The sequence below is a fragment of the Knoellia flava TL1 genome (genome assembly GCF_000768675.1).
Lineage (GTDB): Bacteria > Actinomycetota > Actinomycetes > Actinomycetales > Dermatophilaceae > Knoellia > Knoellia flava.
Genome location: NZ_AVPI01000010.1, coordinates 1 through 92,756 on the forward strand (window position 1 = coordinate 1; position 92,756 = coordinate 92,756).

Sequence of the window (92,756 nt, forward strand, 5' to 3'; positions counted from 1 at the left end):
TCGTCACCGACACCCACCTGCGCGGTGAGCGCGGGACGCCGGTGACGCTGCCCGACCTCGTCGCCCGCTGGTGCCGTGGGGGAGAGCGTCGCGACGAGTGGGAGCGCCACCCCGAGCCGAGCCGGCTGCGGGTCCTGCTCGGGCCCGACTCCGACGTCGGGCGGGCCGTCCTCGCCCGGCGCACGAGCGAGGCCCGGGCCCGGCTCGAGGCGTGGCGACGCCTCCTGCCCCCTGAGGCGCTCGCGGTCGAGATCGTCATGGGCGGCGGGCCCGAGGGCACGCCCGGGTCGCGCAACCACGCCCGCCGGATGCTCGGGCTCGCCGACGAGGCACGGGTCCCGGCCGTGCTCACCGCGGCGGTCCGGCACGCCGACCGTGACGGCGTCCGCACCGTCGACGTCCTCGATGCCGCTCGCCGGCTCGTCGTCCTCGACTCGCGCCACCTCGACCGGGTCACCGACGCCGGGCACCTCGCGAGCAGCGAGGAGATGTGGGCCCGCGCCCTCGAGGTGGCCGGCGACGCCGGGCGCGCCGCCCAGCTCGTCGGTGCCACCCTCGCACTCGGCGACGAGTGCGTCCTGGACAGCCGGGCCGACCTCGGCATCGGCGCGGTCCACCTGCCCGAGCCCGGGATCCTCGGCATCGACGCCGGGGTCGACCCGCACCGGGTCCTCACCGAGCGGTGCCACGCCGCGGTCGCGACCCGGTTCCCCGCGCAGGGTGAGGCGGCACGGCATACGGTCCTCTCCCGTCTCGACGACGAGCTGCGCGTCATCGCCGAGCTCGGCTACCCGACCTACTTCCTCACCGTCGCCGAGGTCACCGACCTCATCAGGGAGCGCGGGGTGCGGGTCGCGGCGCGAGGATCGGGCGCCGGGTCGCTCGTCAACTACCTCCTCGGCATCAGTGGCGTCGACCCGATCCGGCACGACCTGCTCATGGAGCGGTTCTGCTCGCCGCTGCGGGCCGAGCTGCCCGACATCGACGTCGACGTGGAGTCGGCCCGCCGGACCGAGATCTACGAGGCGGTGCTCGACCGCTTCGGCGGCGACCGGGTGACGTGCGTGTCGATGATGGACACCTACAAGGTGCGTCACGCCATCCGCGACGTCGGCGCCGCGCTCGGCATGCCGCCCATCGAGGTCGACGAGATCGCGAAGGCGTTCCCCCACATCCGCGCCAAGGATGCCCGCAGCGCGATCGCCGACCTGCCCGAGCTGCGCTCCCGCGGGCTCGACGCGCCCCGGCTCGACACCTTCTTCGAGCTCGTCGAGCGGCTCGACGGGCTGCCGCGCCACATCGCGCTGCACCCGTGCGGTGTCGTCCTGTCCAACACCGGCCTGCTCGACCGCACCCCGGTCGAGGCGAGCTGGCTGGGATTCCCGATGAGCCAGTTCGACAAGGACGACGTCGAGACGCTCGGGCTGCTCAAGCTCGACGTCCTCGGCATCCGGATGCAGTCGGCGATGGCGCACGCCGTCGCCGAGGTGCGCCGGGTCGACGGGGTAGAGGTCGACCTCGACGACGAGGCCCAGGTGCCGCTCGACGACGAGGCGACCTACCGGCTCATCCGCACCGCCCACACCCTCGGCTGCTTCCAGATCGAGAGCCCGGGGCAGCGCGAGCTCATCGGCAAGTTCGGGCCCGAGCGCTTCGGCGACCTCATCATCGACATCTCGCTCTTCCGCCCCGGCCCGGTGAAGTCCGACATGATCACGCCGTTCCTCGAGAGCCGACACGGCTGGAGCAAGCGGCGGATCCTCCACCCGACCCTCGAGCCGGCCCTCGCCGAGACCGAGGGCGTCGTCGTCTTCCACGAGCAGGTGCTGCGCATCGTCGCCGAGACGACCGGCGTCACCCTCGCCCAGGCCGACGAGGTGCGTCGGACGATGGGCACCCCCAAGGGGCAGGAGGAGATCGAGGCGTGGTGGCGACCGGCCGCGAGGGCGCGCGGCTACGCCCCCGAGGACGTCGACCACATCTGGGCGGTGCTCAAGTCGTTCGCCTCGTTCGGCTTCTGCAAGGCGCACGCCGCCGCCTTCGCACTGCCGACCTACCACTCGGCGTGGCTCAAGACCCACCACCCGGCGGCGTTCCTCGCCGGCGTGCTCACCCACGACCCGGGGATGTATCCCAAGCGGCTCATCCTCGACGACGCCCGCTCGCTCGGCATCGCGGTCCTCGGGCTCGACGTCAACGGCTCCGGCGACACCTACCGGATCGAGCGCCTCGAGGGTGGCGGTGACCGGTCGTTCACGCCGGTGCACCCGGACCTGCCCGACGCGAGCGACTACGGCATCCGGCTCTCGCTCACCGACGTCAAGGGCATCAGTGACGCCGAGGTCGCGAGCATCGTTGCGGGACAGCCCTACTCGGACCTCGGCGACTTCTGGTCCCGCGCCACGGTGAGCCGTCCCGTCGTCGAGCGGCTCGTCCTCGCCGGGGCGTTCGACGCCATGCACGGCATCGGCGCCACCGGCTCGGGCCTGGGCCGGCGCGGCCGGATCACCCGCCGCGACCTCCTGCTCCACGTCGGCGAGCTCGACCGGTGGGAGCGGGCGACCCGGCAGGGACGGGGCAGCCGGTCGGGCCGCGCGGTCGGGGGCGGACGGCATACGCCTCCGCCGGCCATCGGGGGCACCGAGGTGCGCGAACGCGCAGCTGCCCAGTCGCAGGCGGCAAGGCCGGTCGTCGCGGCCGCGGACCAGTCGGTCCAGCTCACCCTCGACCTCGGCGACCGGCCCGAGCTCACGCCCGGGACCGGGCTGCCCGAGATGACCGGCACCGAGCGGATCCGGGCCGAGCTCGACGTCCTCGGGCTCGACGCGTCGGCCCACGTCGTCGAGTTCTACGGACCGATGCTCGACGCGCTCGGGGTCGTCCGCAGCCGCGACCTGCTCAGGTCACGCAGCCGGAGCGAGGTGTGGGTCGCCGGGGTCAAGGTCGCGACCCAGACCCCGCCGATCCGCTCGGGTCGCCGCGTCGTCTTCCTCACCCTCGACGACGCGACCGGTCCGGTCGACGCGACGTTCTTCGAGGACGTCCAGGGCCCGTATGCCGCCACGGTCTTCCACTCGTGGCTCCTCCTCGTCCGTGGTGTCGTCCGGCGCACCGGGCCGCGCGGGATCTCGGTGCGGGCGACGGGCGCGTGGGAGCTCGCCGGGCTCTGGGACGCGTGGCGCGACGGTGGGCACGACGCCGTCGTGCGTGCACTCGAGGCCGCCGACGCCGAAGCCGTCGCCAGGGCCGAGGCGGGGGAGCGCGAGGCCGACACCGGGGGCCGGCGCCGGGTGCTCGTGCATGCGTCGGGGTTCCGCCAGTCGCCCTACGCCGACATCAAGCCCGCCGGATCGCCGGCGCGCGACGGCCACCGGGTCGCGTCGGTCGTCGTGCCCGAGCACGGCACGCCGACGCGCAAGCTGTGGCACTCCAGCCCCGGCAGCTCGGGCCACTGATGACACCCCGCCGTGCCGCCCCTGTCCCACTCGCCGAGCGGCTCTTCGACATCCGCACGATCTATCACGAGCCCGGCATCGAGAGTTTCGACCGAGCCCGCGAGGTCCTCGACCGTCACCCCGACGCCGAGCGGGTCGTCGTGCCGTCCCACACCGCGATCCCGGGCCTCTACGGCAACGAGGGCAACGTCGTGGACTGGGTCCGGACCAAGCGCGAGGTGCTCGTCCTCGGTGAGAAGAAGTCCCTCGCCGCCCGGCCCAACGGGCGGTCGAGCGACTGGATCGCCCCGTCGACCGCGAACGGCTGCGCCATGTCCTGCTCCTACTGCTACGTGCCCCGGCGCAAGGGCTTCGCCAACCCGGTGACGGTGTTCGCCAACATCGACCGCATCACCGGCTACCTCGAGCGCCACGCGGGCCGTCAGGGTCCCAAGACGGTGCCCAACCAGTGCGACCCGACGCACTGGGTCTATGACATCGGCGAGAACAGCGACTGCTCCGCCGACGCGCTGCTCTCCGACAACGTCTCCGACCTCGTCGGCCTCTTCGCACGGCTGCCGAACGCGAAGGCGAGCTTCGCCACCAAGCTCGTCAACCGGCAGCTCCTCGACCTCGACCCGCGGGGCGGGACGCGTGTGCGCTTCAGCCTCATGCCCGAGGCGATGTCCCGCGTCGTCGACGTCCGCACCTCGAAGGTCGCCGAGCGGATCACCGCGATCGACGACTTCGTCGAGGCCGGCTACGAGGTGCACCTCAACCTCAGCCCGGTGATCGTGCACGAGGGCTGGCTCGAGGAGTGGGCGCACCTGCTCGACCAGCTGGCCGACGGGACGAGTTCCCGGACACGCGCACAGCTCGCGGCCGAGATCATCTTCCTCACCCACAACGAGGCCCTGCACGAGGTGAACCTCGGCTGGCACCCGCGCGGGGAGGAGCTGCTCTGGCGGCCCGACCTGCAGGAGCCGAAGCGCAGCCAGAGCGGGCAGGACAACGTCCGCTACCGGAGCCGGTGGAAGGGCCGGTGGGTGGCCCAGCTCGAGGAGCTCGTCGCCGAGAGGCTTCCCGGGTGCCGCATCCGCTACGCCTTCTGAGACGCCTTCTGAGACGCCTTTCCACGACCCGGCGGGCCCTGGCGGGAGTGGTCAGGAATCGAGAAGCGCGGGCCGGTCGCCCGAACCTACGGTGGGTGCATGACGACGAAGAGCAGCACGAAGACCGCGACCACCAAGGCCACCAAGGCCCCTGCTTCGGCGGGCACGAAGACCACCTCCGAGGGCTTCAGCGCCGACGAGCGGGCCGCGATGAAGGAGCGCGCCAAGGAGCTCCGGGCCGAGGCGAAGGGCGCCAAGGACCGGGCCAAGGGCGAGGCCGACCTGCGCGCCAAGATCGACGAGATGCCCGAGGCCGACAAGGTCCTCGCCGAGGCGATCCACGCCATCGTCACCGAGCACGCACCCGAGCTCCTGCCCAAGACCTGGTACGGCATGCCGGCCTACGCCGACGCCGACGGCAAGGCCGTCTGCTTCTTCAAGGCGGCCTCGAAGTTCGGATCCCGCTACGCCGAGCTCGGCTTCAACGAGCAGGCGAGCCTCGACGACGGCACGATGTGGCCGACTGCCTACGCCATCACCACCTTGAGCAAGGCCGACGAGAAGCTCATCGCGACACTCGTGAGGAAGGCCGTGGGCTGAGCGGAGGTGTCGGTCACGGCAACTACGCTTGCAGGATGACCGAGGACGCGACGACCGCACGCCGCACCGGCGTCTCGACCTCGCCACGGACCGCCGCCATGTGGGCCGCCGTCGACGGGGTCGTGCGCGAGCGGAGCGCCGAGCTCGGCCGCCCGCTGCGGGTCGTCGACCTCGGGGGCGGCACCGGCGGCCTCGCGGTCCCGCTCGCCGTCGCCGGCCACGACGTCACCGTCGTCGACCCCAGTCCCGACGCCCTCGCCTCGCTGCGGCGCCGGGCCGCCGAGGCCCAGGCGTCCTCGCGGGTCAGCGCCGTCCAGGGTGACGCCGAGACCCTCGAGTCGCTCGTCGGACGCGACCGTCCCGACCTCGTCCTCTGCCACGCCACGCTCGAGTACGTCGACGACCCGGGGGCGACCCTCCGCCTCGTCGCGGCGGTGCTCGCGCCCGGCGGCATCCTCAGCCTCGTCGTGCCGCAGCGCTCCGCCGCCGTCCTCGCCCGCGCCATCGCCGGCCAGTTCGCGCAGGCCCGCGCCGCCCTCGACCGCCCCGACGGGCGATGGGGCGACGCCGACCCGGTGCCGCGGCGCTTCGACCGCAGCACCGTCCTCGACCTTCTCGAGACCGCCGGCCTCACGCCGACGGTGGCACACGGCATACGGATCTTCAGCGACCTCGTGCCGTCCGCGCTCGTCGACTCCGACGCCGACCGCGCGGCGCTGCTCGACCTCGAGCGGGCCGTCGTGGCGCACCCCGAGTTCGCCGTCCTGGCCGACCTCGGCACCTCCCTGCACGTCATCGCCGCGCGCACCTGAGGCGGCCGTGAGCCGTCGGCAGTTCAGCCTTCCCGAGCGCTCGTCGAGCGAGCCGCCGGACGACACGGGGTGCACGGTCCTCCACGTCGACATGGACGCGTTCTATGCCTCGGCGACCCTGCTCTCGCACCCCGAGCTCGTCGGGACGCCGGTCATCATCGGCGGTGGCAACCGTGGGGTCGTGCTGTCGGCGACCTACGAGGCGCGCCGCTTCGGGGTCGCCTCGGCGATGCCGATGACCCGCGCCCGCCGCCTCTGCCCGCAGGCGACCGTCCTCGCGCCCGACCACCGCCTGTATGCCGCGATCTCGGCCGCCGTCATGGAGACCTTCCGTGCCGTGACCCCCGAGATCGAGCCGCTGTCGCTCGACGAGGCGTTCCTCGACGTGTCGGGTGCCGTCCGCCGGCTCGGGTCGCCGGCGACCATCGGGGCGCGGATCCGCGACACCGTCCACGACGAGCAGGGCATCACGTGCTCGGTCGGTGTCGCGTCGACGAAGTTCGTGGCCAAGATCGCCTCGGGCCTGGCCAAGCCCGACGGCATGGTCGTCGTGCCCCGCGACGAGGTCATCCCGTTCGTGCAGCAGCTCCCTGTCGGCGCACTCTGGGGGGTGGGTGAGAAGACCGAGGAGCAGCTGCTCCGGCTGGGTCTGCGCACGGTCGCCGACATCGCGCACACCCCGCTGCCCACGCTCGTGCGCGGGCTCGGCGACGCCACCGGCCACCACCTCCACGAGCTCGCGTGGGGCCGCGACCCCCGCTCGGTGCAGCGCGAGAGCCGCGAGAAGAGCATCGGGGCCGACGAGACGTTCGAGTACGACATCGACGACCCCCGCGAGATCCACCGGCACCTGCTCAAGCTGAGCGACAAGGTGGCCGCGCGGCTGCGGGCGGCCCGGATGACGGGGCGGACGGTGTCGATCAAGGTGCGGTTCTCGGACTTCACGACGATCACCCGGGCGCGCACGCTGCGCGAGCCGACAGACACGAGCCGCGAGATCTACGAGACGGCGACCTCGCTCTTCGACGCCCTCGGGCTCCAGCGAGCGCGGATCCGGCTCGTCGGGGTCCGGCTCGAGAAGCTCGTCGGGGTCGAGGCTGCGCCGATCCAGGGGATGCTCGGCGAGGCCGACCATGGCTGGCGTGACGCCGACCGGGCCGTCGACCGGGCCAGCGCGCGCTTCGGGGCGGGATCGGTGCGACCGGCCAGCCTGATCGGTCGAGGCCGATCTTCCACGCGCGGCGATCGCGACCTATCCTGAGATGACCAGCACGGATGCTGGTGAAGCAACGAAACCGCAGCGCCGATCGTTGTCCTTGGTGGAAGATCGTCACTGAGGCCGCAGATCACGCGCCGCACACCCTGGAGGACGCCGTGCCGCTTTCGGAGCACGAGCAGAGGATGCTCGAGCAGTTGGAGCAGGCCCTCGCTGCCGAGGACCCGAAGTTTGCCTCGAGCATGGAAGGGTCCCGACGGGGTGGACCGACCCGATTGCGATGGGTCGTCGCGGTCGTCGGTGTGCTCGCGGGGCTCGGGCTCGTCCTCGTGGGCATCAACACGACGATGTGGGTCGGCGCGGCCGGCTTCGCGGTCATGGTCGCCGCCGTCGCGTTCGCACTCCATCCGCCGCGCCGGGGTGGCGGCGGCAAGCTCGCGGTCGTGCGCGACGACGGCACCACCGGACCTGCCAGCTCGGGGCGCAAGCAGAAGAGCGGCTCGGGGTTCATGGACAAGCTCGACGACCGCTGGGACCGCCGCGGACGCGACGGCTGGAGCTGACCCGCACGCCACGACTTATTGCCCGAATGGGACACGTTGACGGCAGCCTTCGGCTGGCGGGCCGTGTCCCATTCGGGCAATAAGTCGAACCCTGGTCAGGTGGCGAGGACGCCGATGACCCAGGTCGTCGCGATCGCGAGCCCGGCGCACAGCTCGATGCCCATGCTCAGCGCGATGGCCTTGAGCGCGTGCTTGGTGCGGCTCCACGCCTGGGCGCGGTCGCGGCTGCGCCCGTGCTCGACGAGGTAGATGCCGAGGACGAACCCGACGAAGAAGCCGACGACCGGGATGACGAACATGCCGACGATGCCCAGGAGCACCGCGAGCAGCAGCGTCGAGGTCTTGACTCCCTGTCGACGGAGCCGCCGTCCCGGGATGAGGAACTGCACGGCGACGCCGGCCAGGTAGATGGCCAGGCAGACGAAGAAGAAGGTCCAGGCGGTGGCGCCGCCGGTCTCGTAGGCCCAGAGGAGTACCCCGAGCACGGCGACGAGCAGGCCGGGGATGACCGGAACGACGATGCCGACGATCCCCACGAGAATGAGGATCGCCGGCACCCAGACGTCGGTGCCCTCCGGCAGGAGGTTCACGCGGTCGAGGTCAGACGTCGATGTCCGCGACGGTGGGCGGCTCCGTGAGTCGGTCGCTCTCGTCGACGATCTCCGCGTGGTCGCGGAGCTTGGGCAGGTGCTCGCGCCCGTGGTGGGCGCAGAAGAGCAGCTCACCGCCGACGTGGAGCGTGGCGCGAACATAGGCCTGGGCACCACAGCGGTCGCAGCGGTCCGCGGCGGTCAGGGTGGGTGCCAGTGCGGTCGTCACATCGGCCTCCTCGGCTGATCTCGTCAGTGGGCCCACGCGGTTGCGTGGGCGTCAAGCGTTGCAACAGTCAAACACGCCGGACTCTTCCCGCGTGGGAGGCGCCCGTGATGTGACCGTTCCGATGCCACAACGGAATCTTCGCCGCTGGGTCCGACAGCGCGCCTCGCCGGGGCCGTCGGACCACGGGGCTAGCCTGAGGCGACGCCCGGCGGGCGGACGGCATACGGTCGCCGTCGACGCCCCGGGCACTCCCGGCAACCGCCACGCACGACCCGATAGGAACGCATGAGCCCCGCCTCCACCGCCAAGAAGGCCGCGACGACCAAGTCGTCGTCCGACTACAGCGCGCACCACCTGCAGGTCCTGGAGGGGCTCGAGGCGGTCCGCAAGCGGCCGGGCATGTACATCGGGTCGACCGACAGCCGCGGGCTCATGCACTGCCTCTGGGAGATCATCGACAACGCCGTCGACGAGGCCCTCGGCGGCCACGGCGACCGGATCGAGGTCATCCTCCACAAGGACGGGTCCGTCGAGGTCCGCGACCAGGCGCGCGGCATCCCGGTCGACATCGAGCCGCGCACGGGTCTCACCGGCGTCGAGGTCGTCTTCACCAAGCTCCACGCCGGCGGCAAGTTCGGCGGCGGCTCCTACACCGCCTCGGGTGGCCTGCACGGCGTCGGCGCCTCCGTCGTCAACGCCCTCTCCGCCCGGCTCGACGTCGAGGTCGACCGCGGCGGCAAGACCTACGCGATGAGCTTCCGGCGCGGCGAGCCCGGCTACTTCCCGGACGTGGCGACCCACGACAAGAGCCCCGACCACGAGTTCACGCCCTACGAGCGGAGCAGCGAGCTCGCCGTCGTCGGCAAGGCCAAGCGCGGCGCGACCGGCACGCGGATCCGCTACTGGGCCGACCCGCAGATCTTCCTCAAGAACGCGGAGTTCGACTACGACAGTCTCGTCGCACGCGCCCGTCAGACCTCGTTCCTCGTCCCCGGGCTCACCCTCGTCATCCGCGACGAGCGCGGCCTGCCCGGCACGGCGGGGGAGCACGGCCCGCACGAGGAGGTCTTCGTCCACGACGGCGGCATCAGCGAGTTCGCCGAGTTCCTCGCGCCCGACCCGTCGGTCACCGACGTGTGGCGGCTCCAGGGCACCGGCAGCTTCACCGAGACCGTGCCGGTCCTCGACTCCAAGGGCCACATGACGCCGCAGGACGTCGACCGCGAGTGCGAGGTCGACATCGCGGTCCGCTGGGGGACCGGCTACGACGCGAAGGTCAGCTCCTTCGTCAACATCATCGCGACCCCCAAGGGCGGCACGCACCTGGCCGGCTTTGAGCAGGCGCTGCTCAAGGTCTTCCGCAAGCAGCTCGAGGTCAACGCCCGCCGGCTCAAGGTCGGCAGCGACAAGGTCGACAAGGACGACATCCTCGCCGGGCTCACCGCCGTCGTCACGGTGCGGCTGGCCGAGCCGCAGTTCGAGGGCCAGACCAAGGAGGTGCTCGGCACCAACGCCGTCCGTGCCATCGTCGCCAAGGTCGTCGAGAAGGAGCTCACCTCCGTCCTCACCTCGACCAAGCGCGGCGAGAAGCAGCAGGCCGCGACGCTGCTCGAGAAGGTCACCGCCGAGATGAAGTCGCGGATCAGCGCGCGGCTGCACAAGGAGACCCAGCGCAAGAAGAACGCGCTCGAGACCTCGTCGCTGCCGGCCAAGCTCGCCGACTGCCGGAGCAACGACGTCGAGCGGACCGAGCTCTTCATCGTCGAGGGTGACAGCGCCCTCGGCACCGCCAAGCTCGCCCGTGACTCCGACGTCCAGGCGCTCCTGCCGATCCGAGGCAAGATCCTCAACGTCCAGAAGGCCTCGCTCACCGACATGCTCGGCAACGCCGAGTGCGCGGCGATCATCCAGGTCATCGGCGCCGGTTCCGGCCGCACGTTCGACGTCGACGCCGCCCGCTACGGCAAGGTCATCATCATGACCGACGCCGACGTGGACGGCGCCCACATCCGCACGCTGCTGCTCACGCTCTTCTTCCGCTACATGCGCCCGCTCGTCGAGGCCGGCAAGGTCTATGCCGCCGTCCCACCGCTGCACCGCATCGAGGTCGCCGGCGCGGGTGCCCGCAAGGGCGAGCTCATCTACACCTACTCCGAGGGCGAGATGCGCCGGACGGTCGCCTCCCTCACCAAGCGCGGCCGCACCATCAAGCAGCCGATGCAGCGCTACAAGGGCCTCGGTGAGATGGACGCCGACCAGCTCGCCGAGACGACGATGGACCCGCGACACCGCACCCTGCGCAAGGTCACCATGGCCGACGCCGAGAACGCCGAGCGCATCTTCGAGCTCCTCATGGGCACCGACGTCGCCCCGCGGCGAGACTTCATCGTGCAGGGTTCGGCCAAGCTCGACCGCGAGCGCATCGACGCCTGAGCACCAGCCGGGACGCGCGGAGCCGCCCCACCGAGGCGACCGACGGCGCTGACGGGAGCACCCGGCATACGGGCGCGTCTGTCGTTGCCCTGAGCCGTGATGTGGGACACAGTGGGCCGGAACAGGCGTCGGCATCCCCGGGGCCCTGATAGAGGAGGGCAACGATGAGCGGGACCACCGACGATCGCGGCAGGACCGGAGTCGTGGAGGCACCGGCGGGGGACCAACCCGAGCTCAAGCGGGTCATGGGGCCGAAGCTCCTGCTCCTCTTCATCGTCGGTGACATCCTCGGCACCGGCGTCTACGCGCTCACCGGCTCGGTCGCCGGTGAGGTCGGCGGCGCGGCCTGGGCGCCGTTCCTCGCGGCGTTCGCCGTCGCGACGATCACCGCGTTCTCCTACCTCGAGCTCGTGACGAAGTACCCGCAGGCGGCCGGCGCCGCGCTCTACACGCACAAGGCGTTCGGGATCCACTTCTTCACGTTCATCGTCTGCTTCGCGGTCATGTGCTCGGGCATCACGTCCGCGTCGACCGCCTCCAACGCCTTCGCGGGCTTCCTGCGCGACGGCTTCGGCCTCAAGGAGCAGTGGCCGGCCGGCTCGACGCCGCTGCTGCTCATCGCGCTCGGCTTCATGGCCCTCGTAGCCGCGATCAACTTCCGCGGCGTCGGCGAGAGCGTCAAGGCCAACGTCGTGCTCACCCTCGTGGAGCTCTCCGGTCTGCTCCTCGTCATCTTCATCGGCCTGTATGCCGTGACCGAGGGCAAGGCGGACTTCTCCCGGACCGTGGTCTTCGAGTCTCCGAGCGACAAGAGCGCCTTCTTCGCGGTGACGGCGGCGACCTCGCTCGCGTTCTTCGCGATGGTCGGCTTCGAGGACTCGGTCAACATGGCCGAGGAGACCAAGGACCCCGAGAAGACCTTCCCGCGGATCATGCTCACCGGCCTCGGGATCACCGGCCTCATCTACGTCCTCGTGTCGATCACCGCGGTGGCCCTCGTGCCCGTCGGCACGCTCTCGAACCCCGACGAGGGGTCCGCCCTCACGCAGGTCGTCGCGGCGGGCGCGCCGGACTTCCCGTTCGACAAGGTCTTCCCGTTCATCGGCATGTTCGCCGTGGCCAACTCCGCGCTCATCAACATGCTCATGGCGAGCCGGCTGCTCTACGGCATGGCCAAGCAGGAGGTCCTGCCACCGTTCCTCGGCAAGGTGCACCCGGGACGTCGCACGCCGTGGGCCGCCATCCTCTTCACGACGGCGATCGCCTTCGGCCTCATCATCTACGTCGTCCGGGCCAACGCGAGCGAGGAGGGCGCGAGCACGGTGGCGCTGCTCGGTGGCACGACTGCGCTGCTCCTGCTCTGCGTCTTCACGGTCGTCAATATCGCCGTGCTCGTCCTGCGACGTGACTCCGTCTCGCACTCGCACTTCCGGGCGCCGAGCGTCCTGCCCTACCTCGGTGCGGCGCTGTGCGCCTTCCTCGCCGGGCCGTGGGCTCGCAGCGAGGAGCAGCAGGAGCAGTACAAGATCGCCGGCGGGCTGCTCGCCGTCGGTGTCGTGCTCTGGGCTCTGACGTGGGTCGTCAACCGGTTCTTCTTCGCCAAGAAGACCTACATGCGCGACCCGGAGGAGCTCGACGACCCCGACCACCTGCACCACACCTGAGCGAACCCGTGTCGTCGTGCCCGTCGTGCCCTGCACGGCGGGCACGACGGCGTTCTGGGCTCAGCCCGCGGCGGGCGGGGGAGCGGTGCTCTGCCGGACGACGAGCTCGGTGTCGACGACGACCTCGGTCTCGGTGCCGTCCGGGGTGTCGACGCCGAGGGCGTGGAGGAGGATCTCGGCGGCCTGGCGGCCCTGGGCGGCGACGTCCTGGCGCACCGTCGTCAGCCCGAGCACCGCGCTCAGCGCGTGGTCGTCGATGCCGATCACGGACAGGTCCTCCGGGATGCGCAGCCCCTCGGCGCGGGCGGCGGCCATGACGCCGATCGCCATCTCGTCGGAGGCGGCCGCGACGGCCGTGGGGCGTTCGGGCGAGGAGAGCAGCGTGCGGGTGTCGTGGGCGGCGCTGTCGGCGGTCCAGTCGGAGCCGAGGATCCACTGCTTGTGCTCGGCGAGGCCGTGCACCCGCATGACGTCGCGGAACGCGTCGAGACGCGCCTGCGGGGTCTGGATGTGCGCGACGTTGGACGGCACGGCGCCCACGTAGGCGATGCGCTCGTGCCCGAGGGAGACGAGGTGCTCGGTCGCGAGCCGCATGGCCTGTGCGTCGTCGATGCGGACGTTGGGCCGGTCGGCGACGGGGGTGCCGATGGCCACGAGCGGCAGGCCCAGGCGGTCGACGAGCTCGAGCTCCTCGTCGGTCATGGGGAGGTTGAGCGTGATGACGCCGTCGACGCGCTTCCACAGCATGTTCTGCGAGAGCGGGAGGCGCCGGTCGTAGGACTCGTCCTCGAGGTCGAAGAGGAGCACGTGGTGGCCGTGGCGCCGGAGGGTCTTCTCGATCGCGCTCACGAGGGTGGCGAAGAACCACCGGGTGAGGAACGGCGCGACGACGCCGACGACCTGCGTGCGACCCGAGGCGAGGGAGGTGGCCGTCGGGCTCGCGACGTAGTCGAGCTCGGTCGCGACCTTGAAGACGCGTTCCCGGGTGCGCGGGCTGACTCGGTCGAGACCGCGGAGCGCGCGGGAGACCGTGGCCACGGAGACCCCGGCCTCCCGCGCGACATCCGTGATGGTGCTCATCCGCCGACGGCGGTCGGGAGCAGGCATCGGTCAGCCCTTCAGACCACCAGCGAGCAGCCCGCGGACGAAGAAGCGCTGCAACGCGAGGAACACGACGACCGGCACGATCATCGAGATGAAGGCACCCGCCGAGAGCAGGTACCACGCACTGCCACGCGTGCCCGCCAGCTCGGCCACCCGGACGGTGATCGGCGCGACCTCGGGCGTGCCGCCGATGAAGATGAGCGAGACGAGCAGGTCGTTCCAGACCCAAAGGAACTGGAAGATCCCGAACGCCGCGATCGCCGGCGTGAGCAGGGGCAGGAGGATCTTGAAGAAGATCGTCACGTGCCCGGCGCCGTCCACCCGGGCGGCCTCCATGAGCTCACCCGGGAGCTCGCGCATGAAGTTGTGGATGAGGAACGTCGCCAGTGGCAGGGCGAAGATCGTGTGGGATATCCACACCGACCAGTACGAGTTCCCGAGCCCGAGCTTGTTGGTGTAGATGTCGAGCAGCGGGATGAGCGCGATCTGCAGCGGCACGATCTGGAGCGCGAAGACGGCGACGAAGAGCGCGTTGCGACCCGGGAAGGGCACCCAGGCGAACGCGTAGGCCGCGAGCGACGCGAGGAAGATCGGCAGCATGACCGCCGGGATCGTGATGACGATCGTGTTGACGAAGTACTGCGTGAAGCTCGCGGAGCTGCCGGGCTCGAGGGCCTGGCGGTAGTTCTCGAGGGTGAAGGCGCCGGGGTTGGCGAACGCGTTCCACCACCCGTCCCGGTTGATGTCGCGCTGCGAGCGGAACGACGTGACGAGGAGCCCGACCGTCGGGGTCGTCCACAGCACGGCGATGATGACCGCGACGAGGCTGGCCCACCGCGAGTTGAGGGCGCTGGCGGCGTCGCCGGTGGCGGACCGCTTGGCCTTCTTGGCCTTCGGGGCGGGGGTGACCTCGTCGGAGACCGACTCGGGCGTGGCCGCCGGTTGCAGGGTGCTCACGACTCAGGCCTCCTTGCGCATCTGGACGATGTTGTAGGTGACGATCGGGATGACGAGGACGAAGAGCAGCACGGCCATGGCAGCACCGAGCCCGGGGGCGTCGTAGCGGAAGCTCTGGTTGTAGAACTCGTTGGCGACCACCGACGTGTCGAACTGACCGGCCGTCATGGTCCGGACGATGTCGAAGACCTTGAGCGTGCCGATACCGATCGTCGTGAGGACGACGACGAGGGCGGCGCGGATGCTCGGCAGGGTGATGTAGCGGAACATCCGGAAGCCGTAGACGCCGTCGAGGTGCGCGGCCTCGATGATGTCGTCGGGGATGGCCTTGATCGCGGCGGAGAGGATCGTCATCGCGAAGCCCGCCTGGATCCACACCATGACGAGGATGAGCATGAGCGTGTTGACGGGTGCGTCGAGGAGGAACTGCCGCGTCTCGAACCCGAACATCTTGAGGATCTGGTTGAGCAGGCCGATCTGGGGGCGCTCGGTCTGCTTGTACTGGTAGACGAACTTCCAGATGATGCTCGCGCCGACCATGGAGATCGCCATCGGCAGGAAGATGAGGGCCTTGGCGAAGGCCTCGCCCCGGGCGCGGTCGATGAGGATCGCGTAGAGGAGCCCGATCGCGGTCGCGAGGAACGGCACGAGGATGACCCAGAGGGCCGTGTTGCGCAGCACCGTGATGAGCTCGGGCTGGCTGAACATCGCCGAGTAGTTGTCGAACGAGAAGCTGCCCTCGCCGGACTTGCCCCGCAGTGACTGCAGGATCGTGAGGATGGCGGGGTACATGAGACCCACGGCGAGGAGCAGGATCGCGGGGCCCGCGAAGAGGGCGCCCTGGACCTTCTCGCCCGAGCGGCCCTTGAAGAGCGACGCGAGGAACAGGACGAGGCCGAAGATCGCGGCGAAGAACGCGATCGCGAAGAACATGAGCACGAACTTGCCGGCCGTGCTCTCGGCGCGCAGCAACGGCTCGGGAATTGCGGACGGCGCGGCGCTCAGAAGGCTCGCGACCATGACTCCACCTCCGGTGTGAGGGAGCAGCAAGAGGGAAGCCGGGGTGGGGTGGAACCCACCCCACCCCGGCGTGGACCCGATCAGGGGATCAGGTCAGGACTTCGGCCAGCTGTTCTCGATGAAGTCGAGGGTCGCCTTGTCGTCCTGGCCGGTGATCCAGTTGACCATGCCCTTCCAGAAGGTGCCTGCGCCGACGGCGCCGGGCATGAGGTCGGAGCCGTCGAACCGGAAGGTCGCGCTCTTGTCCGTGAGGGTCTTCGCGGACAGGTTGTCGATCGGGTTCTTGAGCAGCTCCGGGTCGACGTTGACGTTCGCCGTGAGGCAGCCACCGGTACCACAGGTCTTGGCACGCTCCGTCGCCCACTCCGTGGAGGAGAGGTAGGTCTGGAACGCCTTGACCTCGGGACGGTCGGCGAAGGCCGCGGTGACCTCACCGGCGCCGAGCACCGGCTTGGAGGACTCGTCCTTGGCCGGCAGGTAGAAGGCCCACACGTCGCCGTCCTCGGCGACCTTGGTGCCCTCGGGGAAGTTCGCCGAGTAGAACGAGGCCTGGCGGTGCATGAAGCAGGTGCCGTCGAGGATCGGGAGGCCGGCGTCCTGGAAGGAGGTCGACGCGATCGTCTTGACGTCACCCTGGCCGCCGTTGACGTACTTCGGGTTCTTGAGGATCTTGCCGACCTCGGCGAGCGCCGTGGCGACGGCCGGGTCGTTGAACGGGATCTCGTGGTTGACCCACTTGTCATAGGTCTCCGGGCCCGCCGTGCGGAGCATGACGTCCTCGACCCAGTCGGTGGCCGGCCAGCCGGTGGCGTCACCGGACTCGATGCCGGCACACCACGGCTTGGCGTCGGGGTTGTCGGTCGCGATCTTGTCGGTGAGCGTGAGGAGCTCGTCCCACGTCTTGGGGACCTCGTAGCCCTTGTCCTTGAACGCGGTGGGGGAGTACCACACGTAGGACTTGACGTTGGCGCCGAGCGGGGCGGCGTAGAACTTGCCGTCGACGGTGCCGTAGGTCTTCCAGTCGGGCATGTTCTTGTCGACGTTGGCCTCGGTCTCCGGCGGCGCGGGGATGACCTTGCCGGTCGCCACGAGCGTCTTGAGGAGGCCGGGCTGCGGGAGGTAGGCGATGTCGGGGGCGTTGCCACCCTTGACGCGCACGGAGATCTGGGCCTCCATCTCGCGCGAGCCTTCGTACTTGATCTTGACGCCGGTGCAGTCCTCGAACGGCTTGTAGGACGCGATGTGCGGCCCGTCCTCCGGGGCGACGATCGTCGTGTAGACCGACACCTCCTTGCCCTTGAGGTCGCCGAACTTCTCGTAGACCGAGCAGTCGATCTTCGTGGCGCCCGAGTCGGAGCCGCCGGCGTCGTCGCTGCCGCCGTCGTCGGACCCGCCACAGGCGGCCAGTCCGAGGGAGACCGCCGCGAGGGTCGCGAGGACCTTCGCCGAGCGGCGCTGTGTGTTGTGGGCCATTGCCCGCCTCCATCTGTTGCAGGGGACGCGCCGCGGCCTTCTCCCGACCTCGGCACTGAGGGTGATCCGTCTCGCAGTGTAAAAGCGGTTACATACGTGAGTCATCACTTCTGGGAGATTGTCCGGTCACGATCGCGTAACACGCGCGGCGAGCGTGGCGTGGCCGTCCGGCATACGAACGCCGTATACCGGCCCGACCGGATCGGTGGACCGGCGCTCGCCTCAGGCGGGCGGCGCGCCGATGCCGGTGATGACCGAGGAGCCCTGGACGCCGGAGCCGTCGCGGCGACCGGTGGCCTCGGGCAGCTCGATGGCGACGCCGCCGGCCCCGCTCGCGCGGGCCGGGGTGGCGCCGACCCAGGCGAGGACGAGGGTGTCCTCGCCCTTGAGGAAGCGGTGGGCGCGGACGCCGCCGGTGCCGCGGCCCTTGGCGGGGTACTCGGCGTAGGGGGTGGCCTTGATGGCGCCGGGCTGGGTGCCCGGGAGTGCGTCGGCCGAGCCGGAGGCGGTGACGACGACGGCCTCGCGCCTCGGGTCGACGACACCGAAGAAGGCGACGCGCTGGCCGGAGGCGACCCTCACGCCCGCCATGCCGCCGGCGGTGCGGCCCTGGGGCCGGACCGAGGACGCGGGGAAGCGGAGCAGCTGGGCGTCGGAGGTGACGAAGACGAGGTCCTCGTCGCCGGTGACGACCTGGCCGACGCCGACGACGGAGTCGCCGTCCCTGAGCGAGATGATCTCCCAGTCGTGCGCCTTGGGCTGGTCGGCGGTGACCCGCTTGACGACGCCCTGCGCCGTGCCGAGGGCGAGACCGGGACCGTCGGGGTCGAGCGAGACGATGCCGACCGGCTCCTCGCCGCGCGGAAGGTCGACGTAGGCCGCGAGCGGCGCACCGCCCGAGAGCGAGGGGGCTCCGCCGAGCGGTGGGAGCGCCGGCAGCTCGAGCGCGCTGATCCGGACCATCCGGCCGCGGCTCGTCACGAGGCCGACCTCGCCGCGGGCCGTCGTGCGGACGGCGCCGACGACGGCGTCGTGCTTGGCGCGTGGGCCCTCGGCGGGGATCGGCTCGGCGTTCGAGGTGCGCGCGAGCAGGCCGGTCGAGGAGAGGAGGACGAAGCACGGGTCGTCGCTCACCTCGAGCGGTGTCGCGGCGCTCACCGGGTTGCCGGCGGACTCGAGGAGGACGGTGCGGCGCGGGGTGCCGTACTTCTTGGCGACCTCGGCGAGCTCGCTCGAGACGGTGCGGTGGAGCAGCTTCTCGTCGCCGAGGATGGCCTCGAGCTCCTCGATCTGCTTCTGCAGCTCGTCGCGGCGCTGCTCGAGCTCGAGGCGGGAGAACTTCGTGAGGCGGCGCAGCTGGAGGTCGAGGATGTGGTTGGCCTGGACCTCGCTGAGGTCGAAGACGTCCATGAGCCGGGACCGGGCGGTGGCGGTGTCCTCGCTGCTGCGGATGAGCTGGATGACCTCGTCGATGTCGAGGATCGCGATGAGGAGCCCCTCGACGAGGTGGAGCTGGTCCTTGGCCTTGCCGAGGCGGTGGGCGGTGCGGCGGCGCACGACGTCGATGCGGAACTCGACGTAGTGGCGCAGCAGGTCCTTGAGCCCGAGGGTCTGCGGCTGCCCGTCGACGAGCGCGACGTTGTTGATGCCGAAGGAGTCCTCCATCGGCGTGAGCCTGTAGAGCTGCTCGAGGACGGCCTCGGGGTTGAAGCCGTTCTTGACCTCGATGACGAGGCGGAGGCCGTGCTTGCGGTCGGTGAGGTCCTTGACGTCGCTGATGCCCTGGAGCTTCTTGCCCTGGACAAGGGTCTTCATCCGCTCGATGACCTTCTCGGGGCCGACGAGGTAAGGGAGCTCGGTGACGACGATCCCGGACTTGCGCGGGGTGATCTTCTCGATGCGTGCCGTCGCGCGGGTGCGGAACGTGCCCTTGCCGGTGAGGTAGGCGTCGCGGATGCCGTCGAGGCCGACGATCCGGCCGCCGAGCGGCAGGTCGGGTCCGGGGACGAACTTCATGAGGTCGTCGAGGCTGCAGTCGGGGTGGGCGATGAGGTGGCGGGCGGCCCCGATGACCTCGACGAGGTTGTGCGGCGCCATGTTGGTCGCGAACCCGACGGCGATGCCGCTCACGCCGTTGACGAGCAGGTTGGGGTAGGCCGCGGGTAGCACGCCGGGCTGGAGCAGCTGGTCGTCGTAGTTGGGGACGAAGTCGACGGTGTCCTCGTCGAGGCTCGCCGTCATGACGAGGGCGGCGGGCGCCAGCCTCGCCTCGGTGTAGCGGGAGGCCGCCGGGCCGTCGTCGAGGGAGCCGAAGTTGCCGTGGCCGTCGACGAGCGGCAGCCGCATCGTGAACGGCTGGGCCATGCGGACGAGGGCGTCGTAGATCGCGGTGTCGCCGTGGGGGTGGTACTTGCCCATGACGTCGCCGACGACGCGCGAGGACTTCACGTGGCCACGGTCGGGGCGCAGCCCCATCTCGCTCATCGAGTAGAGGATCCGACGCTGTACCGGCTTGAGCCCGTCACGCACGTCCGGCAGGGCCCGCGAGTGGATGACAGACACGGAGTACTCGAGGAAGGCGTTCTGCATCTCGAGCCCGACGTCGATGTCGACGATGTTCTCGGCGATCTCTTCGGGCGGTGTCGTCGTGCGCTTGGCCATGGAGGTTCGGGCTTGCCTTTTTGTCGGGTGGTCCCACGACGCGTCGTGGGCGATCACTCCATCTTCACTCAGCCGTCCGACGGTGCCGCCGCCGACTCGCCGAACCTCCCGACGTGCAGCACGTCACCGATCGGGCGCCGTCCCCGCGCGAGCGAGGGGCTGCGCACCCGTTCCGCCTCGTGACCCAGGGCGACGACGCCGACGACGCGCCGGTCGGGCGGGACGGCATACGCGGTCCTGACGGCGTCGTGACGCGCGGCCGGGACGCCGAAGAAGAGCGCGCCGAGGCCGGCGTCGACAGCGCCGAGGAGGAGGATCATCGCGGCCATGGCCGTGTCGGTGTCCCAGTAGGGGATGGGCCAGCGCTCGAGAGAGCGGTCGGTCCAGCCCTTGTCCGGCTCCGCATAGCGGTCGAGGTATGCCGTGGGGTCGGCGAGCATGAGCAGCAGCACCGGCGCCGCGGAGACCCCGCGCAGCCACGCGTCGGGCTCACGGTCGGTCTCGCGGGTCGCCTCCCAGAAGCGCTCGCGGTCCGCCGGGTCGAGGAGGGCGAGGACGTCCCAGCCCTGCGTGTGGCCGGCGCTCGGGGCGCGCTGGGCGAGCCGGACGAGGTCGACGACCGTGTCGAGCGGGACCTCCCGGTCGGGGTCGAACCGGCGCACCATCCGACGGCGCGACACCGCGTCGAGAAGTTCCATGCCTCCCATGGTCTCGTGCCACGATGACGGGCATGACCCTGGACGTCGAGCTCCCGCCGGGCTACCCGGTGCAGTGGGAGGCCGACGTCGTCCTGCGCGACGGCAGCGTGGCCCACCTGCGACCGATCCGGCCGAGCGACGAGGCGGCGATCCACGAGTTCCACTCGCGCCAGTCGGAGGAGTCGATCTACCTTCGGTTCTTCGCCCCGCTCAAGCGGCTGTCCGACAAGGACGTCCACCGCTTCACCCACGTCGACTACGAGGACCGGGTCGCGCTCGTCCTCACCCTGCGCGACGACATCATCGGGATCGGTCGCTACGACCGCATCGAGCCCGGCTCGGCGGAGGTGGCGTTCAACGTCAGCGACCACTACCAAGGGCGAGGTGTCGGGTCGGTGCTCCTCGAGCACCTCGCCGCCATCGCGCAGGAGTTCGGCATCACCCGCTTCACCGCGGAGGTGCTGCCGCAGAACCGCAAGATGCTCACCGTCTTCTCCGAGGCCGGCTACGAGGTGAGCCGCAAGGTCGAGGACGGCATCGTCGCCCTCCACTTCGACATCGAGCCCACCGACCGCTCCAAGGCCGTGGCGATGTCGCGCGAGCACCGCGCCGAGGCCATCAGCGTGAGCCGGATCCTGCGCCCGCGCAGGGTTGCGGTCATCGGCGCCGGCCGGTCCGAGACGTCGATGGGCCACCACTTCCTCAAGAACCTCCTCGACGCCGGATTCACCGGTGAGGTGCACCCGGTCAACGCCAAGGCGAAGAAGATCCTCGGACGCCGGACCTTCGGTACGATCGGCGACGTCCCGGGCCCGGTCGACCTCGCGGTGGTCGCCGTGCCGGCCGAGAAGGTCCTCAAGGTCGTCGACGACTGTGCGGCGGCTGGTGTCGGCTCGCTGCTCGTCATCAGCTCGGGCTTCGGCGAGGGCGGGGGAGAGGGCGACGAGCTCCAGGCCGAGCTGGTGCGGCGGGTCCGCGGGTCGGGGATGCGGATCGTCGGGCCCAACTCCTTCGGGCTCATCAACACCGACCGCGAGTTCTCGCTCAACGCGTCGCTCTCGCCGGTCATGCCGCCAGCGGGGCACCTCGGGCTCTTCGCCCAGTCGGGTGCGCTCGGCATCGCCGTGCTGGCGTCGGCGGCCCGCCGCAACCTCGGGATCTCGGTCTTCGCCTCGGCCGGCAACCGCGTCGACGTCTCCGGCAACGACCTCATGCAGTACTGGATCGACGACGACGGCACCCATGCCGTGGGCCTCTACCTCGAGTCGATGGGCAACCCGCGCAAGTTCTCGCGGATCGCCCGCAACCTCGGGCTCATCAAGCCGGTCATCGTCGTCCAGTCCGGTGTGTCGTCCTACGGCGTCCCGCCCGGTCATCGCGTCCGCACGACGAAGGTCCGCCCGGCGGTCTTCTCCGCGATGCTCCGCCAGGCGGGCACGATCCGGGTCTCCAACGTCCACCAGATGTTCGACGTCGCCCAGCTCCTCGTGCACCAGCCGCTGCCGTCCGGACGGCGGGTCGCCGTCGTCGGCAACTCCTCGGCCCTCGGGGCCCTGTCGGCCGGTGCCGTCGCCGGGCGCGGGCTCACCGTGACCCACGGCCCGGTCAACCTGCCCTCGGAGGCGAGCGCCGAGGAGTTCCGCGAAGCCCTGGCGCGCGCGTTCGACGACCCCGACGTCGACTCGGTGCTCACCTGCTTCATCCCGCCGATCGTCGCCCACGACGAGGACGTGACCGAGGCCGTGCGCCGGGCCGCGCGTGGCTCGGACAAGACGTGCGTCGCGACCTTCCTCGGCATGCGTGGCGTCGACTCGTCGACCTCGATGGACGAGGGCGGTGACACCGGGCAGGCCATCCCGATCTACGCCATGCCCGAGGACGCCGCCTACGCGCTCGCCAAGGCGACGAAGTACGCAGAGTGGCGCAACAAGGACCACGGCGTGCCCGTGGCGCCCGCCGGCATCAACCGCCGGGTCGCGGAGGACGTGGTCCACACGGTGCTCTCGGTCAGCCCCGAGGGGCGCAGGCTCGACGCCGACGAGACCGCGGCGCTGCTCACGGCATACGGGATCGAGGTCTGGCCCTCGCGGAAGGCGACGACGGTCGAGGAGGCGGTGGCCGCCGCCGACGAGATCGGCTACCCCGTCGTCGTGAAGTCGACCGCGCCGATGCTGCGGCACCAGGGCGGCGTCACCGGGGTGCGGGTCGACCTCGGGTCGGAGCACGCCGTGCGCGAGGCGTGGGCGTCGCTGCACGAGCGGCTCTCGCCGCTGGCGGCCGGCCAGCTGGAGGTGCAGCGCATGGCGACGCCCGGGGTCGCGTGCGTCGTCACCGCCGACGAGGACGCCCTCTTCGGGCCGGTCGTGAGCTTCGGGGTCTCCGGGCTGCCGACCGAGCTGCTCGACGACATCGCGCACCGGATCCCGCCGCTCACCGATGTCGCCGTCTCCGAGCTCATCTCCTCGGTCAAGGCCGCGCCGGTGCTCCACGGACACCGCGGGTCGACACCCGTCCACCGCGCCGCGCTCGCGGACCTCATCGCGCGCGTGTCGGTCATCAGCGACGACATGCCCGAGGTCGTCTCGCTCAGGCTCAACCCGGTCAACGCGCACCCGGGCGGGGTGGAGGTGCTCGGCGCCGAGGTCACCGTCGCGCCGGTCGAGCGTCGGGCCGACCCGGGGCGGCGCTCGCTCACCTGAGCCCGGCGACGGCAGGCACGTCGTGACCGGTGCGGCAGAATGGGACGCATGAAGCGCTCGTTCGACGTCCCGACCCTCCCGGGAGACCTCACCGACGCGATCGAGCGGGCCGGCTACTACCCCGCGCTCGTCGCCGACGTCGTCTCGGCCGCACTGGCCGGTGAGGCCGTGCGCTCGCACCTCGTGCACCTCGAGACGACCTTCGACCGCGACGTCATCCGACGCCACGTCACCGTCCTCGTCCTCACGTCGACGCGCCTCGTCATCGCGCACGCCGACGACCACGCCGACGAGGCCGCGGGTGCCTCCGAGCAGGAGGTCGCGACGGCGACGACCGAGAGCGTGCCCCTGTCGGCCGTCCGCGGCGTCATGCTCACCCACGTCGTCGCCGACCCGCAGAACTACGTGCCGGGATCGCTCGGCCGCGAGCTCACCCTCACCCTCGGGTGGGGCGCCGTGAGCCGGGTCGACCTGCTGCCCGCCACGTGCGGTGAGCCCGGGTGCGACGCCGACCACGGCTACGACGGCACGATCTCGAGCGACGACCTCGCCCTCCGGGTGTCGGCGACCGCCGATGGCGACCCGGCCCTCGAGCAGGCCATCGCCTTCGCGCACGCCCTCTCCGCCTCGCTCGGCGAGTGACCTCGCCGGTGCCGGGCCCTGCGCCCGCCCCGGCCTATGCCGAGGGTGGCCTCGGCGACGTGCTGCCGTCCGTCGTCGCGGCGATGGGGGTCGTCGGCCCGACCGGTTCGCCGTCTGCTCACTGGGAGCTGCCGCCCGCACGCAGTGCCGTCGTCGTCCTCGTCGACGGGCTCGGCCACGACCTCCTGCGACGCCGCGGCGGACACGCACCGTGGCTGCGCTCGCACTTCTCCGGCGCCCGCCGCATCGCCTCGGGTTTCCCGTCGACGACTCCGGTCTCCATGGGCTCGTTCGGCACCGGCCTCGCTCCGGGGTCGCACGGCCTCGTCGGGTTCGAGGTGCTCGTGCCGGGGGAGGACCGGCTCCTCAACGAGCTGTCGTGGGAGGACGGCCCGGTGCCCGAGCGATGGCAGCCGCGGCCTACGTGGTTCGAGACAGCCGCAGCCGCCGGGGTCGACGTCGTGCGCATCGGTCCCGGCTTCTTCGACGGCTCCGGCCTCACGCGGGCCGCGCTGCGCGGCGGCAGGTTCGTCGCCGCGCAGGCCCTCGACGCACGGGTCGACGCCACGCTCGCGCACGCCCGCTCGCGCGGCCGCACCCTCACCTACCTCTACTGGGGCGACCTCGACAAGGTCGGTCACGTCCACGGCTGCGAGTCGTGGCAGTGGGGCGACGAGCTCGAGACGATCGACCGCGCCCTGGCGCGCCTGGCCGAGGGGCTGCCCGACGACTGCTCGCTGACGATCACGGCCGACCACGGCATGGTCGACGTGCCGATGGCCAACCGCCTCGACCTCGCCCACGACGCCGAGCTCGCCGAGGGGGTGCGGCACTCGGGCGGCGAGCCGCGCGCGCCCCAGCTCTACTGCGAGCCCGGCGCCGTCGACGACGTCCTCACGACGTGGCGCTCCCGGGTCGGCGACCTCGCCTGGGTGCTCTCGCGCGACGAGGCCGTGTCGGGCGGCCTCTTCGGAACGGTGCACGCCGAGCACCTTCCACGCATCGGTGATGTCGTCGTCGCGATGAAAGGCCCGCACGCCATCGTCGACTCGCGCCACCACCGCCCGGAGCTGCTCGCTCTCGTCGGTCTCCACGGCTCGCTCACCGACGACGAGGTGCCCGTGCCGATGTTCCACGTCGCGGCCCGCGCGACATAGGGTGTCGCCTCGTGGCTGAGCTCGTGTTCTTCTCCGGGACGATGGACTGCGGCAAGTCGACCCTTGCGCTCCAGATGGACCACAACCACCGGGCTCGCTCGCGAGAGGGCCTCATCTTCACCAAGCTCGACCGCATGGGCGAGTCGGTGCTCAGCTCCCGGCTCGGGCTGTCGACCCAGGCCCACGAGGTCGACGACGACCTCGACTTCTGGGACGTCGTCGTCGAGCACCTCACCCGTGGACAGCGGGCCGACTACCTCATCTGCGACGAGGCGCAGTTCTACACCGCCGCCCAGATCGAGCAGCTCGCCCGGATCGTCGACGAGCTCGGCATCGACGTCAACTGCTTCGGCATCACCGCCGACTTCCGCACCGAGCTCTTCCCCGGGTCCAAGCGGCTCTTCGAGCTCGCCGACCGGGTCCAGGTGCTCCAGGTCGCCGCGCTGTGCTGGTGCGGTGGGCGCGCGACCCACAACGCCCGCATCATCGACGGCGTCATGGTCGTCGAGGGGGAGCAGGTCGTCGTCGGCGACACTGCGGCGGCGACGGACACGCTCGTCGAGTACGAGGTGCTCTGCCGGCGCCACTACATGCGCCGCATGAGCAGCCACGCCGCCCGTCAGGCCTCGTCCACCCCGGATGTGCTGCCCTTCGACCTCGACGTCTGCCCCGTCCCGCCCCAAGGCTGACCTCCTCGGGCCAGACGCCCGTATGCCGTCCGCTCACTTGACTCGCGTCGGTCACCCTTCGTGGGTGGTCGCGTTCAGGTCCTGGTTCGCCGCAGGTCCATCCGCACGTCGCGCGCTGAGCGCGCTCCGCGCTCCCGCCAGTCCCAGCCAGCGGCGAACCAGCACCTGATCGCTCCCGCTGGGACGGCACCTTGCGTACGAAGGCCTCATCACGGCATACAAGGCGCCTTTTGCTCTTCTGCGAGGTTCGCGAGCCGCCCTCGTCGTGACGGGGCGGGTCAGGAGCTGTTGGCTCCGCGGCCTCCGCCGAACATGATGTCGTCCCAGCTGGGCACGCTCTTGCGACCGTTCCGTCGACCGGAGGGCTTGCGGGCGGGGGTCGGCGGCGCCACCGGCTCGGGCTCGGGCCCGGGAGTGGAGTCCTGGGTCTCGACCTCGTCGGTGGGCTCGGTGGTCTCGGGCTCGTCGGGGTCGGGCTCGGGGGTGTCGGCGAGCTCGGCGAGCTCGGCGGGGGCGTGGTCGCGATCGTCGAGGTGGGCGGCGACGGGGTGCTTGCCGCGAGCGGCCGGAGGCTCGGGTGCGTCGGCGGGGTCGAGGGCGAGCTCCTCGAGGGGGAGGGCGTCGTCGCGGGGTGACTCCTCGCCCGGGGTGTGCGTCGGTGCGGGGCGACCGCGCCCACGTCCACGGCGCGAGCGGTGCGACTGCTCGCGCATCGCCGCCATGAGGTCGATGGGCTGCTGCGAGCCGGGGCGGCGGGTGGGGCGGGCCTCCTCGACGCCACCCTCGGCCTCGACGTCGAAGACCGCGCTCGTCGCGTTGGCCGTCGTCGCCACGTGGGGCGTGGGGATGGCGGAGTCGCCGCGCGACTCCTCGCTGAGCCAGCGGGCCTCGTCGTTCGTGGCGAGGAGTGACTTGAGCCGGGGGTCGAAGGTCCACGCCGCCGTGCGCTCGCGCCCACCGGCGGGGAACGTGGCCGTCACGGTCCAGCGGCCGTCGTCGAGACGGGAGGAGTCCCAGCGGACGAGCTCGCCGGCGACGCCGCGGCCCTTGAACCGCTCCTCGGCGCGGGACCCGAGGGTCTGCTCGGTCACGGTGCCCGCGCTCGGGCCCGACACGACGCGGGTCGTGCCGACGACGCAGGCCCGGGCCTGGTTGGCGACGTACTCGCGCTCGGCGAGGACGGGTCCCTCGAAGCGCTGGACCTTCTGCACGGTCCAGCCCGCGCGGTCGGCGACCTCCTCGGTCGACAGGCCGGCGCGGATGAGCGCCTGCACGTCGCGCGGGCGCAGCCCGCCGTCGATCTCGATCTGCAGCTGGCCGAGGCGAGGGCGGTCGCGACGGGCGGCAGCGCGCATCGCCTCGTCGAGGGGCACCCGGTAGCGCTGGCCCTCGACGTCGGAGAGAAGGACGTGCTCGCCGTCCTCGTGGACGCCGATGAGACGAAGGTCCTTCATCTGAACTCCCGGGCCGTGGACTGGACACCTCGACTGTGCCACCTCGGACCCTCGTGACAAAGCAGCCCACGCCGGGGGTGATCGGCGATCCGGTGCTCGTTAGGTTGTCGTCATGGCCATTTCGACCGACGACGACGCCCTCGCCCCCTACGACGCAGTCCTCCTGCTCTCCTTCGGCGGGCCCGAGGCGCCCGACGAGGTCATGCCGTTCCTGCGCCGCGTGACGGCCGGGCGCGACATCCCCGAGGAGCGGCTGCAGGAGGTCGCGACCCACTACCACCACTTCGGTGGCCGCAGCCCGATCAACGACCAGAACCGCGCGCTCCTCGAGGCGCTGCAGGCCGAGATCGCCGCTCGTGGCTCGCGCATCCCGGTGCTCTGGGGCAACCGCAACAGCGACCCCTTCGTCGTCGACACCCTCCGCGCCGCCCGCGCCGAGGGCCTGCTGCGCCTCTGCACGGTCGTCACGTCGGCCTACTCGTCCTACTCCGGCTGCCGCCAGTACCGCGAGGACCTCGCCGCCGCGACCGAGGAGCTCGGCGTCGCCGCGGCCGACTTCGTCATCGACAAGATCCGCCCCTACGCGCTGCACCCGGGGTTCGTCGCGGTCAACACCGAGCGCCTCGTCGCCACGGTCGAGGGCCTCGACGACCTCGACCCGGCGACGACCCGGCTGCTCTTCGTCACCCACTCGGTGCCCGAGGCGATGGACGACACCTCGGGCCCGGGGGACGGCGACGGCAACCTCTATGTCGAGCAGCACCTCCGCACCGCCGCCCTCGTCACGCAGGGCCTCGCCGAGCGCAGCGGGGTCACCCTCGAGCAGGAGCTCGTCTTCTGCTCGCGCTCCGGCAGCCCGCGCACGCCGTGGCTCGAGCCCGACGTCAACGACCGCATCGAGGAGCTCGCCGGCGAGGGGGTGCGCACCGTCGTCCTCGCGCCCATCGGCTTCGTCTCCGACCACATGGAGGTCGTCAACGACCTCGACCGCGAGGCGCGCGAGACGGCGGAGCGGGTCGGCGTGCGGTTCGCCCGCGTCCCCACCGCCGGGACGCACCCGCTCTTCGTCGAGGCGCTCGTCGACCTCGTCCACGAGCGTGCCGCCGAGGCGCGCGAGGAGGTCGTCATCCCCGCCCAGGCCGACGCCGGGGACGTGCGGCCGTCGATCTGCGCGAGCGGCTGCTGCCCCAACCTGCGTGCGGCGAAGCCGGCGCTCTGCGGGCGGGACTGACATGGACCTCTCCCTCCCCGACGACACCCTCGCCGCCGCCCTCGAGGCCCTCGCCGCCGACGTCGCCCGGTCCGCCGGCCGGCTCGTCGTCGACGAGCGCCCCGACGCCGTCGAGGTCGCCGCGACGAAGTCGACCGCCACCGACGTCGTCACCGCGATGGACCAGGCCTCGCAGGACCACCTCCTCTCGCGCCTGCGCGAGGCGCGACCCGACGACGCCGTCATGGGCGAGGAGGACGGGGGAGCGGCGGGCACGTCCGGCATCACGTGGGTCGTCGACCCGATCGACGGCACCGTCAACTACCTCTACGGCATCCCGGCGTATGCCGTCTCCGTCGCCGCCGTCGTCGGCGACCCCACCCAGCACGGCGGGTGGCGCCCGTTCGCCGCCGCGGTCTACAACCCCGTGACCGACGAGCTCTACCGCGCCCGGAGCGGAGGTGGCGCCTTCCTCGTCGTCGGTGACGAGCAGGCGCCGCTCGTGCCCACCTCGTGTGACTCCCTCGGTCAGGCCCTCGTCGCCACCGGCTTCGGGTATGCCGCGGAGCGCCGCGAGCGGCAGGGCCGCCTGCTGCTCGACCTCCTCCCGCAGGTGCGCGACATCCGCAGGGCGGGCAGCGCCGCGCTTGACCTGTGCGCCGTTGCGGCCGGCCGCGTCGACGCCTACTACGAGACCGGGCTCAACCCCTGGGACCTGGCCGGTGGCTGGCTCGTGGCCCATGAGGCCGGTGCCGTCGTCGGCGGGCTCGACGGCCCCGGCGAGTCCCTCACGTGGGCGTGCGCGCCCGGCCTGCGGACGAAGTTCGCCGAAGTCGTCGAAGTCGGCACCAGAACCCACCTCGAGGGCTAGTGTCGGCCCCGCTGTGGCGGTATCCACGGCGATGGTGCACAATCGCCGCTCGCACGGGCACAAAAACGACCGTCCGTGCGTTGACTGGGCGAAGCAGGGACGGCAGGGACCGGAGAACGACTCCGGCACCCACCCCATGGACATGGGAAGGAGCGCAATGGCGACCGACTACGACGCGCCACGCAAGACCGACGACGAGCTGTCCGAGGACTCCATCGAGGAGCTGAAGACCCGTCGCAACGACAAGCGGTCCTCCAGCGTCGACGTCGACGAGACCGAGCAGGCCGAGGGCTTCGAGCTCCCGGGCGCGGACCTCTCGGGCGAGGAGATGTCGGTGCGGGTCATCCCGCGCCAGGCCGACGAGTTCACGTGCTCGAGGTGCTTCCTCGTGCACCACCGCAGCCAGCTGGCCTCCGAGAAGAACGGCCAGATGGTCTGCAGCGAGTGCGCAGCCTGAGCACCGGTGACGGCGGTCCGCGAGGGCCGCTGCGCGAGATAGGGTCAGTCCCCGTGACTGGCCCTTCTCGCATTCCGGTCGCCTTCCGGCGGCTCGTCCCGGAGGCCCGCGTCCCGGCATACGCGTCCGAGGGGGACGCCGGCGCCGACCTCACCGCGGTGACCGAGGTGACCCTCGCACCGGGCGAGCGCGCGCTCGTCCCGACCGGGATCGCCGTCGCGCTCCCGCCGGGCATCGTCGGCCTCGTCCACCCGCGGTCCGGCCTCGCCGCGCGGCACGGTGTCACGGTCGTCAACGCCCCCGGCACGGTCGACTCCGGCTACCGCGGCGAGATCCTCGTCAACCTCGTCAACCTCGACCCGCGCGAGCCGTTCACCGTCTCCGTGGGCGACCGGATCGCGCAGCTCGTCGTCCAGGAGTACGCGCACGCCGAGTTCTCCGAGGCCGACTCGCTCCCGGACAGCGTCCGGGGGGACACTGGACATGGATCCACCGGGGGATTCGGCACGACGCCCCCGCCCAACCTCGAGGAAGTGACCACGCAGTGAGCATCTTTCGCCGGCGCAAGGCCGATGCGGAGACCGCAGCAGAGCCCGGGACCGACACGGAGCTCGACGCCGTCGACGGCGCCGAGGACGTCGAGACCGACGACGCGCCCGAGGTGACCCCGGACGCGCCGGTCGACCGGAGCGCCGGACCGTTCGACGCCACCGAGGTGGAGGACGACGATGGCCGGCTCGACCTGGGCGCGCTGCGCATCCGCGGCGCGGAGGGAATGGAGCTCCGCCTCGAGATCGACCAGGAGCAGCAGCACGTCATCGCCGCGACGGCGGTGCTCGGCGAGTCCGCCCTCCAGATGCAGGCGTTCGCGGCTCCCCGCTCCGGCGGGGTGTGGGCCGACATCCGTGCCGAGATCGCGGCCGCCATCGAGACCCAGGGCGGCACCGCGGACCTCGAGGACGGCCCGCTCGGCACCGAGCTGCGCACCCGCATGCCCAGCGCCGGCCCCGACGGCCGCACGGTCTTCGCCCCGGCGCGCTTCCTCGGCGTCGACGGCCCGCGCTGGTTCCTGCGCGGCGTCGTCTCCGGTCGCGGCGCCATCGACGACGACGCGGCCGCGCCGCTGCTCGACGTCTTCCGCGAGACGGTCGTCGTGCGCGGCAGCGACCCCATGGCACCGCGCGAGCTGCTGCCGCTGCGCCTCCCGCAGGAGGAGGCCACCCCGATGCCCGGCGTCCCCGGCGCCGAGGGCCCGACCTCGACCGATGAGCTCAATCCCTTCGAGCGCGGACCCGAGATCACCGAGGTGAGGTGATGGGCCTCAAGGAGCGCATCCGCGACCTCGCCCGCACCGAGTCCCAGCTCGAGGCGGCCGAGATCCGCGAGCGCACCCTGTCCGACCCGGGCGCGGCCGTGGCCTGTGCCGGCGAGCTCGTCGAGCGCCGCCCGGCGACCGTGGCCGGCTGCGTCCGGTGCATCACCATCCCGCCGCGCCAGAGCGTCCCGGTCCTCGTCGCCGAGCTCTTCGACGGCGAGCGCTCGGTCAACCTCGTCTGGGTGGGCCGGCGCCACATCGCGGGCATCGACCCCGGTGTCTTCCTCACCGCTGAGGGCCGGATCGCCAAGGTCAAGGGCCAGCCGACGATCTTCAACCCGACCTACCAGATCGTGCCGACCAAGTGAGCCGAGACGTGACCCCCGAGGTGACGCCGACCGACCGCGCGGCCGCGGAGACGGTCGAGCAGCTCATCCGGCACCGCCTCTCGCACGCGCTCGGCGGCTGGCGCGGGTCCATCGAGACCGCGCTCCCGACCGTCGCGTTCATCGCGCTGTGGAGCTGGCGACAGGACCTCAAGCTCGCCGTCTGGTCCGCCGTCGGCGTCGCACTCGTCCTCGCCGTGGCGCGGCTCGTCCAGCGCTCCAGCCTCCAGCACGTCCTCGGCGCCGTCTTCGCGACCGCCATCGCGGCCTTCTTCGCGATGCGCAGCGGCAAGGCCGAGGACGCGTTCCTGCCCGGCATGCTGCTCTCGGGCGCCTACCTCGTCGGGACCGTCGTCTCGATCTTCGCTCGGTGGCCGGTCGTCGGCTTCCTCGTCGGCGCCGGCGACCCGCGGGCCGCGGAGGACCCCTTCGCGTGGCGTCGCGACCCCGGCATGGTCCGGGTCTGCTCGCGTCTCACCTGGGTCCTCGTCGCGCTGTATGCCGTGCGCCTCTCGATCCAGGTCCCGCTCTACCTCGCCGCGCAGGTCGAGGCGCTCGGTGTCGCCAAGATCGTCCTCGGCTGGCCGCTGTGGATCGCCGGGGTGGCGGTCATGGGCTGGCTGCTCATGCGGGGGAGCACCCCGCAGGAGGTCCTGGCTCCCGACACCGAGCCGGCCTCCGACGACGCCTGATCCGGACGCACCCGCACTTCTTGCGCAGGAGCGACATCCAGGGCCCCGAAACAGGTCTCGCGGTGTCGCTCCTGCGCAATCAGTCGAGGAAAGACCGGGTGTACGCCGGGTGGGCGACTGCCGTCAGTCGTCGATCTCGCGCTTCTGGCGGGTGCCGGGGCTGAGCATCGACTCGAGGTCGGACTCGCCCTCGGTCGTCGTGATGAAGAGCAGCTCGTCGAGCGGCTCGAGGGCGTCGTCGCGGCTCGGTGCGATGGGGTGGCCGCCGCGGATGATGCCGGTGAGGACCGTGTCGGGAGGGAAGGCGATGTCACCGACGCGCGTGCCGGCATACGGGCTTCCGGTCGGAAGGGTCATCTCGACCATCGCGGCGTGACCCTGCTGGAACTCGAAGATCCGCACGAGGTCGCCGACGGACACGGCCTCCTCGATGAGGGCCGTCATGAGGCGCGGCGTCGAGACGGCGACGTCGACGCCCCAGGCCTCGTCGAACATCCACTCGTTCTTGGGGTTGTTGACGCGGGCGACGGTGCGCGGGACGCCGAACTCGGTCTTGGCGAGGAGCGACACGACGAGGTTGGCCTTGTCGTCACCGGTGGCCGCGACGACGACGTCGCAGTCGGCGACCCCGGCCTCGGTGAGCGCCGAGAGCTCGCAGGCGTCGGCCTGGAGCCAGGCCGCGTCGGGCACCTTGGCGACCCGCTCGCCGTCGGCCTCGCGGTCGATGAGGAGGAGCTGGTGGCCGTTGCGGATGAGCTCGCGGGCGATGGAGCGGCCCACGCTCCCGGCCCCGGCGATGACGACGCGCATGTGCTGGTCCTTGGGTGTCGTGAGGTCAGTGCGCCGGGGGAGCGGCGTCGAGGGTGCGCTCGGCCTCGGCGAGGCGGTCGCGGTCGAGCGAGAAGTGGACGAGGTCGCCGTCCTGGTAGACGGTGTCGGCCTTCGGGAGCATCCCCTCGCCGAGCCGGCTCAGATAGGCGACACGGCCGCCGACGACGCTCTCGAGCTCGAAGATGCGGCGCCCGACCCAGGCCGCGTTGACCGGCATCTCGGCGATGACGATCCGGCCGCTGGGGTCGGTGTACTCGGGCACGTGCCCCTGGGGCAGGAGGCGGCGCAGGACCTGGTCGCTCGTCCACTTCACCGTGGCGACGGTGGGGATGCCGAGGCGCTGGTAGATCTCGGCGCGGCCGGGGTCGTAGATGCGGGCGACGACGTTCTCGACGCCGAACTTCTCGCGTGCGACGCGCGCGGCGAGGATGTTGGAGTTGTCACCGCTGGAGACCGCCGCGAACGCGTAGGCGTTGGCGATCCCCGCCTCGCGCAGGGTGTCCCTGTCGAAGCCGACCCCGACGACGCGACGACCCTCGAAGGAGGTGCCGAGCCTGCGGAACGCGGTCTCGTCCTGGTCGATGATGGCGACCTCGTGGCCGGCCCGCTCGAGGGCCCTGGCCAGAGACGCACCGACGCGGCCGCAGCCCATGATGACGAAATGCACGATCCGACGCTACACCGGCTCGTGCATGGCGCGAGCACCGTCACGGGTGCATAGAGTGGCGCCGTGACTTCCTCTGGTCGCGTGGTCAAACGCGTCATCCTCGGCCGGGCCATGCGCTCGGACCGCCTGGGCGAGACCCTCCTCCCCAAGCGCCTCGCCCTTCCCGTCTTCGCCAGTGACGCGCTGTCGTCGGTCGCCTACGCACCGGACGAGATCCTGCTGACCCTCGGCCTCGCCGGAGGCGCCCTCGCCGCGACGCACTCGTGGGAGATCGCCCTCGCGGTCGTCCTCGTCATGGCGGTCGTCGTCCTCAGCTACCGGCAGAACGTCCACGCCTACCCCTCCGGCGGCGGGGACTACGAGGTGGCCAGCGTCAACCTCGGCCCGAAGGCGGGGCTCACCGTCGGCAGCGCCCTGCTCGTCGACTACGTCCTCACCGTCGCCGTGTCGGTCTCGGCAGGCATCCAGAACGCCGCGTCCGCCTTCACCTTCCTGCGCGGTCACGAGGTGGCCGCGGCGATCACGCTCGTCGTGCTCCTCACGGCGATGAACCTGCGGGGTGTGCGGGAGTCCGGCAAGGCCTTCGCCGTCCCGACCTACCTCTTCATGGTCACCGTCATCGGCATGGCGGTCGTCGGCTTCTTCCGCGAGGCGGCGGGAACGCTGCCCAAGGCCGAGAGCGCGGCCCTCGAGCTCGCTCCCGAGCCGGGCATGGGCGCTCTCGGCACTGCCGCGATGGCGTTCCTGCTGCTGCGGGCGTTCTCGTCCGGCTGTGCGGCGCTCACCGGAGTCGAGGCGATCTCCAACGGCGTCCCCGCTTTCCAGAAGCCCAAGAGCCGCAACGCCGCGACGACCCTGCTCCTCATGGGCGGCATCGCCATCACGATGCTCGCCTCGATGATCGCCCTGGCGCAGTGGACCGAGGTCAAGATCGCCGAGGACCCCGAGACCCAGCTGCTGAGGGACGGGGTGCCCGTGGGCGATGGCTACGTCCAGGACACGGTGATGGGCCAGGTGTCCAAGGCCGTCTTCGACGGGTTCCACCCCGGCGTCGTCCTCGTCTCCGTCGTCACCGGCCTCATCCTCTTCCTCGCCGCCAACACGGCCTTCAACGGGTTCCCGGTGCTCGGGTCGATCCTCGCGCGCGACGGCTTCCTGCCACGCCAGCTGCACACCCGCGGCGACCGCCTCGCGTTCTCCAACGGCATCCTCATCCTCGCCGGAGCGGCTGCCGCCCTCATCGCGCTCTACGACGCGCAGGTCACCAAGCTCATCCAGCTCTACATCGTGGGCGTCTTCGTGTCGTTCACCCTGAGCCAGATCGGCATGATCCGGCACTGGAACCGCCACCTGGCCGTCGAGCGCAATGCCCAGGTCCGCGCCCGGATGCACCGCAGCCGGATCATCAACGCCATCGGCGCCGGCATGTCGGGGCTGGTCCTCCTCGTCGTCCTGGCGACGAAGTTCCTTCACGGTGCCGGTTATGCCATCGCGGCCATGGCCGTCCTCTTCGTGCTGATGATGCGGATCAAGCGGCACTACGACCGGGTGCGCGCCGAGCTGCGGGTCGAGGAGTCGGACACCAAGCAGCAGATGCTGCCCTCGCGGGTCCACGCGATCGTCCTCGTCTCCAAGATCCACAAGCCGACCCTTCGGGCGCTGGCCTACGCCCGGGCCACCCGGCCCTCGGTCCTCGAGGCGCTCACCGTCGACGTCGAGCCCGAGGAGACCAAGCTGCTCCAGGCAGAGTGGGACCGGCGCCAGATCCCGGTGCCGCTCAAGGCGCTCGACAGCCCCTACCGCGAGGTGACGCGCCCCGTCGTCGACTACGTCAAGTCGATCCGCTCGGGCAGCCCGCGCGACATCGTCGTCGTCTACATCCCCGAGTACGTCCTCGGCCACTGGTGGGAGCAGGCCCTGCACAACCAGAGCGCGCTCCGCCTCAAGGGACGGCTCCTCTTCACGCCGGGCGTCATGGTGTCGAGCGTGCCGTGGCAGCTCGCGTCGTCGGCCGGCATGGAGGAGCGCCTCGACGGTCCGGTCGCCGGCGACGTCCGGCGCGGCGAGGGATGAGCGACCCGAACGCACCCGTGCCCGCTGACGACCTCGCCGTCGGCGACGTGGTCGAGGTCGAGGCGGGGTCGATCGCCCACGGCGGTTTCGTCGTCGCGCGCCACGAGGGCCGGGTTCTCTTCGTCCGCCACGCCATCCCCGGCGAGCGGGTGCGCGCCCGCGTCACCGAGGGCGGCTCCGGCGACCGCTTCCTGCGCGCCGACGCCGTCGAGGTGCTCGACGCCTCACCCGAGCGCGTCACGCCTCCCTGCCCGTATGCCGGCCCCGGACTCTGCGGCGGCTGCGACTTCCAGCACGTCGCCCTCCCGGAGCAGCGCCGCCTCAAGGCGGCAGTCGTCGAGGAGCAGCTGCGACGGCTCGCCCACGTCGACCGTGAGGTCGTCGTCGAGCCGGTGCCCGGCGACGTGGACGGTCTGCGCTGGCGGACCCGCACCGAGTTCGCGGTCGACGGCGCGGGGCGGGCGGGCATGCGACGTCACCGCAGCCACGACGTGCTGCCGGTCGTCGACTGCCTCATCGCGGGCGAGCGGGTCATCGGAACCGGTGTGCTGCAGGGGAACTGGGCCGGGGAGAAGGTCGTCGACGTCGTCGCGCCGTCTGAGGGTCCGGCGGTCGTCGTGCGCGTGCCGTCGGATGAGACCGAGGTGCCCGTCGTCACCGAGACGATTGCGGCACAGGCCCTCTCGCGTCAGTTCGACGTGAGCGCGCGTGGTTTCTGGCAGGTCCACCCCGGGGCGGCGGCCACCTTCGTCGACGCCGTGATCGACGGGCTCCAGCCCCGCGAGGGGGAGCGATGCCTCGACCTCTATGCCGGCGTCGGTGTCTTCGCGTCCGCCTTGGCCGCGGCCGTCGGCCCCGCCGGCCAGGTGGTCGCGGTCGAGTTCGACGCCACCGCCGTCGCGCAGGCCCGGATCAACGTCGAGCCCACGCCGTGGGTCCACTACGTCCAGGGCCGGGTCGACCACGTCTTCGGCGTCGAGTCCACCGGCCGCGTCGCGGGGTCCCGCCGGGGCCGCCGACGCGGTGCCCCGCGCCGACCGCACAGCGACCTGCCACCCTCGGCCGACGTCGTCGTCCTCGACCCGCCACGCACCGGTGCGGGCAAGGCGGTCGTCGACGCCGTCGTCGCGCTGTCGCCGCGGGCTCTCGCCTACGTCGCCTGCGACCCGGCAGCGATGGCGCGGGACACGGCATACCTTCTCGAGCGCGGCTACGCGCTCACCTCGCTCCGCGCGTTCGACGCCTTCCCGATGACGCACCACGTCGAGTGCGTCGCGATCTTCGAGCGGCCGGCGGGGTGAGCTCCGACGCGGCGTTCCGCGTCCTCGACGCCGGGACCCGCGCGTTCTGGCGCACGGTCGGTCGCAGCGTCGACCTCGACGGCGAGCACGCCTGGCTGCGCGCCCCGGCGGTCGGGGCAGGGGTCATCGGGCCGTCGTGGCTCGACGCCGCAGCGGCGGCGGTCGGGGGGAGCGTCGAGCGAGGCGGGGAGCGTGGTCTCGTGCCGAACCTGTCGGTGCTCGACGGCCCCGGGCTCGACACGGCCTCCCTCGACCCGCAGGTCCGCGACTTCTACGAGCACACCGACCGCTGGACCATGGACGCGTGGTCGAGCTGGTCGCCGCTCTTCCAGCCCGGCGGGATGCTCGTCGAGCACCTCTTCGGCCGCCGGCTCCAACAGCTCGCGCTGCCGGTGCAGCCGCTCGACGTGAGCCACGGCATCGACAGCGAGATCGTTGGGATCCTCGACCGGGACGGCCGTCAGGTCGCCGCCGCGTGGCTGCGTCGCCTCCGCCGCACCGGCCAGTTCCTCTTCAGCGGTGCGTATGCCGTCCGCTCCCTTCCCGGTGCCGACCGGCCGAGCATGCACGTCACCTTCCCGCTCGAGAAGGGCAACGTCCAGGTGTTCCTGCGGCCCGACATCCGCCCGGACGGCGCACTCGTGCTGTCGTCGGCGAGCCGCGCGTTCGGGGGAGACGGTGCCTACGTCGTCGTGCACGGCCCGGGCGGGCGAGCGTGGGCGGCACGCACGCCGATCTCAGAGGAGTTCGTCGTGCACGTCGACGACGCCGGCGAGCTGCGCACCGACCACGAGCTGCGAGTGGGGCGGGCCCGCGCCCTGCGCCTGCACTACCGGATGAGCCTGGCCCGCGCCTGACCTGATCGTCGGCGCAGCCGAGGCGCGCTCCGCCGCTGCCGTTCGGCGACCCATGGTCTTTCACAGCCTTTTCCCACCTTCGGGCGGCGGTTTGTCGCGCACTCTTGAGGGGTGGGCGCAGTCCAGCCCCTGCCGCGTGCCGCCCACCTCGCGCACCTTTTCCCTGGAGGACTCCTTGAGCCACCACGCCGACCACACGCACGGGACCGTGCATCCGCGCCGGGACGAGCACTCCGGGCGCCCCCGCGTGGGTGCGGCCGACCTCGAGCGCACCCTCTTCGAGGTCAAGAAGGTCGTCGTCGGCCAGGACCGCATGGTCGAGCGGATGCTCGTGGGGCTGCTCGCCCGCGGTCACGTCCTGCTCGAGGGGGTGCCCGGCGTGGCCAAGACGCTCGCCGTCCGCACCCTCGCCGACGCCATCGGCGGGACCTTCGCCCGGCTGCAGTTCACGCCCGACCTCATGCCGGGCGACATCACCGGGACGCGGGTCTGGCGGCCGTCGACCGACGCCTTCGACACCGAGCGCGGACCGATCTTCGCCAACCTCGTCCTCGCCGACGAGATCAACCGGGCACCGGCAAAGGTCCAGTCGGCGCTGCTCGAGGCGATGGCCGAGCGCCAGGTGACGATCGGCGGGACGACCTTCCCGCTGCCGCGACCCTTCCTCGTGCTCGCAACGCAGAACCCGATCGAGTCCGAAGGTGTCTACCAGCTGCCCGAGGCCCAGCGTGACCGCTTCCTCCTCAAGATCGACGTCGACTACCCGAGCGACGTCGAGGAGCTGACGATCCTCCAGCGGATGAGCGTCGACCCGCCCCGGGCCCAGCTCACCCTCGAGCTGGAGCAGGTCGAGGAGCTCCAGCACGCGACCGACAGGGTCTTCGTCCACCACGCGGTCGCGCAGTACGCGGTGGCGCTCGTCGTCGCGACCCGCGAGCCGCACCGCTTCGGCCTCGGCCACCTCGACGGCGTCGTCGACTTCGGGGTGAGCCCGCGCGCGACGCTAGGCCTCGTCGCTGCCGGGCGGGCCCTCGCCCTGCTGCGAGGACGCGACTACGTCCTGCCCGGCGACATCTCCGACATCGCGCCCGACGTCATGTCCCACCGCGTCGTGCTCTCCTTCGAGGCGGTGGCCGACGGTGTCGACCCGCGGTCGGTCGTCGGCGCCGTCCTCGCAGCCGTCCCCGTGCCCGAGGTGGCGCCGGGCCAGCACGACCGGGCGCCATCGCACGACCACGCGAGGACGGGGCCACCCGGTCATGTCTGAGCCGCTGCGCGACCTCCCGCGGGACGGGGACCGGGCCTTCCGGTCCCTCGACCTCGTCGTGCGTCGTCGCCTCAACGGCCTGCTCCAGGGCGACCGGTCGGGCATGCGGCTCGGTGCTGGCTCGGAGCCCGAGGAGGTCGTGCGCTACCGCCCCGGCGAGGACGACGTGCGCCGCATGGACTGGAACGTCACCGCGCGCACCGGTGACGCGCACGTCTGGCGCCCGCTGGCCGAGCACGAGCTCGACACGTGGGTCCTCGTCGACGAGACGCCGAGCATGGACTTCGGGACGGCCCTGTCCGAGAAGCGCGACGTCGCCGCCCTCGTCGCGGCGTCGGTCGGCCTGCTCACCGACGGGCCGGGCAACCGGGTCGGCGTCGCCCACCTCACGCCCAAGGGGCTCGAGTGGGACGCGCCCCTGCCGGGTCGGGTGAGCGCCCGCCGCACCCTGCGCTCGGTGGCGGGGGCGGCGCGTGCCGAACGCCAGGTCGACCCGACAACGCTGGGCGAGGCCGTCGGGGCGCTCGAGCGGCGTCACCGGCGACCGGGGCTGCGCGTCGTCGTGAGCGACTTCGTCGACCCGGAGGGGGCGCACGAGCGGCCGTTCGCGTGGGAGCCGGCGCTGCGCCGGCTGTCGGCGAGGCACGACGTCGTCGTCATCGAGGTCCTCGACCCCCGCGAGCTCGAGCTGCCCGACCTCGGCCTCGTCGTCCTGCGCGACCCGGAGTCGGGACGGGCGCGCGAGGTCCACACGAGCCCGACCGTCCGTCGGCGCTACGCCGAGCTGGCCTCCGCCCACCGGGCCGCCGTCGCCGACGCGGTGCGGGCCGTCGGCGCCGGGCACGTCGTCGTGCGCACCGACTCGGACTGGGTCCGCGACCTCGCCCGCTACATCCTCTCGCGGCGTCGCACGCGCCGGGTCGACCGGAGGGCGCGCTGATGGACCTGCTCGCCCCGCTCTGGCTCCTGCTGCTCCTTCCCCTCCTCGCGCTCGCCGTCACCTACGTCGTGCTCCAGCGTCGACGACGCCGGTATGCCGTCCGCTTCGCCTCCCTGCCGCTCCTCGAGAAGGTGGCCCCCGAGCAACCCGGATGGCGGCGGCACGCCCCCGCCGCGGCGTTCGTCCTCGCGCTCGCCGCGCTGGCCCTCGCCGCCGCCCGGCCCGTCATCGACGTCCGGGTGCCGCACGAGAGGGCCACCCTTATCGTCGCCATCGACGTCTCGCGCTCGATGGAGGCCACCGACGTCGAGCCATCGCGGATGGAGGCCGCCCGTCAGGCAGCGGCCGCGTTCATCGAGAGCCTGCCCGAGACGTTCAACGTCGGGCTCGTGACCTTCTCCGGGGCGACGTCGGTCGTCGCCACCCCGACGACCGACCACGAGGCCGTGGCCGCCGCCCTCGAGGGCCTGCCGATGGCCAACAGCACCGCCATCGGCGAGGCCGTCTTCACCTCGCTCGACCAGGTCGCCGCCATGGCCAGGGGCGAGGAGGACGTCGACGTCCCGGCTCGGATCGTCCTGCTCTCCGACGGCACGAACACGACCGGGCGCAGCCCCGACGAGGCTGCTGTCGCGGCCACCGAGGCCGCGGTGCCGGTGTCGACGATCGCCTACGGCACCCAGGACGGGACGGTCGAGATCCAGGGCAACATCGTCCCCGTCCCGGTGGACGTCGCGGCCCTCGCCGCCCTCGCCGAGGACACGGGGGGCCAGGCCTACACCGCGGAGAGCGGCGACGAGCTCGCCGAGGTCTACGACGACATCGGGTCCTCGATCGGGTGGCGCACCGAACCACGCGAGATCACCCCCTACCTCTCGGCCGCCGGGTTCCTCCTCGGCCTTGCCGCCGGCGCCATGTCACTGCGCTGGTTCGCGCGGCTCCCGTGAGCAGTCCTCGAGCAGCAGAGAGGCGATGGCAGCGATGACGCACCCGTCGACGACACCTCCACCCGAGCGATGGGACGCGCCCCCGCCCCCGGCCCCGCCCCGGCCTCCGCCGCTGTTCGCACCACCCCCGCTGCCGGTCCCGTCGGACGACTGGCGCGGTCTCGGTGAGCCGGCCGGACCCGACTTCCTCCGACGTGGCCTGCCCTCGCCGCTGGGTCCGCGGCCGGCCGAACCCGTCGACGTCACCACGGACCCGTCCGACGGCGAGCGGCGTGGCCCGCGCCTGCCCACGCTGCTCCTCGTCGCAGCACTGAGCGGGGGAGTCGCGGGCACCGGTGCTGCGCTCCTGCTGGGCGACGACGATGCCCCGCCGTCGTCGCGCATCGCCGTCGAGCGACCCTCTGCCCGCACCCCGGCCTCCGGCGGCGGCACCGAAGAAGGCGCGGCGCAGGCGATCCTCCCGAGCGTCGTCCAGGTGCGCGCAGGCGGCACGACCGGATCCGGCTTCGTGCTGGACGACCGCGGGCACGTCATGACCAACCACCACGTCATCGACGACGCGACGGCCGTGACGCTGCAGCTCGCGGACGGCCGCCTCGTCGGGGCCCGGGTCATGGGCAGCAGCGAGGCGGACGACATCGCCGTCCTCGAGACCGACCCGCAGGGGCTCGAACCCGCGCGGATCGGTCAGTCGGGCTCACTGCGGATCGGCCAGCCGGTCATCGCGGTCGGCTCGCCCCTCGGGCTCGACGGCACCGTGACCGGCGGGATCATCAGCGCCGTCGACCGGGACGCCCGGCTCGGCGGGGGAGCGAGCCAGCGCGTCATCCAGACCGACGCCTCGATCAACCCGGGCAACTCGGGTGGCCCGCTCGTCAACCTCGACGGCCAGGTCGTCGGCGTCAACACCGCCATCGCGACCGTCGGCGGCCGCACCGCGGGATCGATCGGCATCGGCTTCGCCGTCCCCATCGACCGGGCGGTCGCCGTGGCCGAGGACATCATCGACGGGTGAGCGGACGGCATACGCGGTGGTGGGCGGACGGCATACGCCACGTGGTCGGGTGGGTCGTGCGCGAGGCGACGGTTCCTCCTGTTCCACCGTCCGCGCCGACGTGGGAGGGTTGGACACGACGACCTCCGGCCTAGTATCTTGACGTCAAGATAAATCAGGTGGACCGACACACGCGATGACGCGCGGAAGGAGCAGGCTCGTGACGAGCACTGACAGCTTCAAGGCACACGGCGAACTCCAGGTGGGCGACAAGGCCTACGACATCTACCGCCTGGCGGCGGTCGAGGGCAGCGAGACGCTTCCCTACAGCCTCAAGGTTCTCCTCGAGAACCTGCTGCGCACCGAGGACGGCGCCAACATCACGGCCGACCACATCCGCGCGCTCGGCGGCTGGGACGAGAACGCCCAGCCCGACACCGAGATCCAGTTCACGCCGGGTCGCGTCATCATGCAGGACTTCACCGGCGTGCCCTGCGTCGTCGACCTTGCCACGATGCGCGAGGCCGTCGCCGACCTCGGCGGCAACCCCGAGAAGATCAACCCGCTCGCGCCGGCCGAGCTCGTCATCGACCACTCGGTCATCATCGACGTCTTCGGTCGCCAGGACGCCTTCGAGCGCAACGTCGAGATCGAGTACCAGCGCAACAACGAGCGCTACAAGTTCCTGCGCTGGGGCCAGACGGCGTTCGACGACTTCAAGGTCGTCCCCCCGGGCACCGGCATCGTGCACCAGGTCAACATCGAGCACCTCGCGCGCACAGTCATGACCCGCGAGGTCGACGGTCGCACCGTCGCCTACCCCGACACCTGCGTCGGCACCGACAGCCACACGACGATGGTCAACGGCCTCGGCGTCCTCGGCTGGGGCGTCGGCGGCATCGAGGCCGAGGCGGCCATGCTCGGCCAGCCCGTCTCGATGCTCATCCCGCGCGTCGTCGGGTTCAAGCTCTCCGGGTCCGTGCCCCAGGGCGCCACGGCGACCGACGTCGTCCTCACGATCACCGAGATGCTGCGCAAGCACGGCGTCGTCGGCAAGTTCGTCGAGTTCTACGGCGAGGGCGTCTCCGCCGTCCCGCTGGCCAACCGCGCCACGATCGGCAACATGAGCCCCGAGTTCGGCTCGACCTGCGCGATCTTCCCGATCGACGACGTGACGCTCGAGTACCTCCGCCTCACCGGACGCTCCGAGGAGTCGGTGGCCCTCGTCGAGGCCTACGCCAAGGAGCAGGGCCTGTGGCTCAACGCCGGCCCCGACCAGCCCGAGGCGCGCTACTCCGAGCGGCTCGAGCTCGACCTGTCGACGGTCGTCCCGTCGATCGCCGGCCCGAAGCGCCCGCAGGACCGCATCGCGCTCACCGACGCCAAGGAGTCCTTCCGCAAGGTGCTGCCGACCTACGTCTCGCACCACGAGGGAGACGACGGCACGGCGAGCTCGTTCCCGGCGAGCGACCCGACGCCCCAAGGCTCGCCCGACGGCCAGAACGGTGGCGACAAGCCGGCCGAGGAGGGTAGCGGCGGCGACCGCCCGACCCGCAAGGTCCCGATCACGATCAACGGGCAGGCCACCGAGGTCGACCACGGCATCGTCGCCATCGCCTCCATCACGTCGTGCACCAACACCTCGAACCCGTCGGTGATGATGGCGGCCGCGATGCTTGCCAAGAACGCCGTCGAGCGCGGTCTGACCGTGGCGCCCTGGGTCAAGACGTCGATGGCTCCCGGCTCCAAGGTCGTCACGGGCTACTACGAGAAGGCAGGCATGTGGCCCTACCTCGAGAAGCTCGGCTTCCACCTCGTCGGCTACGGCTGCACGACGTGCATCGGCAACTCGGGCCCGATCATCGACGAGGTGAGCAAGGCGGTCAACGACAACGACCTCGCCGTCGTCTCGGTCCTCTCGGGCAACCGCAACTTCGAGGGCCGCATCAACCCCGACGTCAAGATGAACTACCTCGCGTCGCCGCCGCTCGTCATCGCCTACGCCCTCGCCGGGACGATGGACTTCGACTTCGACACCGACTCGCTCGGCACCGACACCGACGGCAACGAGGTCTTCCTCAAGGACATCTGGCCGAGCCCGAGCGACGTCGAGGCCACCATCGCCGGTGCGATCAGCCAGAAGCTCTTCACCGACGACTACGCCGACGTCTTCGCCGGCGACGAGCGCTGGCAGGGCCTGCCCACGCCGGAGGGCAACACCTTCGACTGGGACGCCGACTCGACCTACGTCCGCAAGCCCCCGTACTTCGACGGCATGCAGATGGAGACGACGCCGGTCACCGACATCGAGGGCGCCCGCGTCCTCGCCAAGCTCGGCGACTCGGTGACCACCGACCACATCAGCCCGGCCGGTGCCATCAAGACCGACAGCCCCGCAGGCAAGTACCTCGCCGACCACGGCGTCGAGCGCAAGGACTTCAACTCCTACGGCTCGCGTCGCGGCAACCACGAGGTCATGATCCGCGGCACATTCGCCAACATTCGCCTCAAGAACCTCCTGCTCGACGGGGTCGAGGGCGGCTTCACCCGCGACTTCACCCAGGGCGGCGAGCAGAGCACGATCTTCGACGCCTCGGCGAACTACCAGGCGCAGGGGACGCCCCTCGTCATCCTCGCGGGCAAGGAGTACGGCTCCGGCTCGTCGCGCGACTGGGCGGCCAAGGGCACCGCGCTCCTCGGCGTCCGCGCCGTCATCACCGAGAGCTACGAGCGCATCCACCGCTCCAACCTCATCGGCATGGGTGTCCTCCCGCTGCAGTTCCCGGAGGGCCAGAACGCCGAGTCGCTCGGACTCGATGGCACCGAGACCTTCTCGATCACCGGTGTCACCGAGCTCAACGAGGGCCGCACGCCGAAGACGGTCAAGGTCGTCGCCACCAAGGACGGCGCCGAGACCGTCGAGTTCGACGCGGTCCTGCGCATCGACACCCCCGGTGAGGCCGACTACTACCGCAACGGTGGCATCCTCCAGTACGTCCTCCGCTCGCTCGTGAAGTAGCGAGACCCGTCGCACAGACGACGACGCCGGTATGCCGTGACCTCACGGCATACCGGCGTCTCGCGTTCCCGGGTGGGCGGGTCTCGTGCTCAGGCTTCCGGAAAACCACCCGTTCGGGGGGTGTTCTGGGACCCTGACCTGCGCTTTGGTGGTGTTAACGGTCCCGTACTAGTTCGGCTGGGGGGTGGAACCGATGACCTTGTGGTCCCGACGTGTCAGTTCGGTCCGGCTCCTGCTCTGCGCCGTCTTCATGGGAGTCGCGTTCATCCTCGCCTCGTGGACCTCGGCCCGGGCCGACGACAAGGGACTGCTGTCATCCGTGACCGGGTCGGCTCCGACGGTGGGGCGGGTCGTCGAGAAGGCCACCGACGGGGTTGTGTCGACGTCCGCGGCCGTGCCGGTCGTCGAGCTCGAGCCAGTGGTTTCGCCCGTCGTCGCCGAGGTCGAGAAGGTCTCCGAGAAGCCCCTCGCCGCGGTGGACCGAACGACGGCAGACACCGTCGAGACGACGTCGAAAGCGTTGTCCGACAGCACTGCTCGCATCACCGCGACCGTGAAGGACGTCGCCCACGTGAGGGCGGCCATCGTCGATCCGGTGGTCGAGGTCGTCGAGGTGGTCGTGCCGATCGAGCCGCACGGGGACCCGACTGACCCGGCTCCTCTGCCAGGCCTCCCCGACGTCGTTGATGAGGTCCTCGACGTCATCGAGCCAGACGGCGGAGCGCCGGGTGCGTCCCGGGACCTCGTTGCCGTGGCGAAGCCGGTGGCCGTCGCACCCGTCACGACCGCGGTATCGAGTCCCACGGCTGTGATGGCGCAGACGTCATCGGGTAAGGATTCCTCTCGCGCAGTGCTGTCGGACCTCTCTGGGACCAAGCCCGCGCCGGAGATGACGCCCGGGCACGGGGTCCGTTCATCCGGTGAGCGGCTTCCAGCCGGCTTGCCCGGTGGACCCCTCGGCGTGGTGGCTGAAGGGGCGATTGCCCCGAGCTCTGGCGGTTCGTCGACCTCCGGCGGAGCCGATGGCGCCCTGATGGCGCCACTGTTCGACCTTCCGGAGCTCGCCTCCGTCTCCGTGGCGAGTGTCCAGCTCTGCCACGCCCCGGGTCCGTGTGCCGACCCGGGTTCTCGACCTGGTTGATGCCGCTCCGGCGCCGCTTCTTGGCGCCGTTCGAGCCCTTGCCCGCGTCAGCGGGCGCCAAAGCATCAACTTCGAAAGGAACGACCATGCACGTATCCATGAGACGGGGGCTCCAGATCGCCCTCGTGGTCGGCGGAGGGGTTCTCTTCTCCGCCCAGGCACAGGCCGACGACACGACGGGCTCGCAGAGCCTGCTCGGCGGCAACCAAGTGGTGGCACCGGTGTCGGTGCCGGTGACGGTGAGCGGGAACTCGGTCTCCGTGGTCGGGGACTCGTCCTCGTCGGGTTCGGACGCCGGCTCGTCGACCGGTGGTGGCGGTGGCGCTGCCTCGTCGACGTCGGGTGAGGACTCGGCGGCCGGAGGGAACCAGGCCTCGGCGCCGGTGTCGGTGCCCGTCACGGTGAGCGGGAACTCGGTCTCTGTGCTCGGGGACTCGTCCTCGTCGGGTTCGGAGTCAAGCTCGTCGTCCGGTGGCGCGAGCGGTGGTTCGGCTGCGGGTGAGACCTCGGGTGAGGACTCGGTTGCGGGTGGGAACCAGGTGACCGCTCCGGTCACGGCTCCGGTGACGGCCGGCGGCAACGCCGTGTCGGTGATCGGCGACTCGTCGTCGTCGGGTTCGGACGCCGACTCGTCGAGCGGTGGCACGAGCGGTGGTTCGACCGCTGCTGGTGAGACCTCGGGTGAGGACTCGGCCGTGGGTGGGAACCAGGTGAGCGCGCCGGTGACTGCTCCGGTGACCGCCGGTGGCAACGCCGTGTCGGTGATCGGTGACTCGTCCTCGTCGGGTTCGGACGCCGGCTCGTCGTCCGGTGGCACGAGCGGTGGTTCGGCTGCGGGTGAGACCTCGGGTGAGGACTCGGCCGTGGGTGGGAACCAGGTGAGCGCGCCGGTGACTGCTCCGGTGACCGCCGGTGGCAACGCCGTCTCCGTCATCGGTGACGCGACGAGCACAGGCTCCGACACGTCCGCGCCCTCGACCGGTGGAAGCACCAGCCAGCCGGGCACCTCCGGTGACGACTCGACCGGCGGGGGCAATCAGGTGGACCTGCCGGTCGCCGCTCCTGTGACGATCGGCGGCAACGCCGTGTCCGTCGTCGGCGACGCCACGACAGAGGGCTCGACGACGCCCTCCGACCCGACGACTCCGACCGAACCGACGGACCCCGGAACCCCGGGAGAGCCGACGGACCCCGGAACCCCGGGAGAGCCGACCGACCCGGGAACCCCCGGAGAGCCGACCGACCCCGGAGTGCCGACCGAGCCGGGCAACCCCGCGGACCCGGGAGACACGGGCGACCGTGGTGACGACCAGGGCGCGAGCCGCAGCAACGGCCCGACCCGGACGTCGATCACGACAGTCGCCGCGGACGGCTCGATGGGTGAGCTCGCCCAGACGGGGGCCGATGTCACCGTCCTCGTCGGGTCCGCCCTCGCCCTTCTCCTGCTCGGCGGTCTCCTCTCCGGTGCGTCCCGCCGCCGGCTCGCGGAGGTGGCGCAGGGCTGAGTCGAGCGGAGGCTCGGCCGGGGTCGCGTCCACGTGGCGCGCACCCCGGCCCGGCCGCGCCCATGTGCCGTGCCACGAAGCGGCGCTAGTGTCGGACGATGACGGAGTCGGGCACCGGCCCATCGCACCGCTACGTGCAGCCCTGGCTCCACGAGTTCGAGATCGCGGTGCGGGGGAACGTCACCAGCGTCTCGGACCGGCACGGGGACATGGGGGCCGCCGGGACCGGGCTCTTCGTGGACGACCGCCGGGTCCTCTCGCTGTGGGACGTGCGCGTCGACGGTGAGCGACCCGACTGGCTCGCGGCGGCGAGCTCCGGCCCCCGGACCACCGTCTCCACCCTCCTGCGTTCGCTCGGCGACCCCGGGGCGGACCCGACCGTCGAGCTCGTCCGCGAGCGCACCCTCGTCGACGGTGGGATGCACGAGAGCCTGCGGATCGCCTCGCACGCCGCGGATCACGTCGAGCTCGAGCTGACGATCCGGCTCGGGGGCGACGGCGCGGACGTGGCGACCGTCAAGGGTGGCGCCTCGAACAGTCTGTTGGTGCCCGAAACCTCTGGTCGCGGTCTGACGTGGGAGGACGAGCGTCATGCGACGACGTTCACCGCCGACGACGGGAGGACCTCCCTCGCCGTCGACGGGACGACGGACTGGGTCTGGTCGACGACGGTCGCGCCGGGCGGCACGTCCACCCTCCGGACGAGCCTCCTGACGGAGCGACGGGGCGAGCCGGTCTTCGCCACCGACCCCGGCTGGGACGGGATCGCCTGGGACTTCGTCTCGCTGGACTCCGTCGACCCCCGACCGGGTCACCTCATGGCGCAGTCCGTCGCCGACCTGCGCGGCCTCCTGCTCACCGATCCCGAGTCGCCGCAGGACGTCTTCGCCGCGGCCGGGACCCCGTGGTACCTCACCCTCTTCGGCCGCGACTCCCTGTGGGCGGCTCGCCTCATGCTGCCCTTCGGCACCGACCTCGCCCGGGGCACGCTCCGCTCGCTGGCCCGTCGACAGGGCACCGCGACCGACCCCGTCACCGCCTCGGCGCCCGGCAAGATCCTCCATGAGGTGCGCCGCAGCACCTACGTCGACCCCGTGACGGGGATGAGGCTGCCACCGGTCTACTACGGCTCGGTCGACGCCACGCCGCTCTGGGTCAGGCTGCTCCACGACGCGTGGCGGTGGGGCCTCGACGACGAGGTCGTCCGCGAGCTCGAGCCGACCCTGCGCGGCGCCCTGGCGTGGATGCGCACCGAGGCCGAGAGCGGCGACGGACTTCTGCGCTACGTCGACGAGAGCGGCTCGGGACTCGCGAACCAGGGCTGGAAGGACTCGGGGGACTCGATGCGGCGCAGCGACGGCACCATCGCCGACGCGCCCATCGCCCTCGTGGAGACGCAGGCGTATGCCGTCGCCGCGGCTCGCGGGGCGGCCGACCTCCTCGAGACCGTCCTGGGGGAGTCCGGGGACGACTGGCGCGCCTGGGCCGACGACCTCACCGCGACCGTGCGCGAGCGGTTCTGGGTCGACTCGTCGTCGGTGCGTCACCTGTCGATGGCGATCGCCGGCGACGGCCGTCCCGTCGACGGGGTCGGCAGCAACATGGGCCACGTCCTCGGGACGGGTGTGCTCACCGCCGCCGAGGCCCGTCGCGCGGCCCACACGCTGACGTCGCCCGACATGCTCGGTCCCGCAGGCGTGCGCACGCTCTCGCGGGACAACCCGGCATACAACCCCGTCGGCTACCACACGGGGTCGGTGTGGACGCACGACAACGCCATCGCCGCGCTCGGCCTCGCGAAGGAGGGGTTCGGCGTCGAGGCGGCTCGCGTCCTCGATGCCCTGGTCCACGTCGGCTCGTGGACCGGCAACCGCTGGCCCGAGCTGTTCGGCGGTGAGCTCCTCATGGGTCGCCCCATGCCGTACCCGGCCTCGTGCCGGCCGCAGGCCTGGGCCGCAGCCTCCGCCGGCGCGCTCGTCGAGGTCGCCCTGGGCCTCGACGCGGACGCGCCCCGGCGGACCCTTCGACTCGCGCCGATCAGCCCGGCGCCGTTCGGCGCGATGACCGTCCGGGGGGTCCGCGTGGGTGAGGTCGAGGTGTCGGTCTCGGTCGACGCCGAGGGCGAGGTGACCGACGTGCAGGCGGAGGGGGTCGACGTCGTCGTCGGCTGAGTGACGGGAGGTCGCGCCGACGGCATACTGGGGCGATGGTGCGGGTCCTCGCCATCGCCGACGAGGTGGACCACTCCCTCGTGGGGGAGCGGCTCACCCGGATGCGACCCGACCTCGTCGTCAGCGCGGGCGACCTGCCGTGGGACTACATCGAGTCCGTCGCCTCGGCGGTGGACGTCCCCGTCGTCTTCGTCCCGGGCAACCACGACCCGGAGGTGTCGAGCAGCAAGGTCTCGCGCGCGGGGCTGCACCTCGACGCCGGGATGCCCTGTCCGGCACCGCGACCGGTCGGAGCCGTCAACGCCGACGGTCTCGTCGTCGAGGCGGCCGGGCTGCGCATCGCCGGCCTCGGTGGGTGCGTGAGGTACAGGCAGGGACCGAACATGTACTCGCAGCGCGAGTACCACCTGCGGGCCCGTCGGCTGTCGTGGCGCGCCCGCGGTGGCTGGTCACCGGCCCGTCGGCTCCCGTCGGTGGACATCCTGCTCACCCACGCGCCGCCGCTCGGCCTCGGTGACGAGGAGGACGGTCCCCACGTCGGCATCGCCGCGCTTCATGGCCTGCTCGACCGGCTGCGCCCGACGTGGCTGCTGCACGGGCACATCCACCCGCACGGACAGCCGCGCCCCGACCGGCAGGTGGGCGTCACCACCATCCGCAACGTCGTCCCCGTGCGGCTCTTCGAGATCGAGCGAGGCGAGTGACATGGCGTCCGACACCGGGTTCCCGCGGGCCGACGCCGAGGCCGACTTCCTCAAGGTCCGCCGGCAGCAGCGCATGTCGGGCCTCGCGCGCAAGATGCGCGGGGACGAGGGCCGGGTCCTCGCCCTCGACGAGGTCCTCAAGGCGGTCGGCAACCGCGGCGAGCAGTCGCTCGGCGTCCAAAGCATCCCGGTCGAGCGCATCGTCGGGTCGGTCGACAAGGTGCGTGAGTTCGACCCGAGCTTCCGACCCACCTCCGGACGCAACCGGGCCCGGTGGGAGCGGCTCGCGGAGGCGGTGCGGCGGGGCCAGCCGATCCCGCCGATCGACGTCTACCAGGTCGGTGACATGTACTTCGTCCGCGACGGGCACCACCGGGTCTCGGTCGTGCGGGCGCTCGGCGACTCGCTCATCGAGGCAGACGTCACCCGGATCCGCACGACGCTCGACCCGGCCGGCATACGGGGTCGCGGCGACCTGCGTGGCAAGGCGATGCGCAAGCTCTTCCTCGAGCGCGTCCCGCTCGACAAGCTCGCGCGGGGCGAGGTGAAGTGCAAGGACCCGGCGAACTACCCGCTGCTCGCCGAGATGGTCGAGGCCTGGGCGGCTCGGCTCATGTTCCGCGAGGAGGTCCTCCTCAGCGCGTCGCACGCCGCGTCGCGGTGGTACGCCGAGGAGTTTCAGATGGTCATGGAGCTCGCGCGCGGCGGGTTCGTCGAGGAGGGGGAGGCCGAGGGCGACGCCTACGTGCGGCTCGCGGGCACGCGCTACCAGCTCTTCGGCGAGCACGTCTGGTCCGAGGAGGTCTTCGAGGAGATCGCGCGGGTACGCGCAAAGGGCAAGTGAGCCCGGGTCGCCGCACGGCGTGAGGGGTGGTGCACGCCGTGCGGTGCATCAGCTCAGGTCAGGCGCGCGACTCCTCGGACCCGGTCTTCTCGCGCTCGACGCCCTCGAGGAGGTTCTGGCCGCTCTTGGCGTCGAAGATCTGCATCTGCGACGTGTCGTACCAGAGCTCGGCGTCCTCACCCTGCTTCGTGCGGGCTGCCGGGTCGAGGCGCGCCGTGACCGAGGTGCCGTCGCCGCCGGCCATGTCGTTGCCCGAGTCTGCGGCGAGGTCGTCGAGGTCGGCCGAGTGGGCGCCCTCACCACGGACGGTGAAGTAGGCATAGATGTCCGAGCCCATGGCCTCGACGATGTCGACCGGGGCCGTGAACCGTGCGCCGCCCTTGGCCTCGGGCACGAGGCGCGCGTCCTCGAAGTGCTCGGGACGGATGCCGACGATGACGTCCTTGCTGCTCGCGTTCGCGCCCTCGAGGGCCTGGCGCAGCCGGTCGGGGAGCTGGGCGTCGCCGAGCGCGGTGACGACCTTGCCTCCGCCCTCGAGCCGGCCGGGGAGGAAGTTCATCGACGGGCTGCCGATGAAGCCGGCGACGAAGAGGTTGGTCGGGTGCTCGTAGAGCTCGGTGGGGGAGCCGACCTGCTGGACGACGCCGCCACGCATGACGACGACCCGGTCGCCCAGCGTCATCGCCTCGGTCTGGTCGTGCGTGACATAGATCGTCGTCGTGCCGAGGTTCTTCTGGATGCGCGAGACCTGGGTGCGCATCTGGACCCGCAGCTTGGCGTCGAGGTTGGAGAGCGGCTCGTCCATGAGGAACGCCTTGGGGGAGCGGACGATCGCCCGTCCCATGGCGACCCGCTGGCGCTGGCCACCGGAGAGGTTCGAGGGACGCCGGTCGAGGTGCTGGCCCAGCTCGAGCATCTCGGCGGCCTCGCCCACCTTCTTGGCGATCGTGGCCTTGTCGACGCCGGCGAGCTTGAGCGGGAAGCCCATGTTCTCGCCGACGGTCATGTGCGGGTAGAGGGCGTAGGACTGGAACACCATGGCGATGTCGCGGTCCTTGGGCGCCTTGTCGTTGACGACCTCACCGTCGATGAGGAGCCGGCCCTGGGTGATGTCCTCCAGCCCGGCCACCATGTTGAGGGTCGTCGACTTCCCGCACCCCGAGGGACCGACGAGGATGATGAACTCCCCGTCGGCGATCTCGAGGTTGAAGTTGTCGACGGCCAGCGCGCCGTCGGGATAGCGCTTGACGACGTTGTCGAGGACGATCTCTGCCATGACTGCTCCTTGGGTCTCGAACTCGGTCGCTGTCAGCCCTTGACGGCGCCGGACGTCAGTCCGGCCACGATCCGTCGCTGGAAGAGCAGCACGAAGATGACGATGGGGATGGTGATGACGACCGCGGCTGCGGCGATGGGCCCGGTGGGCTTCTCGAACGTCGTGGCGCCGGTGAAGTAGGACATCGCCGCGGGGACGGTGCGGGAGGCCGAGGTCGAGGTGAGCGAGATCGCGAAGAGGAAGTCGTTCCAGCAGCCGATGAAGACGAGGATGGCCGTCGTGAAGACGCCGGGCATCGCCAGCGGGGTGATGACCTGTCGGAACGCCTGGTAGGGCGTGGCGCCGTCCATCTTCGCCGCCTTCTCGAGCTCCCACGGGATCTCCCTGAAGAACGCCGACAGGGTGTAGATCGCGAGCGGGAGGGCGAAGGTGATGTAGGGGATGATGAGGCCGGCCCAGGTGTCGAAGAGGCCCAGCGTCGTCTCGATCTTGAACAGCGGTGTCACGAGCGCGATCTGGGGGAACATCGAGATGAGCAGCGACATGGCGACGATGGCCCTCTTGCCCGGGAAGTCGAGCCGCGCGATGGCGTAGGCGGCCATGGTGCCGAAGACGATCGCCACGAAGGTCGCGATGAGGCAGATGCCGATCGAGTTGATGAGCGCCCGGGTGAAGTCGGGGTTGTCGAAGATCTGCTGGTAGCTCGCCCACGACGGTGACACGGGGAGGAACTTGCCGTCGTTGAGGGTCGCCGAGTCCTTGAGCGACAGCGACACGATCCAGATGACCGGGACGAAGGCGTAGATGAGGACGAGGACGTTGACCATCGTCCAGGTGAGCTTCCGCCGAGGTGTCTCCTGCTCCATGTCAGCGCCTTCCGCCGTCGTCGGACCCCGGTGCCGCGGCGCCGAAGAGCTTGATGAAGATGAACGCGATGATCGCGATGGACAGGAAGATGAGGACGGCCATCGTCGACCCGATGCCGAGGTTGAGGCCGCGGATGAGGTTGTTGTAGCCGACCATCGACACCGACGCCGTCTCGTTCGCGCCTCCGGTGAGGACGAAGATGTTGTCGAAGATCCGGAACGCGTCGAGCGTGCGGAAGAGCAGCGCCACGAGGATCGACGGCTTGATGAGCGGCACGGTGATCTGCCAGAACCGCTGCCACGCGGAGCCGCCGTCCATCGCCGCCGCCTTGTGCAGGTCCTCCGGGACGAGCGCGAGGCCGGCCATGAGCAGGAGCGCCATGAAGGGCACGGTCTTCCACACCTCGGCGAGGATGATGATCGCGATCGAGGACCACTTGCCGGTGAGCGGTGCGTTGTCGCCGGCGAGCCAGCCGAGGTCCTGCGTCCAGGCGAACCGCCACGAGAACGCGGCCACGACGGTGACGATCGCGTAGGGCACGAGCGCCGAGGTCCGCACGAGCCCGCGTCCGACGATGGTGCGGTGCATGACGATCGCCAGCAGCATGCCGAAGACGAGCTCGAGTGCGGCGCTGATGACCGTGATGAGCAACGTGATGCCGAACGCCTGCCACCAGATCGAGCTGGACAGGACGGTCACGTAGTTCTCGAGGCCGACGAACTCGTTGGCGTCCGGGGTGCGCAGGTCGGCCCGGTTGAGCGAGAGCCAGAAGGCATAGACGATCGGGTATGCCGTCACGGCCAGCATGATGATGACCGCCGGTGCGACGAGCTTGAGGCCGAGGTTGCGCTCGGCCCGCTTGCCCTCGCTGAAGCGCTTCTTGGCGATCTCGGTGCCCTCGTCGGGCCCGGTCCCGGAGCCTTTGGTGTCCTCCTCGATGACGCGGGCGCCCGCAGCCTCCGCCGCGGCCGAACCAGTGCTGCTCACGGCAGGATCCCCTTTCCTTCGAGGGTCTGCGCGATGAGGTCACGCAGCTCTGACGTGGAGGACTCCGGGTCGATCGAGCCGGGCGGCGACAGGTTCGTCGACACCAGCGTCGAGATGTTCTGGTAGAGCGGGGTCCTCGGACGGGGGACGGCGTTCTTGAGCTCCTCGAGCATGACGTCGCCCATCGGGTACTGCTCGCGGAACTCGGCGTTGTCCGTGTAGATCCTCTCGAGCACCGGCGCGTCACCGGCGTCGATGGCGGCCTTGACCTGGTGCTCCTCCTTGCGGAGGCACATGGCCGCCTCGTAGGTCTCCTCCGGGTGCTTGCTGTAGGTGCTGACCGCGTAGTTCATGCCCCCGAGGGTGACCTTGGGCGGCTCGCCCGCCTCGACCGTCGGGAAGGTCGTGTAGCCGAGGTCGCCCGCGACCTCGGGGTTGGCCTCCCGCATCGCCGAGAGGACGTAGGGCCAGTTGAGCGCGAACGCCGCGCGCCCGGCCTGGAGGTCGGCGAAGACCTCGGGCTCCTGCGCGTTCGAGAGCGAGTCGCTCACGAGACCGGAGGTCGCGAGCTTCTTGAGCAGACCGAGTCCCTGCACGGCCTTGTCGTCGAGGGTGACCTTGGTGCTGTCCTCGTTGACGAACGTCCCGCCGTAGGCGTTGAGGACGTTGTTGACGTTGACGACGTATCCCTCGTACTGCGCGGCGGTAAAAGCGATCTGGAACGGCTTGCCACCGTCCTTGAGCGCCTGGGCCTGCTCGAGGAGCTGGTCCCACGTCTCCGGAGGCTCGGGCACCAGACTTTTGCGGTACCAGAGGATCTGGACGTTCGTCGTGCGCGGGATCGCGTAGAGCTTGTCCTTCCACGTCGCCGTGTCGACCGGGGGCTGGAGGACGCCCTCGACGGCGGCCGACTTCTGCTCGCCCGTGAGCTCGCGGATCCAGCCGGCCTCGGCGAACTCGGCGGTCCACGTGACGTCCATGCCGAGCAGGTCCATGCTGTCGTCCTTGGCGGCGAGGCGCCGGACGAACTGCTCGCGCTGGCCGTCGGCGTCGCTCGGCAGGAGGTTGCCGACGATCGTGTACTTGCCCCCCGCCTCTTTGTTGCAGGCGTCGATGAGCTCGTTGAACTTCACCGCCGACGCGCCACCGTAGAGGTTGATGACCGTGCCGTCCGGGCCACCTCCGCAAGCCGCGGTCAACCCGGCCGTGAGGGCGATCACCCCAGCGCTCGCGGTCACACGTCGGGTCCGGCGGCGCCGGCTCTGGATGGCTCTGGACATGTTGCCCTCCTCGATCACGTCAGTGTGATCTGGGTCTCACCCAATACCTTCTCGGAAGGTAGCGCAACCGGTCGACCGGTGGGGTCTCAGCCTGTGGCGAGGTCCACGACATCCCCGACGACGACGACCGCCGGCGACTCGACCCGGCGGAAGAGCGCCGTGTCGGCGATGTCCTCGAGCGTCCCGAAGGTCACCCGCTGGTCGGGCAGGAAGCCGCGCTCGACGATCGCCACGGGGCAATCGGCGGACCGTCCGGCGGCGATGAGCCGGGTCGCGCTGTCCCGCAGCGTGGAGACGCCCATGAGGAGGACGAGCGTGTGGTCGCTGCCCGGCGGGAGCGACGGGATCTGCTCGTGTCCCGAGACGACGGTGAAGGCCTTGGCCACGCCACGGTGGGTCAGCGGGATGCCCGCGGCCGCAGGCACAGCGACCGCGCTCGTCACCCCGGGAACCACCTCGACCGGTATGCCGTGTGCCTCGCACGCGAGGCGCTCCTCACCTCCGCGACCGAGGACGTAGGGGTCGCCACCCTTGAGCCGCGCGACACCGTGGCCACGGCTCGCCTCCTCGACGAGGATCTCGTTGATCCGGTCCTGGGGGACGGGGTGGTGGCCGGGGGTCTTGCCCACATCGATGACCCGCACCGACTCGGGCAGGCGCGACACGACGGCGCGCGGCGCGAGCCGGTCGACGACGACGACGTCGGCGGTGGCCAGCAGCTCGTGCCCACGGCTCGTGAGCAGGCCGTCCGAGCCGGGCCCGCCGCCGACGAGGGCGACCCACCCCTGCTCGCGACGACGCGCGGGACGCAGGTCGAGCGCCCCCGTGTGCAGGGCGAGGTCGATCGAGTCGCGCACCCGGGCCGAGCGCCCGTCGTCCTCGGTGTGGACGGCGACCGTGACCGCACCGTCCGGGGTCTGAACCCGGGTGAGGGCGGGAACGCTCGCCGCGCTCGCGCGGACGTCGGTGGCGTCGACGCACCAGAGCCGCAGCTCGTCGGCGGCGGCCCGGACCGCGGCGTCGGCCCCGGGGTCGCCGGTGGCGGTGTGCACGAGCCACGCGCCGTCGAGGTCGGCCGGCCCCGCCCAGTCGCGCCGCACCCAAGTGGTGCGGTCGGTGTGCGCGTCGAGCAGCTCGGAGACCTCCTCGCAGACCCACGGCGAGACGACCCGGACGTCGGCCCCCTCGTCGAGGAACGACCGCACGCGCTCACCCGTGACGGGGCCTCCGCCGAGGGCGACGACGAGCCGTCCGCCGAGGTCGAGGACGACGGGGAGCGCGCCCCTCAGATGTCCCACGGCTCGTCGCCTTCGGGTCGGGTCGGCGCGTCCGCGGCGGTGGGCAGCGTCGCGCCGACCATGCCCGCGGCGACCGTCCGGCCGTCGTGGGCGTCGATGAGGAGGAAGGAGCCACCGCGCCGTGACGTGGAGTAGTTCTCGACCGGCACCGGGCTCGCGAGCCGCAGGCGGACGGGCCCGATGTCGTTGAGCGACAGCGTCTCCGCGGCGACGGAGTGCAGCCCGTCGAGATCGAGTGCTCCCTCGATGGCGCGCACCGCGGTCTGCACCGTGCGCGACCCGTGCTTGAGCAGGAGCCGCTGGCCCGAACGGAGCGGCGCGTCGCCGAGCCAGCAGACGACGGCCTCGATGTCCTGGGTGGGCTCGGGTGCGTCCGCGGCCGAGGCGATGACGTCGCCGCGGGAGATGTCGATGTCGTCGGCGAGCCGCAGGGTCACCGACTGCGGCGCGAACGCCTCGTCGAGCGAACGCTCGGCGAGGTCGATGCCCACGACCGTCGACCGCGTCCCGGACGGCAGGGCGACGACCTCGTCGCCGACCCGGACGACGCCCGAGGCGACGTGGCCGGCATACCCCCGGTAGTCGCGGTGGGTGGCCTCGCGCGCCGCTCCCTGGGGGCGGATGACGAGCTGCACGGGGAGGCGGAAGGCCTCGTGCTCGGGGTCGTCGGCGGGCGGCAGGTCCTCGAGGAGCTCGAGGAGGCTGGGGCCGGCATACCAAGGCGTTCTCGTGGAGCGCTCGGCGATGTTGTCGCCGTCGAGGGCGCTCACCGGGATGGCCGTGGCGTCCTCGACGCCGAGTTCGCGGGCGACGGCCTGCACCTCGGCGTTGACCCGTTCGAAGACCTCCTTCGAGAAGTCGACGAGGTCGATCTTGTTGACGGCGACGACGACGTGCGGCACGCGCAGCAGGGCCGTGACGGCGAGGTGGCGGCGGGTCTGTTCGAGGACGCCGCGGCGGGCGTCGACGAGGAGGACGACGACGTCGGCGGTCGAGCTGCCGGTGACGGTGTTGCGCGTGTACTGCACGTGACCCGGGCAGTCGGCGAGGACGAAGCTGCGGCGGGCGGTCGCGAAGTAGCGGTAGGCGACGTCGATGGTGATGCCCTGCTCGCGCTCGGCGCGCAGGCCGTCGGTGAGGAGGGCGAGGTCCGCTGCGGTGAGCCCGCGGTCGCGAGAGACGCGCTCGACGGCCGCGAGCTGGTCTGAGAGCACCGACTTCGTGTCGTGGAGGAGGCGGCCGACGAGGGTCGACTTGCCGTCGTCCACGGAGCCTGCCGTCGCGAGGCGGAGCAGGGTGCCGGCCCGGGGGAGGGCGTCGTGCTCGGTCGTCGTGGAGCTCATCAGAAATAGCCTTCCTTCTTGCGGTCCTCCATGGCGGCCTCGGAGACCCGGTCGTCGGCGCGCGTGGCGCCGCGCTCGGTGAGGGTCGAGGCGGCGACCTCGACGACGATGTCGGCGTTGGTGCGCGCGGGTGACTCGACGGCGCCGGTGCAGGACATGTCGCCGACGGTGCGGTAGCGCACGACCCGGGTCTCCACCTGCTCGCCCTCGCGCGGCTGCGAGTGCGGTCCGACCGCCAGCCACATGCCGTCGCGGGAGAAGACCTCGCGCTCGTGGGCGTAGTAGAGGGAGGCGAGCGGGATGTCTTCGCGCTCGATGTAGCGCCAGACGTCGAGCTCGGTCCAGTTGCTGATCGGGAAGACGCGCACGTGCTCGCCGGGCCGGTGGCGGGGGTTGTAGAGGTTCCACAGCTCGGGCCGCTGGTTCTTCGGGTCCCACTGGCCGAACTCGTCGCGCAGCGAGACGACCCGCTCCTTGGCTCGTGCCTTCTCCTCGTCGCGGCGGCCGCCGCCGAAGACGCCGTCGAAGCGGTGCTCGTTGATGGCGTCGAGGAGCGGCACCGTCTGGAGGGCGTTGCGCAGGCCGTCGGCGCGCTCGCGCAGGCGGCCGTCGTCGAGGTAGTCCTGGACGCTCGCGACCTCGAGCCGCAGACCCAGCCGCTCGACGGTCTCGTCGCGGTAGTCGAGCACCTCGGGGAAGTTGTGGCCGGTGTCGACGTGGAGGACGGGGAAGGGGATCGGCGCCGGCCAGAACGCCTTCGCGGCCAGGTGCAGCATGACGACAGAGTCCTTGCCGCCGCTGAAGAGCAGCACCGGCCTCTCGAGCTCGCCGACGACCTCACGGATGATGAGGATCGCCTCGGCCTCGAGTGCGTCGAGCTGGTCGAGGACGTGTGCCCCCGGCGCCTCGGCTGCCACCCCGGCGGCGGCGGTGAGGCTGGCGGTGTCGGACACGGTGGCTGCGCTCATGTGTGGATCCCGCATTCGGTCTTGGCGAGGCCGGACCAGCGTCCGGCTCGGGCGTCCTCACCCGGGGCGACCCGGCGGGTGCAGGGCTCGCACCCGATCGACGGGTAGCCGTCGAACATGAGGAGGTTGACGGGCACGGAGTGCTCGGTGGCGTATGCCGTGACGTCGTCGAGCGACCACGTCACCAAGGGGTTGACCTTGACGAGCCCGTGCTTCTCGTCGAAGGTCACGAGCGGCGTGTGGGTCCGGGTCGGGGCCTCGTCGCGGCGGACCCCGGTGACCCAGGCCTCGTAGCCGGCGAGTGTGCGGGCGAGCGGCTCCATCTTGCGCATCGCGCAGCACAGCGCGGGGTCGCGGTCGTGGAGGCTCGGACCGAACTTCGCGTCCTGCTCGGCGACGGTGAGCTCGGGCAGGACGTCGACGACGGTGACGTCGAGCTCGTCCGCGACGCGCGCACGCGTGCCGAGGGTGTCGGCGAAGTGGTAGCCGGTCTCGAGGAAGAGCACGTCGACACCGGGCGCGTGCTGCGAGACCAGGTGCGGCAGAACGCCTTCGGCCATCGAGCAGGCGACGGCGAGCGTCCCGGGGAAGGTCTCGGCGGCCCAGCGGGCGACGGCCAGCGCGTCGGTGTCGTCGAGCAGTGATCCCTCGGCGGCGAGGGCCCGCAGCTCCTCCTCGCTGCGCTTGGTGCCGGTGCCGCTGTCGGTCGTCATGTCAGGTCCTCCTCGTCGGCGCGGTGGGCCCAGGCGGCGAAGGACTCGCCCTCGGTGCGCTGGTCGACGAAGCGCCGGACGAGGCGCTCGACGTAGTCGGTGAGGTCGGTCGCGGGGACCTTGAGACCGCGGACGGTGCGCCCGAGCCCGGCCTCGTCGCGCTCGGGGGAGGCGAGGCCGCCGCCGAGGTGGACCTGGAAGCCGGGGACGCTCTCGCCGGCGTCGTCGGTCGTGATGAGGCCCTTGAGCCCGATGTCGGCGGTCTGGATGCGGGCGCACGAGTTCGGGCACCCGTTGACGTGCAGCGCGATCGGCTGGTCGAGCTCGATGCCAGCGAGGCGCTCCTCGAGTGCGGCGATGACGGCGGTCGCCGTGTCCTTGGTGTCGACGATGGCGAGCTTGCAGTACTCGATGCCGGTGCAGGCCATCGTCGAGCGGCGGAACGAGCTCGGCGTTGCGCTGAGCCCCAGATCGGCGAGCCCGGCGACGAGCACGTCGACGCCGTCGGCCGGAACGCCGAGGACGACGAGCTTCTGGTGCGCGGTGAGCCGGACGGCGTCCGCACCGACGCGCTCGACGAGGTCGGCCAGCGTCGTGAGGATCGTCCCGCTGACCCGTCCGACGGTGGGCGCGGCGCCGACATAGAACCGGCCGTCCTTCTGGGCGTGGACGCCGACGTGGTCGCCGGGTCCCTTGGCGGGTGCGGGCGGCGGGCCGTCGGGCAGGGTGCGCCCGAGGTACTCGGTCTCGAGGACCTCACGGAACTTCGCGGGACCCCACTCGGCGAGGAGGAACTTGAGGCGGGCCTTGGTGCGCATCCGCCGGTAGCCGTAGTCGCGGAAGATCGAGATGACGCCGTGCCACACGTCGGGCGCGTCCGCCTCGGAGACGAAGACGCCGATCCGCTCGGCGAGGCGCGGCGCCGTCGACAGCCCGCCACCGACCCACAGGTCGAAGCCGGGTCCCAGGTCGGGATGGACCACACCGACGAGTGAGACGTCGTTGATCTCGTGGACGACGTCGAGGCTGGGGTGCCCCGTGATCGCCGTCTTGAACTTGCGGGGGAGGTTCGACAGCTCCGGGTCGCCGAGCCAGCGGCTCGTGATCGTCCTGATCACCTCGGTGGGGTCGATGATCTCGTCGGCGGCGATCCCCGCGACCGGGCTGCCGAGGAAGGCGCGCGGGGTGTCGCCGCAGGCTTCGGTCGTCTGCAGGCCGACGGCCTCGAGCCGGCGCCAGATCTCGGGGACGTCCTCGATGGCGATCCAGTGGTACTGGATGTTCTGGCGGTCGCTGATGTCGGCGCTCTCGCGCGCGAAGTCGGTGGAGATGTCGCCGAGGACACGCAGCTGGGTGGGGGAGAGGGCCTGGCCGTCGGTGCGGACCCGGAGCATGAAGTACGAGTCCTCGAGCTCGTGCGGCTCGAGCTGCGCGGTGCGCCCGCCGTCGATCCCGGGCTTGCGCTGCGTGTAGAGACCCCACCACCGGAACCGGCCGTGGAGGTCGTCGCCCGGGATGGAGTCGAACCCCTCGCGCGCGTAGGTCGTCTCGATCCGCTCGCGGACGTTGAGCCCGTTGTCCTCGGCCTTGAACGCCTCGTTCGGGTTGAGCGGCTCGCGACCGTCGACAGCCCACTGGCCGTTGGACCGGCCGGTGCGCGGCGGTCGCAGGGTGCGGCCGGAGGCGACGCTCGTCATGGGGTCCTCGATCCGTGATAGGTGCCGAATGCTGATCGAAAGCATAAGAGCGAGTTATGGCACCCGGAGAGGGTGGTCCACGATGTGGCCGCGCCGAGACAGGTCCTCGACACCTTTCACCGGGGTATCATCGAACACATGTTCGACCCCTCGACGCCGCCTCCACTGCGGCGCTCGGCGAGCCCGGGTGCACCCGGGGGGTCGCGCCGGCCGGGGCCGCCGGGCTGGCCCGACCGCGTCCCGCCGCCCGAGGCGCCGGGCTGGCAGGTGCCGGCCGTCGGCTGGCTGCTCGACCACTGCCCGTCGGACTACCGCATGTATGCCGTGTGGCGCCGTCACCCGGTCGCCCTCGCCTGGGTGACCACGCACCACCTGGACGCCCAGCTGGGAGCGATGCGGACGGCATACAGGGGGCTTCGGGTCGACCTCGCCGACCACGTCGAGCCCGAGGGGATCGCGGCCTCGCTGGCGGCGCTCGAGGCCGAGGGTGCCCGGCTCGTCGCGGCCCGCCGGGCGGCCGGTCTGCTCCTCGAGGCCATGCAGGGGCACACGTTCGTGCCGCGCCTCTGAGGGTCCCTTGACCGAGGTATACGTTGAGTAAGGAGTTGCCCAAGTCCCTTCCGTGGCGACATCAGGAGCGGTTGTGATGAAGGAGTCGCGCCGCCCGCGCGACGTCTCTCGACACGACAAGGAAGTCCCCATGCGTCGATCGCTCTCCGCACTCGCCTGCCTCGCCACGGGCTCGGCCGTGCTGGCCACCGCCCTCCCGGCGACCGCCCGCCCCGCCGACCCCATCGGTCCACTCCGCCAGCTCGACGTCGCCTCGGTCGGCGCCAGCGCGGAGCAGGCCCTGCGCTCCGCGCCGGGTCTCGTGCGGCTCGCGGCCGGGGAGGACCTCGTGGCGACGTCGGCGGTCGGTGAGGCGTCCGGCGTGCGGCACGTCCGGATGAACCGCTCCTACCATGGGCTGCCGGTCCTCGGTGGCGACCTCGTCGCGCACCTCGGCGCCGACGGCGACGTCGACTCGGTGAGCCAGACGCTCACCGCGCCTCTGAGCATGAGCACCTCACCCACGATCTCGGCCGCGAAGGCGCGCTCGGCGGCAGCCGCGACCCTTCCTGCGGGAGTCTCCCTCGACAAGGCGGCTCCGACCCTGGCGGTCGACGCCATCGCGGGCACGCCCCGGCTCGTCTGGGACGTCCGCGCCAGCGGTGTCCGCGAGAGCGGCACCCCGAGCCGGCTGCACACGTGGGTCGACGCGACCACGGGCTCCGTCGTCGGGTCGGCCGACGAGATCCACGAGGCCGACGGCAGCGGGGCGTCGCTCTACAGCGGCACGGTGACGATCCAGACGACGCTGTCCGGCTCGACCTACCAGCTCAAGGACACGACCCGGGGCAGCTCGCAGGTCACCGACATGGGCAACAAGACCGACAGCGCGTTCTGCACGGTCCTCGGCGTCGGCTGCTCGACCGGGACGCTGTTCACCGATCCCGACAACGTCTGGGGCAACGGCACCAACGCCAACCGGCAGAGCGCCGCCGTCGACGCGGCATACGGGCAGGCCCGCACGTGGGACTACTTCAAGAACGCCCACGGCCGCAACGGCATCTGGAACACCGGCCAGGGCTCGCCGAGCCGGGTGCACTACGGCTCGAACTACGTCAACGCCTTCTGGGACGGCAAGCAGATGACCTACGGCGACGGCGACGGCAGCTCGTTCGGCCCGCTCGTCTCGCTCGACGTCGCCGGGCACGAGATGAGCCACGGAGTCACCGAGAACTCGGCGAACCTCACCTACTCCGGCGAGTCCGGCGGCCTCAACGAGTCGACGAGCGACATCTTCGGCTCGATGGTCGAGTTCAGCGCGAACAACCCGAACGACCCGGGCGACTACCTCATCGGTGAGGAGTTCGACCTCGCCGAGGGCCTCGGCTTCCGCCGCATGGACAACCCGAGCAGCGACGGCAAGTCGGTCAACTGCTGGAGCTCGTCGGTGGGCAACCTCGACGTCCACTACTCCTCGGGCGTCGGCAACCACTTCTTCTACCTGCTCGCCGAGGGCTCGGGTGCCAAGACGTTCGGCGGCAAGGCGCACAGCTCGACGACGTGCAACGGCTCGACGCTGACCGGCATCGGGCGGGACGCCGCGGCGAAGATCTGGTACCGCGCGCTCACCGTCTACATGACTTCCTCGACGAACTACGCCGGGGCGCGCACCGCCACGGTCAAGGCGGCCGGTGACCTCTACGGCGCCACGTCGTCGCAGGCCACGGCGGTCGCCCAGACCTGGGACGCGGTCTCGGTGAAGTAGGAACGGCGGGGCGGTCACGGGCTCCACACCCTTCCCGCACGTCGGGGAGAGGTGTGGGGCCCGTGAATGTTTCGTGCAGGGGTGGGCGCCAGCCCGGTGGGGGAGCAGTGCCGTGCCGGAGAGCACCTAGACTTCTGCGGATGGACATCGGCACCGAGAGGGAGAGCGCGTGAGCGTGTTGGAGCGCATCCAGGGACCTGACGACCTCAAGGCCCTGACCCGACCCGAGCTGGAGACGCTGGCCGGCGAGATCCGGACCTTCCTCGTCGACGAGGTCTCCCGCACCGGCGGCCACCTCGGCCCCAACCTCGGCGTCGTCGAGCTGACCATCGCGATCCACCGGGTCTTCGACAGCCCGCGCGACTCCGTGGTCTTCGACACCGGCCACCAGTCCTACGTCCACAAGCTCCTCACCGGTCGCCACGACTTCTCGGGGCTGCGCAAGCAGGGCGGGCTCTCGGGCTACCCGAGCCGCGCCGAGTCCGAGCACGACGTCGTCGAGAGCTCGCACGCGTCGAGCTCGCTGTCCTGGGCCCACGGCATCGCGGCCGGACGTGTCGTCACGGGCGAGCGTGACCGGCATACGGTCGCTGTCATCGGCGACGGGGCGCTCACGGGAGGCATGGCCTGGGAGGCGATCAACAACATCGCCGCCGAACGCGACCTGCCGCTCGTCATCGTCGTCAACGACAACGAGCGCTCCTACGCACCGACCCGCGGCGGGCTTGCCGACAAGCTGTCGACGCTGCGCACGACCCGCAACTACGAGCGGGTCCTCGACTGGGGCAAGTCGACTCTGCACCGCACGCCGGTCGTCGGCGGCGCGATGTACGAGACGCTGCACGGGGTCAAGAAGGGCCTCAAGGACATCGTCGCGCCACAGGGCCTCTTCGAGGACCTCGGCCTCAAGTACATCGGTCCGGTCGACGGGCATGACGAGCCCGCCGTCGAGCAGGCGCTGCGCCGCGCCCGGGCGTTCGGAGGGCCGGTGCTCGTCCACGTCATCACCCAGAAGGGCAAGGGCTACGACCCGGCCGTCAACGACGAGAGCGACCAGTTCCACGCCGTCGGCGTCATCAACCCCGAGACCGGGCTGCCGCTCGAGATCTCCGGTCGCAGCTGGACCGACGAGTTCAGCGACGCCCTCGTCGAGCTCGGGGAGGAGCGCTCTGACGTGGTGGCGATCACCGCCGCGATGATGATCCCCGTCGGGCTCGACGCGTTCGCGAAGCGCTTTCCCGAGCGGACGTTCGACGTCGGCATCGCCGAGCAGCACGCGACGACGATGGCCGCCGGACTCTCGTATGCCGGCCTCCACCCTGTCGTCGCGATCTATGCCACCTTCCTCAACCGCGCCTTCGACCAGCTGCTCATGGACTGCGCGCTGCACCGCGCCGGGGTCACGTTCGTGCTGGACCGCTCGGGGATCACCGGGCCGGACGGCGCCTCGCACCACGGCATGTGGGACATGTCGCTCGTCGGCGTCGTGCCGGGCCTGCACCTCGCCGCACCGCGTGACGGTGAGCAGATCCCCAAGGCGCTCCGTGCAGCGGTCGACATCTCCGACGCCCCCTCGGTCATCCGCTTCCCCAAGGGGTCGGCGGGCGACTCGATCGAGGCGGTCCGGTCGGTTGGTGGCGTCGACGTGTTGGCCGAGCCGGACGAGGGGGAGGTCGACCTGCTGCTCGTCGGTGTCGGGTCGATGGCGGCCACCGCGCTCACCGTGGCCGACAAGCTCTCGGCCGAGGGGCTGCGGGTCCGGGTTGTCGACCCGGTGTGGGCGCTGCCCGTGAACCCGGTGGTCGGCGAGATGGCCGGTGCTGCCGGTCGAGTCGCCGTCGTGGAGGACAACTCGGTGTCGGGTGGAGTCGGCTCGCACGTCGTGCAGGCGCTGCGGGACAGCGGTTCCGACGTCCCGGTCGACCTCTTCGGACTGCCGCGCGAGTTCCTCGACCACGGCTCCCGCGGCCAGGTCCTCGACCGCGTCGGCCTCACGCCCGAGGCCATCTCGACGAGGCTCCTCGACACCCTGCGCTGACCCGAGAGGACACTGACAGCCCACGTCGAAAGGGCCATGGACAACCTTCGGGGTCCGTGCTGACCTGCTGGGATGAACGTGCTCGTGGTGGGTGCGAACGGACAGCTCGGTTCGGCCTGTTGTCGTGCACTGGCCGAGCGGGGTCATACGGTGCGCGGGTCGGTGAGGGCGTTGGAGCGCGCCGTCGACCTCACGGGCGTGGAGCTCAGGGTGGCGGACCTGGCCCGTGCACCCGACCTCGACGACCTCCTCTCGGGGATCGACGTCGTCGTCCTCACCGCCAACACCGCGGTCCCGCGAGCCGGGGACGACGTCGAACGCTTCGTCGAGGGCGAGCACCGGCTCATCGACGCAGCGGCACGCCACGGGGTCCGACGCATCGTCCTCCCGTCGATCCCGGAGACAGACGTGGACTCGGCTGTGCCCATCGTCTCGGAGCGGCGTCAGCTGGAGGAGCGCGTCCTCGAGACGGTCCCCGGCTCGGTCGTCCTGAGGCTGCCGCCCTTCATGGAGGTCTGGCTGGCCCTCGTGGGGTCCGCGGTGCCGCTGCGCGGTGAGCCGCACGCGACGATCGGCCGGCCGTCGCCCTTCCTGAGGACCTTCAGACGGCTCACCGGGACGCTGGTCGAGCGACGTGGTCTCATGCTCGTGCCGGGCCCGACCCGACACCGGCAGGCCTTCATCGCCGTCGCCGATGCTGCAGCCGCCTGCGTGAAGGCCGTCGAGCGGGACGACGTCGCCGGACAGGTCCTCGACGTCGCCGGCCCACAGGTGCTGACCTGGGACGACGTCGCTCGCACCTACTCCGACGTCCTCGGGCGACCGGTCCGGGCCGTGTCGGCGCCGACTGCGGTCTTCGCAGCACTTTCGGCCGTGCTGCGCAGGGTCGCCGAGGTTCCGTCGCGCACGATGGCACTCAACAGGTTCGTCGGCTCGTCCGAGTCCGCCTGGCACGAGCCGGGTGGCGGACTGGTCGACGTCGAGGAGATGACGACCGTCGAGGCGTTCCTCCGCCGCAAGGCCGCGCTGCCTTCGACCCCGTCGACCGTGGTCTGAGCGGGTCAGCCGCCCACTGCACACAGGATCAGGCGCGATGTGGGTCCGGAACCCATGAGCGGGTGGTGGGCGGACGGCATACGGTGCTCGTCCGGGGGTGGCACCCAGCGGCCCGACGCGCGGAGGTGAGCCAGTGAGAGTCGTCCCGGCCTTCACGGTGGAGGTGGACGCGGGGACCCTCGCCGTCCACGACCTCACACCCGGTGCCACCCGCGTCGACGTCCCGGTGGTCCTCGCGCTCCACGGCATCACGGCCAACGGCCTCGCCTGGCAGACGCTCGCGGACGAGCTCGTGCGGCGCCACGGCGTCGGGGGAGTGCGCGTCCTCGCGCCGGACCTGCGCGGCCGGGCCGCGAGCCGTGGCGTCCCGGGCCCCTACGGCATCGCGACCCACGCGGCCGACACGTCGGCGATCGCCTCGGCCTTCGGCGGCCACCCGGTCCTCGTCGGTCACTCGATGGGGGCGTTCGTCGCTGCCTCGGCCGCGGCCAAGGACCCCGACCGCTACCGGGCGCTCGTCCTCGTCGACGGGGGACTGGGCTTCCCCGTCCCGGCCGGCCGCGACGTCGACGCGGCCCTGTCCGCCGTCATCGGTCCGGCGATGACCCGGCTCTCGATGGTCTTCGACTCGCCCGACGACCACCTCGCCTTCTGGCGGCGGCACCCCGCCGTCGGTCCGCTGCTCGATGGGCCGACCGGGCTGTGGCTGCGCCGCTACCTCGACCACGACCTCGTCGAGGGGCCGGACGGGTGGCGGTCGAGCTGCATGCTCGAGGCGGTGCGTGCCGACGGCCGTGACGTCCTCGTCGACCCCGACACCCTCGCAGCGGCCACTCGCGCGGTCGAGGCAGGCGTCCCCACCGAGCTGCTCTGGGCGAGCCGCGGCCTGCTCGACGAGCCGCAGGGCCTCTATGACGAGGGACGACTGCGTGCCCTCGCGTTGCCACCGACCCTGCGCACCAGCGAGGTCCCCGACTCCAACCACTACTCCGTCATCCTCGAGCCCGCAGCCATCACGCGCCTCGCCGACACCGTCGACCGCCTGCTCCCTGACGCCGACTGAGCTCAGACGCGTTCGGCGAGGTGTGCCCGAAGGGCGACGTAGACCTTGCGGATCCCGATGGCGCGCTGGAGGTCGTCCTCGACGCGGCTGAAGAACTCGCGCCGGTAGTTCTGGTCGATGACCGCCTGCACGGTGAAGTAGAGCCCGGCGAACCCCGACAGGAACACCGCGACCGAGAACAGCTCGTTGCTCACGAGGTGCAGGCCACCGGTCTCATACGTCGGCGGGTGCCCGACCCACGACTCGATGACCTCGGGACGGATCGCGATCGAGCCGAAGACGACGAAGACGCCGAAGACGATGAAGGCCAGGCTCACGACCTGGATCGCCTGGGTGACGAACAGCATGAGCAGCAGGTTGTTGCGCTCCAGCCCACGCAGCCGGATCCCCGCCACCTCGCTCGCGAGCTGCGGCTCCTCGAGGATCTCTCGGGCCGCCGAGGCGACCGGGGTCCCCTCACACGAGGCGACGAGCCGCTCGCCCTCGACCTCCGCGCCGAGCCGGCTGATCTCCTTGTCGAACGACGGCGCGAGGAACGCCACCGCGAGGACGACGAAGACCGCCACGCTCGACCACAGCAGCGCGCGGCTCAGCGACGACGCGACCTGCCACACCTCGGTGTTGATGAAGAGGAAGGTGATGAAGAGCAGGAGGAACGGCAGCGCCCGGGTCGCCAGCGGCACGAGCAGCGACCGTGAGCCCCACGCGTGGGCGAGCGCCCAGCGGCCGATGACGGGGACTCGGAACACCTCGACCCCGCGCAGCAGGACGACGACGACCGCGGCGAAGAGGCCCAGCCCGATCGCAGCTGGCCACGACCACGACACGACCCGCCAGAGCACAGCTGCCGCCGCGCCCGTCACGAGTGCGACGCCCGTCCAGAGCAGCACTGAGGCCGGAGCGAGCGCACGGCGGATCGAGGCCGGGCGCGAGGCGACGAAGTAGGGAAGCCCGTGGTCGTCGAACCAGCTCTCGCACTTCGCGACGTCGTTGGGGGTGAGCACGAGGCACAGCCTGTCAGGTCGGCGCCTCCGCACGGCGCAGGCTCAGCTTGCGACGAGGTGACGCAGCCGCAGGGCCAGCTGGAGCTCGAGCGCGCGGTCCGGTGACTGCCAGCCGTCGCCGACGAGGCGGGTGATCCGCTCGAGCCTCTGGGCGACGGTGTTGGTGTGGACGTGCAGGCTCGTCGCGGCGTGCCGCGGGCTCGACCCCGCGAGGAAGTAGGCCTCGAGGGTGCCCACGAGGTCGGTGCCCCGCGCCTCGTCGTAGTCGACGAGCGACCCGAGGACGGAGTCGACGTATGCCGTCACCTCCGGTCGCGTGCCCACGATGAGTCCCGCGAACCCCAGCTCCGCCGCGGAGGCGCCGTCGCCTCGCCGGCCGAGCGCGACGAGAGCCTCGGCGGTCCGTAGGGCCTCCGTGTGCGCGGCGGCGAGGTCGGCCATGAGGGTCGAGCGTGACTCGTCCACCGGGCCCGCGGCGCCGACCGTGACGCAGTGGCTGCGGGAGAGCCGGGCGGCGAGGTCGGCTGCGAGAGAGCCGGGTTCGTCGCCGGGGACGAGGGTGACGACGTGCCCGTCGACCTCGCCGACGAGCGCCTGCCCGCCGAGGGCTGCGTTGACGGCGAGGACGAGCGAGCGTGCGCTGCCGCCGTCGTCCCGACGGACCGCGAGGAGGCAGGAGGGCTCGCGCAGGTCGAGTCCGAGCGATCGGGCGGCGGGCACGAGGACGGCCGCGTCGCCATGACCGCCGACGAGGCCGGCGACGAGGTCGGTGCGCTGCTGCTGGCGGGCCTCGGCACGGTTGCGCTCACCGAGGAGGACGAGTGCGGTGACGACCGCGGCACGCTCGACGGTGCGCTCGTCGGACTCGTCCATCGTCGAGACGTCGCCGATGACGAGGTAGCCGATGGCCTCGCCGGTCGCGGTGATGCCGATGGCCCACACGTCGTCGCCGAGCCGGGAGAGGCGGACCCCGTCGGCCCGTTCGACCACCTCGGCAGCGAGGGCGTGAAGGGCGTCACCGCTGGGAGGGTCGTCGCCGGCGACACTGCGTGGGGTGCCTTCGTCGTCGAGGAGGAGAGCCCAGCCGCCGAGGAGGCGGGTGAGCGAGTCGGTGAGGTCGTCGACGCCGCCGCCCTCGAGGACGATCTCGGCGAACCGGTCGTGGGCCGCCGCGGCCCGCTCGATGCCGGCGGCGTAGCGGCTCACGCTATCGGTCGCCTCGGACAGGGCGGCGAGGGTGCGCGCCGACTCCTCGGCCGCGCGGACCTGGACGATCGTGACGGCGGCCAGCGCGGCGAGCGAGCCGAGCAGGGCGACCTCGTCGTGGGTGAAGGGTCGCGGGGTGCGGTTCGAGGCGAAGAGGACGCCGACGAACTCGTCCTTGACGATGAGGGGCGTCCCGCAGATGGCGACGAGGCCCTCGTCGCCGACGGCCCCGTCGATCGAGCTCGTGTGCTTGAAACGGGCGTCCTCGAAGTAGTCCGCCGTCCAGTAGGGCTTGCGCGACTGGGCGACGAGGCCGCCGAGCCCGGCGCCGAAGTCGAGGCGCACGACCTGGAACTTCGCCGACACCGAACCTGCGGTGGCCCGCATGTAGGTGTCCTCGTTCACGGGGTCGTAGAGCGTGAGGTAGGCGACGTCGGTGCCCATGAGGGCTCGGGCCCGCCGGACGATCGCGTCGAGGACGACGGACGGGTCGCTCATCGAGGCCAGCTCGCCGGCGGTGTCGACGAGGGCGGCGAGCTGCTGCTCGCGGCGGCGCTGGACGTCGAAGGCTCCGGCGATGCGCAGCGCGAGGTCGCGGGCGTGCGGGTCCACGTCGAGTGCGGCGAGGTCGGCGGCCGAGGCCCCGGAGGCGAGCAGCTCGAGCAGGCGCGTCCCTGCATCCACGTCGTCGTGCATGTCGCCGATCCTAGGGGCCGCCCGCGCGGCACGCATGGGTCGTCGCGCCATGAGCCGGGCGAGACAGTGGTGGGGGACACCATGAGCGCCGCCGAGGGCCCGTCCTAGGGTGAGGCCTCACCGACCGCAGAACTCCTGCGGTGCGGAGCACAAGGAGGTGCAGGTGAGTCCGAGCGCATCGACGTCCACGTCCACGACGACGGCGTCCGCGTCCAGCCCGGGGACGACCATGCTGCAGACGGTCGGCCTGACGAAGGACTTCCGCGGGTTCACCGCCGTCAACTCGGTCGACCTCGACGTCGCCGAGGGCACGATCCACGCCCTCGTCGGCCCCAACGGCGCCGGCAAGACGACCCTCTTCAACCTCCTCACCGGCTTCCTGGCCCCCACGTCGGGCCAGATCCTTCTGCGCGGGACCGACATCGCGGGCAAGCAGCCGGAGCAGATCGCCCACATGGGCGTCGCCCGCTCCTTCCAGATCACGAGCCTCTTCGAGCAGATGACGCTGCTCGAGCACCTCGAGCTCGCCCTGGCCTCACCGACCGGTCTCGGCTACCGCTTCTGGTCCTCGCGCAAGCAGCTGGGCCGCTTCAAGGCGCGGGGCATGGAGCTGCTGGAGGAGGTGGGCCTGGCCGACCGCAGCGGCGTCACCGCCGGGTCGCTCGCCTACGGACAGAAGCGGGCCCTCGAGATCTCGCTGGCCCTCGCCAACGACCCGGCGCTGCTCCTCCTCGACGAGCCGACCGCCGGCATGGGCCTCGAGGACGTCGACCGCACCATTGCCCTCGTCAAGAAGGCCTCGAAGGGCCGCACGGTCGTCTTCGTCGACCACAACATGCACGTCGTCGGGTCGCTCGCCGACCGCGTCACGGTGCTCCAGTCCGGCGAGGTGCTCGCCGAGGGGACCTATGACCAGGTGAGGAACGACGAGCGGGTCATCACGGCATACCTCGGAGACACGGGAGGCGAGCATGGCTGAGCCGGCCACGACCACGAAGACAGAGCAGGCCCGCACCACGACGCCGCTGCTCGCGGTCGAGAAGCTCTCCGCCTTCCACGGCGAGGCGCAGGCGCTGCGCGAGGCCTCGCTCGACGTCGCGCCCGGCGAGGTCGTCACGCTCGTCGGGCGCAACGGCGCCGGCAAGACGACCCTGCTGCGCTCGATCATGGGCCTGCACCGCAACGTCCGAGGCTCGGTGACCTTCGACGGCAAGACCCTTGACGGCCGGTCCGCCGACAAGCGGGCCCGCGCCGGACTCGGCTGGGTGCCCGACGACCGCGGCATCTACGCGACGCTCACCGTCGCCGAGAACCTCAGCCTTCCGCCCGTCGTCGACAAGGACGCGGCGTGGAGCCTGGGCCGGATCTACGAGCACTTCCCGGTGCTGCGCGAGCGCCGCGACTTCCCGGGGACCAAGCTCTCCGGTGGTGAGCAGCAGATGCTCGCCATGGCGCGACCGCTGCGTGCCGGGTCGCGGCTCCTCCTCCTCGACGAGCCGAGCGAGGGCCTCGCCCCCGTCATCGTCGACAAGATCGGCGAGATCATCCGCGACATCAAGAGCCAGGGCGTCGCGGTCCTGCTCGTCGAGCAGAACGTGAGGTTCGCGGGCACGGTGGCCGACCGCCACAACCTGCTCGCGCAAGGGGAGATCGTCGAGAGCCTCCCCAACGAGGAGTTCCGCTCCCGCACCACGGAACTGCTCCAGCACCTCGGCATGTAGGTCGGTCCGCGCACCAGCGCCTCCGCCCCCACACCCGCGCCGCCGCATCCTCGCGACGGACCGCACCCCACGACAACCGCACGACTCACAGTTGACCGCCGGGCACGGCATACACACCCCAGGAGGGGCACATGCGACACACCAAGATGACGACGCTCGCGGCGATGGTGGCCGGCTCCGGTCTCCTGCTCTCCGCATGCGGCAGCGCCGGCGGCGGCCCGTCCTCGGGCGGCGGCAAGATCAGCGACGACAAGATCGTGCTCGCGGTCCTCAACGACCAGTCGGGCGTCTACAAGGACCTCTCCGGCCCCAACTCGGTCGAGGCCGTGAAGATGGCGGTCGAGGACTGGAAGGCCAAGCACAAGGACGACGCGGTCTCCAAGAACATCGAGGTCGTCACCGCCGACCACCAGAACAAGCCCGACATCGCCAACACCAAGGCGCAGGAGCTCTACGACCGGCAGAAGGCCGACATCATCCTCGACGTCCCGACCTCGTCGGCTGCCCTTGCGGTCGCGACGCAGGCCAAGACGAAGAAGAAGGTCTACATCAACATCGGCGCCGGCACGACCGCGCTCACCGGTGCGCAGTGCAACAAGTACACGTTCCACTGGGCCTACGACACCTACATGCTCGCCAAGGGCACCGGTGGCACGCTCACGAAGAACGGCGGCTCCAAGTGGAACGTCGTCTACCCCGACTACGCCTTCGGCCAGGACATGACGAAGTCCTTCGAGGCGCAGGTCACCGGCGCCGGCGGCACCGTCGGCCAGAAGGTCCCGACGCCGTTCCCCAACGACAACTTCGCCACCTACATCACCAAGGCAGCCGCCGACAAGCCCGACGTCATCGGCACCATGCACGCCGGTGGTGACCTCATCAACTTCGTCAAGCAGTACAACCAGGCCGGCATCAGCGACCAGATCAAGCTCGCCGTGGGCCTGATGTTCATCACCGACATCCACAGCCTGGGCGCCGACCAGTTCAAGGGCGTGACCTTCACCGACGCGTGGTACTGGAACTTCGACGAGCAGAACCGCGAGTGGGCCGACAAGTTCCAGGCCAAGACCAAGACCCGCCCGTCGTTCGCGCACGCCGCGAACTACTCCGCGGCCTTCAACTACCTCGAGGCCGTCCAGGAGGCCGGCTCCGACACCGGTGACGACGTCGTCGCCAAGCTCGAGGGCAAGAAGATCAACGACGTCTTCCTCCGCAACGGCGAGGTCCGCAAGGGCGACCACCGCGTCATCCACGACGTCTACCTCGCCGAGGTCAAGCCCCAGTCCGAGGTCAAGGAGGAGTGGGACTACGAGAAGATCGTCGCCACCATCCCCGCCGCCGAGGCCTTCAAGCCGGAGGCCGAGTCCGGCTGCTCCATGTGAGCCGCTGACTCCACCAACCGGAACTCCTAGAGGTCATCAGAGGTAGGCGATGAGCGCATTCATCCAGTACACCCTGCAGGGTCTGGCGACGGGCGGGTTCTACGCCCTCGCCGCCCTCGGGCTGGCCGTCATCTTCGGCGTCATGGGGGTGGTCAACTTCAGCCACGGCGCCATGTACATGCTCGGTGCCGTCGGCTCGGCCGTGCTCCTCGACGTCGCGGACGTGCCGTTCTGGGGTGCGCTCGTCATCGTCCCGATCCTGCTGTTCCTCTTCGGCATCCTCGTCGAGCGCCTGCTCGTGCGGTGGCTCCTCGGGCTCGACCCGCTCTACAACTTCCTCCTCACGTTCGGTCTCACGCTGCTCATCGTCGACCTCGTCAAGCGCCGCTACGGCGTCTCGGGGCTGCCGTACGAGCTGCCGGCCGGGCTCGAGGGGCGGGTGAGCGTGGGCGGGTTGAGCCTGTCGAGCTACCAGCTGTTCGCGGCGTTCTTCTCGGTGGCGCTCTGCCTCGCCGTGTGGATGCTGCTCACGAAGACGCGGATCGGCATGATCGTGCGCGCCTCCACCGAGGACGCCGAGCGCACCCGCGCCCTCGGCATCAACGTCGGGCGCTGGGTCACGCCGGTCTTCGGCTTCGGCATCGCCCTGGCCGGTGTGGCAGGGGTCCTCGCGGCCCCGTTCCGCGCCATCACCGCCGACATGGGCAGCAACTTCATCATCATCCTGTTCGCCGTCGTCGTCATCGGCGGGCTCGGCTCGATCCTCGGCGCGGTGGTCGCCGGGTTCCTCGTCGGGCTCGTCGAGGCGTACGGCCAGGCCTACGCGCCGTCGTTCGCGCAGGTCCTCATCTTCGTCCTCATGGCAGCGGTCGTCCTCGTCCGCCCGGCGGGACTCTTCGGTCGCGAGGAGGCCTCATGAGCGCCCAGCTCACCGAGACGACGCGGGTCGAGACCGCGGCGTCGTCCGCACCCGAGCGCAAGGTCAACCCGTTCCTGCGGGCCGGCCTGCTCCTGCTCGCGCTGCTCGTCGTGCTCGCCCTGCCCTGGTACATCTACCCGCCGGTGGCGATGGACATCCTCGCGTGGGGCCTGTTCGCCATCTCGATCGACCTGCTCCTCGGCTTCACCGGTCTGCTGAGCTTCGGTCACGCCGCCTTCTGGGGCACGTCGGCCTACGTCACCGGCATCATCGCCATCCGCAGCGGGCTGCCGTTCCCGGTCGCGGTGCTCGGCGGCGCGATCGTCGCGATGCTGCTGGCCGTGCCGACGGGGTACCTCGCGGTGCGCCGCACAGGCATCTACTTCGCGATGGTGACGCTGGCCTTCGCGCAGATGCTCTTCTTCATCGCCAACCAGGCCCGCGACCTCACCGGTGGCGAGAACGGCCTCCAGGGCATCCCGAAGTCGTTCTTCGGCGTCGAGCTCGTCGAGACCGACCCGTTCTACTTCTACTACGCCGCACTGCCGCTCATCCTGCTCGGGGCGTTCGCCGCCTGGCGCACGGTGTCGTCGCCCTTCGGCCGAGTCCTGCTCGCCATCCGCGACAACCCGGCCCGGGCGCGGGCGCTCGGCTACGACGTCGAGCGCTACAAGATCATGGTCTTCGTCATCTCGGCGGGGATCGCCGGTCTCGCCGGTGGCGTCTTCTCGGTGAGCCACGGCTTCGCCTCCCTCCAGGAGCTCATCTGGACGACGTCGGGCAAGGTCGTGCTCATCACCGTCCTCGGCGGCATCGGCACGCTGTGGGGTGGGCCGCTCGGCGCCGCCGTCGTCGTCATCCTCGAGGACCAGCTCGCCTCGTCGGGCTTCAACGGCATCGGCATCATCACCGGCACGATCTTCGTCCTCATCGTCCTGCTCTTCCGCAAGGGCATCTGGGGCACGGGTGCCGACCTCATCGCCAAGGTGCGCAACCGCGGCGCCTCGTCCAGGGCCGGGCGACGCGATGCTTGACGGCCGCACCGCCCTCGTCACGGGCGCCGGCAGCGGCATCGGCGCGGCGGTCGTCGAGCGGCTGGCGTCCTCCGGGGCGCGGGTCCACGCCGTCGACATCGACGGCGACGGCCTCGACAAGCTCGTCGCCCGCGTCGGTGACGGCCGCGTGACGCCCTGGGTCGTCGACCTCTCGGACCTCGACGCGCACGACACGCTGCCCACCGACGTCGACATCCTCGTCAACAACGCCGGCATCCAGCACGTCGCGCCGGTGCACGAGTTCCCGGTCGACGAGTTCGAGCGGATCCACCGGATCATGCTGCTCTCGCCCTTCCGGCTCGTGCGAGCCTGCCTCCCACACATGTATGCCGGCGGCTGGGGTCGCGTCGTCAACGTCTCGTCGGTGCACGGGCTGAGGGCGAGTGCCTTCAAGTCCGCCTACGTCGCTGCCAAGCATGGGCTCGAAGGCCTGAGCAAGGTCGTCGCGCTCGAGTCCGGTGACAAGGGCGTGACGAGCAACTGCATCAACCCGGCCTACGTCCGCACGCCGCTCGTCGAGAAGCAGGTCGCCGACCAGGCCGCCGCCCACGGCATCCCCGAGTCCGACGTCCTCGAGAAGATCATGCTCACCCCGGTCGCGGTGAAGCGGTTGATCGAGCCGGTCGAGGTCGCCGACCTCGTGGCCTTCCTCTGCGGGCCGTCGTCGGACTCGATCTCGGGATCGTCGTTCACGATGGACGGCGGCTGGACCGCCCACTGAGTTGCAGCAGGCCGCTGGCGATGGTCAGTCTCGCCAGATTGGCACATGGCGTCGACGGCTCACCCGGTGGCACTCGAGCGTCGTATCGGCGAATCGTTCGATGACGTTCTCCGGGCCGGTCACCAAGAGCGAGTCTGCGTATGCGGGCCCTTCGATGGTGGTCTCGCCGCATGCCGCTCGGCCGGCGAACCCTTCGGACACCCAGTGTTCTTCCAGCAGTTCAAGGAGTGGGGCATGTGATGGTTCCATTGCGCATGATTTCTTGCGCCTCGTCCGACCATTCCGCCGAGGCCCACCACGTCCATGACCGCGTCGCTAGCTCTTGCGCCATCAATGCGTACTTCAGTTGGGAGGCAGTGATGTCGTCAATCTTCCCGGCTGCTGCGGAGGGCAGCGACCCCGAGTCGACCCCTGGTCGCAATTCGACCAAGCGTGACCAGCTCGTGTAGCCGTCGATCTCTTCCCCATATTGCGTCAGGCTTGATATCTCGGTCCACGTGCAGAGTCAGCCGTCGGGCAGGCGCCCAGGGAGCAGAATGCGCAGTGTCGGGGTCATCGGTTCACCTCGCATCTCTCATGAATCGCCACGGATGACCCACGACACCACGTACGAGCGCACACCCTCAGAGAGATCCAGACTTTCCAACGTAGCGAATTCCATCGTCAGCGTCGCGACAGTTGACGCGGGGACGCCGCCGGCCTTCAGGAGCTGGTAGGTCACAAGGCGAGCCCTCAAGGGCCTTTGGCTGGTGCCAATGTCAATGTGCGGTTGATTCCAATGTGCTCGTGTGATGTCGTTGACTGCCACGGCGGCGTCGGACTTTGGCGCTTCCTCCTGCATGCGACCGTCAATGCGCCAGTAGTATTGGCTCGGTCTCAGAGTTTGCGGCCCTATTGCCGCGGTGGGAGGAGAGTCGGGTGGCGGCTCGTACGCGTCAAAGCTCAAGTTTTCAGAAGAATTTGCGGCACTACCCTCATGAGGAGAGAGGGCTTCGCATTCGGCGTAGCATCCGCTCAAGGAGAGGCAACAGAGTGCCACAATGCCCGTGCGTGTCTGTCTCATCGACACGTCACTCAGCAGGTCCAGCGGCTGTCGTTGTCCGTGTAGGCGATGTAGTTTTGGCCACTGATGACAATTCGGTGGTAACTCTCACCTAGCCAGGTGTTGGTTCCAACCCCTTTGCAGTACCACTTGGCGTTTGCGTTGGTTCGAGAGGTAAAGCGTCCGTCGTATCCGTTCGCGAGGTGGTCCCATCCGTACCAGCGGTGGCGGTACAGGTCGACGTCCACGACATTGGTGGTTGAAAACGGGCATTCAGGGCTCTTCCCAGATGAGGGTGTAGGTCGGCCGGGCGCGTCGGTCCGCAGATAGACGTCGAGGTCTCCCGACGACGGAGGTTCCTACGCCATCCATCCGAAAGACCTCGACGTGACCGACGCTACCCCGCCGGCCGGCTTCGGCCGCCCTGACCTGACCGCCTTCGCGTTTCATCCCAATCGACCCTGATCGAGTCTGCTGACCCCCTCGACGAGAACGCAGCGACATCACAGCCACCCAACCCCGACCGTCCGGGAAGCCGGGACACGTCACATGGCCTGTGCTGCGGGCGTGTCGAGTGGGTCGTCCAGGGGCGACGCAGGAGCGTCGACGCGACGTGCTGAGAGGTGGTTCCAGTCGAGCACTAGGACACCGGCTACAGGCATGGCGATAGGTCAGGAACGGCGTCGCTCCCTACGCAGGAGGGAGCGCAGAGTCTCGGCGTTCGCGTAGCCGACCCGTAGCGCGATCTCGGCGGAGGTAAGGTCCGTGGTTGCTGAGAGGTGCCGAGCTCGTTCGATGCGAAGCCGTTGGACGAAGCCGAGCGGAGTGAGGTTGAGCGCCGCACGGACTCGTCGTTCGAGGGTGCGCCGGCTGGTGCCGAGCGACTGCGCGACGAAGGCGACGTTGAACGGTTCGTCCAGGCGGGCGCGCACGAAGCGTTCGAACTCGACGACGATCGGGTCCTCGTGCCGGAGATGTTCGTAGGCGACGAAGGCCGCCTGCGACGGACGCTCGTCGATGATGAGGAGCTTGGCGACATGTTGGGCCAGGTCGGGGCTGATCGATCGCACGAGTGAGAGCGCGAGGTCGATGTGGGCGAACGCGGCGCCGGCGGTGACGAGGTTCCCGTCGACCACGACCATGGTGTCGAGATCGAGGGCGACGGTCGGATAGCGCTTCAGGAACTCCGGCCCCAGGAACCAGCTGGTCGTCGCCCGCCGATGATGCATCCGTCCGGTCTCGGCGACAGCGAACACGCCGGTGCACGCCGCGGCGATCCGGGTGGTCGCGTCGTCGAGGCGCCCGAGCGAGGCGATGACCGAACGAGCATCTCGGCTCTGGAGGGCGTCGTTGGTAGCGGCGGCCGTGAGGGTTCCAAGCGCAGGGACGACGACCACGTCGAACTCTGCGGACTCCGACAGCGGGTGGTCCACCGACAGGGTCATCGATGCCGTCGTGGTCACTCTCCGTTTCGGTCCGAGGATGGCGAGTTCGATCGGGTCGATCCGCGGGTCGACATCGCCGCGGGCTCCGTCGGCCACCCGCACGATGTCGATGACCGACGCGACAGCCGAACCGAAGCAGCCGTCGATCGCGATCAGTCCGATACGCATGGCGCGAACAATAGCAATACTGCCGTATACGCCACTTCTCACATGCCCTTGCTCGTCATACTCTGAACTCGCTTCACCAAGAAACCTCGACACCTAGGAGAACCCCTCATGTCCACACCCGCATCACTTCCGTATGCCTTCGTCGCCAAGATCGTCGCGGCCGATGGACAGCACGACGCGCTCGCCGATCTGCTCGCCGGCGCTGTCGCGCTCGCCAACGAAGAAGTAGGAACGATTGTCTGGTTCGCGGTCAGGACCCACGCCGACACCTTCTGGATCTTCGATGCATTCCCCGACGAGGCCGCTCGCGACGCCCACGCCAACGGCGCCATCGTCGCAGCCCTGATGGCCAACCAGCACCTCCTCGGCGCAGCGCCCGAGATCCTGGCGGCCGACGTCCTCGCGTCCAAGCTCCCGTAGTCCGCCAACGCACGAGACGATCGCGCCCCGCCGAGCCGTCGCTAGGTCGCGACGCAACGCCACGCTGCGTTGCCGAGCGGTGCGAGGCCTATCGGCACACGGACAGGATGCCGGCCGCGAGCGCTCAGCCGGCTAGGGGTCCGTCGCAGAGGAGAGCGACGTCGGTGTCGGGCAGAGCCGTGAGGCCAGCGCGTCGCGCGACCACCAGAACCGAACCGCCCCTGCCCTGCGTTTCCGCAGGTCAGGAGCTGTTCGCCGGAGCCGCCTGTCGGAATCGAACCGACGACCTAATCACGTCGGCTTTGCGTCTATCGCTTGATGCGCCCACTGGGCGAAGGAGCCGCTGACCTGCGCAAACGCCGAGCGTGGGGGACGCCGCCATCCGGTGGTGACCGACGACGACCGACCGTTTCACCGGAGCTTGCGGCGGCGTCGAAGCCGAGCAAGCTCCATTCCTTTAGCTCACCGCACCCTCCTCCTCGCCGGTCCCGTCGTCGTCGAAGACGTTTCAGTGGCCCGCGGTCAAGGTTCTCGAGCAACCGAACGGCTGATTTCTGACAGATTTCCCAACTTGCTCGTAGAGTCGCCGGTGTGGCGCGTGGAGACAGGTATCGGACTCGCTGAGACGGTGACGATGAACTTGCTGGTGCGGTGAACCTGCTCCGTTGGGCCGACGGTCTTCGTGAGGAGCTGTCGGTAGGGGAGGTGGGAGTTCCAGACGGTCCAGAGCTCGCCGCCGGGGGCGAGGGCGCGGGCGGCGTCGGCGAAGAGGCGCTCGGCGAGGCCGACGTGGACGGTGGCCCCGATGTGGAACGGCGGGTTGAGGACGACAAGGTTCACCGAGGCGTCGGCCAGAGTCTCGAGCGCGTCGGCGCGCACGACCGCGACGCGGTCGGCGACGCCGTTGGCCTCGGCGGTCGCGGCGGCTGAGGCCACGGCGGCTGCGGACTGGTCGGTCGCGAGCACGTGGAGGTCGGGGCGGGCGAGGGCCAGGGCGGCCGCCACGACGCCACTGCCGCAGGCGAGGTCGACGGCACGCTCGGCAACGCGCATCGACGGGATCGCGTCGAGGAGCAGCCGGGTGCCGATGTCGACCGAGGTGCCGGCGAAGACTCCGCCGTGGGCGACGACGGTGAGCCCGACGTCGTCGTGACGTTCCCGGTGTGGCCACATCGACACGACGGCCGGGCGCGGCGACGAGGCGTGCAGCACACGTGACTTCTGGCGCGCGAGGCTTGCCGAGACCTGCGAGAACGACTGTGCGAGAACGTCGTTCATCGACCGCGACATGTGCTTGACCCGACCGCCGGCGACGACCCGGACGTCCGGGTGGGCGTGGGCTGCGACGAGCGCGGCCACCTCGTCGAGTGCGTCGAGGGAGCGCGGCAGCTGGAGCAGGACGAGCCGGGCACCGTCGAGGAGCGGGGCGTCGAGCCGGTGGTGGGCGAACGGCATACGGGCTCCGTCGCGTCCGAGACCACGACGGGTGGCGTTCGCGACGAGCGCACGCTCGCCGAGGACGCCGTCCTGGTGCACGCGCACGCCCGAGGCGCCGCGCGCGAGGGCGCCGAGCGTGAGCGCGCCGTGGCGGTCGCCGATGACGACGACCTCGCCAACACCGGACGGCAACGGACCGGCCTCGTCGAGGACGAGCCGGTCCGTCGCGTCCCAGGCCTGGAGGTTCGGCGCCTCGACGTCGGGCCAGCGGCGCAGGTCGTCCCAGTCGAGCTCGTGTGCGTCCGACACCGGGTCAGATGTCGCGGAAGATCTCGATGGTCGCGCCAAGGGCGTTGAGACGCTCGGCGAGCTCCTCGTAGCCACGGTTGATGACGTAGACGTTGCGCAGCACCGACGTGCCGTTGGCGGCGAGCATCGCGAGGAGCACGACGACACCGGGACGCAGCGCCGGCGGGCACATGACCTCGGCCGGACGCCACTTGGCGGTGCGGCCGGTGATCATGACGCGGTGCGGGTCGAGCAGCTGGACCTGGGCGCCGACCTTGGTGAGCTCGGTGAGATAGATCGCGCGGTTCTCGTAGACCCAGTCGTGGATCATCGTCGTGCCCTCGGCGCACGCCGCGATGAGCGCGAAGAAAGGCAGGTTGTCGATGTTGAGGCCGGGGAAGGGCATCGGCGCGATCTTGTCGATCGGGGCCGTGAGCGAGCTCGGCAGGATCGTGATGTCGGCGAGCCGGGTGTGGCCGTTCTTGGCGAGGTACTCGTCGGAGAGCTCGTACTGCAGACCCATGCCGTCGAGGGTCGCGAGCTCGATCTCGAGGAACTCGATCGGCGCGCGCTCGATGGTGATCGAGGACTCCGTGACCACGGCGGCGGCGATGAGGCTCATGGCCTCGATCGGGTCCTCGCTGGGGGAGTAGTCGACGTCGACGTCGATCGAGTCGCGGCCGGTGACGGTGAGCGTCGTCGTGCCGACGCCCTGCACGTCGACGCCGAGCTTCTGGAGGAAGAAGCAGACGTCCTGGACCATGTAGTTCGACGACGCGTTGCGGATGACGGTCCTGCCCGGGTGCAGGGCGGCGGCGAAGAGGGCGTTCTCGGTGACGGTGTCTCCGCGCTCTGTGAGGACGATCGCACGCTCGGGACGCACCGTGCGGTCGACCTTGGCCTCGTAGAAGCCGTGCGTCGCCGTGACGTCGAGCCCGAACGACTGGAGCGCGGTGAGGTGCGGCTCGACGGTGCGGGTGCCGAGGTCGCAGCCGCCGGCGTAGGGCAGCGAGAAGGTGTCGAACTGGTGCAGCAGCGGCCCGAGGAACATGATGACGGTGCGGGTGCGGCGGGCTGCGGCGATGTCGATCGAGGCGAGGTCGAGCGTCGCCGGCGGGATGATCTCGAGGTCGCTCGTGCCCTCGAGCCACCGGACCTTGACGCCCATCGAGGTGAGCACCTCGATGATCCGGTTGACCTCCTCGATGCGCGCGAGGTTGCGCAGCGTCGTGCGGCCCTTGTTGAGCAGGGCGGCGCAGAGGAGGCCGACGGCGGCGTTCTTGCTGGTCTTGACGGGGATCGAGCCGGAGAGCTTGGCGCCACCGACGATGCGCAGGTGCTGGGGTCCGCTGTGGCCGAGGGAGACGAACTCGCTGCCGAGGGTCTCGCCGACGCGGGCGAGCATCTCGAGGCTGAGGTTCTGCCGTCCCTGTTCGATGCGCGCGACGGCGCTCTGGCTGGTGCCGAGCTTCTCGGCGAGCTCGTTCTGGGTCAGGCCCTGGTGGCGGCGGGCGTCCCGGATGAGGGTGCCGATCCGGGTGAGGTAGCTGGACTCAGTCATGCGTTCCAGCGTATATCGGATATGAGATAACGCAAGCCTGAGCGTCGACGCCAGAATGGGCGGACGGCATACCCGCAGATCAGGTATGCCGTCCGCCCACCTCGAGCGCTCAGGCCGGGACGCTCGCCGCGCCGGGCGGCAGGAAACGGCGGCCGAGGACCTTCTCGGAGACGCCCTCGCGGTCGAGGAGCGGGGTGAGGCCGCCGTTCCAGAACTGGAAGCCGGCGCCGGTGATGAGCGCGAGGTCGATGTCCATCGGTGCCTGCGCCACGCCCTCGGAGAGCATGAGGCCGACCTCCTCGGCGAGCACCGAGAGCACCCGCTCGCGGACCTCGGCGACGTCGAGCACGACCGGGTTCTCGGCGGTGATCTGGGCGGCCTCGACCTCCGGGTCGACGACCGGGCGACCGTCGACGAGCTGGTAGTAGCCCGGCTTGCGCATCTCGACGATCTTCTTGAGGTTGGGCGAGACGTGGAAGCGGTCGCCGAACGCGCGGTGGAGCGTCTCGCTGTTGTGCAGTGCGATCGCCGGGCCGACGAGTCCGAGCAGGACGAACGGCGGCATCGGCGCGAGACCGGCGACGGCCTTCTCGGCGACCGGCACGGGGGTGCCCTCGTCGACGATCCTGCTGAACTCGCCCATGAAGCGGCCGAGGAGACGGTTGACGATGAAGGACGCCGAGTCCTTGACGAGGATCGTCGTCTTCTTCAGGCCCTTGCCGGTGGCGAAGGCGGTCGCGAGCGACGCGTCGTCGGTCCGCTCGCCCGGGATGATCTCGAGCAGCGGCATGACGGCGACGGGGTTGAAGAAGTGCAGGCCGACGACGCGCTCGGGGTGCTCGAGGTCGGCGGCCATCTCGGTGATCGACAGCGAGCTCGTGTTGGAGGCGAGGACGCACTCGGGTGAGACGACGGCCTCCACCTCGGCCCAGACCTGCTTCTTGACCGACATCTCCTCGAAGACCGCCTCGATGACGAGGTCGGCGTCGGCGAAGCCGTCCTTGCTCGTCGAGCCGGTGACGAGACCGGTGAGGTGGTTGGCGCGGTCGCGGCCGATCTTGCCGGCCTCGAGCGACTTCGCGATCTCGCCGTGCACCCAGGCGACGCCCTTGTCGACCCGCTCCTGGTCGAGGTCGGTCATGACGACCGGCACCTTGAGGTTGCGGGCGAAGAGGAGGGCGAGCTGGCTGGCCATGAGGCCCGCGCCGACGACGCCGACCTTGGTGACCTTGCGGGCGAGTGCCTTGTCGGGGGCGCCGGCGGGACGCTTGGCGCGCTTCTGCACGAGGTCGAACGCATAGAGCCCGGCGCGGAGCTCGTCGGCCATGAGGAGGTCGGCCAGGGCCTCGTCCTCGGCCGCGAACGCCTCGTCGCGGGTGGCGGTGCGGGCTGCCTCCACGAGCGCGAGGGCGCGCAGCGGACCGGGGGAGCGGCCCGCGGTCTTGGCCATGACGAGGCCCTTGGCGGCCTTGAGTGCGGCGGCCCACTCGGCCTCGTCGCGCGAGACCTCCGGCCGCTCGACGGTGGTCTCGCCCGAGAGGACGCGGGCGGCCCAGGCGATGGACTCCTCGAGGAAGTCGGCGGGCTCGAGGAGGACGTCCCCGAGTCCGAGCTTCGCGGCGGCGGGGCCGCTCAGCATGCGGTTGGTGTTCATCGGGTTCTCGATGATGACCTTGAGCGCGTTCGCAGGCCCGACGAGGTTCGGCAGCAGGAAGCAGCCTCCCCAGCCGGGGACGAGCCCGAGGAAGGTCTCCGGCAGCGCGATCGCGGGGACGCCGGCGCTGATGGTGCGGTAGTCGCAGGACAGCGCCACCTCGACGCCGCCGCCCATGGCGGCGCCGTTGACGAACGCGAAGGTCGGCACCGGCAGGTCCATGATCGCGGCGAACGCGGCGTGGCCGGCCCGGGCGATCTCGAGCGCCTGCTCACGGCTGCTGACGGTCGGGACGCCGGAGAGGTCGGCGCCGACCGCGAAGATGAACGGCTTGCCGGTGATGCCGACGGCTTGGATCTCCCCGGCCTCGGCGCGGCCGCGCAGGGTGTCGACGGCGCGGTGGAGCTCGGCGATGCCTTCCGGCCCGAAGGTGTTGGGCTTGGTGTGGTCGAAGCCGTTGTCGAGGGTGATGAGTGCGAGCGTCCCGCCGTCGCCGGGGAGGGCGACGTCCTGGACGAGGGCGTGGGTGACGACCTCGCCGCGCGGCGCGCGCTCGGCGGGCGTGTCGGCCTGCGCCTCGACGGGTGCGTCCGTGGTCGTGGTGGTGGCGGCCATGTCAGGCGTCCTTCCCGTAGTCGGCGTGGTGCGGGTTCTCCCAGATGACCGAGCCACCCATGCCGATGCCGATGCACATCGCGGTGAGGCCGTAGCGGACCTCCGGGTGCTCCTCGAACTGGCGGGCGAGCTGGGTCATGAGGCGCACGCCCGAGGAGGCGAGCGGGTGGCCGGTGGCGATGGCGCCGCCGTACTCGTTGACGCGCGGGTCGTCGTCGGCGATGCCGAAGTGGTCGAGGAAGGCGAGCACCTGGACGGCGAACGCCTCGTTGAGCTCGAAGAGGCCGATGTCCTCGATCGTCAGCCCGGCCTTGGCGAGCGCCTTCTCTGTCGCGGGAACCGGGCCGATACCCATGACCTCGGGCTCGACGCCGACGAAGCCGAACGACACGAGCCGCATCTTCACCGGCAGCCCGAGCTCCTCGGCGGCCTGCTCCGAGGCGAGGACGCACGCGGTCGCGCCGTCGTTGAGGCCGGCGGCGTTGCCCGCGGTCACCGAGCCGTGCGGTCGGAACGGGGTGCGCAGCCCGGCGAGCTCCTCCATCGTCGTACCCGGGCGCGGCGGCTCGTCCTTCGTGGCGAGGCCGGAGCCGCGCTCCGAGTGGCGGGTGGCCATGGGGACGAGGTCGGGTTGGATCTTGCCGGCCTCGTAGGCCATCGCGAGCTTGGTCTGGCTCGCGACGGCATACGCGTCCGAGCGCTCCTTGGTGAGCTGCGGGAAGCGGTCGTGGAGGTTCTCGGCGGTGTTGCCCATCGAGAGCGCCGACTGGTCGACGAGCTTCTCGGCGAGGAGCCGCGGGTTGGGGTCGATGCCCTCGCCCATGGGGTGACGGCCCATGTGCTCGACCCCGCCGGCGATGGCGATGTCGTAGGCACCGAAGCCGATCGAGCTCGCGACGTTGGTCACGGCGGTCATCGCGCCCGCGCACATTCGGTCGACGGAGTAGCCCGGCGTCGTGTTGGGCAGTCCCGAGAGCAGGGCGGCGAGGCGGCCGAGGGTGAGGCCCTGGTCGCCGGTCTGGGTGGTCGCGGCGATGGCGACCTCCTCCACCCGGTCCTTGGGGAGCTGCGGGTTGCGCCTGAGCAGCTCGCGGATGCAGCGGATGACGAGGTCGTCGGCGCGGGTCTGGGCATACATGCCCTTCTCGCCGGCCTTGCCGAACGGTGTGCGCACGCCGTCGACGAAGACGACCTCATTCAGGGTGCGGGGCACGGTGGAGCCTCTCTGGTCGGAGTGTGGTGCTCCGCTCAGGCTACTAAGCGCCCGCTTAGTCGGGTATGCCGGCCGGCCGTGAGAGCCGTCACCTCACCGCGCCCGCGACTTCTTGCCCAGATGCGACACCTCGCTGGCGCTCGGTGTCGCATCTGGGCAAGAAGTCGCGGGTCAGTCGGGGTCGGGGTGGGCCTCGAAGGCCCGGGCGAGCATCGGGGCGACGATGTCGGCCTGCCACTGACGGACCCCGAGGTCGCGCAGCGCGGCGGTGAAGCCCTCGACATCGCGCGTCGACGGCGGTCGCCACACGACGCGGCGCAGCGGGTCGGGGGAGCAGACGTTCTCGACGGGGATCTCGTGCTGCTCGGCGAAGGCGGTGAGCTCGGCGCGGGCGTCCGCGAGCCGGGCCGCGGCCACCGGGTCCTTGTCGGCCCACGAGCGCGCCGGCGGGGGACCGTCCGAGCGCAGGGTCCGCTGCGGCAGGTCCGCCTCGTCGATGGCGTTGGCGCGCTTGACGGCCGCGACCCACTGACGGCCGTAGCGGGCGATGGCGCGGTGGCCGCTCGGCAGGTCGGAGGTCGAGGTCGGCGCCGCCGTCGCGATGGAGACGAGCCCGGCGTCGGGCAGGATGCGCCCCGGCGAGGTGTCGCGGTCCCGGGCGATGTCGTCTCGGGTGAGCCAGAGCTCGCGGACGACCGCGATGCCGCGGCGGCTGCGGATGGTGTTCATGCCGCTCGTCCGGCGCCACGGGTCGACCTTCTCGGCCGGTGCCCACGAGAGCAGCGCCTCGAACTCCTGGCGGGCCCACTCGGACTTGTCCTGCCGGGCGAGGTCGACGCCCATGAGGTTGCGCAGCTCGGTGAGGACCTCGACGTCGAGCGCGGCGTAGCGCAGCCACGGCTCGGGCAGCGGCCGCGTCGACCAGTCGACCGCCGAGTGCTCCTTGGCGAGCGCGAGCCCGAGGTAGTGCTCGACGACGGCGGCGAGTCCGACCCGGGGCAGGCCGAGCAGGCGGGCGGCGAGCTCGGTGTCGAAGAGCTGGCGGGGGCGCAGGCCCACCTCGGCGAGGCAGGCGAGGTCTTGGGTGGCGGCGTGCAGGATCCACTCGGCACGGCCGATGGCGTCGTCGAGGGGGCTGAGGTCCGGGCAGGCGATGGGGTCGATGAGCCACGTGCCCGAACCCTCGCGGCGGACCTGGACGAGGTAGGCGCGCTGGCCGTAGCGGTAGCCGGAGGCACGCTCGGCGTCGACGGCGACCGGTCCCTCACCGGCGGCGATCGCGTCGGCCGCCTCGGTGAGCCCGCGCTCGGAGTCGACGACGTGGGGCACGCCCTCGGAGGGCTCGTCGAGCGGGATGGGGGTCGGCGACTGCTCGGCGTCGGGGGTGTCGATGGTGTCGGAGCTCATCTCAGCGACGCGGCCCCGGGAGGGCGACGACACCCTCTGGCAGCGGGGGCAGCCCCGCGATCGTGCAGAGGAGGTCGGACCAGGCGAGGAGATGGGTGCCGGCGTCGGGGCCGATGGGCGTCCACGACGCGCGCACCTCCATCTCGACGCTCGCAGGACGGTCGGCGAGCCCGGCGAAGCTCTGGCTCACGACGCGGGTCACGGTGCCCGCCTCGGCCGTGGCCGAGACGCCGCGACCGGCGAGGGCGTCGACGAGCCAGGTCCAGCCCACCTCACCGAGAAGGGGGTCGGCGGCGAGCTCGGGCTCGAGCTCGGCGCGCGCGAAGGTCACCGCCCGCCACTCGCCGCCCCACGGCTCGGGGGCGGACGGGTCGTGCAGGAGGACGAACCGTCCGGACGCGAGCTCCTCGTCGTCACCCGCGGAGCCGAGGACGTCGGCGGTGAGCGCGACGGCATACGGAGCGATGCGCTGGGGAGCGGGCACCTCGGTGATGCGGACCTCGGGACGCAGGCGGACGTGCCTCAGGGCCTCGAGCGCCGCGGTGAACTCCGGGGACTCGCGGCCGGGAAGGGAGCGTGTTGCCACTCGACGAGGGTATGCCGGTACGCGCGTTTCGGGGGGATCCGCCGCGCCGGAGGGGCTTAGGCTGCGGGCGTGCTCTCCCTCCTCGCGCTCGCCTCGTCGGCGGTGTGGGGGACCTCGGACTTCTTCGGCGGTCTCGTTGCCAAGCGGCTGCCGGCCATCGCCGTCGTCGGCGTGACGCAGGGCCTGGCCTTCGTCCTGCTCAGCACCATCGTCCTCGTGCGGCTCGCCCTCGGGCACCCGCCGGAGTGGGGCTCGTGGGTGGGCTGGGCCATGCTCGCGGGTGTCGCCGGGGCCAGCGGGCTCGTCGCGTTCTACACCGCGCTCGCCAGCGGGACGATGGGCGTCGTCGCGCCCATCGCGTCGATGGGTGTCGTCGTGCCGGTCGCGCTCGGCGTCGCCAGCGGCGAGACCCCGAGCGCCTGGGTGTGGGTCGGGATCCTCGTCGCGGTCGCCGGGATCGTGCTGGCCTCGGGACCTGAGCTCTCGGGCGCGGTGTCGCCGCGGCCGGTGCTGCTCGCCGGGTGCGCGGCCCTGTGCTTCGGGATGGCGCTCTTCTCCCTCGACCGGGCGGCGCGCGACTCCCTGCTCATGGCGCTCTGGGGCATGAGGGCGACGTCGGTGACGCTCTTCGTCGTCGTCGCGCTCGTGCTGCGGTCGGTGGGGGGCACGTCCCGCCGGGACCTCCCGCAGCTCGCGCTCATCGGGTGGGCCGACCTGCTCGCCAACGCGCTCTTCGCGACCGCGTCCTCGCGGGGGCAGGTGAGCATCGCGGCGGTGCTCGGCTCGCTCTACCCCGTCGCGACGATCCTGCTCGCCCGGCTCGTGCTCGGCGAGCGGCTGCGCCGGGTGCAGCAGGTCGGCGTGCTCTGCGCGCTCGCCGGGGCAGCGGTCATCTCCCTCTGACGGGGTTCAGGGCGGCAGTGCCGCGAATGAGAGGATTCGGCGGTGATCGCCGACAGCCCGCTCGTCCTCGCCGCCACCCGTCGACCCGTGCCGCACACGCCCGTGTGGTTCATGCGCCAGGCGGGCCGGTCGCTGCCGGAGTACCGCGAGCTCCGCGAGGGCACGGCCATGCTCGAGGCGTGCCGGACCCCCGACCTCGTCACCGAGATCACCCTCCAGCCCGTCCGTCGCCACAAGGTCGACGCCGCGATCTTCTTCAGCGACATCGTCGTGCCGCTGGCCGCCGTCGGCGTCGACCTCGACATCGTGCCCGGCACCGGCCCGGTCGTCCCGGCGCCGTTCCGCACCCGGGCCGACCTCGACCGGCTGCCCGACCTCACGCCCGACGCGATCCCGGACATCACCGAGTCGGTGCAGCGCCTCGTCGCCGAGCTGGGCTCCACGCCGCTCATCGGCTTCGCCGGTGCGCCCTTCACCCTCGCGTCCTACCTCGTCGAGGGCGGCCCCTCCCGCACCCACGAGCACACCAAGGCGCTCATGCACGGCGACCCGCAGCTGTGGAGCGACCTCTGCGAGCGGCTCGCCCAGATCTCCGGGGCCTTCCTGCGCGTGCAGGTCGAGGCCGGGGCCAGCGCGGTCCAGCTCTTCGACTCGTGGGTCGGAGCGCTCTCACGAGCCGACTACACGGCATACGTGCAGAGGCACTCGGCCACGGCGCTCGGCGCGGTCGCCGACCTCGGTGTGCCACGGATCCACTTCGGCGTCGGCACCGGAGAGCTGCTCGACCTCATGGGCGAGGCGGGCGCGGACGTCGTGGGGGTCGACTACCGCGTCTCCCTCACCGACGCGGTCGCGCGCCTCGGGACCTCGTATGCCGTGCAGGGCAACCTCGACCCGGCCCTCCTCGGTGCCCCGTGGGACGTGCTCGAGGAGCGGGTCCGAGCCATCGTCGACGAGGGTCGCGAGGCGCCCGGTCACATCTTCAACCTCGGCCACGGCGTCCCGCCGCACACCGACCCCGACGTCCTCACGAGGATCGTCGAGGTCGTGCACGAGCACTCAGCCCGCTGAGGGCGGCACCGGTCCGGGCGGCCCTGCCGGACCTGCGGGCACGGCCTGCGGGACGAGGGGTGCGGCGCCGTGACGGCGCCGGCGCAGCCACCACACGACCGGCGCGAGGACGAGCCCGATCGCGACCGCGAACGGCAGCACCGCCCCGACGACGGTGGCGAGCACGGCTGCCGAGGTGACGAACGCCTTCCACCCGGACTTGAGGCCGGAGAGGAAACCGCCCGCCGCGACCGGCTCGTAGTCGTCGGTCGAGAGCGTGATCGAGACCGGCGACATCGAGACCGAGTCCTTGAGGCTGTCGAGCTGCGCGGTGAGCGCGTCGAGCTCGGCCTGGCGCTGCGAGAGCTCGTTCTCGAGCGCGACGAGGTCGTTGACGTTGGACGCCCGCGAGAGCAGGTCGCGGATCCGGGCGACGCTCGCCGTCATCGAGGTCACGCGGGCCTGGGTGTCGACGTAGGTCCCGGTGACGTCCTCGCTCGAGCTGTTGCGGAACTGCACCTCGCCGACCTTGGCGATGAGCTCGATCGTCGCGTCGAGCCGGTCGGCGGGGACGCTGATCGTCACCGTGCCGGACGTGTCGCGACCGCGCTCGCCCGAGTAGAGCTCCTCGCTGGCGACGACCCCACCCTGTCGCGCCGCGATCGAGCGAATCTGCGACGCTGCGTCCGGAAGTGCCTCGACCTTGAGCTGGAGGTGGGCGCGGCGCACGAGCTTCTGCCCGGCGCTGGCCCGCGCGGACTCGGGCGAGACGGCACCCTCGGCGCGGTCGCCGCCCACGGCTCCACCCTTGGCGGGCGGCTCGGCGGCCGAGTCCTGCTGGGACGAGGCGCCCGAAGCGGTGCCCGAGTCATCGGAGCCACCACCGCCGCAGGCGGCCAGCGAGCCGGTGACGAGGAGGCCGGCGAGCGCCGCCGTGGCGAGGCGACGTCCGTGCCGCCGGGTGGGACGCAAGCCGTGGGTGCTCATGACGCTCTCCATTCCTCCGCGCGTGCCCACCCCCTGCGGTGGGCCTGTCGACAGTGAGACTCCTCCGACCCGGTCACCGGTTCCACACACTCGGGTCACGATGCGGTGACGGCCTCTGAGAGAGTGGCGAGGTGACCGCCGAGCGCCGCGACCCCTCGTCCCGCACCGTCGTCGTCATCGGCGGGGGAGTCGCCGGGCTCACCGCCGCGCGAGACCTGCTGGTGGCCCGCCCGGCGACGCGGGTTCTCGTCTTCGACGCCTCCGACCGCGTCGGCGGCAAGCTGCGGCGCGAGCCGGTCGGGGGCCACCTCGTGGACGTCGGCGCCGAGTCGATGCTCGCCGTCCGGCCCGAGGCGGTGTCGCTCCTCGAGGAGGTGGCCGACCCGGCCGACGTCGTCGCACCCGCGACCACCTCGGCCCGGGTCTGGTCGCGCGGCGAGCTGCACCCGCTGCCGCGCACCCGGATCGGCATCCCCTTCGCCGACTCGGACGTGAGCGGGCTCCTCACCGAGGCCGAGGCGGCACGGATGCACGCGGAGTCGCCCGCACCCGAGGTCGGCAGCGACGTCTCGGTGGGCGACTACGTCGCCGGTCGTCTCGGCGACGCCGTCGTCGACCGTCTCGTCGAGCCGCTCCTCGGCGGTGTGTATGCCGGCCGGTCCCGCGAGCTGTCGCTGCGCGCCACCATGCCCGCGGTCTGGGCGACGGCTCGTGAGGGCGGGTCGCTGCTGGCGTCGCCACCGGTCGACCCGCAGGTCGGGCAGGCGCGTCCGGCGTTCGTCGGGCTGCGCGGCGGCGTGGGCCGGCTGCCCGAGCTGATCGCCCACGACGTGCTGAGTCGTGGGGGAGTCGTCGAGACGGGGGTCATCGCCCGCGGCGTCGAGCGGACCTCGTCGGGGTGGGCGGTGCTCACCGGCCCGACGACCGAGCCGCGCCTCGTCGAGGCCGACGCCGTGGTCGTCGCCGTGCCGCCGCCG

77 protein-coding genes are annotated in these 92,756 nt (G+C 71.2%); 47 read left to right on the forward strand and 30 right to left on the reverse strand.

Annotation, left to right across the window (positions count from 1 at the left end; genetic code table 11):
• From dnaE to N798_RS04510, 6 genes are all read left to right on the forward strand, one after another.
• Positions 1–3,455: DNA polymerase III subunit alpha (gene dnaE, locus N798_RS04485; protein ID WP_035946607.1), on the forward strand; the 3,455-nt coding region annotated here is incomplete at its 5' end.
• Positions 3,455–4,546, forward strand: coding sequence for a spore photoproduct lyase family protein (locus N798_RS04490; protein WP_035946685.1), 1,092 nt, complete (start codon positions 3,455–3,457; stop codon positions 4,544–4,546). The genes dnaE and N798_RS04490, both read left to right, overlap by 1 nt.
• Before the next feature lie 99 nt (positions 4,547–4,645).
• Positions 4,646–5,146 (forward strand): iron chaperone, encoded by a 501-nt coding sequence (locus N798_RS04495; protein ID WP_035946608.1) that lies wholly within the window; start codon positions 4,646–4,648, stop codon positions 5,144–5,146.
• A gap of 35 nt (positions 5,147–5,181) precedes the next feature.
• Positions 5,182–5,958 carry a class I SAM-dependent methyltransferase gene (locus tag N798_RS04500; RefSeq protein ID WP_035946609.1) on the forward strand — a complete coding sequence of 259 codons (777 nt, stop codon included), beginning with the start codon at positions 5,182–5,184 and terminating at the stop codon, positions 5,956–5,958.
• Positions 5,959–5,965: 7 nt separating this feature from the next.
• On the forward strand, positions 5,966–7,219 hold the full coding sequence (dinB, locus tag N798_RS04505; protein ID WP_035946610.1) for a DNA polymerase IV: 1,254 nt from the start codon (positions 5,966–5,968) through the stop codon (positions 7,217–7,219).
• 14 nt (positions 7,220–7,233) lie between these two features.
• The gene (locus N798_RS04510; protein WP_371870460.1) at positions 7,234–7,737 is read left to right on the forward strand and encodes a DUF3040 domain-containing protein; all 504 of its coding nucleotides are present in this window, start codon (positions 7,234–7,236) and stop codon (positions 7,735–7,737) included.
• Between the two features lie 95 nt (positions 7,738–7,832).
• Here the strand turns inward: N798_RS04510 and N798_RS04515 are convergent, their stop codons facing one another.
• Positions 7,833–8,327 carry a DUF456 domain-containing protein gene (locus N798_RS04515; RefSeq protein WP_052116914.1) on the reverse strand — a complete coding sequence of 165 codons (495 nt, stop codon included), beginning with the start codon at positions 8,325–8,327 and terminating at the stop codon, positions 7,833–7,835.
• A gap of 10 nt (positions 8,328–8,337) precedes the next feature.
• On the reverse strand, positions 8,338–8,556 hold the full coding sequence (locus N798_RS04520; protein ID WP_035914046.1) for a DUF7455 domain-containing protein: 219 nt from the start codon (positions 8,554–8,556) through the stop codon (positions 8,338–8,340).
• Between the two features lie 285 nt (positions 8,557–8,841).
• Between N798_RS04520 and N798_RS04525 the strand changes: the two genes are divergently transcribed.
• On the forward strand, positions 8,842–10,989 hold the full coding sequence (locus N798_RS04525) for a DNA gyrase/topoisomerase IV subunit B (RefSeq protein ID WP_035946613.1): 2,148 nt from the start codon (positions 8,842–8,844) through the stop codon (positions 10,987–10,989).
• Positions 10,990–11,153: 164 nt separating this feature from the next.
• A complete protein-coding gene (locus tag N798_RS04530) occupies positions 11,154–12,653 on the forward strand; it encodes an APC family permease (RefSeq protein WP_052116915.1) in 1,500 nt (499 codons plus the stop codon).
• A 60-nt stretch (positions 12,654–12,713) separates the two neighbouring features.
• Here the strand turns inward: N798_RS04530 and N798_RS04535 are convergent, their stop codons facing one another.
• The 6 genes from N798_RS04535 to N798_RS04560 form a co-directional block, all read right to left on the reverse strand.
• Positions 12,714–13,733, reverse strand: coding sequence for a LacI family DNA-binding transcriptional regulator (locus N798_RS04535; protein WP_035946614.1), 1,020 nt, complete (start codon positions 13,731–13,733; stop codon positions 12,714–12,716).
• A 30-nt stretch (positions 13,734–13,763) separates the two neighbouring features.
• Positions 13,764–14,714 (reverse strand): carbohydrate ABC transporter permease, encoded by a 951-nt coding sequence (locus tag N798_RS04540; RefSeq protein WP_035946616.1) that lies wholly within the window; start codon positions 14,712–14,714, stop codon positions 13,764–13,766.
• Positions 14,715–14,717: 3 nt separating this feature from the next.
• A complete protein-coding gene (locus N798_RS04545; protein WP_052116916.1) occupies positions 14,718–15,734 on the reverse strand; it encodes a carbohydrate ABC transporter permease in 1,017 nt (338 codons plus the stop codon).
• A gap of 93 nt (positions 15,735–15,827) precedes the next feature.
• A complete protein-coding gene (locus N798_RS04550; RefSeq protein WP_035946618.1) occupies positions 15,828–17,207 on the reverse strand; it encodes an ABC transporter substrate-binding protein in 1,380 nt (459 codons plus the stop codon).
• A 222-nt stretch (positions 17,208–17,429) separates the two neighbouring features.
• A complete protein-coding gene (locus tag N798_RS04555; RefSeq protein WP_035946620.1) occupies positions 17,430–19,868 on the reverse strand; it encodes a DNA gyrase/topoisomerase IV subunit A in 2,439 nt (812 codons plus the stop codon).
• A 68-nt stretch (positions 19,869–19,936) separates the two neighbouring features.
• Positions 19,937–20,566 (reverse strand): nitroreductase family protein, encoded by a 630-nt coding sequence (locus N798_RS04560; protein WP_035946622.1) that lies wholly within the window; start codon positions 20,564–20,566, stop codon positions 19,937–19,939.
• 32 nt (positions 20,567–20,598) lie between these two features.
• Here N798_RS04560 and N798_RS04565 point away from each other — a divergent pair, with 32 nt between their 5' ends.
• From N798_RS04565 to N798_RS04580, 4 genes are read left to right on the forward strand one after another with little or no spacing between them, the layout of a single operon-like run.
• Positions 20,599–23,265, forward strand: coding sequence for a bifunctional acetate--CoA ligase family protein/GNAT family N-acetyltransferase (locus N798_RS04565; protein WP_035946624.1), 2,667 nt, complete (start codon positions 20,599–20,601; stop codon positions 23,263–23,265).
• A gap of 39 nt (positions 23,266–23,304) precedes the next feature.
• Entirely contained in the window at positions 23,305–23,907 is a 603-nt protein-coding gene (locus N798_RS04570) for a DUF5998 family protein (RefSeq protein WP_035946625.1), read from the forward strand.
• The gene (locus tag N798_RS04575) at positions 23,904–25,064 is read left to right on the forward strand and encodes an alkaline phosphatase family protein (RefSeq protein ID WP_035946628.1); all 1,161 of its coding nucleotides are present in this window, start codon (positions 23,904–23,906) and stop codon (positions 25,062–25,064) included. The genes N798_RS04570 and N798_RS04575 overlap by 4 nt, the downstream gene beginning before the upstream one ends.
• 11 nt (positions 25,065–25,075) lie before the next feature.
• Positions 25,076–25,753 (forward strand): thymidine kinase, encoded by a 678-nt coding sequence (locus N798_RS04580; protein ID WP_035946630.1) that lies wholly within the window; start codon positions 25,076–25,078, stop codon positions 25,751–25,753.
• A gap of 278 nt (positions 25,754–26,031) precedes the next feature.
• Here N798_RS04580 and sepH read toward each other — a convergent pair whose 3' ends face one another.
• Positions 26,032–27,207, reverse strand: coding sequence for a septation protein SepH (gene sepH, locus N798_RS17215; protein WP_052116918.1), 1,176 nt, complete (start codon positions 27,205–27,207; stop codon positions 26,032–26,034).
• A 112-nt stretch (positions 27,208–27,319) separates the two neighbouring features.
• On the opposite strand from sepH, the gene N798_RS04590 reads away from it, so the two are divergent.
• The 7 genes from N798_RS04590 (at position 27,320) to N798_RS04620 (ending at position 32,138) form a co-directional block, all read left to right on the forward strand.
• Entirely contained in the window at positions 27,320–28,438 is a 1,119-nt protein-coding gene (locus tag N798_RS04590; protein WP_035946632.1) for a ferrochelatase, read from the forward strand.
• 1 nt (position 28,439) lies between these two features.
• Positions 28,440–29,288, forward strand: coding sequence for an inositol monophosphatase family protein (locus N798_RS04595; RefSeq protein ID WP_035946633.1), 849 nt, complete (start codon positions 28,440–28,442; stop codon positions 29,286–29,288).
• A gap of 157 nt (positions 29,289–29,445) precedes the next feature.
• The gene (locus N798_RS04600) at positions 29,446–29,745 is read left to right on the forward strand and encodes a DUF4193 domain-containing protein (protein ID WP_035902900.1); all 300 of its coding nucleotides are present in this window, start codon (positions 29,446–29,448) and stop codon (positions 29,743–29,745) included.
• A gap of 53 nt (positions 29,746–29,798) precedes the next feature.
• Positions 29,799–30,293, forward strand: coding sequence for a dUTP diphosphatase (gene dut / locus N798_RS04605; RefSeq protein WP_035946635.1), 495 nt, complete (start codon positions 29,799–29,801; stop codon positions 30,291–30,293).
• Positions 30,290–31,060: a DUF3710 domain-containing protein gene (locus tag N798_RS04610; protein ID WP_052116919.1), complete on the forward strand. Its 771-nt coding sequence runs from the start codon at positions 30,290–30,292 to the stop codon at positions 31,058–31,060. The genes dut and N798_RS04610 overlap by 4 nt, the downstream gene beginning before the upstream one ends.
• Positions 31,060–31,428 carry an OB-fold nucleic acid binding domain-containing protein gene (locus tag N798_RS04615; protein WP_035946636.1) on the forward strand — a complete coding sequence of 123 codons (369 nt, stop codon included), beginning with the start codon at positions 31,060–31,062 and terminating at the stop codon, positions 31,426–31,428. Before N798_RS04610 ends, N798_RS04615 begins: the two co-directional genes overlap by 1 nt.
• Entirely contained in the window at positions 31,425–32,138 is a 714-nt protein-coding gene (locus N798_RS04620; protein ID WP_052116920.1) for a DUF3159 domain-containing protein, read from the forward strand. The genes N798_RS04615 and N798_RS04620 overlap by 4 nt, the downstream gene beginning before the upstream one ends.
• A 123-nt stretch (positions 32,139–32,261) precedes the next feature.
• Here N798_RS04620 and N798_RS04625 read toward each other — a convergent pair whose 3' ends face one another.
• Positions 32,262–32,948 (reverse strand): potassium channel family protein, encoded by a 687-nt coding sequence (locus tag N798_RS04625; RefSeq protein ID WP_035946637.1) that lies wholly within the window; start codon positions 32,946–32,948, stop codon positions 32,262–32,264.
• Positions 32,949–32,973: 25 nt separating this feature from the next.
• Positions 32,974–33,636: a potassium channel family protein gene (locus N798_RS04630; RefSeq protein ID WP_035946639.1), complete on the reverse strand. Its 663-nt coding sequence runs from the start codon at positions 33,634–33,636 to the stop codon at positions 32,974–32,976.
• A gap of 111 nt (positions 33,637–33,747) precedes the next feature.
• Here N798_RS04630 and N798_RS04635 point away from each other — a divergent pair, with 111 nt between their 5' ends.
• The 13 genes from N798_RS04635 (at position 33,748) to N798_RS04695 (ending at position 51,399) form a co-directional block, all read left to right on the forward strand.
• Positions 33,748–35,709 (forward strand): APC family permease, encoded by a 1,962-nt coding sequence (locus N798_RS04635; RefSeq protein ID WP_084100121.1) that lies wholly within the window; start codon positions 33,748–33,750, stop codon positions 35,707–35,709.
• Positions 35,706–37,010 (forward strand): class I SAM-dependent RNA methyltransferase, encoded by a 1,305-nt coding sequence (locus N798_RS04640; RefSeq protein WP_035946641.1) that lies wholly within the window; start codon positions 35,706–35,708, stop codon positions 37,008–37,010. Before N798_RS04635 ends, N798_RS04640 begins: the two co-directional genes overlap by 4 nt.
• Positions 37,007–37,867: a hypothetical protein gene (locus N798_RS04645; RefSeq protein WP_035946642.1), complete on the forward strand. Its 861-nt coding sequence runs from the start codon at positions 37,007–37,009 to the stop codon at positions 37,865–37,867. The genes N798_RS04640 and N798_RS04645 overlap by 4 nt, the downstream gene beginning before the upstream one ends.
• Positions 37,868–38,042: 175 nt before the next feature.
• The gene (locus N798_RS04650; RefSeq protein ID WP_229708876.1) at positions 38,043–39,134 is read left to right on the forward strand and encodes an AAA family ATPase; all 1,092 of its coding nucleotides are present in this window, start codon (positions 38,043–38,045) and stop codon (positions 39,132–39,134) included.
• Positions 39,127–40,074 carry a DUF58 domain-containing protein gene (locus N798_RS04655; protein ID WP_035946644.1) on the forward strand — a complete coding sequence of 316 codons (948 nt, stop codon included), beginning with the start codon at positions 39,127–39,129 and terminating at the stop codon, positions 40,072–40,074. The genes N798_RS04650 and N798_RS04655 overlap by 8 nt, the downstream gene beginning before the upstream one ends.
• On the forward strand, positions 40,074–41,021 hold the full coding sequence (locus N798_RS04660; protein WP_188450493.1) for a VWA domain-containing protein: 948 nt from the start codon (positions 40,074–40,076) through the stop codon (positions 41,019–41,021). Before N798_RS04655 ends, N798_RS04660 begins: the two co-directional genes overlap by 1 nt.
• A 25-nt stretch (positions 41,022–41,046) precedes the next feature.
• A complete protein-coding gene (locus N798_RS04665; protein ID WP_198030707.1) occupies positions 41,047–42,036 on the forward strand; it encodes a S1C family serine protease in 990 nt (329 codons plus the stop codon).
• Between the two features lie 199 nt (positions 42,037–42,235).
• A complete protein-coding gene (locus N798_RS04670) occupies positions 42,236–45,034 on the forward strand; it encodes an aconitate hydratase (protein WP_035946646.1) in 2,799 nt (932 codons plus the stop codon).
• 340 nt (positions 45,035–45,374) lie between these two features.
• Entirely contained in the window at positions 45,375–46,175 is an 801-nt protein-coding gene (locus tag N798_RS04675; protein WP_156971618.1) for a hypothetical protein, read from the forward strand.
• A 98-nt stretch (positions 46,176–46,273) separates the two neighbouring features.
• Positions 46,274–47,680 carry a chaplin family protein gene (locus N798_RS04680; protein WP_052116921.1) on the forward strand — a complete coding sequence of 469 codons (1,407 nt, stop codon included), beginning with the start codon at positions 46,274–46,276 and terminating at the stop codon, positions 47,678–47,680.
• A 98-nt stretch (positions 47,681–47,778) separates the two neighbouring features.
• Positions 47,779–49,851, forward strand: coding sequence for an amylo-alpha-1,6-glucosidase (locus N798_RS04685; RefSeq protein WP_052116922.1), 2,073 nt, complete (start codon positions 47,779–47,781; stop codon positions 49,849–49,851).
• Positions 49,852–49,886: 35 nt separating this feature from the next.
• Positions 49,887–50,555, forward strand: coding sequence for a metallophosphoesterase family protein (locus N798_RS04690; RefSeq protein ID WP_035946650.1), 669 nt, complete (start codon positions 49,887–49,889; stop codon positions 50,553–50,555).
• A 1-nt stretch (position 50,556) separates the two neighbouring features.
• Positions 50,557–51,399: a hypothetical protein gene (locus N798_RS04695; protein ID WP_035946651.1), complete on the forward strand. Its 843-nt coding sequence runs from the start codon at positions 50,557–50,559 to the stop codon at positions 51,397–51,399.
• Positions 51,400–51,457: 58 nt separating this feature from the next.
• On the opposite strand, the gene N798_RS04700 is transcribed toward N798_RS04695, so the two are convergent.
• The 9 genes from N798_RS04700 to N798_RS04740 form a co-directional block, all read right to left on the reverse strand.
• Positions 51,458–52,675, reverse strand: a complete 1,218-nt coding sequence (locus tag N798_RS04700; protein WP_052116923.1) for an ABC transporter ATP-binding protein — start codon at positions 52,673–52,675, stop codon at positions 51,458–51,460.
• 32 nt (positions 52,676–52,707) lie between these two features.
• A complete protein-coding gene (locus N798_RS04705; RefSeq protein ID WP_035946652.1) occupies positions 52,708–53,541 on the reverse strand; it encodes a carbohydrate ABC transporter permease in 834 nt (277 codons plus the stop codon).
• 1 nt (position 53,542) lies between these two features.
• Complete coding sequence (locus tag N798_RS04710; RefSeq protein WP_035946654.1) at positions 53,543–54,529, reverse strand: carbohydrate ABC transporter permease; 987 nt, start codon at positions 54,527–54,529, stop codon at positions 53,543–53,545.
• Entirely contained in the window at positions 54,526–55,809 is a 1,284-nt protein-coding gene (locus N798_RS04715) for an ABC transporter substrate-binding protein (protein ID WP_035946704.1), read from the reverse strand. Before N798_RS04715 ends, N798_RS04710 begins: the two co-directional genes overlap by 4 nt.
• 86 nt (positions 55,810–55,895) lie before the next feature.
• Positions 55,896–57,107, reverse strand: a complete 1,212-nt coding sequence (gene cobA / locus N798_RS04720; protein ID WP_052116924.1) for a uroporphyrinogen-III C-methyltransferase — start codon at positions 57,105–57,107, stop codon at positions 55,896–55,898.
• Entirely contained in the window at positions 57,095–58,450 is a 1,356-nt protein-coding gene (locus tag N798_RS04725; RefSeq protein ID WP_035946656.1) for a sulfate adenylyltransferase subunit 1, read from the reverse strand. The genes cobA and N798_RS04725 overlap by 13 nt, the downstream gene beginning before the upstream one ends.
• Complete coding sequence (gene cysD, locus N798_RS04730; RefSeq protein WP_035946657.1) at positions 58,450–59,418, reverse strand: sulfate adenylyltransferase subunit CysD; 969 nt, start codon at positions 59,416–59,418, stop codon at positions 58,450–58,452. Before cysD ends, N798_RS04725 begins: the two co-directional genes overlap by 1 nt.
• Positions 59,415–60,131, reverse strand: a complete 717-nt coding sequence (locus N798_RS04735; RefSeq protein ID WP_035946658.1) for a phosphoadenylyl-sulfate reductase — start codon at positions 60,129–60,131, stop codon at positions 59,415–59,417. Before N798_RS04735 ends, cysD begins: the two co-directional genes overlap by 4 nt.
• Entirely contained in the window at positions 60,128–61,828 is a 1,701-nt protein-coding gene (locus N798_RS04740) for a nitrite/sulfite reductase (protein WP_035946659.1), read from the reverse strand. Before N798_RS04740 ends, N798_RS04735 begins: the two co-directional genes overlap by 4 nt.
• A gap of 138 nt (positions 61,829–61,966) precedes the next feature.
• Between N798_RS04740 and N798_RS04745 the strand changes: the two genes are divergently transcribed.
• From N798_RS04745 to N798_RS04765, 5 genes are all read left to right on the forward strand, one after another.
• On the forward strand, positions 61,967–62,398 hold the full coding sequence (locus N798_RS04745) for a hypothetical protein (protein WP_229708239.1): 432 nt from the start codon (positions 61,967–61,969) through the stop codon (positions 62,396–62,398).
• A gap of 130 nt (positions 62,399–62,528) precedes the next feature.
• Complete coding sequence (locus N798_RS04750; protein ID WP_035946707.1) at positions 62,529–64,142, forward strand: M4 family metallopeptidase; 1,614 nt, start codon at positions 62,529–62,531, stop codon at positions 64,140–64,142.
• 169 nt (positions 64,143–64,311) lie between these two features.
• Positions 64,312–66,180: a 1-deoxy-D-xylulose-5-phosphate synthase gene (gene dxs / locus N798_RS04755; RefSeq protein ID WP_035946661.1), complete on the forward strand. Its 1,869-nt coding sequence runs from the start codon at positions 64,312–64,314 to the stop codon at positions 66,178–66,180.
• A 72-nt stretch (positions 66,181–66,252) separates the two neighbouring features.
• Complete coding sequence (locus tag N798_RS04760; RefSeq protein WP_084100113.1) at positions 66,253–67,236, forward strand: SDR family oxidoreductase; 984 nt, start codon at positions 66,253–66,255, stop codon at positions 67,234–67,236.
• 133 nt (positions 67,237–67,369) lie between these two features.
• Positions 67,370–68,299 (forward strand): alpha/beta hydrolase, encoded by a 930-nt coding sequence (locus tag N798_RS04765; protein WP_035946663.1) that lies wholly within the window; start codon positions 67,370–67,372, stop codon positions 68,297–68,299.
• A 2-nt stretch (positions 68,300–68,301) separates the two neighbouring features.
• On the opposite strand, the gene N798_RS04770 is transcribed toward N798_RS04765, so the two are convergent.
• The gene (locus N798_RS04770) at positions 68,302–69,303 is read right to left on the reverse strand and encodes a hypothetical protein (protein WP_052116925.1); all 1,002 of its coding nucleotides are present in this window, start codon (positions 69,301–69,303) and stop codon (positions 68,302–68,304) included.
• A gap of 42 nt (positions 69,304–69,345) precedes the next feature.
• Complete coding sequence (locus tag N798_RS04775) at positions 69,346–71,205, reverse strand: helix-turn-helix domain-containing protein (RefSeq protein ID WP_035946664.1); 1,860 nt, start codon at positions 71,203–71,205, stop codon at positions 69,346–69,348.
• A 163-nt stretch (positions 71,206–71,368) separates the two neighbouring features.
• On the opposite strand from N798_RS04775, the gene N798_RS04780 reads away from it, so the two are divergent.
• The 6 genes from N798_RS04780 (at position 71,369) to N798_RS04805 (ending at position 77,003) form a co-directional block, all read left to right on the forward strand.
• A complete protein-coding gene (locus N798_RS04780) occupies positions 71,369–72,184 on the forward strand; it encodes an ABC transporter ATP-binding protein (RefSeq protein WP_229708243.1) in 816 nt (271 codons plus the stop codon).
• The gene (locus N798_RS04785; RefSeq protein WP_198030708.1) at positions 72,177–72,926 is read left to right on the forward strand and encodes an ABC transporter ATP-binding protein; all 750 of its coding nucleotides are present in this window, start codon (positions 72,177–72,179) and stop codon (positions 72,924–72,926) included. The genes N798_RS04780 and N798_RS04785 overlap by 8 nt, the downstream gene beginning before the upstream one ends.
• A gap of 131 nt (positions 72,927–73,057) precedes the next feature.
• A complete protein-coding gene (locus N798_RS04790) occupies positions 73,058–74,308 on the forward strand; it encodes an ABC transporter substrate-binding protein (RefSeq protein ID WP_198030709.1) in 1,251 nt (416 codons plus the stop codon).
• Between the two features lie 49 nt (positions 74,309–74,357).
• Positions 74,358–75,227, forward strand: a complete 870-nt coding sequence (locus tag N798_RS04795; protein WP_035946667.1) for a branched-chain amino acid ABC transporter permease — start codon at positions 74,358–74,360, stop codon at positions 75,225–75,227.
• Positions 75,224–76,261 (forward strand): branched-chain amino acid ABC transporter permease, encoded by a 1,038-nt coding sequence (locus tag N798_RS04800; RefSeq protein ID WP_035946668.1) that lies wholly within the window; start codon positions 75,224–75,226, stop codon positions 76,259–76,261. Before N798_RS04795 ends, N798_RS04800 begins: the two co-directional genes overlap by 4 nt.
• The gene (locus N798_RS04805) at positions 76,254–77,003 is read left to right on the forward strand and encodes a 3-hydroxybutyrate dehydrogenase (protein WP_035946670.1); all 750 of its coding nucleotides are present in this window, start codon (positions 76,254–76,256) and stop codon (positions 77,001–77,003) included. The genes N798_RS04800 and N798_RS04805 overlap by 8 nt, the downstream gene beginning before the upstream one ends.
• A gap of 1,713 nt (positions 77,004–78,716) precedes the next feature.
• Here the strand turns inward: N798_RS04805 and N798_RS04810 are convergent.
• On the reverse strand, positions 78,717–79,658 hold the full coding sequence (locus N798_RS04810) for a GlxA family transcriptional regulator (RefSeq protein WP_003941078.1): 942 nt from the start codon (positions 79,656–79,658) through the stop codon (positions 78,717–78,719).
• 108 nt (positions 79,659–79,766) lie between these two features.
• On the opposite strand from N798_RS04810, the gene N798_RS04815 reads away from it, so the two are divergent.
• Complete coding sequence (locus tag N798_RS04815) at positions 79,767–80,078, forward strand: putative quinol monooxygenase (RefSeq protein WP_003941073.1); 312 nt, start codon at positions 79,767–79,769, stop codon at positions 80,076–80,078.
• A gap of 522 nt (positions 80,079–80,600) precedes the next feature.
• Here the strand turns inward: N798_RS04815 and N798_RS04820 are convergent.
• The 6 genes from N798_RS04820 to N798_RS04845 all read right to left on the reverse strand — a co-directional run bounded on the left by N798_RS04820 (position 80,601) and on the right by N798_RS04845 (position 88,839).
• Positions 80,601–81,824 (reverse strand): class I SAM-dependent methyltransferase, encoded by a 1,224-nt coding sequence (locus tag N798_RS04820; RefSeq protein WP_084100117.1) that lies wholly within the window; start codon positions 81,822–81,824, stop codon positions 80,601–80,603.
• A gap of 4 nt (positions 81,825–81,828) precedes the next feature.
• Complete coding sequence (locus N798_RS04825) at positions 81,829–83,364, reverse strand: helix-turn-helix domain-containing protein (RefSeq protein ID WP_035946672.1); 1,536 nt, start codon at positions 83,362–83,364, stop codon at positions 81,829–81,831.
• Between the two features lie 109 nt (positions 83,365–83,473).
• Positions 83,474–85,633 carry a 3-hydroxyacyl-CoA dehydrogenase NAD-binding domain-containing protein gene (locus N798_RS04830; RefSeq protein WP_035946675.1) on the reverse strand — a complete coding sequence of 720 codons (2,160 nt, stop codon included), beginning with the start codon at positions 85,631–85,633 and terminating at the stop codon, positions 83,474–83,476.
• A gap of 1 nt (position 85,634) precedes the next feature.
• Positions 85,635–86,846: a thiolase family protein gene (locus tag N798_RS04835; protein WP_035946677.1), complete on the reverse strand. Its 1,212-nt coding sequence runs from the start codon at positions 86,844–86,846 to the stop codon at positions 85,635–85,637.
• Between the two features lie 171 nt (positions 86,847–87,017).
• Positions 87,018–88,253, reverse strand: coding sequence for an HRDC domain-containing protein (locus N798_RS04840; protein ID WP_052116928.1), 1,236 nt, complete (start codon positions 88,251–88,253; stop codon positions 87,018–87,020).
• Position 88,254: 1 nt separating this feature from the next.
• Entirely contained in the window at positions 88,255–88,839 is a 585-nt protein-coding gene (locus tag N798_RS04845; protein WP_035946679.1) for a DUF3000 domain-containing protein, read from the reverse strand.
• Positions 88,840–88,908: 69 nt separating this feature from the next.
• Here N798_RS04845 and N798_RS04850 point away from each other — a divergent pair, with 69 nt between their 5' ends.
• Positions 88,909–89,742 (forward strand): DMT family transporter, encoded by an 834-nt coding sequence (locus N798_RS04850; protein ID WP_035946682.1) that lies wholly within the window; start codon positions 88,909–88,911, stop codon positions 89,740–89,742.
• 42 nt (positions 89,743–89,784) lie between these two features.
• Entirely contained in the window at positions 89,785–90,813 is a 1,029-nt protein-coding gene (gene hemE / locus N798_RS04855; RefSeq protein ID WP_035946684.1) for a uroporphyrinogen decarboxylase, read from the forward strand.
• Here the strand turns inward: hemE and N798_RS04860 are convergent.
• Positions 90,802–91,779 (reverse strand): DUF4349 domain-containing protein, encoded by a 978-nt coding sequence (locus tag N798_RS04860; RefSeq protein WP_188450324.1) that lies wholly within the window; start codon positions 91,777–91,779, stop codon positions 90,802–90,804. The genes hemE and N798_RS04860 overlap by 12 nt on opposite strands.
• Positions 91,780–91,910: 131 nt before the next feature.
• Between N798_RS04860 and hemG the strand changes: the two genes are divergently transcribed.
• Positions 91,911–92,756, forward strand: an 846-nt coding sequence (gene hemG / locus N798_RS04865; RefSeq protein ID WP_084100119.1) for a protoporphyrinogen oxidase, incomplete at its 3' end; no start/stop codon positions are given.

Coding starts and splice junctions, on each gene's coding strand:
- N798_RS04655 (WP_035946644.1), top strand. CDS start 39,127: ATGTCTGAGCCGCTGCGCGACCTCCCGCGGGACGGGGACCGGGCCTTC.
- N798_RS04625 (WP_035946637.1), bottom strand. CDS start 32,948: ATGCGCGTCGTCATCGCCGGGGCCGGGAGCGTGGGCCGCTCCATCGCC.
- N798_RS04635 (WP_084100121.1), top strand. CDS start 33,748: ATGCGCTCGGACCGCCTGGGCGAGACCCTCCTCCCCAAGCGCCTCGCC.
- N798_RS04815 (WP_003941073.1), top strand. CDS start 79,767: ATGTCCACACCCGCATCACTTCCGTATGCCTTCGTCGCCAAGATCGTC.
- N798_RS04785 (WP_198030708.1), top strand. CDS start 72,177: ATGGCTGAGCCGGCCACGACCACGAAGACAGAGCAGGCCCGCACCACG.
- N798_RS04530 (WP_052116915.1), top strand. CDS start 11,154: ATGAGCGGGACCACCGACGATCGCGGCAGGACCGGAGTCGTGGAGGCA.
- N798_RS04700 (WP_052116923.1), bottom strand. CDS start 52,675: ATGGCAGAGATCGTCCTCGACAACGTCGTCAAGCGCTATCCCGACGGC.
- N798_RS04640 (WP_035946641.1), top strand. CDS start 35,706: ATGAGCGACCCGAACGCACCCGTGCCCGCTGACGACCTCGCCGTCGGC.
- N798_RS04795 (WP_035946667.1), top strand. CDS start 74,358: ATGAGCGCATTCATCCAGTACACCCTGCAGGGTCTGGCGACGGGCGGG.
- N798_RS04525 (WP_035946613.1), top strand. CDS start 8,842: ATGAGCCCCGCCTCCACCGCCAAGAAGGCCGCGACGACCAAGTCGTCG.
- N798_RS04555 (WP_035946620.1), bottom strand. CDS start 19,868: ATGGCCAAGCGCACGACGACACCGCCCGAAGAGATCGCCGAGAACATC.
- N798_RS04695 (WP_035946651.1), top strand. CDS start 50,557: ATGGCGTCCGACACCGGGTTCCCGCGGGCCGACGCCGAGGCCGACTTC.
- N798_RS04715 (WP_035946704.1), bottom strand. CDS start 55,809: ATGTCCAGAGCCATCCAGAGCCGGCGCCGCCGGACCCGACGTGTGACC.
- N798_RS04685 (WP_052116922.1), top strand. CDS start 47,779: ATGACGGAGTCGGGCACCGGCCCATCGCACCGCTACGTGCAGCCCTGG.
- N798_RS04595 (WP_035946633.1), top strand. CDS start 28,440: ATGGACCTCTCCCTCCCCGACGACACCCTCGCCGCCGCCCTCGAGGCC.
- N798_RS04740 (WP_035946659.1), bottom strand. CDS start 61,828: ATGACGAGCGTCGCCTCCGGCCGCACCCTGCGACCGCCGCGCACCGGC.
- N798_RS04615 (WP_035946636.1), top strand. CDS start 31,060: ATGGGCCTCAAGGAGCGCATCCGCGACCTCGCCCGCACCGAGTCCCAG.
- N798_RS04680 (WP_052116921.1), top strand. CDS start 46,274: ATGAGACGGGGGCTCCAGATCGCCCTCGTGGTCGGCGGAGGGGTTCTC.
- N798_RS04690 (WP_035946650.1), top strand. CDS start 49,887: ATGGTGCGGGTCCTCGCCATCGCCGACGAGGTGGACCACTCCCTCGTG.
- N798_RS04810 (WP_003941078.1), bottom strand. CDS start 79,658: ATGCGTATCGGACTGATCGCGATCGACGGCTGCTTCGGTTCGGCTGTC.
- N798_RS04510 (WP_371870460.1), top strand. CDS start 7,234: ATGCTGGTGAAGCAACGAAACCGCAGCGCCGATCGTTGTCCTTGGTGG.
- N798_RS04725 (WP_035946656.1), bottom strand. CDS start 58,450: ATGAGCTCCACGACGACCGAGCACGACGCCCTCCCCCGGGCCGGCACC.
- N798_RS04535 (WP_035946614.1), bottom strand. CDS start 13,733: ATGAGCACCATCACGGATGTCGCGCGGGAGGCCGGGGTCTCCGTGGCC.
- N798_RS04570 (WP_035946625.1), top strand. CDS start 23,305: ATGGGACGCATGAAGCGCTCGTTCGACGTCCCGACCCTCCCGGGAGAC.
- N798_RS04705 (WP_035946652.1), bottom strand. CDS start 53,541: ATGGAGCAGGAGACACCTCGGCGGAAGCTCACCTGGACGATGGTCAAC.
- N798_RS04830 (WP_035946675.1), bottom strand. CDS start 85,633: ATGGCCGCCACCACCACGACCACGGACGCACCCGTCGAGGCGCAGGCC.
- N798_RS04490 (WP_035946685.1), top strand. CDS start 3,455: ATGACACCCCGCCGTGCCGCCCCTGTCCCACTCGCCGAGCGGCTCTTC.
- N798_RS04565 (WP_035946624.1), top strand. CDS start 20,599: ATGACCCTGGACGTCGAGCTCCCGCCGGGCTACCCGGTGCAGTGGGAG.
- N798_RS04805 (WP_035946670.1), top strand. CDS start 76,254: ATGCTTGACGGCCGCACCGCCCTCGTCACGGGCGCCGGCAGCGGCATC.
- N798_RS04860 (WP_188450324.1), bottom strand. CDS start 91,779: ATGAGCACCCACGGCTTGCGTCCCACCCGGCGGCACGGACGTCGCCTC.
- N798_RS04840 (WP_052116928.1), bottom strand. CDS start 88,253: ATGAGCTCCGACACCATCGACACCCCCGACGCCGAGCAGTCGCCGACC.
- N798_RS04545 (WP_052116916.1), bottom strand. CDS start 15,734: ATGGTCGCGAGCCTTCTGAGCGCCGCGCCGTCCGCAATTCCCGAGCCG.
- N798_RS04775 (WP_035946664.1), bottom strand. CDS start 71,205: ATGCACGACGACGTGGATGCAGGGACGCGCCTGCTCGAGCTGCTCGCC.
- sepH (WP_052116918.1), bottom strand. CDS start 27,207: ATGAAGGACCTTCGTCTCATCGGCGTCCACGAGGACGGCGAGCACGTC.
- N798_RS04660 (WP_188450493.1), top strand. CDS start 40,074: ATGGACCTGCTCGCCCCGCTCTGGCTCCTGCTGCTCCTTCCCCTCCTC.
- N798_RS04600 (WP_035902900.1), top strand. CDS start 29,446: ATGGCGACCGACTACGACGCGCCACGCAAGACCGACGACGAGCTGTCC.
- N798_RS04735 (WP_035946658.1), bottom strand. CDS start 60,131: ATGACGACCGACAGCGGCACCGGCACCAAGCGCAGCGAGGAGGAGCTG.
- N798_RS04825 (WP_035946672.1), bottom strand. CDS start 83,364: ATGACTGAGTCCAGCTACCTCACCCGGATCGGCACCCTCATCCGGGAC.
- N798_RS04665 (WP_198030707.1), top strand. CDS start 41,047: ATGGCAGCGATGACGCACCCGTCGACGACACCTCCACCCGAGCGATGG.
- N798_RS04560 (WP_035946622.1), bottom strand. CDS start 20,566: ATGGAACTTCTCGACGCGGTGTCGCGCCGTCGGATGGTGCGCCGGTTC.
- N798_RS04800 (WP_035946668.1), top strand. CDS start 75,224: ATGAGCGCCCAGCTCACCGAGACGACGCGGGTCGAGACCGCGGCGTCG.
- N798_RS04495 (WP_035946608.1), top strand. CDS start 4,646: ATGACGACGAAGAGCAGCACGAAGACCGCGACCACCAAGGCCACCAAG.
- N798_RS04745 (WP_229708239.1), top strand. CDS start 61,967: ATGTTCGACCCCTCGACGCCGCCTCCACTGCGGCGCTCGGCGAGCCCG.
- N798_RS04590 (WP_035946632.1), top strand. CDS start 27,320: ATGGCCATTTCGACCGACGACGACGCCCTCGCCCCCTACGACGCAGTC.
- N798_RS04550 (WP_035946618.1), bottom strand. CDS start 17,207: ATGGCCCACAACACACAGCGCCGCTCGGCGAAGGTCCTCGCGACCCTC.
- N798_RS04790 (WP_198030709.1), top strand. CDS start 73,058: ATGCGACACACCAAGATGACGACGCTCGCGGCGATGGTGGCCGGCTCC.
- cysD (WP_035946657.1), bottom strand. CDS start 59,418: ATGAGCGCAGCCACCGTGTCCGACACCGCCAGCCTCACCGCCGCCGCC.
- N798_RS04760 (WP_084100113.1), top strand. CDS start 66,253: ATGAACGTGCTCGTGGTGGGTGCGAACGGACAGCTCGGTTCGGCCTGT.
- N798_RS04500 (WP_035946609.1), top strand. CDS start 5,182: ATGACCGAGGACGCGACGACCGCACGCCGCACCGGCGTCTCGACCTCG.
- N798_RS04750 (WP_035946707.1), top strand. CDS start 62,529: ATGCGTCGATCGCTCTCCGCACTCGCCTGCCTCGCCACGGGCTCGGCC.